Annotated in this window: 107 protein-coding genes and 1 tRNA gene; 71 read left to right on the top strand and 37 right to left on the bottom strand. The window is 65.9% G+C overall.

Going from position 1 to position 114,310, the window contains the following annotated elements:
- Positions 1–240: 240 nt before the first annotated feature.
- From ACSLGO_RS03175 to dnaA, 5 genes are all read right to left on the bottom strand, one after another.
- On the bottom strand, positions 241–786 hold the full coding sequence (locus tag ACSLGO_RS03175; RefSeq protein WP_436399890.1) for a DUF721 domain-containing protein: 546 nt from the start codon (positions 784–786) through the stop codon (positions 241–243).
- Positions 770–1,954 (bottom strand): DNA replication/repair protein RecF, encoded by a 1,185-nt coding sequence (gene recF, locus ACSLGO_RS03170; protein WP_436399889.1) that lies wholly within the window; start codon positions 1,952–1,954, stop codon positions 770–772. The genes ACSLGO_RS03175 and recF overlap by 17 nt, the downstream gene beginning before the upstream one ends.
- Before the next feature lie 82 nt (positions 1,955–2,036).
- Entirely contained in the window at positions 2,037–2,993 is a 957-nt protein-coding gene (gene gnd / locus ACSLGO_RS03165; protein ID WP_386885925.1) for a phosphogluconate dehydrogenase (NAD(+)-dependent, decarboxylating), read from the bottom strand.
- A gap of 67 nt (positions 2,994–3,060) precedes the next feature.
- Positions 3,061–4,185, bottom strand: a complete 1,125-nt coding sequence (gene dnaN / locus ACSLGO_RS03160; RefSeq protein ID WP_436399887.1) for a DNA polymerase III subunit beta — start codon at positions 4,183–4,185, stop codon at positions 3,061–3,063.
- 561 nt (positions 4,186–4,746) lie between these two features.
- Positions 4,747–6,165, bottom strand: coding sequence for a chromosomal replication initiator protein DnaA (gene dnaA, locus ACSLGO_RS03155; protein ID WP_091600878.1), 1,419 nt, complete (start codon positions 6,163–6,165; stop codon positions 4,747–4,749).
- A gap of 462 nt (positions 6,166–6,627) precedes the next feature.
- On the opposite strand from dnaA, the gene rpmH reads away from it, so the two are divergent.
- The 9 genes from rpmH (at position 6,628) to ACSLGO_RS03110 (ending at position 15,536) form a co-directional block, all read left to right on the top strand.
- On the top strand, positions 6,628–6,765 hold the full coding sequence (gene rpmH, locus ACSLGO_RS03150; protein WP_055854070.1) for a 50S ribosomal protein L34: 138 nt from the start codon (positions 6,628–6,630) through the stop codon (positions 6,763–6,765).
- A gap of 61 nt (positions 6,766–6,826) precedes the next feature.
- Positions 6,827–7,186, top strand: coding sequence for a ribonuclease P protein component (rnpA, locus tag ACSLGO_RS03145; protein ID WP_091600879.1), 360 nt, complete (start codon positions 6,827–6,829; stop codon positions 7,184–7,186).
- A gap of 14 nt (positions 7,187–7,200) precedes the next feature.
- The gene (yidD, locus tag ACSLGO_RS03140; RefSeq protein ID WP_176697493.1) at positions 7,201–7,590 is read left to right on the top strand and encodes a membrane protein insertion efficiency factor YidD; all 390 of its coding nucleotides are present in this window, start codon (positions 7,201–7,203) and stop codon (positions 7,588–7,590) included.
- Positions 7,591–7,599: 9 nt separating this feature from the next.
- Complete coding sequence (gene yidC / locus ACSLGO_RS03135; protein WP_091600881.1) at positions 7,600–8,562, top strand: membrane protein insertase YidC; 963 nt, start codon at positions 7,600–7,602, stop codon at positions 8,560–8,562.
- Entirely contained in the window at positions 8,559–9,092 is a 534-nt protein-coding gene (locus ACSLGO_RS03130; RefSeq protein WP_436399884.1) for a protein jag, read from the top strand. The genes yidC and ACSLGO_RS03130 overlap by 4 nt, the downstream gene beginning before the upstream one ends.
- A gap of 53 nt (positions 9,093–9,145) precedes the next feature.
- Positions 9,146–9,775 carry a 16S rRNA (guanine(527)-N(7))-methyltransferase RsmG gene (gene rsmG / locus ACSLGO_RS03125; protein ID WP_436399882.1) on the top strand — a complete coding sequence of 210 codons (630 nt, stop codon included), beginning with the start codon at positions 9,146–9,148 and terminating at the stop codon, positions 9,773–9,775.
- A gap of 114 nt (positions 9,776–9,889) precedes the next feature.
- Complete coding sequence (locus ACSLGO_RS03120; RefSeq protein ID WP_436399881.1) at positions 9,890–11,029, top strand: ParA family protein; 1,140 nt, start codon at positions 9,890–9,892, stop codon at positions 11,027–11,029.
- Between the two features lie 101 nt (positions 11,030–11,130).
- Positions 11,131–12,495 (top strand): ParB/RepB/Spo0J family partition protein, encoded by a 1,365-nt coding sequence (locus ACSLGO_RS03115; protein WP_436399879.1) that lies wholly within the window; start codon positions 11,131–11,133, stop codon positions 12,493–12,495.
- A 2,840-nt stretch (positions 12,496–15,335) separates the two neighbouring features.
- The gene (locus tag ACSLGO_RS03110) at positions 15,336–15,536 is read left to right on the top strand and encodes a hypothetical protein (RefSeq protein WP_436399878.1); all 201 of its coding nucleotides are present in this window, start codon (positions 15,336–15,338) and stop codon (positions 15,534–15,536) included.
- 576 nt (positions 15,537–16,112) lie between these two features.
- Here the strand turns inward: ACSLGO_RS03110 and ACSLGO_RS03105 are convergent.
- From ACSLGO_RS03105 to ACSLGO_RS03080, 6 genes are all read right to left on the bottom strand, one after another.
- Positions 16,113–17,300 carry a peptidoglycan-binding protein gene (locus ACSLGO_RS03105; RefSeq protein ID WP_277664722.1) on the bottom strand — a complete coding sequence of 396 codons (1,188 nt, stop codon included), beginning with the start codon at positions 17,298–17,300 and terminating at the stop codon, positions 16,113–16,115.
- A gap of 9 nt (positions 17,301–17,309) precedes the next feature.
- Positions 17,310–17,636, bottom strand: a complete 327-nt coding sequence (gene trxA / locus ACSLGO_RS03100) for a thioredoxin (RefSeq protein ID WP_055242830.1) — start codon at positions 17,634–17,636, stop codon at positions 17,310–17,312.
- Positions 17,637–17,658: 22 nt separating this feature from the next.
- The gene (gene trxB / locus ACSLGO_RS03095) at positions 17,659–18,693 is read right to left on the bottom strand and encodes a thioredoxin-disulfide reductase (protein ID WP_226802354.1); all 1,035 of its coding nucleotides are present in this window, start codon (positions 18,691–18,693) and stop codon (positions 17,659–17,661) included.
- Between the two features lie 183 nt (positions 18,694–18,876).
- Positions 18,877–20,397, bottom strand: coding sequence for an ABC transporter substrate-binding protein (locus ACSLGO_RS03090; RefSeq protein ID WP_386885912.1), 1,521 nt, complete (start codon positions 20,395–20,397; stop codon positions 18,877–18,879).
- Positions 20,398–20,563: 166 nt separating this feature from the next.
- On the bottom strand, positions 20,564–22,231 hold the full coding sequence (murJ, locus tag ACSLGO_RS03085; RefSeq protein WP_436399875.1) for a murein biosynthesis integral membrane protein MurJ: 1,668 nt from the start codon (positions 22,229–22,231) through the stop codon (positions 20,564–20,566).
- Positions 22,232–22,298: 67 nt separating this feature from the next.
- Positions 22,299–22,778, bottom strand: coding sequence for an NUDIX hydrolase (locus ACSLGO_RS03080; RefSeq protein ID WP_377955039.1), 480 nt, complete (start codon positions 22,776–22,778; stop codon positions 22,299–22,301).
- A 194-nt stretch (positions 22,779–22,972) separates the two neighbouring features.
- Here ACSLGO_RS03080 and ACSLGO_RS03075 point away from each other — a divergent pair, with 194 nt between their 5' ends.
- The 5 genes from ACSLGO_RS03075 (at position 22,973) to ACSLGO_RS03055 (ending at position 29,126) form a co-directional block, all read left to right on the top strand.
- Entirely contained in the window at positions 22,973–24,454 is a 1,482-nt protein-coding gene (locus ACSLGO_RS03075) for a CCA tRNA nucleotidyltransferase (protein WP_419242528.1), read from the top strand.
- Positions 24,451–25,104 carry a histidine phosphatase family protein gene (locus tag ACSLGO_RS03070; RefSeq protein WP_091600890.1) on the top strand — a complete coding sequence of 218 codons (654 nt, stop codon included), beginning with the start codon at positions 24,451–24,453 and terminating at the stop codon, positions 25,102–25,104. The genes ACSLGO_RS03075 and ACSLGO_RS03070 overlap by 4 nt, the downstream gene beginning before the upstream one ends.
- 675 nt (positions 25,105–25,779) lie before the next feature.
- The gene (locus ACSLGO_RS03065; RefSeq protein ID WP_386917692.1) at positions 25,780–25,986 is read left to right on the top strand and encodes a hypothetical protein; all 207 of its coding nucleotides are present in this window, start codon (positions 25,780–25,782) and stop codon (positions 25,984–25,986) included.
- A 128-nt stretch (positions 25,987–26,114) separates the two neighbouring features.
- Positions 26,115–27,359 (top strand): D-inositol-3-phosphate glycosyltransferase, encoded by a 1,245-nt coding sequence (gene mshA / locus ACSLGO_RS03060; protein WP_436399874.1) that lies wholly within the window; start codon positions 26,115–26,117, stop codon positions 27,357–27,359.
- A 99-nt stretch (positions 27,360–27,458) separates the two neighbouring features.
- Complete coding sequence (locus ACSLGO_RS03055) at positions 27,459–29,126, top strand: formate--tetrahydrofolate ligase (RefSeq protein WP_436399873.1); 1,668 nt, start codon at positions 27,459–27,461, stop codon at positions 29,124–29,126.
- Positions 29,127–29,208: 82 nt separating this feature from the next.
- On the opposite strand, the gene ACSLGO_RS03050 is transcribed toward ACSLGO_RS03055, so the two are convergent.
- A complete protein-coding gene (locus tag ACSLGO_RS03050; protein WP_091600894.1) occupies positions 29,209–30,294 on the bottom strand; it encodes an inositol-3-phosphate synthase in 1,086 nt (361 codons plus the stop codon).
- Positions 30,295–30,346: 52 nt separating this feature from the next.
- Between ACSLGO_RS03050 and ACSLGO_RS03045 the strand changes: the two genes are divergently transcribed.
- The 7 genes from ACSLGO_RS03045 to ACSLGO_RS03015 all read left to right on the top strand — a co-directional run bounded on the left by ACSLGO_RS03045 (position 30,347) and on the right by ACSLGO_RS03015 (position 37,775).
- Complete coding sequence (locus ACSLGO_RS03045) at positions 30,347–30,727, top strand: Lrp/AsnC ligand binding domain-containing protein (RefSeq protein ID WP_419242531.1); 381 nt, start codon at positions 30,347–30,349, stop codon at positions 30,725–30,727.
- 91 nt (positions 30,728–30,818) lie between these two features.
- Positions 30,819–32,129, top strand: coding sequence for a hypothetical protein (locus ACSLGO_RS03040; RefSeq protein ID WP_436399871.1), 1,311 nt, complete (start codon positions 30,819–30,821; stop codon positions 32,127–32,129).
- 117 nt (positions 32,130–32,246) lie between these two features.
- On the top strand, positions 32,247–33,692 hold the full coding sequence (locus ACSLGO_RS03035) for a glycosyltransferase family 87 protein (RefSeq protein ID WP_091600896.1): 1,446 nt from the start codon (positions 32,247–32,249) through the stop codon (positions 33,690–33,692).
- On the top strand, positions 33,689–34,762 hold the full coding sequence (locus tag ACSLGO_RS03030; protein WP_386885898.1) for a lipid II:glycine glycyltransferase FemX: 1,074 nt from the start codon (positions 33,689–33,691) through the stop codon (positions 34,760–34,762). The genes ACSLGO_RS03035 and ACSLGO_RS03030 overlap by 4 nt, the downstream gene beginning before the upstream one ends.
- Positions 34,755–36,197 carry a phytoene desaturase family protein gene (locus ACSLGO_RS03025; RefSeq protein WP_436399869.1) on the top strand — a complete coding sequence of 481 codons (1,443 nt, stop codon included), beginning with the start codon at positions 34,755–34,757 and terminating at the stop codon, positions 36,195–36,197. Before ACSLGO_RS03030 ends, ACSLGO_RS03025 begins: the two co-directional genes overlap by 8 nt.
- 143 nt (positions 36,198–36,340) lie before the next feature.
- Complete coding sequence (locus tag ACSLGO_RS03020) at positions 36,341–37,462, top strand: hypothetical protein (protein WP_325786191.1); 1,122 nt, start codon at positions 36,341–36,343, stop codon at positions 37,460–37,462.
- 37 nt (positions 37,463–37,499) lie between these two features.
- Positions 37,500–37,775: a hypothetical protein gene (locus ACSLGO_RS03015; RefSeq protein ID WP_277664428.1), complete on the top strand. Its 276-nt coding sequence runs from the start codon at positions 37,500–37,502 to the stop codon at positions 37,773–37,775.
- Between the two features lie 18 nt (positions 37,776–37,793).
- Here ACSLGO_RS03015 and ACSLGO_RS03010 read toward each other — a convergent pair whose 3' ends face one another.
- Positions 37,794–38,114 carry a putative quinol monooxygenase gene (locus ACSLGO_RS03010; RefSeq protein ID WP_091601507.1) on the bottom strand — a complete coding sequence of 107 codons (321 nt, stop codon included), beginning with the start codon at positions 38,112–38,114 and terminating at the stop codon, positions 37,794–37,796.
- A 116-nt stretch (positions 38,115–38,230) separates the two neighbouring features.
- Here ACSLGO_RS03010 and ACSLGO_RS03005 point away from each other — a divergent pair, with 116 nt between their 5' ends.
- From ACSLGO_RS03005 to ACSLGO_RS02935, 15 genes are all read left to right on the top strand, one after another.
- Complete coding sequence (locus tag ACSLGO_RS03005) at positions 38,231–39,913, top strand: ABC-F family ATP-binding cassette domain-containing protein (protein WP_386885890.1); 1,683 nt, start codon at positions 38,231–38,233, stop codon at positions 39,911–39,913.
- Positions 39,914–39,968: 55 nt separating this feature from the next.
- A complete protein-coding gene (locus tag ACSLGO_RS03000) occupies positions 39,969–41,174 on the top strand; it encodes an MFS transporter (RefSeq protein ID WP_325786193.1) in 1,206 nt (401 codons plus the stop codon).
- Positions 41,175–41,273: 99 nt separating this feature from the next.
- Complete coding sequence (locus tag ACSLGO_RS02995) at positions 41,274–42,329, top strand: ATP-binding cassette domain-containing protein (protein WP_263127902.1); 1,056 nt, start codon at positions 41,274–41,276, stop codon at positions 42,327–42,329.
- Positions 42,326–43,162, top strand: coding sequence for an ABC transporter permease (locus tag ACSLGO_RS02990; RefSeq protein ID WP_091600904.1), 837 nt, complete (start codon positions 42,326–42,328; stop codon positions 43,160–43,162). Before ACSLGO_RS02995 ends, ACSLGO_RS02990 begins: the two co-directional genes overlap by 4 nt.
- A gap of 30 nt (positions 43,163–43,192) precedes the next feature.
- Positions 43,193–44,140: an ABC transporter ATP-binding protein gene (locus ACSLGO_RS02985; RefSeq protein WP_263127901.1), complete on the top strand. Its 948-nt coding sequence runs from the start codon at positions 43,193–43,195 to the stop codon at positions 44,138–44,140.
- Entirely contained in the window at positions 44,137–44,988 is an 852-nt protein-coding gene (locus ACSLGO_RS02980) for an ABC transporter permease (protein ID WP_436399865.1), read from the top strand. The genes ACSLGO_RS02985 and ACSLGO_RS02980 overlap by 4 nt, the downstream gene beginning before the upstream one ends.
- 164 nt (positions 44,989–45,152) lie before the next feature.
- Positions 45,153–46,109, top strand: coding sequence for an ABC transporter ATP-binding protein (locus ACSLGO_RS02975; RefSeq protein ID WP_091600907.1), 957 nt, complete (start codon positions 45,153–45,155; stop codon positions 46,107–46,109).
- On the top strand, positions 46,106–46,981 hold the full coding sequence (locus ACSLGO_RS02970) for a hypothetical protein (protein ID WP_091600908.1): 876 nt from the start codon (positions 46,106–46,108) through the stop codon (positions 46,979–46,981). Before ACSLGO_RS02975 ends, ACSLGO_RS02970 begins: the two co-directional genes overlap by 4 nt.
- Before the next feature lie 161 nt (positions 46,982–47,142).
- Positions 47,143–48,417 (top strand): M18 family aminopeptidase, encoded by a 1,275-nt coding sequence (locus ACSLGO_RS02965; protein ID WP_386917683.1) that lies wholly within the window; start codon positions 47,143–47,145, stop codon positions 48,415–48,417.
- A 211-nt stretch (positions 48,418–48,628) separates the two neighbouring features.
- Entirely contained in the window at positions 48,629–48,934 is a 306-nt protein-coding gene (gene rpsF / locus ACSLGO_RS02960; RefSeq protein ID WP_091600910.1) for a 30S ribosomal protein S6, read from the top strand.
- A 68-nt stretch (positions 48,935–49,002) separates the two neighbouring features.
- Complete coding sequence (locus ACSLGO_RS02955; protein ID WP_055242870.1) at positions 49,003–49,554, top strand: single-stranded DNA-binding protein; 552 nt, start codon at positions 49,003–49,005, stop codon at positions 49,552–49,554.
- A gap of 103 nt (positions 49,555–49,657) precedes the next feature.
- Positions 49,658–49,897 carry a 30S ribosomal protein S18 gene (rpsR, locus tag ACSLGO_RS02950; RefSeq protein WP_003800144.1) on the top strand — a complete coding sequence of 80 codons (240 nt, stop codon included), beginning with the start codon at positions 49,658–49,660 and terminating at the stop codon, positions 49,895–49,897.
- Positions 49,898–49,915: 18 nt separating this feature from the next.
- Positions 49,916–50,365, top strand: coding sequence for a 50S ribosomal protein L9 (rplI, locus tag ACSLGO_RS02945; RefSeq protein ID WP_055242872.1), 450 nt, complete (start codon positions 49,916–49,918; stop codon positions 50,363–50,365).
- A gap of 569 nt (positions 50,366–50,934) precedes the next feature.
- Complete coding sequence (gene dnaB, locus ACSLGO_RS02940; RefSeq protein ID WP_091600911.1) at positions 50,935–52,314, top strand: replicative DNA helicase; 1,380 nt, start codon at positions 50,935–50,937, stop codon at positions 52,312–52,314.
- A 44-nt stretch (positions 52,315–52,358) separates the two neighbouring features.
- Positions 52,359–52,982, top strand: coding sequence for a hypothetical protein (locus ACSLGO_RS02935; RefSeq protein WP_436399863.1), 624 nt, complete (start codon positions 52,359–52,361; stop codon positions 52,980–52,982).
- A 15-nt stretch (positions 52,983–52,997) separates the two neighbouring features.
- Here the strand turns inward: ACSLGO_RS02935 and ACSLGO_RS02930 are convergent, their stop codons facing one another.
- Positions 52,998–53,591: a helix-turn-helix domain-containing protein gene (locus tag ACSLGO_RS02930; RefSeq protein WP_091600913.1), complete on the bottom strand. Its 594-nt coding sequence runs from the start codon at positions 53,589–53,591 to the stop codon at positions 52,998–53,000.
- Between the two features lie 110 nt (positions 53,592–53,701).
- Between ACSLGO_RS02930 and ACSLGO_RS02925 the strand changes: the two genes are divergently transcribed.
- A complete protein-coding gene (locus tag ACSLGO_RS02925; protein WP_436399861.1) occupies positions 53,702–54,742 on the top strand; it encodes an NAD(P)/FAD-dependent oxidoreductase in 1,041 nt (346 codons plus the stop codon).
- A 2-nt stretch (positions 54,743–54,744) separates the two neighbouring features.
- Here the strand turns inward: ACSLGO_RS02925 and ACSLGO_RS02920 are convergent, their stop codons facing one another.
- Positions 54,745–56,775, bottom strand: a complete 2,031-nt coding sequence (locus ACSLGO_RS02920; protein WP_255300424.1) for an APC family permease — start codon at positions 56,773–56,775, stop codon at positions 54,745–54,747.
- Positions 56,776–57,190: 415 nt separating this feature from the next.
- Here ACSLGO_RS02920 and ACSLGO_RS02915 point away from each other — a divergent pair, with 415 nt between their 5' ends.
- On the top strand, positions 57,191–57,904 hold the full coding sequence (locus tag ACSLGO_RS02915) for a transglycosylase family protein (RefSeq protein ID WP_091600917.1): 714 nt from the start codon (positions 57,191–57,193) through the stop codon (positions 57,902–57,904).
- A 99-nt stretch (positions 57,905–58,003) separates the two neighbouring features.
- Here the strand turns inward: ACSLGO_RS02915 and ACSLGO_RS02910 are convergent, their stop codons facing one another.
- Positions 58,004–58,297 carry a MoaD/ThiS family protein gene (locus tag ACSLGO_RS02910; RefSeq protein ID WP_226802350.1) on the bottom strand — a complete coding sequence of 98 codons (294 nt, stop codon included), beginning with the start codon at positions 58,295–58,297 and terminating at the stop codon, positions 58,004–58,006.
- Complete coding sequence (locus ACSLGO_RS02905; RefSeq protein ID WP_325786201.1) at positions 58,294–59,397, bottom strand: WD40/YVTN/BNR-like repeat-containing protein; 1,104 nt, start codon at positions 59,395–59,397, stop codon at positions 58,294–58,296. The genes ACSLGO_RS02910 and ACSLGO_RS02905 overlap by 4 nt, the downstream gene beginning before the upstream one ends.
- Positions 59,398–59,542: 145 nt before the next feature.
- Here ACSLGO_RS02905 and ACSLGO_RS02900 point away from each other — a divergent pair, with 145 nt between their 5' ends.
- The 5 genes from ACSLGO_RS02900 to ACSLGO_RS02880 all read left to right on the top strand — a co-directional run bounded on the left by ACSLGO_RS02900 (position 59,543) and on the right by ACSLGO_RS02880 (position 64,161).
- Complete coding sequence (locus ACSLGO_RS02900; protein WP_436399860.1) at positions 59,543–60,463, top strand: DUF4031 domain-containing protein; 921 nt, start codon at positions 59,543–59,545, stop codon at positions 60,461–60,463.
- Positions 60,456–61,706 (top strand): MFS transporter, encoded by a 1,251-nt coding sequence (locus ACSLGO_RS02895; protein WP_091601513.1) that lies wholly within the window; start codon positions 60,456–60,458, stop codon positions 61,704–61,706. The genes ACSLGO_RS02900 and ACSLGO_RS02895 overlap by 8 nt, the downstream gene beginning before the upstream one ends.
- Positions 61,703–63,061 (top strand): MATE family efflux transporter, encoded by a 1,359-nt coding sequence (locus ACSLGO_RS02890; RefSeq protein ID WP_263127894.1) that lies wholly within the window; start codon positions 61,703–61,705, stop codon positions 63,059–63,061. The genes ACSLGO_RS02895 and ACSLGO_RS02890 overlap by 4 nt, the downstream gene beginning before the upstream one ends.
- Before the next feature lie 52 nt (positions 63,062–63,113).
- The gene (locus ACSLGO_RS02885) at positions 63,114–63,704 is read left to right on the top strand and encodes a DUF308 domain-containing protein (RefSeq protein ID WP_091600923.1); all 591 of its coding nucleotides are present in this window, start codon (positions 63,114–63,116) and stop codon (positions 63,702–63,704) included.
- A 64-nt stretch (positions 63,705–63,768) separates the two neighbouring features.
- Positions 63,769–64,161, top strand: coding sequence for a hypothetical protein (locus ACSLGO_RS02880; RefSeq protein ID WP_193313200.1), 393 nt, complete (start codon positions 63,769–63,771; stop codon positions 64,159–64,161).
- 19 nt (positions 64,162–64,180) lie between these two features.
- Here ACSLGO_RS02880 and ACSLGO_RS02875 read toward each other — a convergent pair whose 3' ends face one another.
- The 3 genes from ACSLGO_RS02875 to ACSLGO_RS02865 form a co-directional block, all read right to left on the bottom strand.
- Complete coding sequence (locus ACSLGO_RS02875; RefSeq protein ID WP_091600925.1) at positions 64,181–64,588, bottom strand: hypothetical protein; 408 nt, start codon at positions 64,586–64,588, stop codon at positions 64,181–64,183.
- A 189-nt stretch (positions 64,589–64,777) separates the two neighbouring features.
- Complete coding sequence (locus ACSLGO_RS02870) at positions 64,778–67,348, bottom strand: S1 family peptidase (RefSeq protein ID WP_436399858.1); 2,571 nt, start codon at positions 67,346–67,348, stop codon at positions 64,778–64,780.
- Between the two features lie 161 nt (positions 67,349–67,509).
- Positions 67,510–68,079 carry a CGNR zinc finger domain-containing protein gene (locus ACSLGO_RS02865; RefSeq protein WP_091600929.1) on the bottom strand — a complete coding sequence of 190 codons (570 nt, stop codon included), beginning with the start codon at positions 68,077–68,079 and terminating at the stop codon, positions 67,510–67,512.
- Between the two features lie 101 nt (positions 68,080–68,180).
- Here ACSLGO_RS02865 and ACSLGO_RS02860 point away from each other — a divergent pair, with 101 nt between their 5' ends.
- Together ACSLGO_RS02860 and ACSLGO_RS02855 are read left to right on the top strand one after the other, a co-directional pair.
- Complete coding sequence (locus ACSLGO_RS02860) at positions 68,181–69,242, top strand: EamA family transporter (RefSeq protein WP_436399857.1); 1,062 nt, start codon at positions 68,181–68,183, stop codon at positions 69,240–69,242.
- A 97-nt stretch (positions 69,243–69,339) separates the two neighbouring features.
- The gene (locus ACSLGO_RS02855; protein ID WP_436399855.1) at positions 69,340–70,269 is read left to right on the top strand and encodes a cytochrome b/b6 domain-containing protein; all 930 of its coding nucleotides are present in this window, start codon (positions 69,340–69,342) and stop codon (positions 70,267–70,269) included.
- Positions 70,270–70,291: 22 nt separating this feature from the next.
- On the opposite strand, the gene ACSLGO_RS02850 is transcribed toward ACSLGO_RS02855, so the two are convergent.
- Entirely contained in the window at positions 70,292–71,836 is a 1,545-nt protein-coding gene (locus ACSLGO_RS02850; protein ID WP_377955053.1) for a long-chain-fatty-acid--CoA ligase, read from the bottom strand.
- A gap of 189 nt (positions 71,837–72,025) precedes the next feature.
- Here ACSLGO_RS02850 and ACSLGO_RS02845 point away from each other — a divergent pair, with 189 nt between their 5' ends.
- Positions 72,026–72,739, top strand: a complete 714-nt coding sequence (locus tag ACSLGO_RS02845) for a ScbR family autoregulator-binding transcription factor (RefSeq protein ID WP_255300425.1) — start codon at positions 72,026–72,028, stop codon at positions 72,737–72,739.
- A gap of 245 nt (positions 72,740–72,984) precedes the next feature.
- Here the strand turns inward: ACSLGO_RS02845 and ACSLGO_RS02840 are convergent, their stop codons facing one another.
- From ACSLGO_RS02840 to ACSLGO_RS02830, 3 genes are all read right to left on the bottom strand, one after another.
- Positions 72,985–74,205: an MFS transporter gene (locus ACSLGO_RS02840; protein ID WP_255300426.1), complete on the bottom strand. Its 1,221-nt coding sequence runs from the start codon at positions 74,203–74,205 to the stop codon at positions 72,985–72,987.
- On the bottom strand, positions 74,202–74,777 hold the full coding sequence (locus ACSLGO_RS02835) for a TetR/AcrR family transcriptional regulator (RefSeq protein ID WP_091600937.1): 576 nt from the start codon (positions 74,775–74,777) through the stop codon (positions 74,202–74,204). Before ACSLGO_RS02835 ends, ACSLGO_RS02840 begins: the two co-directional genes overlap by 4 nt.
- A gap of 142 nt (positions 74,778–74,919) precedes the next feature.
- The gene (locus ACSLGO_RS02830; RefSeq protein WP_325786212.1) at positions 74,920–75,801 is read right to left on the bottom strand and encodes a manganese catalase family protein; all 882 of its coding nucleotides are present in this window, start codon (positions 75,799–75,801) and stop codon (positions 74,920–74,922) included.
- Between the two features lie 178 nt (positions 75,802–75,979).
- Here ACSLGO_RS02830 and ACSLGO_RS02825 point away from each other — a divergent pair, with 178 nt between their 5' ends.
- A complete protein-coding gene (locus tag ACSLGO_RS02825) occupies positions 75,980–76,873 on the top strand; it encodes a glycosyltransferase (RefSeq protein WP_436399853.1) in 894 nt (297 codons plus the stop codon).
- 34 nt (positions 76,874–76,907) lie between these two features.
- Here the strand turns inward: ACSLGO_RS02825 and ACSLGO_RS02820 are convergent, their stop codons facing one another.
- Genes ACSLGO_RS02820 through ACSLGO_RS02805 form a run of 4 tightly spaced genes read right to left on the bottom strand, consistent with a single transcriptional unit; the run spans position 76,908 to position 80,999 of the window.
- Positions 76,908–77,771 carry a glycosyltransferase family 2 protein gene (locus ACSLGO_RS02820; protein ID WP_436399851.1) on the bottom strand — a complete coding sequence of 288 codons (864 nt, stop codon included), beginning with the start codon at positions 77,769–77,771 and terminating at the stop codon, positions 76,908–76,910.
- Entirely contained in the window at positions 77,768–78,823 is a 1,056-nt protein-coding gene (locus ACSLGO_RS02815) for a glycosyltransferase (protein ID WP_433122582.1), read from the bottom strand. The genes ACSLGO_RS02820 and ACSLGO_RS02815 overlap by 4 nt, the downstream gene beginning before the upstream one ends.
- A complete protein-coding gene (locus tag ACSLGO_RS02810; RefSeq protein ID WP_091600945.1) occupies positions 78,820–79,887 on the bottom strand; it encodes a glycosyltransferase in 1,068 nt (355 codons plus the stop codon). Before ACSLGO_RS02810 ends, ACSLGO_RS02815 begins: the two co-directional genes overlap by 4 nt.
- Positions 79,884–80,999, bottom strand: a complete 1,116-nt coding sequence (locus tag ACSLGO_RS02805; protein ID WP_152274059.1) for a glycosyltransferase — start codon at positions 80,997–80,999, stop codon at positions 79,884–79,886. Before ACSLGO_RS02805 ends, ACSLGO_RS02810 begins: the two co-directional genes overlap by 4 nt.
- A 125-nt stretch (positions 81,000–81,124) precedes the next feature.
- Between ACSLGO_RS02805 and ACSLGO_RS02800 the strand changes: the two genes are divergently transcribed.
- Positions 81,125–81,604 (top strand): CinA family protein, encoded by a 480-nt coding sequence (locus ACSLGO_RS02800; RefSeq protein WP_436399849.1) that lies wholly within the window; start codon positions 81,125–81,127, stop codon positions 81,602–81,604.
- A gap of 52 nt (positions 81,605–81,656) precedes the next feature.
- On the opposite strand, the gene ACSLGO_RS02795 is transcribed toward ACSLGO_RS02800, so the two are convergent.
- Positions 81,657–83,306, bottom strand: coding sequence for a RecQ family ATP-dependent DNA helicase (locus tag ACSLGO_RS02795; protein ID WP_433122579.1), 1,650 nt, complete (start codon positions 83,304–83,306; stop codon positions 81,657–81,659).
- Between the two features lie 72 nt (positions 83,307–83,378).
- Positions 83,379–84,263 carry a dihydrodipicolinate synthase family protein gene (locus tag ACSLGO_RS02790; protein ID WP_436399847.1) on the bottom strand — a complete coding sequence of 295 codons (885 nt, stop codon included), beginning with the start codon at positions 84,261–84,263 and terminating at the stop codon, positions 83,379–83,381.
- Positions 84,264–84,325: 62 nt separating this feature from the next.
- Here ACSLGO_RS02790 and ACSLGO_RS02785 point away from each other — a divergent pair, with 62 nt between their 5' ends.
- The 8 genes from ACSLGO_RS02785 to ACSLGO_RS02750 all read left to right on the top strand — a co-directional run bounded on the left by ACSLGO_RS02785 (position 84,326) and on the right by ACSLGO_RS02750 (position 91,957).
- Positions 84,326–85,393: a serine hydrolase domain-containing protein gene (locus ACSLGO_RS02785; RefSeq protein WP_436399845.1), complete on the top strand. Its 1,068-nt coding sequence runs from the start codon at positions 84,326–84,328 to the stop codon at positions 85,391–85,393.
- 123 nt (positions 85,394–85,516) lie between these two features.
- Positions 85,517–87,022 carry a SulP family inorganic anion transporter gene (locus ACSLGO_RS02780; protein WP_436399844.1) on the top strand — a complete coding sequence of 502 codons (1,506 nt, stop codon included), beginning with the start codon at positions 85,517–85,519 and terminating at the stop codon, positions 87,020–87,022.
- 108 nt (positions 87,023–87,130) lie between these two features.
- Complete coding sequence (locus tag ACSLGO_RS02775; RefSeq protein ID WP_277664980.1) at positions 87,131–88,015, top strand: amidohydrolase family protein; 885 nt, start codon at positions 87,131–87,133, stop codon at positions 88,013–88,015.
- Complete coding sequence (locus ACSLGO_RS02770) at positions 88,012–89,187, top strand: acyl-CoA dehydrogenase family protein (protein WP_436399842.1); 1,176 nt, start codon at positions 88,012–88,014, stop codon at positions 89,185–89,187. Before ACSLGO_RS02775 ends, ACSLGO_RS02770 begins: the two co-directional genes overlap by 4 nt.
- A 58-nt stretch (positions 89,188–89,245) precedes the next feature.
- Entirely contained in the window at positions 89,246–89,719 is a 474-nt protein-coding gene (locus tag ACSLGO_RS02765) for an RNA polymerase sigma factor (RefSeq protein ID WP_436399841.1), read from the top strand.
- Positions 89,716–90,315 carry a methylated-DNA--[protein]-cysteine S-methyltransferase gene (locus ACSLGO_RS02760; protein ID WP_436399839.1) on the top strand — a complete coding sequence of 200 codons (600 nt, stop codon included), beginning with the start codon at positions 89,716–89,718 and terminating at the stop codon, positions 90,313–90,315. Before ACSLGO_RS02765 ends, ACSLGO_RS02760 begins: the two co-directional genes overlap by 4 nt.
- Entirely contained in the window at positions 90,312–90,998 is a 687-nt protein-coding gene (locus ACSLGO_RS02755) for an alpha-ketoglutarate-dependent dioxygenase AlkB family protein (RefSeq protein WP_436399838.1), read from the top strand. Before ACSLGO_RS02760 ends, ACSLGO_RS02755 begins: the two co-directional genes overlap by 4 nt.
- The gene (locus ACSLGO_RS02750) at positions 90,995–91,957 is read left to right on the top strand and encodes a DNA-3-methyladenine glycosylase family protein (RefSeq protein WP_436399836.1); all 963 of its coding nucleotides are present in this window, start codon (positions 90,995–90,997) and stop codon (positions 91,955–91,957) included. The genes ACSLGO_RS02755 and ACSLGO_RS02750 overlap by 4 nt, the downstream gene beginning before the upstream one ends.
- Here ACSLGO_RS02750 and ACSLGO_RS02745 read toward each other — a convergent pair.
- Complete coding sequence (locus ACSLGO_RS02745; protein WP_176697499.1) at positions 91,944–92,327, bottom strand: DUF1304 domain-containing protein; 384 nt, start codon at positions 92,325–92,327, stop codon at positions 91,944–91,946. The two genes, ACSLGO_RS02750 and ACSLGO_RS02745, sit on opposite strands and share 14 nt — an antisense overlap.
- A gap of 261 nt (positions 92,328–92,588) precedes the next feature.
- Here ACSLGO_RS02745 and pstS point away from each other — a divergent pair, with 261 nt between their 5' ends.
- From pstS to ACSLGO_RS02730, 3 genes are all read left to right on the top strand, one after another.
- Positions 92,589–93,704, top strand: coding sequence for a phosphate ABC transporter substrate-binding protein PstS (gene pstS / locus ACSLGO_RS02740; protein ID WP_091600977.1), 1,116 nt, complete (start codon positions 92,589–92,591; stop codon positions 93,702–93,704).
- Between the two features lie 167 nt (positions 93,705–93,871).
- Positions 93,872–94,072, top strand: a complete 201-nt coding sequence (locus ACSLGO_RS02735) for a hypothetical protein (protein ID WP_091600979.1) — start codon at positions 93,872–93,874, stop codon at positions 94,070–94,072.
- A 97-nt stretch (positions 94,073–94,169) separates the two neighbouring features.
- Positions 94,170–95,666, top strand: coding sequence for a mannitol dehydrogenase family protein (locus tag ACSLGO_RS02730; protein ID WP_433122574.1), 1,497 nt, complete (start codon positions 94,170–94,172; stop codon positions 95,664–95,666).
- On the opposite strand, the gene ACSLGO_RS02725 is transcribed toward ACSLGO_RS02730, so the two are convergent.
- The 3 genes from ACSLGO_RS02725 to ACSLGO_RS02715 all read right to left on the bottom strand — a co-directional run bounded on the left by ACSLGO_RS02725 (position 95,663) and on the right by ACSLGO_RS02715 (position 98,224).
- Entirely contained in the window at positions 95,663–97,060 is a 1,398-nt protein-coding gene (locus ACSLGO_RS02725) for an APC family permease (protein WP_436399835.1), read from the bottom strand. The genes ACSLGO_RS02730 and ACSLGO_RS02725 overlap by 4 nt on opposite strands.
- A 162-nt stretch (positions 97,061–97,222) precedes the next feature.
- A tRNA-Met gene (locus ACSLGO_RS02720) sits at positions 97,223–97,299 on the bottom strand.
- Between the two features lie 67 nt (positions 97,300–97,366).
- Positions 97,367–98,224 carry a sugar-binding transcriptional regulator gene (locus ACSLGO_RS02715; protein WP_263127868.1) on the bottom strand — a complete coding sequence of 286 codons (858 nt, stop codon included), beginning with the start codon at positions 98,222–98,224 and terminating at the stop codon, positions 97,367–97,369.
- Between the two features lie 195 nt (positions 98,225–98,419).
- Between ACSLGO_RS02715 and ACSLGO_RS02710 the strand changes: the two genes are divergently transcribed.
- The 7 genes from ACSLGO_RS02710 (at position 98,420) to ACSLGO_RS02680 (ending at position 106,845) form a co-directional block, all read left to right on the top strand.
- Positions 98,420–99,799 carry an ABC transporter substrate-binding protein gene (locus ACSLGO_RS02710; RefSeq protein ID WP_091600987.1) on the top strand — a complete coding sequence of 460 codons (1,380 nt, stop codon included), beginning with the start codon at positions 98,420–98,422 and terminating at the stop codon, positions 99,797–99,799.
- Positions 99,799–100,743, top strand: a complete 945-nt coding sequence (locus ACSLGO_RS02705; RefSeq protein WP_091600989.1) for a carbohydrate ABC transporter permease — start codon at positions 99,799–99,801, stop codon at positions 100,741–100,743. The genes ACSLGO_RS02710 and ACSLGO_RS02705 overlap by 1 nt, the downstream gene beginning before the upstream one ends.
- 2 nt (positions 100,744–100,745) lie before the next feature.
- Positions 100,746–101,639, top strand: coding sequence for a carbohydrate ABC transporter permease (locus ACSLGO_RS02700; RefSeq protein WP_436399833.1), 894 nt, complete (start codon positions 100,746–100,748; stop codon positions 101,637–101,639).
- The gene (locus ACSLGO_RS02695; protein ID WP_436399832.1) at positions 101,636–102,661 is read left to right on the top strand and encodes an NAD(P)-dependent alcohol dehydrogenase; all 1,026 of its coding nucleotides are present in this window, start codon (positions 101,636–101,638) and stop codon (positions 102,659–102,661) included. The genes ACSLGO_RS02700 and ACSLGO_RS02695 overlap by 4 nt, the downstream gene beginning before the upstream one ends.
- 126 nt (positions 102,662–102,787) lie before the next feature.
- On the top strand, positions 102,788–103,744 hold the full coding sequence (locus ACSLGO_RS02690; RefSeq protein WP_436399831.1) for a helix-turn-helix domain-containing protein: 957 nt from the start codon (positions 102,788–102,790) through the stop codon (positions 103,742–103,744).
- A 109-nt stretch (positions 103,745–103,853) separates the two neighbouring features.
- Positions 103,854–105,278, top strand: a complete 1,425-nt coding sequence (locus ACSLGO_RS02685; RefSeq protein WP_436399830.1) for an aldehyde dehydrogenase family protein — start codon at positions 103,854–103,856, stop codon at positions 105,276–105,278.
- A gap of 43 nt (positions 105,279–105,321) precedes the next feature.
- The gene (locus tag ACSLGO_RS02680; protein ID WP_436399829.1) at positions 105,322–106,845 is read left to right on the top strand and encodes a GMC family oxidoreductase; all 1,524 of its coding nucleotides are present in this window, start codon (positions 105,322–105,324) and stop codon (positions 106,843–106,845) included.
- A gap of 81 nt (positions 106,846–106,926) precedes the next feature.
- Here ACSLGO_RS02680 and ACSLGO_RS02675 read toward each other — a convergent pair whose 3' ends face one another.
- Positions 106,927–107,496 (bottom strand): TetR/AcrR family transcriptional regulator, encoded by a 570-nt coding sequence (locus ACSLGO_RS02675; protein WP_436399828.1) that lies wholly within the window; start codon positions 107,494–107,496, stop codon positions 106,927–106,929.
- A gap of 84 nt (positions 107,497–107,580) precedes the next feature.
- Between ACSLGO_RS02675 and ACSLGO_RS02670 the strand changes: the two genes are divergently transcribed.
- Together ACSLGO_RS02670 and ACSLGO_RS02665 are read left to right on the top strand one after the other, a co-directional pair.
- Positions 107,581–108,747 (top strand): MFS transporter, encoded by a 1,167-nt coding sequence (locus ACSLGO_RS02670; RefSeq protein ID WP_436399827.1) that lies wholly within the window; start codon positions 107,581–107,583, stop codon positions 108,745–108,747.
- A 106-nt stretch (positions 108,748–108,853) separates the two neighbouring features.
- The gene (locus ACSLGO_RS02665; RefSeq protein WP_436399826.1) at positions 108,854–110,092 is read left to right on the top strand and encodes an MFS transporter; all 1,239 of its coding nucleotides are present in this window, start codon (positions 108,854–108,856) and stop codon (positions 110,090–110,092) included.
- Here ACSLGO_RS02665 and ACSLGO_RS02660 read toward each other — a convergent pair.
- Positions 110,089–110,904 (bottom strand): SMP-30/gluconolactonase/LRE family protein, encoded by an 816-nt coding sequence (locus ACSLGO_RS02660; RefSeq protein ID WP_436399825.1) that lies wholly within the window; start codon positions 110,902–110,904, stop codon positions 110,089–110,091. The genes ACSLGO_RS02665 and ACSLGO_RS02660 overlap by 4 nt on opposite strands.
- 175 nt (positions 110,905–111,079) lie before the next feature.
- Between ACSLGO_RS02660 and ACSLGO_RS02655 the strand changes: the two genes are divergently transcribed.
- Both ACSLGO_RS02655 and ACSLGO_RS02650 read left to right on the top strand, forming a co-directional pair.
- Entirely contained in the window at positions 111,080–111,550 is a 471-nt protein-coding gene (locus ACSLGO_RS02655) for a nucleoside deaminase (protein ID WP_091601003.1), read from the top strand.
- An 84-nt stretch (positions 111,551–111,634) separates the two neighbouring features.
- Positions 111,635–112,450: a DUF1295 domain-containing protein gene (locus tag ACSLGO_RS02650; protein ID WP_152274038.1), complete on the top strand. Its 816-nt coding sequence runs from the start codon at positions 111,635–111,637 to the stop codon at positions 112,448–112,450.
- Here ACSLGO_RS02650 and ACSLGO_RS02645 read toward each other — a convergent pair.
- A complete protein-coding gene (locus ACSLGO_RS02645; protein ID WP_091601007.1) occupies positions 112,447–112,965 on the bottom strand; it encodes a GNAT family N-acetyltransferase in 519 nt (172 codons plus the stop codon). The genes ACSLGO_RS02650 and ACSLGO_RS02645 overlap by 4 nt on opposite strands.
- 130 nt (positions 112,966–113,095) lie before the next feature.
- Here ACSLGO_RS02645 and rlmN point away from each other — a divergent pair.
- Positions 113,096–114,310 (top strand): 23S rRNA (adenine(2503)-C(2))-methyltransferase RlmN (gene rlmN / locus ACSLGO_RS02640; protein WP_436399824.1); only part of this gene is annotated, 1,215 nt, incomplete at its 3' end.

Raw genomic sequence — 114,310 nt, 5'->3', positions numbered from 1 at the left:
CGTCCTGCAGCGGACAGGGCGCCTCTATTACCAATTCTACCGTGCTAAGGGGACCTTTGCTGGCCAAAACACCCCTCCAGCGGCCACTAAAGCGGCTTATGAGCGGTTTTCAAACACTTCCACGGCTCCGGATACGTCCTGCAGGGTTTGCAGCCCGCAAACCCGCACGGAGCGCGTGTGAACGCGAGCACAAAAGGACCGGTTTTTCAACAACTTTTTTCATGCCCATTCCGCCGCCTGCTAACCGTAGGTGTCCCGGGGACCGCGGCCCTTGACGCTGCGCAGGCCCTTGCGCCAGTTCGGCGCTGCCGGACCAATGACTTCAATGCGGGTGACGACGCCGCTGCCAAGTTCGGCGTCGAAGCGTTCAATGAGTGCCGAGCGGAGCAGCCGCAGCTGGGTCGCCCAGGCGGTGGAGTCGCACCGGACCTGGACAGTGGTGTCGGAGAAGGACTCCGGTTTGCAGTGGGCGCTGACATCCGGGCCAACAAGCTCTTCCCAGCGCGAGATGACGGACCCTACCGCCACCGGCGAATTCCAGCCCCGTTCGTTGACGAAGAGGCTGAAGACCTTCCCCAGGCCCTGGGGGTCGCGGCCGGTGTACTCCCCCGGAATGAACGGCGCGGATTTGCGCGCAGTCTTCCGCCTGGCGGACGGAACCCGCTGGTTCCCGCGCGCCTGCGCTGCCTGCCGCATCCGGTTCAGCTGTTCCTGGGCGGCATCCGGCAGATCGTTTTCAAGGGGTTCCGAACCGTCCCGGCTTGCCGGTTCATCCTGCGGCTGCACGGATTCCTCCGGGGATGACGGGGATCTGGTCTCCTGCCAGGGATTCGGGGATGTCCTCGGCAACGGCAGCCGTCACGAGCACCTGCTCGGCTCCCGCCACGATCGACGCGAGCCGGCCCCGGCGTCCGGCGTCGAGCTCAGCGAAGACGTCATCCAGGATCAGGATGGGCCCGGAGCCCGGCGTTGGATCGTCGTCGCGCAGCAGGTAGTAGGAGCCAAGGCGCATGGCCAGGGCCAGGGACCAGGTCTCGCCGTGCGAGGCATAGCCCTTGGCCGGTGCCTGCCCCAGAACAAGCTCGACGTCGTCGCGGTGCGGCCCCACGAGCGACACTCCGCGGTCGATCTCGCGTTTGCGGTTTGCGGCGAAAGCCTGCAGGAACCGTTCGCGCAGCTCTTCCTGGCTAAGCGCCAGCAGTTCTGCCGGATCGGCACCGGACGGTGAGGCGCCGTCGTCGTCCACTTCGCCGAGAAGCGTGGAGCGGTACGTCCCGCGGGCCTCCTTCGAACCGTCGGTGAGGTCCTGGTAAGCGCCCTGGAGATGCGGGCTGAGCAGGTCAATCGCGTGGAGGCGGGCGGAAACCAGCTGCGCACCAGCCTCGGCCATGTGGTGGTCCCACACCTCAAGCGTGGCTTCATGGGCGGAAGTGAACCGGCCACTGATCCGCGCGGATTTCAGCAGTGCATTGCGCTGTTTCAGGACGCGCTCATAATCTGCCCGGGTTGCAGCATGCCGCGGTACCAGGGAAACGATCAGGTCATCGAGGAAGCGGCGGCGGGCCGAGGGGTCGCCCTTGACCAGGGCAAGGTCTTCCGGGGCGAAGAGAACGGTCCGGCAGATGCCCAGGATGTCCCGGGCACGGACCGGATTGGCCCGGTTGATGCGGGCCCGGTTGGCGCGGCCCGGGTTGATTTCGACTTCCAGCGCCGTGGCCTGGGAACCGCGGAGGACGCGTGCCCGAACGAGTGCCTGTTCGGCGTCGAACGCCACCAGCGGCGCATCGGAACTCACCCGGTGGGAGGAAAGCGACGCGAGATAGCCGATCGATTCGACGATGTTGGTCTTTCCCGTGCCGTTGGGGCCCACGAAGACACTGACGCCGGGGTTCAGGCTGAGGTCAAGCTGCTTGTAGCTGCGAAAACCGGTCAGGGAAAGGTAATCAACGTACACGCTGCTCCACCTGTGCCTGCCTTCCAATCCCTGCGTCTGTCATCCAGCCGCTCCCGGCCATCCCCATCCAGCCTACAACCGCTTACTCCGGGGCCCCTGTTTCCCCTATGGCCTGTTCTGCCTCTGTCTGGGCGGCCTGCCCGGCGGACTCCGGACCGGACACCTGCCTTACGGCGTGCCCGCCGAACTGTCCGCGCAGGGCCGCGACCAGTTTCATCGCCGGTGACTCCTCCTGGCGCGAGGCGAAACGGGCAAACACCGCTGCGGAGATCACCGGCGCCGGAACCTCCGCGGCCAGTGCTTCCTCGACGGTCCAGCGGCCCTCCCCGGAGTCTTCCACGAACCCTTCGATCCGGCTGAGCCCCGGGTCTTCCTCCACTGCCCTTACCGCCAGTTCCAGCAGCCAGGAACGGATGACTGTTCCGCTCTGCCAGGCACGGAGGATGCCTCCGGTGTCCTCGATGATGTCCTGTGATTCGAGGAGTTCATAGCCCTCGGCATAGGCCTGCATGAGCCCGTACTCGATTCCGTTGTGCACCATCTTGGCGTAGTGGCCAGCGCCTACAGCGCCGGCGTGCACGAACCCGTCTTCGCGTGCCCCGTCAGGGCGCAGCGCGTCGAAGACCGGCATGGCTTCGATGACGTCGGCTTCTTCCCCGCCAACCATCAGTCCATATCCGGTCTCCCGTCCCCAGACTCCGCCGGAGACCCCGCAGTCCAGGTACCGGATGCCCCGGGATGCCAGCTGCTCGGCGTGTTTCCGGTCATCGGTGTAGCGGGAATTTCCGCCTTCAATGACGAGGTCTCCCTCGCTGAGCACTTCGGCCAGGTCTGTGATGACCGCAGAGGTGGCGCTGCCGCTGGGAACCATCACCCAGACGATTCGCGGAACTGTCAGCCGCGCCGCCAGGTCCCTGAGCGAGCCTGCGTCCGAGGACACTGGGTTCCGGTCGAATCCGGATACCTGGATGCCTTTCGAACGCAGCCTCTCCCGCATGGGAAGGCCCATCTTTCCGAGTCCAATCAAACCCACATGCATGTCGGTTCCTCCCTGCTCAGGTCCACTGACGTGGACTGGAAAGGCTCTCGAGATGCGGGTGAAAGCCCTACTGGTTAGGCAGCCGGACCGGCATCAGCAGGTACCGGTAGTCTTCCTGGTCGTCGCCGGTGAGCTCTTCCTGCGCGGAGATCACGGCCGGCTTCGGCGGGGTGGTGAAGGAAAAACGCACGTACTTGCTCGGGAAGGCACCCAGGCCTTCGCTGAGGTAGTGCGGGTTGAAGGCAACGGTGATGTCGTCGCCGACGAGCGATGCCTCGAGCGCCTCGGAGGCCTGGGCATCTTCACCGGTACCGGCGTCGAGCGTCACCTGTCCGTCCGTGAAGGCGAGGCGCACGGGAGTGTTCCGCTCAGCAACAAGCGAAACGCGGCGCACGGCTTCCACCAGCGCATGTGTTTCCACGGTGGCGTGGATCGGAGTGTTTTCCGGGAACAGCGAGCGGATCTTGGGGTAGTCCCCGTCCACCAGCAGCGACGTAGTGCGGCGTCCACCGCTTTCGAAACCGATGAGTTCGCTGTCTCCCGACAGTGCAATGTTCAGGTCTCCGCCGCTGCCGAGTGTCTTTGCCACTTCGTTCAGGGTTTTGGCCTTCACCAGCGCGGAAGTCGAGATACCCGGGGTTGCCGGCTTCCACGGGAGTTCACGCAGGGCGAGCCGGTAGCGGTCGGTGGCAAGGAAGGTAATGAGATCATCTTCGATTTCCATCCGTACGCCGGTGAGGATCGGCAGGGTGTCGTCGCGGCTCGCGGCGATAATCACCTGTGAAACGGCCTGCGCGAAGGCATCACCGTCGACGACGCCGCTGACGTCCGGAAGTGCCGGCAGTTCGGGGTATTCCGAGACCGGCATGGTTGCCAGGTTGAAGCGGCTGTTGCGGCAGGTAAGCGTGACCTTCGAACCATCGGTTTCCACATCCACCGGTGCGGAGGGAAGGCTGCGGCAGATTTCTGCCAGGAGCCGGCCCGAGACAAGGATGGTGCCTTCTTCAGAGATGTCCGCCGGGATCTGCAGCCTCGCCGAAATCTCGTAGTCGAAGCTGGCAATGCTAAGAGAACCGGATTCGGCCTTGATCAGCAGGCCGGAAAGCACAGGAATCGGCGGGCGGGGGGAGAGGGACCGCGCTGTCCACGTAACCGCCTCGGCCAGGACATCCCGCTCAACTCTGAACTTCACTGCAGGGTGCCGCCTTTCACAACGTACTTATCAGTACTACTGAACTTTCATGAACACGTGAGGGAGCAAATCGTGCGGCAGTGCCGCCCGGGCTGTCCGCCTGGGAATCACAACAATACTCTGTGCCAGCTTACCGCCAGCGTGGTTTTCCCCGCACGGCTTACCGGCAGGGAGAGGGCTTTGTGCGTTTGCCCAACAGCACCGGGCCCACGCTCCGGTTCCTTGGAGATCCCCGATCGAGAAGATCGGATGTTTGGCGTGGAAGGTCAGATGTTATTTGGTGGAACCCAATTTCTTAAGATTCGTAGTGTTAATAACTCCTGTGGATACTGTGGACAACCAGCCCCATCGGCCCGAATCTGCGTTTTAAGCCTGTTGATAACTTGTGGATGGCCAGCCTACGCGCTGAGGGCGGGTGTTGGGAACTTTTTTGTCGTTCCGCGTATCCACAGGGAAGCACTGGAAGTTCGGGGTTGTCCACCGAGTTATCCACACCCTTGTCCACATCTGTTAATTTCGAGCCCCTTCGGGGCCATTACATCCCTGCGCTGGCGCGGATTTCTAGGCTTCGCGCTGTTGCTGCTTGATGCGGTTAGTCAGCTCCGTGACCTGGTTGTAGATGGCCCGGCGCTCAGCCATGAGTTCACGGATCTTCCGGTCAGCGTGGATAACGGTGGTGTGGTCCCGTCCACCGAGTTCCTGACCGATTTTCGGAAGCGACATGTCAGTCAGTTCGCGGCAGAGATACATGGCGATCTGCCGCGCGGTCACCAGGGTCCGGGTGCGCGACTTGCTGCACAGTTCTTCCAGGCTGATCTGGAAGTACGCCGCTGTCTGTCCAAGGATGGAGGCCGCAGTGATTTCCTGGGCGCCGTCGTCGGTAATGAGGTCCTTGAGGACAATCTCCGCCAGGCCCACGTCAACCTGCTGCCGGTTAAGGCTGGCGAACGCGGTGACGCGAATCAGTGCCCCTTCGAGTTCGCGGATGTTGGTCGAGATTTTCGAGGCGATGTATTCGAGGACATCGTCCGGGGCGCTGAGCGAATCCCCGATCGCTTTCTTGCGCAGGATCGCAATGCGGGTTTCCAGCTCCGGAGGCTGGACATCCGTGAGCAGGCCCCATTCGAAACGCGACCGCATGCGTTCTTCGAACCCGGAGAGCTGCTTGGGCGGCAAGTCAGAGGTGATTACCACCTGCTTGTTGTGGTTGTGCAGCGCATTGAAGGTGTGGAAGAACTCTTCCTGCGTTGCGTCCTTGTTGGCGAGGAACTGGATGTCGTCAATAAGAAGGATGTCCACGTTGCGGTAGAGCTGCTTGAAACTCGCGCCCTCGTCATAGCGGATGGAGTTGATGAAGTCGTTGGTGAATTCCTCGGAGTTCACGTAGCGCACACGGATGCCAGTGTAGAGGTGGCGGGCGTAGTGCCCAATCGCGTGGAGGAGGTGGGTCTTGCCCAGTCCGGAGTCACCGTAGATAAAGAGCGGGTTGTAGGCCTTCGCCGGCGCCTCGGCCACCGCAACTGCGGCTGCGTGGGCAAAGCGGTTGGACGAACCGATGACGAAAGTCTCAAAAACGTACTTGGGGTTCAGCCGGCCGAATTCCTGGGACGTGCTCGGCGGAGTGGGCGACGGCGCACTCTCGCCGGTCGGGACGGGCGAGGGGGAAGCTTCTTCCGGCTCGGGCTCCGGTTCCGCCTGTACTACCGGCGTCAGATCGGCGTCGATCACGAATGCGCACTGGATGTCCGCCTGAAAGACGGTCTTGAGGACTTCGTCGAGGATGTTTTTCAGCTGTGTCTGGAGGACTTCGCGGGTCAGTTCATTAGGTACGGCGACCAGCAGGGTAGTGCCGATCAGGCCCTGGGCCTGGGCCAGGACCACGAATCCGCGCTGCCGGGGCGAGACCCTGTCATCGGACTCCAGCGTCCGGATGACCTTGCGCCAGGAGCTGCCGACATCGTTGATTTCGTCCGTACCCACAAAAACCTCTCGTGACGCCCGATCCGGGCGGTCTAAGAAACCGGGATCCAGGCTTGGATTCCGGGGAGCTCATCCACAGAGTTATACACAGCGGTGGATAAATGCCCCGCGCCAAGCCTAGATCAAGTTTTCCCCAGCCGGTAGCTGGATTCCTGCGCCCCTGCGGGACTTGGGATGTCACTCACAATGACACGCTGGAGCGTGGTCCGCGGCACTTGTCCACAGGTGTTGATAGTTTCGGGCTCACAGGCCGTGGATCCCCGGTTTGACTGGATTGGGGCTCTCACCTAACGTTGAGTAGTCCTTTGTGTCTGCTATCTGCACTCATTCATGCCCATCAGGGTTCTGGGAATCAGGGTCCAGGTCCGGGTTGAGCGTAGTCAGTCACATGAAAACTTAGCGCCGCTTGTGCTTCCCCCTTGATGCAGCAGGCGCAGCGCATATTGTCTTGGAGTAACCACCGTGAGCAAGCGGACTTTTCAGCCGAATAACCGCCGTCGTGCCAAGAAGCACGGCTTCCGCCTTCGCATGCGTACCCGTGCCGGCCGTGCCATCCTTTCTGCACGCCGTTCCAAGGGCCGCACCGAACTGTCGGCGTAAAACAGCCTTAGGTTTGCCGATGCTGCAGCAGCAGCTCAGTCCCACCATCCTGGCGTCCTGAATGCTGGCCGCGAGGAACCGGGTACGGTCGTCGGCGGATTTTTCCCATACCGTACGTTCCGGTGCCCGAAGCGGGCGCCGGAACGTAGTCTTATATGCAGTGCCAAACCCGGCCGCGCCTACGCGCGTCGGGTTCATTGTGTCGAAGGCAGTCGGGAACGCCGTGACACGCAACCTCGTTAAGAGAAGACTGAGAGAAGCAGCAGCGCAGAGCCTGGCAGAAAACCCCACCGGGTTGGACATTGTCGTCAGAGCGCTGCCGCCGGCGGCGTCGGCGTCGTGGGCGCAGTTAAGCGCCGACTACGCAGGTGCCCTCTGCGCATGTTTGAACAAGCTTTCCCGGCAAGATCCACACAGATGAGGGAGGGGCAGAGCATGGGCCGCACCGGAAGTGATCCGGCGAAGGCCTCTGCCAGTGCTGCCTTTTTCCGTGCTGTTCTGCTCTTTGTCTGGCACCTGCCGCGGAATCTTCTCATCGGTTTCCTCATCGCCTACCGCAAGGTGGTCTCCCCGCTCTACGGTCCGGTGTGCCGTTTCTTCCCTTCCTGCTCGGCTTACGCCCTGGAGGCCATCACCGTGTACGGCGCGGTGAAGGGGAGCTGGCTGGCAGGCCGGAGGCTCGTACGGTGCCACCCCTGGAACGACGGCGGAGTGGACCATGTGCCCGCCGGTGGCCGGACCTGGCCCCAGGAGTCAGTTCCCAAGATTATTGTGCTGAATCATCCCGTGATTCCGGCAGACGAAGACAGCCGCTCGGCGGCTTGAGGAGTGTAAATGGGTTTCTTCGACACGATCATGTTTCCATTCAAGTGGGTGGTGTCATGGATCATGTGGATCTTCCACGAGGGATTTGTCTTCCTTGGGATGGACGCCGCCTCCGGTTGGACCTGGACCCTTTCCATCATTGGCCTGGTTATCGTCATCCGGGCCGCCCTGATCCCGGTCTTCGTCAAGCAGATCAAAGCCCAGCGGGGCATGCAGTCGCTGCAGCCTGACCTGCGCAAGCTGCAGCAGAAGTACAAGGGCAAGACGGACCAGCTCTCGCGCCAGGCAATGACGCAGGAGCAGATGGCGCTTTACAAGAAGCACGGCACCAACCCGTTCGCCGCCTGCCTGCCAATGCTGATCCAAATGCCGTTCTTCTTTGCCCTGTTCCAGGTGCTGAACGGCGTTTCCAACGCCAGCTCCGGCGGCGAGGGGATCGGCGCGCTGAGCCACGACGCCGTCGTTCAGTTCGATGAGGCGACCATCCTGGGCGCTCCGCTCTCGTCGTCGCTGCTCCACGGATTCGGCACTGAGGGCCACACGTCAGTCGTTGTCCTCTCGATCATCATGATCATCGCCATGACTGCCTCGCAGTTCATTACGCAGAAGCAGATCATGTCCAAGAACATGTCTGAAGAAGCGCTGCAGAGCCCGTTCATGCGCCAGCAGAAGATGATGCTGTACGTACTGCCGCTGGTATTCGGCATTGGTGGCATCAACTTCCCCATCGGTGTCCTGATCTACTGGACCACCACCAACCTGTGGACCATGGCACAGCAGTTCTTCGTCATCCGCCGTATGCCTACTCCCGGTTCCCCCGCAGCCAAGGCCCTGGCCGAACGCCGTGCCGCCAAGGGCCTGCCCATGGTCCCCCTGCTGGGTGAAAAGAAGACCGAGCCCGCCGAAGAAGTACCCGTCCCCGCCAAGGGCCAGCGCCAGCAGCCCCAGCGCAAGAACAGGAAGAAAAGATGAGTACTGAGCACGTCGACGAGACCGTGGAAGAACTGGCTGCCGGCAACGGTGCTGCAAGCCGTCTGGAGGAAGAGGGCGACGTAGCCGCCGACTACCTCGAGGAACTGCTGGACATTGCCGATATCGATGGTGATATCGACATTGAGGTCCGCAGCGGCCGCACCTACATCTCGGTGGTTTCCGAGGAGGGCGACGACTCCGGTCTCCAGGCCCTCGTGGGCCGCGACGGTGAGGTCCTTGAGGCCCTGCAGGAGCTGACCCGCCTCTCCGTACTGACTGCCACGGACAGCCGCTCACGCCTCGTGCTGGACATCTCCGGATACCGCAGGGAGCGCAGCGAGGAACTGCACCGCATCGCCGAGGACGCTGTCTTACGCGCCAAGACGTCGGGCAAGGATATTGCCCTGGCTCCGATGAGCGCCTATGAACGCAAAATCGTGCACGACGCCGTAGCGGAGCTTGGACTCGTCAGCGAGTCCGAGGGCGAAGGCGCAGGCCGGCATATCGTGGTGTCCCTCTCCGACGCTTAGCTTCGCCGGTTCGGGATCCGCGAGTACTTATCTAGGACAAGGATTGTTTTCACGTGGTTGAGATAACGCCTGCCGAACATGCGGCGGCGGTTAAGGTCTTTGGTGACCGTCTGCCCCTGGCCGAGCGTTACGTTGAGCACCTGGCAACTTCGGGGATGGAACGGGGCCTCCTCGGACCCCGTGAGGTTCCCCGGCTATGGAGCCGCCACGTGCTGAACTGTGCCGTTGTGGCTGAGCTTATTCCGCAGGGCAGCAAGGTTGCGGACGTCGGATCCGGTGCCGGATTGCCCGGTCTCTGCCTGGCGATTGCCCGGCCGGACCTTTCGATGACGCTCATTGAGCCGCTTGAACGGCGGGTTACGTGGCTCAACGAAGTGATTGAAGACCTCAAACTGGATAACGTCTCTGTCATCCGCGGACGTGCTGAGCAGGCCGTTGGCAAGGTGGACGTGGATGTTGTGACTGCCCGTGCGGTCTCCGCCCTGTCCGGACTCTCCGGCCTGACGATTCCGCTCCTGGGAGGCTCCGGGGTTGTCCTGGCTATCAAGGGACGAAGCGCTGCCGAGGAAATCGAAAAAGCGGCAAAGCAGATCCGCAAGCTGGGCGGGAAGGAAACCACGGTGGTGACTGCCGGGTCAGACGTCCTCGAGGAGCACACCACAGTCGTGCGGATTGTGGTTTAGTCCCGCACAGCGTTCTTGCGCTGTGCACACACCCGGACCGATCCCGATATTTCCCGGGGCAGCCGATAGGCTAGTGGCAGTAATGCCTTATGTTGTGAAAGTGAGCATGTCCCGGTGAGTGTGCGCGATTCTGCCGCAAAACGAATTCCCCCCTTTGCTGCGCTCGGCTCTGCCTTCTCCTCGCCTTTCTCAAGGTCACAACCTAAAGAGGTTGAGAAGCCGGAGACTCACTTGCCTGTTTCACGTGAAACAGGACATGCTGTTCCAACACAGTCTGCCGGCGCATCCGATGTGCCTGAATCCGAGACCAGCGAAGGTGGTGTAGCCGGCCAGGCGGTCCTCCCGTCCGAGCCGGTAGACGTTATGGATCTGATGGACGAGAGCACGCCGCTAGCCCGCGAGCTGGCCAGCGAGACCCGCCGCCGCGAGAAGCTGATGGGCCGCGTGCTGCCACGTCCGGCAGAGACCCGGATCATGACGGTGAGCAATCAGAAAGGCGGCGTTGGCAAGACGACTACAACCGTCAACATTGCTGCGGCGCTGGCGACGGCTGGTCTCAACGTCATGGTTATCGATATCGATCCGCAGGGAAATGCCTCAACGGCCCTGGGAATTGACCATCGAGCCGACGTCGAGAGCATCTATGACGTCCTCATCGATGACCTGCCGCTGGCCAATGTTGTAGCCCAGTGCCCGGACATCAAGAATCTGATCTGCGCGCCGGCAACTATCCACCTGGCGGGCGCCGAGATCGAGCTGGTCTCCCTCGTGGCACGCGAGCAGCGCCTCCGCCGGGCAATCGACGTGTACGCTGCCGAGCGCAAGGCCGCCGGCGAGGAACGGCTTGACTACATTTTCATTGACTGCCCGCCGAGCCTCGGCCTGTTGACGGTGAATGCATTCGTGGCAGCCAGGGAAGTCCTTATTCCCATCCAGTGTGAGTACTACGCCCTTGAGGGCCTCAGCCAGCTGCTGAAGAACATCGAAATGATCCAGAAGCACCTGAACGCCGACCTGGTTGTCTCCACGATCCTGCTCACGATGTACGACGGCCGCACCAACCTCGCTGCACAGGTTGCAGCCGAAGTACGGGAGCACTTCCCGCAGCAGGTTCTCTCGGCCGTTGTTCCGCGTTCGGTGCGCATTTCTGAGGCTCCCAGCTACCAGCAGACGGTCATGACGTACGACCCCTCATCCACGGGTGCACTGTCCTACCTGGAAGCCGCTGCCGAGATCTCCCAGCGATCCTTCTAGACACTCCCTCCGGGTTGCCGGGCCCCGGCGGCCTTCAACCGTAGAATACATTCACAATCAATCCATGCCGCTTGCTGTGCGCATAAGGGAAGGACTTACCCATGACCGAAAAGCGTCGTGGTTTGGGCCGGGGTCTGGGCGCGTTGATCCCCAGTGCTGCTGAGCCTGCTGAAGCAACTGAATCAGGCCAGTCTGCACGTGCCGGGCGGCCGGTCGATCTGTTCTTTACCTCCGTTAGTGATGAGGCAGGAGCTGCGCGCACCAGCGGACCGCGGCGCGGAGCGGGAATCAACAAAGAGGCGTTGCAGACGCCCGCAAAGAAAAAACCCGTAACGCGGTCCTCCTCCACCCGTACGGGGACTACAGGGCGTAAAACCGTATCGGACCGCTCCCTGGAAACGCCGCCTACTGCGACTGTGGAGGCCGATCAGCCCACCGGGAAGGCTGAGGCACGGAAGGCGGCATCCAAGCCCGCAGGAAGGGCTCCCAAGGACGCTGACCCAGATGCCGGCCGCATCGCCGCAGTCACCGGTGCACAGGATGCTGCAGCGGAAGACAAGACTCGTCCTGCTGTAGACGAGGGCGACACTCCTCCCGTAGGCGAAGGCGACACCGTTTCACGTGAAACGTTGATGGAGGTTCCCGGTGCGCGGTTCGCGGAGCTGCCGATCGACTCGATCCACCCCAACCGGAAGCAGCCACGCAGCGTCTTTGATGAAGATGACATGTCGGAACTGGTCCACTCCATCAGAGAAATTGGAGTGCTCCAGCCGATCGTCGTCCGTCCATCCGCTGAGGGCGACGATGACCATCCATACGAACTCGTCATGGGTGAACGGAGGTGGCGTGCCAGCCGAGAGGCCGGCCTCACCGCGGTACCTGCGATCATCCGGTCTACCCAGGACGTGGATCTTCTCCGTGACGCCCTGCTGGAGAACCTGCACCGCAGCCAGCTGAATCCGCTCGAAGAGGCTGCCGCGTACCAGCAGCTTCTGGACGATTTTGAATGCTCCCATGAGGAACTCGCAGAGCGTATCGGCCGGTCCAGACCGCAGATATCCAACACCCTTCGGTTGATGAAGCTCCCTCCGCTGGTGCAACGCAGGCTCGCAGCGGGTGTACTGTCAGCTGGTCATGCACGGGCGCTTCTGGGTCTCAACGATCCTGCCGAGATGGAGAAACTCGCGCAGAAGATCGTAGCAGAAGGAATGTCCGTTCGGGCCACGGAGGAAGTCGTCTCGCTGTCTGACGGGATCCGCCGTCCGGCGAAGGAAGCCAAGCCGAAGGTAGGTGCCCGGCATGAGAGGCTGGACTACTTGGCAAACTCACTGTCCGACCGCCTTGACACGAACGTCAAGATTACCCTCGGAGCGCGCAAGGGTAAGGTCAGCATCGAGTTCGCGAGCGTTGATGACTTGAATCGCATTATGTCAGTGCTGAACCCCGTAGAGGGCGCTGCTTCATAGAGTGGCATGACCAAGTCCTGGATGGGCCGCTGTTTCACGTGAAACAGCGGCCCATTTTCTGTCGGTGCGGAACCGCCGGTTTCCAGCAAACGTTGACGCTAGCCGTAAGGCCAGGAACAAAACCCCCATTCGACAATCCTTCAGTGTCCTGTCGGTAAGGCACTACCCGCCTTCCGGCCGTAAGAGTACTACGGGGCGCCAGGCGATGCGGAGGTAACTTAAGCGGTCGTGAAGTTTCACGTGAAACATGTAAGTCGTAGCTTCATAACCTTTCGCGCCCGCGCATAATGTCACGGCGTGTGAGACCTTATAGATGTCCTGACGCACCCACATGCAAGTTGGGTTGTTAGTGCCACAAGGTGTTGAATACAAAAGCAGCTTGGGGCGCCTGGTTTCTTGAAGTCGTTGCCCGTATGGGCTGACAGCGTTTCACGTGAAACGGTCTGTCACGCGAGTTAAGCGAGCTAGGACATAGCGTGCACCATTTGAAGCAAGGCTGTGGAGGACTGTCCGCCGGTGGGCAACGAACGTGAAGGTCGACCCCGAATATGGAAAACTGACATCAACAAAGGAGGTTTGTTCGACCAGCACCTCATAACCATTTCGATCATTACAACCAAATAGGTATGTGTGCCTGGGGTGTGAAACACAGGAACTCCTGGTCCTAGTCCCAAGGAAACCACATGGGGAAGAACTATTCTGGGTTCCGCTTTCCTTCCGGTGATCGAGAGCACCCTCAAATTCTTTCGGTGTCTCCGTTCGGATGCTTGACGTCTCGCTTCAAATTGGAACGAACTCGAGTAAGTTCGCGCTGTTTCACGTGAAACCGGGATGAGTGCGCACAGCCATGGCGCCTGCGAGCGTGACGCCGCTCAGGGGAAGCTCTGAGGGCTGACACGGCAACTAGAGCGTGCCCAAAGGAGCACAGGCGACGTCGTGCAGGCTCAGTGACGGCCACACCGATCCCGCGTTTACTGCGAAGCAGTCCTGTTTATGGGCTAATTCGCGGGATCAACACGCCACGCCTAAGTTCCCAGCTGTTTCACCTGGCTCGTTCCGCTTCACGTGAAACGGCGCCTTTCGACACGTCCTTGAAAGCGGATCCCGGAGGTGAGGGGAGATGCAGCAACATTGTTTCGCGGCTGACAGGTCTACGCCCAATTCTTCCAAGAGAGTTCGTACAGAAACCTCGCTCCACTTGTCGGAGCTCAAGACATACTGCAGTGCACCTCTTGGCAGTAGTGATCCCCTATGGCACGCAACTTGTGTTCCTCAGGATGCTCATTGGGTGCAGGGATCTTGCCAACGAATGGCTCGGGTTTGAAAGCCAGGTGTTCGTAGGAATGCGGACCCCCAGTTTCACGTGAAACGACGATCATTTTCAGGCTGTTCCCTGGGCGCGGCAATCGCATGCCGTGTCGGCGACGCACAAATACATCGGCTGTCGGCGACGCCCACATGTGCGGCCTCTGTCGGCGTGGCAAACCCTCCGTATTTCCTTGGCCACGACAAGCGGCAACTCGCAATGAGCCCGTGCGCAGGTAGTTCGTCGAGCCATCGGGTCTATACGGTATGCCATGGGCCGGATCAGCCCCGCGCCGCATGGATGTAGCTACTTTAAGGCAGCCACTTTTCGATCCAGTCCTAATGCGCGGAGAATATCCAACGTTGCGCCATAGTCCTGTCGGTGCGCTCTTCGCGGTGAGTGCTTCCGGCCCAGTCACACGCCTTTCGACTCACTCGTTTGCCTCGTGGGTTGCCCTGGCACCTCAGATAGCACGCTGAACGTCGTCATCGTTTCACGTGAAACGGCCCGTCCTGGCCTCGGCACGGCCGGCTGCAGGGGCACGAGGGATGCGGCGGGAGTCCCTCATGGCCGTCTGTACCAGCACTACAAGGTTGCGGCAAGCTTGACGCCGCTGCTGACAATAGTCGCGTACAGAGGGAGTTCCTCAGCCGATGGCGGTTCCTAAGGTGACCTCGTATTTTCAGCGCCCAGGTGCGGCGGAATTACGTGGAATCGAAACGGCTCCATGCAGTTGTTGGTAGGCCTTACCCACGGTCACTGGCATCCTTACGTGCATCATCCCGAGGAGACTGTCATGGAACCTGTGCGCGAGCGAGTCCCGCGTTCTAACCGTGGTGGACTATCGGGCCAGCCGGAGCCATTGAACGTTGCCGTCCCGCAAAGTAGGCGGATGCAACACAGGAATCGTGCTTGTTGTTTTCATGCGGGCGCCACACACCCCTCCGGCTCACCCATCAAGGACCGCGATGAGAACACCGAGCTATTCACAGACTAGGTGGCGCCAGCACAACCATCGACAATGAGAATGTAATGAAAACCCCGGAGAGATTTGGGTCTGACAGGTACTCACGGCTTTCATTTCGGAAGTCTACGCCGGACCCACGCGTGATAACTGCGACACCGGGCTGACTGTACGCGTTTCACGTGAAACACCTGCGGGTGCCGAATCAGCGGCAGGAATTGACGAGGAACGGCTCGGCACCTCGCATTTTCGAAGGAGTACATCCGCGGGCCGAGTGTCGTCGAGCTCCGCGAGAATCCCGTGCGATCTACTGGGCATCAGCTACGGGGTTGCTCGATACTAGAATGATCTCAACGCCGGCCGGCATAAATAGCGTAGCTACTTCGCGTAGTGCCTACAGCGACCGTGAGTAGATACCGAGGCGCAGGTAGGTAATGGTCCAAGTGAGTGCGAGTATTTGAGCATCCCGGAATGGGCGACACCGCTGCGCATCGATCCACTACATCGCATGAACGTCATAGCGCACGTGGAGTACTCCCTTGCCGGTAACCACCGGGGATCGCCGAGGGAGTGCATAGCGTCGACGCTGCCGAAAAAGCGGTGACCTGCCGCGAACGCAACGGGGGCAATATCCATCCGCACCTCATCGACGAAGCCGGCAGCGAATGTCTGTCCACCGATGTCACCGGCGGCAACTTCGACTATCCGATCGCGGGCCAGATCTTGGGCCCTGGCAACGGCTGCCTCAACCCCGTCGGCGAAGAAAAATGAGCCTCGCGGACCCCCAACCCTCTGGGGGAGGCCTGCGCGTAACAATCACCATGTGGTCCACACCCGATGGTGGTGCCCCACCCCAGCCATCCGTCAGGTCAAACACCCGACGCCCGGCGATCGTCACGCTGATCCGGTCCCAGTACGACTGGGTGTAATCGTAGGAGGTCTGAGTAACCCGAAGCTGACCATCGGCGCCCAGTGCGACGTCGCCGTTGGTCAGCCAGTCGAACAGCGGCCCTGGCTGGTCCTGTTCGTCCGATATATGGCCGTCAACCGAAACGCATCCCTACAAGACAACCTTGCCCATAACTTCCTCCCTAGCTCACCCGAATGGCTCAAAACTGCAGCTGCTTCTCGCGTTGCCACTAGGGGGCCGAGCATCGGGATGACTATGCCGGGGCCGCGCGAGTGCCAGGACACAAAGCTAACGTGACGGTGGTCGGAGGCCGTGCTTGGAACGGAATGGCTCCCAGACCGGTAGTTTCACGGCAGAAACAACACGGAATAGTGTCCCAACAAAATGAGCAATGCCGCGCAGACCAAATCCTGGTCTGCGCGGCATTTACGGGGTTATTAGAGGCCGGAAACCCGGCGGCGGTCTTCCATCGGGTTGAAACGGCTCACGTCATCGAGTGCCAGGGTGCCGGTGGGCTGGTCTTCCTCCTCCAGCAGGTACAGGCGCTGGATGGCGATGACAATCGAATCCGCGACCGTCTGCCGGAACACCGGATCAGCAAGCCGGTGTGCGTCGTGGAAGTTGCTGAGGTACCCAAGATCGATTCCGACGGAAGGGATGCCCGGCAGCTTGAGCGTGTCCCACGTGCGGGCGTGCACGCCGAGACTTGCCATGTCGGTACGCGCGGCGAGCTCCTTGATCATGAGGATGGCTGCGCGCTGGCCAATGGGGGACCGCGGCTCACCCGTGACGGGAAGCCCCCAGTAGTAGGCGGCTATACCCGAGGCCGCCGGCTGGTCCAGCCAGTCACAGTGGATGTTCACGTTCAGGCTTGGTGTGCGGCCTGGGGCTCCCTCTGCGGCAGCAGCGGCGTCGAACTCCACCACCTCTGCGCCGAACTCCCGCAGGATGCGCTCAACCCGTACCCGCACGTCAGTAGCCACCAGCAGTTCGGTGAGGGGCTCTCCGGTCAACCGCTCGGCAACATGCGCGGAGGGCGTCGTGGACTTGCCGGTGTTGAGGGTGATGGTCCGTCCGCGCAGCGCTGCCGTGGAGCGGTCCAGCCGCTCGTAGTCGCGCAGTGCATACGCCTGGCTGGGTGAAATTGCCCGGTTGACGCGTGACATAGCGGTCATCGTGTCCCCGTCACAGACGCCGGTGCCGGGAATCCCTAGGTTCTCCTGCAGCTCGGCCACCGCGTAGCGGGTTCGGACCCCAAACTCCCCGTCAATGTGGCCGTAGTAGAAACCCAGGTGGGAGAGGTGGCGCTGCAGCTCCGCGACGTCGTCTCCGCGTACCGCAGGCTGATCCTCGGAGAAGGCGAGTACCCGGTCCCCAAAACGGAACTGCGCCTCGGCCAGCGCGCGCTGGGTGTCGGGCCCGGCAACGCCGTCGACAATCAGGCCGCGGCTCTGCTGGAAGGCGCGCACGGCTGCGTCCACGTGGTCGTCGAAGACCGCCGGGTTATTGACCGAGTCGGGGGCGAGGTAGGACATGGAAATGCCGGCACGCAGCAGCGCTTCACGAAGCGCCACCACGCGCCGGCTGGAGTCCAGCCTCCGCAGACTCTCGTCCGTCGGATGCATAGTGGGGACCTACTTCAGGTAGGCCGCGAATTCCTGCTCAAGGACCTGCTTCGGCTTGGCACCGATGGACGTGGCCGCAACCTCACCGCCCTTGAAGACGTAGACCGCCGGAATGGAAGTGATGCCGTACTTCGCGGCGATGGCCGGGTTGTCGTCGACGTTGACCTTTACGACGTCGACCTTGTCCGAGTACTCAGCGGCGATGTCATCCAGGATGGGGGAGAGCATGCGGCACGGTCCGCACCACTCGGCCCAGAAGTCCACGATGACCGGCTTGTCGGCTGCCAGCACGTCGGTGCTGAACGAGGAATCCGTTACGTCTTTGGCGTTGCTCATGGTTCTTGCTCCTTGTGGATCTCTAGACGGAAGCGTTCTCGGAAACGGTTTCCGACGCCGGGGTGGGAACGGTGGCCGCGGTCACCGTGGAGGCGACGTCTGCGAGGTAGTGCTCGACGTCGAGGGCCGCTACGCAGCCGGAACCGGCGGCGGTGATGGCCTGGCGGTAGGTCGGGTCGATGACGTCACCGGCGGCGAAGACGCCCGGGAGGGAGGTCTTCGAAGTGCGTCCCTGGACGGCGATGGTCCCGGCCTCGGTCAGTTCCAGCTGCTCGCGGACCAGGTCCACGCGCGGATCGTTGCCGATCGCCACGAAGATGCCGGTTACGTTGAGCTCCGACTCCGCTCCGTCCACCGTGCTGCGCAGGCGGATGCCGGTGACCTTGTCCTCGCCGTGGATCCCGACAACCTCGGAATCCCAGACGAAACGGATCTTTTCGTTGGCCAGGGCACGGTCCTGCATGATCTTGGAGGCACGCAGCGTGTTCCGGCGGTGGACGATGGTGACCGAGGAAGCGAATTTGGTCAGGAACAGGGCCTCTTCCAGCGCAGAGTCGCCGCCGCCGATGACGGCGATGTCCTGGCCCTTGAAGAAGAAACCGTCGCAGGTTGCACACCAGCTGACGCCGCGGCCGGAAAGCCGCTTCTCGTCTTCGAGTCCCAGTTCGCGGTAGGCGGAGCCGGTAGAGATGATCACAGAGCGGGAGAGGAAGGTTTCCCCGGTGCCGATGGTGACCTTCTTGATGTCGCCGGCAAGGTCTACGGAGGTAACGTCTTCGAAGAGGATCTCGGTACCGAAACGGTCGGCCTGCTTCTCTAGCCCGGCCATCAGGTCAGGGCCCATGATGCCTTCCGGGAAGCCCGGGAAGTTCTCCACGTCGGTGGTGTTCATGAGCTCACCGCCGGCGGTGACCGAGCTGGCGATCAGCAGAGGCTTGAGGTTCGCCCGGGCCGTGTAGATGGCGGCGGTGTAACCGGAAGGGCCGGATCCAACGATGATGACATCACGGACTTCCTGGCCGGAACCAGCGGCTTCGGGACGAATATCTGTGCTCACGTGCTGTGAACCTCTTTCCTGGTGTTTCCTTGGCTTTGTGGAGCTCCGGTAGAACAATGCGGGCGGAACATGTGGAACCGCCAATCACACCTCACAACACTGACACGGAACAGCTTATTCCGAATGGCTCCCGCGTCACATGATGGGCTGCAGGGCCGGTTCCCGTCAGCCTGAATGCGTGGGTCAGGACACGCCGATCTCGGCGATCCGCAGGCCCCAGGGGTACTCGGCCTGCACTCCGCTGAGGCGCGGCAGCTGGGTGAAGTTGATGATCACGTAGCTTGCCGACGCCGGTTCCCCGTCCGCGCCCTTGGGCACGGTGATGGAGGTTTCGGGCCCGGTGAAGCCGCTCTGTGCCACGGTGGTGGCACCCTCCAGGGAAGGGGAGTCATTGAGCATGACGGAGAAGTTGCCGCCGCTGCCGTTGAGCTGGGTGATGTCCACCTTGGAAATGGCGGATTCCTCCTCCAGTTCAACGACCAGTGCCAGGCTCGGGGCCAGCCCGCCAAAGGTATCCGAGGCGTACACGTAGCTGGACCAGTAGCTGGCAGGGTTGCCGTCAATGATCTGAGGCAGCGCGGCGTCGTTCACCGAATCGAGTTCCTGGTTTCCGGGCACCAGGCGCGTAATTCCGGTGGTAACGGGAGCCGGAAGCTCCGCTCCGGGGACTTCAGCGGGTTCTTCGGTGGTTGCCGGCTGTTCGGAAACCGTCGGCGATGGGTCCCCCGACGCGAACATGTCTCCCACGCGGCCAAGGTTGGTGAAGACGAGCACCACTGCCACCAGCAGGATGACGCTGAGGATTCCGCCTACCAGGAGGCGCCCGGATTTACGGTCGCTGCCGCGGGCGGGCTGGTCCTCATCGTCGTCGTAGCCGTCGTACTCTTCTTCGGTTTCGTAGTCCGCTCCCAGCGCGGTGCGCGGGAAGTTGGAGGCCCGGCGGTCTCCGGAGCCGGCCGTTGCGTAGCCTTCGGCCGGGAAGTCGTCTTCCTCTTCTTCCCAGCGGCTGACCTTGGGGGACTGCGCGGGGGTGTCGCGGGTGGGCGCAGAGTAGGACGCCGTCCGCGGGCTCTGGCTGGGAGGCGGAGGAACGACGGCGGCGCCGGTCGCGGCCTCGGCGGGTGCCTCCTGCGGGCCGCCGAACTCAAGGTCCCGCTCGGCTTCCGCACCGGCCACCCCGGCAGCGCCTGCGCCGGCAGCGCCAGCTGCTCCGGCACCGCGCCCGAAGCGCGGCAGGTGCGGCTTGGGCAGGTTGGAGAGCAGCGGCTTGCGGTCCCGCGGTGCGTGCTCTTCGACGTAACGGTCTTCCTCGACCGTCTCAGGCTCACGGGAACGTGCCACTCCGAAGATCTCCGACCCGAGCGTGTCCGTGAAGAACGGTTCCACGTAGGGCGCGTCTCGCTCGATGACCAGGTCAAGCAGGTCTGCGGCGTTGCCCTTCGAGGTGACCAGGTAGGTGCGTCCGTCGCTGACGCCCAGATCGAGGATCTGGACCGTGGAGTGACGCTCGCCAATCGCGATTTCACGGGCGCTGGCACTGACTTGGCTGGCGTTCTGGGGTGCAGCGACGAGGATGCTTACGGCACGGTTGAGTACCTGGTCCACGCCGTCGAGGACGAGGTCATTCTCTGCTGAGGCCAGGACCTGTGCGGTGACCTTGTATCGGCCGCCCAGCACTGACCCAGCATTTACCGGCTGTGGCACGTGTTCCTCCCGTGGAAACGGCTATGACTGCAAGCTGTGTTGCCACCGGCGCCGGTGGGGCGGCCGGTGCGGACCAGGGCAGTATCTTTTGGGCCAAGCCCATCCGGTACTGCCCACTTTGTACCCATGCTACCCGCGCGCAGGGCCAAAACCTGAGTTGGCCGTATCAGCCCCGGCGCCGGATCTTCGCCAGCGCCGGTTTCAGGAGTTCATCCAGTTCGCGGACTTTGAGCACTCTCAGCATCCCAAGGTAGGCGGCGGCCATCAGTGCACCGCAGATACCCAGGACAATGGTGGCGCTCACCAGGGAACGCCACGCAAAGCCGTCCGGGCTGTAGCCGCCCAGCAGCGCCAATGCAGCAGCGCCAACGGCCGCCGAACCGAGTGCCGCCACGGTGAGGCGCACATGCACATCGAAAATCTGGGCAGCACCGTAGTGGCCAAGTTTCCGGTTCAGGAAGACGTGGCTGAGTACGACGGCGGCAATGTTGCCTATCGAGTAGGCCACCGCGAGGCCGAAGACGATCTTGTCCGCAGGCAGGGCCGCGGCAGCCAGCGCCAGGCCGATACCCAGGGCCGCCAGGATGAGCTGCATGACCATGGGGGTCTTGGCGTCCTCGCTGGCGTAGAACGCACGGTTCATCAGGAACGTCGCGCTGAGGAACGGCGCGCTCACGGCCAGCAGGACGAGGACCTGGCCCTGGATGACGGCGGTGGCGTTGGAACCGCCGCCGAACCACATGCCGATGGGCCCGGCCAGGACCACCATGAGGGCGGCGCTGAAGACGGTTGCCACACCGATGACCCGCAGCCCCCGCGAAATGGTCTCCCGGACGCCGTCGAGGTCCTTCTCCACAAAGGCATGGGACATGCGGTTGAAGAGCACCGTAGCCAGGGAAAGCGTGATGACGGAGTGCGGAATGATGTAGAGCATCGCGCCGGTTTCAAGGTTGAACTGGCCGGCGATCAGCCGTGGCGGGTCCATGGCCAGGAAGGACTCCCTGGCCTCGGAGGCGATGGAAGCTACGTTCGTATAGACGAGGTAAGCGCCGTTGCCCACGAGCATTGTGATGATGGTCCACTTGGCCACCCGCGCGGTTTCACCCAGGCCGACTCCGCGAATTCCGAAAATAGGCCGCAGGCCCAGTCCGAGCTTCTTCAGCGGGACCAGCAGGACCAGGGCCTGGAGCGCAACGCCCAGGGTGGTGCTTCCGGCGAGGATCAGGGTGGCGGAGGACGTCCAGTTATCCGGCGTGAACTGTTCGCTGGTCTGCCGGCCGATCAGGTTGATGAAAAGAATCAATCCGCTGATCGCGACCACGTTGTTGACCACGGGAGCCCACATGTAGGCGCCGAACCGGCCGTTGGCGTTCAGTACCTGGCCAATCACGGCGTATGCACCGTAGAAGAGGATCTGCGGGAACAGCCAATAGGCGAACACCGTGGCCAGCGCCAGCTCGTCGCCCGTCAGTTCCGTGACCACCGAAAGGACCAGCGGAGCGGCGACGGTGACAACCAGGGCCACGGCACCCAGGAACAGCAGGCTCAGCGTCATGATCCGAGAGACATATTCCGCGCCCCGGTCCTCGCGCTTGCTTGCCTTGATGATCTGCGGAACCAGGACGGCGTTAAACACCCCGCCCGCTACCAGGAGGTAAATGAAGTTCGGCAGGACGTTGGCGATGGAGAAAAGGTCGGTGACGCCGCCGGCTCCGCCAATAGCGACGGCGAGCAGGGAGGTGCGGACCAGCCCGAGTACACGGGAGACCATAGTTCCCGCAGCCATGACGGCACTTGAGCGGGCGGTACTGGGAGCAGGATTCTGAACGGCCATTATGTCCTTATGCTCTCACCCGGCGGCCGTTTTTCCTCAAAAGCCGGTGCCTGTCCCGCGCGGTGCGTCAGCGGTACTTGGGCAGGACTTCCCGGGCCAGGTCCGCGATCCGCCGCTCGTTGGGGAAGGACAGCCTGCGGCCCAGCACAGCCAGCGGAACCCAGGCAACGTCCACTGCCTCGTGGTCCGGGTCATTCTCTATGGTGAGTTCGCCGCCGGTGGCTTCGAGCAGGTAGTGGTGCACGGTCTTGTGCACCCGGTGCCCGCTCACGGTGAACCAGTAGTCGATGCTGCCCAGCGGCGTCAGGATCCTGCCGTCGATCCCGGTTTCCTCGGCGATTTCGCGGACTGCCGCCTGCTCGTTGTTTTCCTCATCTTCGGGATGGCCCTTGGGCAGGCACCATTCAAGGCGGCCGCCGCGGTTGAGCCTGGCGATGATCGCTACGGGCAGGTCAGGGTCAGTGCAGTTGACCACAATTCCCCCGGCGGAAACCTCTTCCACCGTGGGAAGCGCCGAGTGTGCCGAATGCGCGGCTGAACTGCCCATTGACGCTGTCAATGGGGTCCGCTTGGGCGCACTCGGGACGGGATGGGCCATACCCCCACTGTAACTATCTTTGCCTGCCGATGATGACCGTTTACAGCTGGACCCCATGGCGCCGCGCCAACCCCGGCGTGTCCGGGCCGCGGAGCGGACGCATTGTCCGCGGAGGCTGGATTATCTGGCACGCTTAAAGCACTATGGCGCACCTTTCCGACAGTTCATTTCCCATCACCGAGCTTCCCGGCGTGATCGAGCAGCTCGGTGAGCTCTTCGAGGCCGCCGGGTTCGAACTCTCCCTGGTGGGCGGGCCGGTCCGCGACCTGTTCCTGGGCCGGGTGTCCCCGGACCTGGACTTCACCACCAATGCCCTTCCGGATGACATCATTGCTATCACCCGGCGCTGGTGCGACACCTACTGGGAGATGGGCCGCGAGTTCGGCACGATCGGAATGCGCAAGGACGGCTTCCAGATTGAAATCACCACCTACCGTTCAGAGGCCTATGACTCGGAGTCGCGCAAACCGGTCGTAGCGTTCGGGGACCGCCTCGAGGACGACCTGTACCGCCGGGACTTCACCATGAACGCCATGGCCCTGCGGCTGCCGCAGATGGAGCTGGTGGATCCCTACGGCGGTGTCCGTGACCTTCACGAAGGGATTGTGCGCACTCCCGGGGCGCCGTCGTCGTCTTTCTCCGACGACCCGCTGCGGATGATGCGCGCCGCACGGTTCGCCTCCCAGCTGGGCGTCACCGTGGCACCGGAGGTCTTCGACGCCATGAAGGACATGGCAGGCCGGATCGAGATCATCTCGGCCGAGCGCGTCCGGGATGAACTGGTGAAGCTGATCAACGGCAAGACGCCGGCGGACGGCGTGGACCTGCTGGTGGAGAGCGGCCTGGCCGACTACGTTCTTCCAGAGGTGGCAGCCCTGCGCCTTGAAATTGACGAACACCACCGCCATAAGGACGTGTACCAGCACTCGCTCACGGTGCTGCGGCAGGCCTGCGACCTTGAGACCGGCCCTGACGGCGCCGTGCCCGCCCCGGACTTTGTGCTCCGCTTCGCGGCGCTGATGCACGACGTCGGCAAGCCGGCTACCCGGCGCTTCGAGGGTACGGGTGCGGTCAGCTTCCTGCACCACGACGTCGTCGGCGCGAAGCTCACAGCCAAACGCATGAAGGCGCTGCGGTTTGACAATGACACCATCAAGGCCGTCTCCCGGCTGGTGGAGCTGCACATGCGGTTCTACGGCTACGGCGACGCAGGCTGGAGCGACTCCGCCGTGCGCCGCTACGTTACTGACGCCGGTCCGCTGCTGCAGCGCCTGCACCGCCTGACCCGCTCCGACGTCACCACACGCAACCGGCGCAAGGCCGAAAGACTGGCGTTCGCCTACGACGACCTCGAAGCCCGGATCGAGAAGCTTGCCGAGCAGGAAGAGCTGGCAGCCATTCGTCCGGACCTGGACGGAAGCCAGATCATGGACCTGCTGGGCATCCGTCCCGGACCGGTGGTGGGCCGCGCGTACCGGTTCCTGCTTGAAGAACGGATGGAGAACGGCCCGGGTGCGCCAGGAGAGGCCGAAGCCAAGCTGCGCGAGTGGTGGCAGCAGCAGCCGGAGTCCGCGCCGGCCCAGGAACGTCCCGAATCAGGATCGGCAACAGAAGGAATGTCATGAGCGCACTGAACCTGGGGCCCGCGGTTCCTGACCTGACGCCGGCGGGGACCCCGCTGCCCATCCTGTGGCTCGTGCGCCACGGCGAAACCGAATGGTCCCGGCAGGGCAACTACACCGGACTCACGGACATCCCCCTGACGCCGGAGGGCGAAGCCCAGGCCACTGCCGCCCGGGAAAAAATCGGCGACGTCGAATTCGACCGCGTCTTCTCATCCCCCCTGGTCCGTGCCCGGCGAACGGCCGAACTGCTGGGGCATCCCTCTCCCGAAGTGCTGCCGCACGCGCACGAGTGGGACTACGGCCTTAACGAAGGCCGGCGGAACACTGACGTCCGGGCGGAAAACCCCGGCTACATCATCTGGAACGACGGCGTACCCGGCGGTGAGACCCTGGCCCAGGTCGCGGGGAGGGCAGACCGCATCATCTCCACGGTGCAGGCCGGCTGCGGCACGCCCATGGACCAGGAACCGGACTCGGCTCCCCTTGAACGGGCGCTGCTGGTGGCCCACGGCCACTTCCTGCGGATACTTGCTGCCCGCTGGCTGGGCCTCGCGCCCGACGCCGGGCGGCACCTGGTTCTGGGAACGGCCGCTGTCTGCGTCCTGGGCTGGGATAAGCACACGCCCGCGATCCTTAAATGGAATATGTAGGAAACTCTTAAAAGTTTTTCCGGAAAAGGCTTGGCAGCCGCGTCCCTTTCGGGTTATATTTTTTGAGCCCGCAAGAATGCGGTGCAGTCAGTCCCGATGATATGGCTCGAGTACTGTGTGCCAGTCCCGGGAAACAGAACCACTTAATAGGAGGTGGAGTGTGGTGTTTGATTACACGGATATGATCCGGCGGACCGCGGTCCCCGCAGTTCTCTGCCTTCGGTGGTTCCCGGGCGAAACGGGCTCTCAGGCTTAAGCTCCGCCCCCCGGCACCGATTGGCCGGCACTGCCAGATCACCCGCTGACGCTTCCTGTCCCGGCTTCTGCCGAACGGACCGTGGCTGCCTTAGGGCGTGCTTCGAAGAAGCGCCATTCCCGGACTGACCGTAGAGTTTCCCGGCGGCCTGCGTCTTCAGCGGATCTTCTGCGGTTTCTGTGGAGTACTCTGCGCTGGCGCGTACCGGGAAAGTGCTGCAGCAAAACGCACCTAAATGACGTGACCTCATTTGCTGCAACCCAGTGGACCCCCTTTAACCGTCTTTCCGGACGTTTCCCTTTTCATCATTCATGCGCTTTTGCGCGCCCTTTTTCCGGAGTTTTGTCATGCCTTTTTACAAATTGCCCTCCGCCGGACTGGAGCCGGCAGCCCCCCGTCAACCCCATAAGGACGCCGCTATGGGTCGCCGCGCCGGTGCCGGTTCGGCCCTGCCCGTGCGCCGGCCTGCATCCTCGCGGCGCCAGCTGGCAGCGGGCCTGCTCCGCCTGTTGCTGCGGGCCGCTGCCGTCCGTGCCGCCGCCAGCGGGCGGCTGGTCGAGGAGCAGGAACAGCGTCAGCTGCGCCTGCTCAGGCTCAGCGCCCCGGCATCCTTTCACGGGCGGTGAAACTGCACACCCTTGCCCGGACTGCCCCGGAATTCCGCGGCAGTCCGGGGACAAGGAAACAAAGCTGGACCCGTTGGCGTTGTATGGTCGATAGGTAGGGAACACAGGCCAGCGACGAAGGGAGTGCTGTGCCCCAGGTCAACCGGGTGGCCATGCTCTCGCTGCATACCTCGCCGCTCGAACAGCCTGGTTCCGGCGACGCGGGCGGGATGAATGTCTACGTTCGTTCCGTTGCCGTCGAGATGGCGAAAATGGGCGTTGAAGTGGATATCTTCACGCGCGCCTGCGCACCGGACCAGCCCCATGCCGTCGAGCTGGCACCAGGGGTTACCGTGCACCATGTCACGGCTGGTCCGCGCCGCAAGGTTCCCAAGGAACTCCTTCCCAAACTCTCCGCCGAACTGGTGGAAGGCGTAGCCCGCTCCGCCCTTCACAGCCCACGCTTTGATGCCCTGCATTCCCACTATTGGGTTTCCGGCGTTGCCGGCCTCAGCCTGGCCCGGCACTGGGATGTTCCCCTGGTCCACACCATGCACACGATGGCGAGGGTGAAGAACCTGCAGCTCCAGACGGGTGAAACCCCCGAGCCGCAGGTCCGGATCCACGGTGAACAGGACATTGTTGACTCGGCTGCCCGCCTGATCGCCAACACCACCACCGAGGCTGATGAGCTGGCAGCGTGGTACGGCGCGGATCCGGCGTCAATTGACGTGGTTGCCCCCGGGGTGGACCTGGAGGTCTTTTCCCCGGCCGGCCGGGAGGAGGCGCGCACCCGCCGCGGCCTGCGCCGGGACGAGTTCCATGTGGTCTTCGCCGGGCGCATCCAGCGGATGAAGGGTCCGCAGGTCCTGGTTGACTCCGCAGCCCGGCTGCGGGCCTGCCGTCCGGATATCCCGCTTCGGGTCAGTATCCTCGGCGCCCCCAGCGGATCCGAGGTCCTGGACCTTGAAGCCGCGATCCGCGCCCACGGACTGCAGGGCGTTGTCCAGCTGCATCCTCCCGTGGCGCCCCCGGGTCTCGCCGGATGGTTCAGGTCCGCGGACGTCGTGGCAGTGCCTTCCTTCAGCGAATCGTTCGGGCTGGTTGCGCTGGAGGCACAGGCCTGCGGCACCCCGGTCCTCGCGGCCGACGTCGGCGGCTTGCCGAAAGCGGTCAGTTCCGGAAGCACCGGTGTCCTCGTCCAGGGCCATGATCCCTCACGCTGGGCCGTTGAATTCGAAGCGCTGTATGACCACCGTGCCTGGCGCATGGAGCTGGGCCGGAGCGCGGCAGAGCACGCGCGGTCCTTTGGCTGGCGGCGGACGGCAGCCCTGACCACACAGTCCTACCTGCATGCCGCAGACCAGTCTGCCGCCCACGCCGTCGGGAACTAAACGGCGTCGGGAACTACACGGCGTCGGGAACTACACACTGTCCTGTCTGCGCTGGTGTGCCGCATTGACGGGACCCCGTGCCGGTGCCAGCGTTGAGCCATGGCCAATGACCTCGAAATTTCGCGGGCTGCGACGCTGCAGCCCATCACCGATGTAGCGCGCTCTGCAGGCATACCTGAGGACGCGCTCGAACTCTACGGACGCTACAAGGCAAAGGTGAACCCTGCCCTGGTGCCCCGACGGGCCGAGCGCGGAAAGGTTGTCCTGGTAACCGCCATGAGCCCTACGCCGGCGGGGGAGGGGAAATCCACGGTGACCGTTGGACTCGGGGACGCCCTGGCCCGAGCCGGGCAGAAAACCGTGATCGCCCTGCGTGAACCGTCCCTGGGCCCTGTCCTTGGCATGAAGGGCGGCGCCACGGGCGGCGGCTATTCGCAGGTGATTCCCATGGAGGAGATCAACCTGCACTTCACCGGGGATTTCCACGCCATCACGAGTGCCAACAACGCCCTGGCTGCCCTGGTGGACAACCACATTTTCCAGGGGAACGAGCTGGGCATTGACCCGCGGCGGATTACGTTCCGCCGCGTCATGGACATGAATGACCGCTCTCTGCGGCACATTGTTGTGGGCCTTGGCGGTCCAGGGCAGGGCACGGTCCGCGAGGACGGGTTCGACATCACCGTTGCCTCGGAAATCATGGCAGTGTTCTGCCTGGCAACGGACATCGAGGACCTGACCTCACGGCTGGCCCGGATCACCGTTGGCTACACCTGGGACCGGAAACCGGTGACCGTGGCGGACCTCAGGGTCCAGGGGGCACTGGCACTGCTGCTTAAGGACGCGCTGAAGCCCAACCTGGTGCAGACCATTGCCGGCACTCCGGCGCTGGTTCACGGCGGACCCTTCGCCAATATTGCGCACGGCTGCAACTCCGTCATCGCCACATCCCTGGGCCGGGAGCTGGCTGACGTGGTGGTTACCGAGGCGGGCTTCGGGGCGGACCTCGGCGCCGAAAAGTACATGGACATCACCTCGCGCGTGGCAGACGTGGCGCCCGACGCCGTCGTAGTGGTGGCCACTGTCCGTGCACTGAAGATGCACGGCGGTGTGCCACGGGAGCGGCTGGACGAACCGAACCTCGCCGGACTCGAAGCGGGCACCGCAAACCTCCGCAGGCATGTGCGGAATCTTGGCAAGTTTGGATTCTCGCCCGTGGTGGCCATCAACCGTTTCACCACCGACACCCCGGAGGAGGTCGAATGGCTGCTTGGCTGGTGTTCGCAGGAAGGCGTTGATGCCGCCGTGGCGGATGTCTGGGCGCAGGGCGGCGGCGGCCCGGGCGGGGATGACCTCGCCGCGAAGGTGCTGGCGGCACTGAAGCGGAACGTGGATTTCCAGCCGCTGTACCCGCTGCAGCTGGGTGTCGCCGAGAAGATCCGCACGGTGGTCCGGGAGATTTACGGAGCGGACGACGTCGAGTTTTCAGTTCCGGCGCTGCGCCGGCTGGAGGAAATCGAAGCAAACGGCTGGGAGAACGTTCCGGTCTGTATGGCGAAGACGCAGTTTTCATTCTCTGACGATGCTGCCAAGCTGGGCGCCCCGGAAGGTTTCACCATCCATGTCCGGGACCTGGTGCCCAAGACCGGTGCCGGTTTCATCGTGGCACTGACCGGCGCAGTGATGACCATGCCGGGGCTGCCCAAGCAGCCCGCCGCGCTGCGCATGGGAGTGGCCGCGGACGGAACGCCGTCGGGCCTGTTCTAGGTCTTTTAAGCGAGATAGCAGAAAGTGCACGTCCCAGCGCTGGGACGTGCACTTTCTGCTATCTCGATGAGAAGGGAGACGCTTAGCGCTCGGCTTCGCCCCGGATGAACTGCTCCACCTTTTCGCGGGCAATGTCATCGTTGTACTGCTCCGGCGGGGACTTCATGAAGTAGCTGGAGGCAGAGAGGATCGGTCCGCCGATTCCGCGGTCCAGTGCGATCTTCGCTGCACGGACGGCGTCGATGATCACACCGGCGGAGTTGGGGGAGTCCCAGACCTCAAGCTTGTACTCCAGCGACACCGGGGCGTCGCCGAAGTTGCGGCCTTCGAGGCGGACGAAGGCCCACTTGCGGTCGTCGAGCCAGGCCACGAAGTCGGACGGGCCAATGTGGACGTCATTGGCGGCCATTTCAGCGGCGACGTTGGAGGTGACGGCCTGCGTCTTGGAGATCTTCTTGGATTCAAGCCGCTCACGCTCAAGCATGTTCTTGAAGTCCATGTTGCCGCCCACGTTCAGCTGGTAGGTGCGGTCCAGCGTGACGCCGCGGTCTTCGAAGAGCTTGGCCATCACACGGTGCGTAATGGTGGCACCGATCTGGCTCTTGATGTCGTCGCCGACGATCGGCACGCCTGCAGCGGTGAACTTGTCCGCCCATTCCTTGGTGCCGGCAATGAAGACGGGCAGGGCGTTGACGAAGGCCACGCCGGCGTCGATGGCGCACTGGGCGTAGAACTTCGCTGCCTGCTCGGAACCGACCGGCAGGTAGCAGACCATGACGTCAATCTCCGCCGCCTTGAGCTCCGCGACGATGTCTACCGGATCCTCATCGGACTCGCTGATCGTCTCGCGGTAGTACTTGCCGAGGCCGTCCAGGGTGTGGCCGCGCTGTACCTTCACGCCGGTCTGCGGAACGTCGGCAATCTTGATGGTGTTGTTTTCGCTGGCGCCGATTGCGTCGGCCAGGTCCAGCCCAACCTTCTTCGCGTCGACGTCGAATGCGGCCGCGAACTGCACGTCATTGACGTGGTAGTCGCCAAACTGAACGTGCATCAGGCCTGGGACGGTTGCTGACGGGTCGGCGTCGCGGTAGTACTGGACACCCTGCACCAGCGATGCTGCGCAGTTTCCAACACCAACGATTGCCACCCGGATCGGGTTATTTGCCACGGTTCTCCTTTGAAGACATTCCTGTGCCGCCGCCCGCCGCTGACTCGCGGATGTGACGCAGCGGGCTGCGCAGGCAACTGCCCCAGTCTACTTCGTCCAGCAAACACTCAAGGGAGGTGTAGCTTTCGGCTATTTCGCCCCGCTACAGGGCCGCCGCCAGTGCCACGGCCCCCAGGGCGGCAACGGTACAGTTCCCGGCGCGGGACTGCAGGCCTTCATTGACGTAAGGCTGAAACCGGACGCCGATTCCCGTTCGTTCCTGGCCTGGGCACAGGACAATCCTGCTGTCCGCGACGCCGTGCATGTGACCGGCCCGTACGACTACCTCCTGAACGTCCGGGTGCCGGGCATGCCGGCACTCGACGCACTGCTCCACCAGCTCAAGACCGAGTCGGGCGCCCTGCAGACACAGACCCGGCTAGCCCTCCGCTGAGCGGTTTTGGGCCGCGGGCGGTGGCAGGGCCAACCGGCGAGCCTACGCTGGAAGGACAGTGCCGGAGCCCATCCTCCGCTAGGAGTGCACCATGAATGACATTCCAGCCGCCTTCCGCACCCGCGCCGCCGTCGTACTGGCAGCCGCCGGCCTCCTGGCCGGGGGCGGGCTCTCAGCCTGCACCTCCAGCGGCAGCGAGCCTGCGCAGAGCCCGACGGCGGAGTCCCCCTCTCCGTCTTCATCCCCGCAGCTGGCCGATGAATGTGAACTGCCCGAACCGTCGGCCACACCCAGCCCGGAGGACAAGGATTTCGCGGCATCGGACGCGGACAGTTCGGCACTGGAAGTGGGCAGCGGTGAACAGAAGGCGGTTGGCAGCTCCACCATCCGCAAGTCCGGGGACAGCTCCAACACGGATTCCTCGAGCTTTACCGGACTCAATGCGGCGGTGCTGGTCTCCGGAGGCGGCTCCCTGGCGATGAACGGAACCACCGTTGAAACCGCCGGTGCCGGCGCCAACGGGGTCTTTGTGACCGGTACGGGCTCATCGGCGTCCCTGCAGGATGCGGTCGTGAAGACCGAGGGCAGCTTCTCCCATGCCCTGGAGGTCACTGACGGCGGGAGCCTCACGGCCGTGAGTCCGGAGCTTTCCACGGCCAGCGACCATTCAAGCGTCATCGCCACGGACCGCGGCGGGGGAGACATCCAGGTCAGCGGCGGAAGCGCGACGGCGGGCGGTGAACTTTCCGCCGTCATCTACTCCACCGGGACCATCGCGGTGTGCGGCCTGACCGGATCATCGGCACTGGCGGAGGCCGCCGTCGTCGAGGGCGCCAACTCAGTGAGCGCCACCAGCTCCGAGCTGACCGGCGGCACCCACGGCGCCTACCTGTACTCAAGCACGCCCGGCAGCACCGGCGGCGGAACCTTCACCATGTCCGGTGGAACACTGACGGCCAAGGACGGCCACGCCGTCTTCGTGGACGGTGTTGCCGCCACACTCAACCTCAGCAACGCGGCAAAGCTTGAGCCGGGGGCCGGAGCCCTGATCAGCGTTTCCAATGGCGGCAGTGCATCGGCGTCACTGCAGGAAACGGTGCTGGAAGGACAGCTGGCTGCCGACGACGGGAGCACGCTGTCAGTGTCCCTCACGGCGAACAGCCGGATCAGCGGCGCCCTGGACAACGTCGGCGTCGGGCTGGACAACACCAGCACGGTGGAACTCACCGCGGATTCATCAGCCACCTCGGTGCAGGGCGCACTGGTCACGGGAAACGAGATCACCAACATCACGGGCAACGGCCACACCCTCACCTACGACCCGGGCGCGGAGGGAAACGGCTACCTCAACGGACAGGACTACCAGCTCGCCGGCGGGGGGACCCTGCGGGCTGCTCCCTGAGCCTTTCCGGACAGCGGTCTCTCCCGGTACGCCGTGAGCCCGCGGCAGCGGTGAAGACGGACCTGTTTCGGACCACAACGCCAAGCCGGAGGGAAACGCGCCTGCATACTGGTAGGCATGGATTCAACTCCCCGCCGGCGGCCGATGCGGATTGTAGTACCCAGCCGGAATGACCGGCTGCTGCGCCGGTTCACCGAGGTTCTGGGCGGCCCGCTGGGGCGGTACACCGCCCCGGGAGTCGTTTCCCCGGGATTCTTCACCATTCCGCGGGTGCTCATTCTGCTGACCACCGCGGCGGCCCTGCTGGCGCTGCTGGCGAAGACCCCCTGCCGGCTCAACGGCTGGTCCGACCAGTTCTACCAGGCCTGCTACTCGGACTGGCCGGCGCTGTTCGGTGCCCGCGGCTTGGGCGCCGGTATCTATCCCTTCATCAGCCCGGGGTCCGAGTTCGAGTACCCGGTGCTGCTGGGGCTCCTGGCCGGGTTTGTAGCGTGGCTCGTCCCTGCGGGAGCTGATTCCCGCGGACTGGTCTACTTTGACTTGAACGCCGTCTTTGCCACCGCGGCCTGGATCGTGACGGTGATCGCCACCATGCGCATGGCCAACCGCCGCCCCTGGGACGCGGCGATGGTTGCGGTTGCCCCGGCGATGATCCTGTCCATGTTCATCAACTGGGACATCTGGGCCGTGATGCTGGCCGCCCTGGCCATGCTCGCCTTCGCCCGGAACAAACCGCTCCTGGCCGGCGTCCTGCTGGGCCTTGGCACGGCACTGAAGCTCTATCCGGTACTGATCCTCGGAGCCGTCCTCGTCCTGGCCCTGCGGACCCTGAAGCTGCGGGCTGCTGCCGTCACCTTCGCCGCCACGGCCCTGACCTGGCTGGTGGTCAACGTTCCGTTCATGCTCCGCGACTTCCAAGGCTGGAAATACTTCTACGATTTTTCCCGCGACCGCGGCGCCGGCAATTCAAGCGTCTGGCAGGCCTGGAACATCACCTTCCCCGAACACGCGGTCGACGCCGCGTTCATCAGCTTCTGGGCCTACTTCCTGTTTGCCCTGGCCTGCGCGGGAATCGCCGTCCTGGCCCTGGCGGCTCCGCAGCGGCCCCGGATCGCGCAGCTGGTGTTCCTGATCGTGGCGGCTTTCATCCTCACCAACAAGGTCTACTCGCCCCAGTTCGTACTGTGGCTCGTGCCGTTGCTGGCACTGGCGAGGCCGCGCTGGCGGGATTTCCTGATCTGGCAGTTCTTCGAGGTAATGCACTTCTGGGCCATCTGGCTTTACCTCGCGTTCCTGATTGGCGGAGGAGCTCCGGAGAACAACCTTGATCCCGGCTGGTTCGTGCTTTCGGTGGCGGGGCACATGGTTGCCACCATGTACCTGATGGCCCGGGTCGCGATGGACATCTGGAACCCGCGGACTGATCCGGTGCGGCGCATGGGCATCGACGATCCGCAGGGCGGGCCGTTCAACCTGGCGCCGGACCGCTGGCGGCTCAGGCTGTCCCGCCGCCCTCGGGTACCCTTGGAGACGGACGCAGCCCCGGCGAAAGAAGCAATGTGACCCCCGCTCCCTACCGTTTCCAGCAGCTGTCCCGCGAGGACTTCGAGTCCCTGGCGGCCCGGCACCCCGGTGTTGTCATTCCGTTGGAGCAGACTCCCTACTGGGCGGACTTCGAAACCCGCCTGGGCCGCGAACCCTACGGTGTGTGGGCCTATTACGACGGCGAGAAGCTGGTTGCCACCGCCAGTTACCTGCGGTCCCGCCGGCGCCTGCGGCCTTCCCTGGTAGTCGTTAACGGCCCCACCTGGTTCACTGAGCGGACCCCCGACGCCGAGGCACGCCTGGTGGCCACCGTGCAGGAGCAGTTCCGCGCCGATCCCGCCGTCGACCCGCTGTATGTCCGAATGCAGGTGGAGCATGTGAGCCCGCCGGTCACGGGACCGCTGGAGCACGGCTGGTACGAACGCGAAATCGTGGTGGACCTGACCCCGGACACGGAACAGATCTTCGCGGCCTTCCGCCCCAACGCCCGCAACCTGATCCGCAAGGCGGAGAAGCTCGGCGTGGAGGTCCGCACCGTGGAACGGGAACGGTGGGCCGAGGTCTTCCGGACCGAACTGTTCCCCATCATGCAGGAAACCGCTGCCCGCGACGGGTTCTCCAGCTTCGACTCGGCTTTCTACGAAACCCTGCTCACCGAACTGGGTGACTACCTGCGCCTGATGGTGGCCTACGTGGAGGGCAAGCCGGTTTCCTGGCTGATCACCACCGAGTACCGCGGCTACGCCGTGTACTATTTCGCCGCAAGCTCACGGGACGCCCGCAAGACCAACGCCCCGTACCTGCTGCTCTGGGAAGCGTTCAAGGTCCTCAAGGCTGCCGGCAACACGGCCTGCGGACTTACCGGGATTGAGAGCGAGAACTACCCGTCGCTCGCCAACGTGACCACGTTCAAACGCAACTTCTCAAAGACCGTGGTCACCGTTCCCACCACCTATGACATTCCGCTTTCACCGCTGCGCTACCGTGCCCTGTCAGCTGCGCTTCGGCTGCGCCGGGAAGCTCCGGGGCTGCTGCGCAGCGCCAGCGCCCGCCTGAAAGGCGGCAGGGCAGGGGCGGGCCGTGACTGATGTAACCGTGGTGGGAGCCGGGCCCAACGGCCTGGCGGCAGCGGTCACCATGGCCCGCGCGGGTTTATCCGTGCGTGTCCTTGAGGCTGCGCCCACCGCGGGGGGAGGATCACGCACCAGCGAGCTCATCCGTCCCGGTCACCGGCACGATGTGTGCTCCGCAGTGCATCCCATGGCGCTGGCAGCCCCCTTTTTCCGGGATTTTGGTCTCTCCGAGCGGATCCGGCTGGAAGTGCCGGATGTTTCCTATGCCCAGCCGCTGGACGGGGGCCGCGCCGCCGTGGCCTACCGCAGCCTGGACCGCACCGCCCGGGAGCTCGGGGCGGACGGCAAGGCCTGGTCCGCGCTGATGCGCCCTTTGGTTCAGCACAGTGAAGCCATTACGCGCACGCTGATGGACCCATTGCTGAAGATTCCCCGCGAACCTCTGGCGGCGCTGCGCTTCGGCTTGGCGGCACTGGACCAGGGGACCGGTGCCTGGAACCGGCGCTTCTCGGAAGATGCCGCCCCTGCCCTGCTGACCGGCGTGATGGCCCATCCCGTCGGCCGGCTGCCGTCCCTGCCCTCAGCCGGCGGCGGACTGCTGCTCGCCCTGCTGGCCCACACCGTTGGCTGGCCCGTACCCGTGGGCGGATCCCAGGCCATCGCCGACGCCCTGGTGGAGGACCTTCGCGCGCACGGCGGGGAACTGGAGACCGGGCACCGGGTGGACTCGCTCCGCGAACTTTCCGGCTCCCGTGCCGTCATCCTGGATACAGCCCCCGCCGGACTGCTTCGGCTGGCCGAGGGGCGGCTGCCCGCACGCTATGAGCGCGCGCTGCGGCAGTTCCGCTACGGCAACGCCGCCTGCAAAGTGGACTTCATCCTCTCCGGGCCGGTTCCGTGGGCAAATCCGGCGCTCGCCGAAGCGGGAACCGTACACGTGGGCGGAACCCGCGCCGAAACGGCTGCCTCCGAGGCCGCCGTCGCCTCCGGCCGGCACCCGGAGCAGCCCTACGTGCTGCTTTCCCAGCCCAGCACCTTCGACCCCACCCGCGCACCCGCGGGCCGGCACATCCTATGGACCTATTGCCACGTCCCGGCCGGATCGGACCAGGACATGGCTGCTGCGGTAACGGCCCGGATTGAACGTTTCGCACCCGGCTTCCGGGACGTCGTCGTCGAAACGCGGACGACGACGGCGCGCGGCCTGGCTGCCTACAACGAGAACTACGTGGGCGGGGACTTCGGCGCCGGGGCAGTGACCCTGGGACAGACGCTCCGCCGTCCGGTCCTGTCCCCGGTTCCGTGGAACACGCCCCTGGAGGGTGTCTTCCTGTGCTCCGCCTCGACCCCGCCCGGGCCCGGCGTGCACGGAATGGGCGGCTACCACGCCGCCGGGCAGGCGCTGCGCAGGGTCTTTGGACTACGAATGCCGTCCCTCGCCCCGGAATAGCAGCCGCGCGCCTGCCATTCGGCGTAACCGGGCGTGCCGCCCGAAGGCAGCGGACCGCCTGGGCGGTATCTTGGGAGTCGGCACCCGGATCCCAGAAGCACCAGGAAGTACCCGGGAACAGTTAGCAGTCCGGGGGATTTTTCATGACGGTTTCAACACAGCAGTCTGACAGCCGTGCCTCCGGTTCCGTTGCCCCGGAGACTCCGGATGCCCCGGCAACCCCGTCCCGGAAACCGGACCGGGAGCGCGGACGGCGCCGTTCCGGCGGACGCCGCCACCTGGTTTCGGCAGCCGTCCTCGCTGCCGCCGGTGCGGCCGTGCTCGCGGGTGCCGCGGTCCTGGGTCATGGATACATCAGCAGGGACGTCCTGGGCCCGAAGGCAGTCACCGAGGACTATCTGGCTGCCCTGGCGTCCGGAGACCAGGCGGCAGCCCACGCGCTGCTGCCTGCTACGGATGCACTGGTGCCCCGGGACCCGGAAATCTTCGCCGCCGCCGGAGCAAAGATCACCGGCTTCGAGATCCTGGGCCAGGACATCAGGGAGGAAACCGCCGTCGTCCAGGCCCTGGTGGACCAGGGCGGAGAGCGGAAAACCGTCGAATTCCGGCTTGGGAAGGCCGGTCCGCGGGCCGTGATCTTCACGCAGTGGCAGCTGGGTCCATCGGCTGCACGGACCGTGAACGTCGAGTTCCCTGCCGGCACGGAAGAGATCCGGATCAACGGAACCCGGTACCCGCTTCCGTCCGATAGGACCTCGGCCCAGCTGCTGCTGCTGCCCGGCTCCTACCTCGTTGAAGGGCCACGCGAACGCTATCTCAGCTACGGTCCCGGGACGCAGGTCCTCGTGGAACCGGGCATGGCCGGGGGACCGGCACCGGTCAAACTTCATCCGGCCGCGAACGGGGAACTGCTGCCGGCGGTGGAGGCACAGGCTGACGCCTACCTGGCTGCCTGCCTGGCCCGCCAGGAAGCGGCACCGGCCGCCTGTCCCAACGAGGCCTACGCCAGCGTCGGGCCGGAGCGGATCCGGAACGTGCAGTGGACCCTGGAACGCGCGCCGCAGTACCGCGTCGCCGGTACGCCCGAACTGGGAATGACGGTGTACGCCACAGGCGGCAAGGCCCGCGCACGGTACCAGGAGGACACCACCGGCGCCGGCCGCTGGGAGAGCCGGTCAGACCTGGTGAACATCAACTTCGGCGCGGAAATCGAACCCGAGGGGGACGTCCTGGGCCTGGACTTCCGGCCGGACCCCTTGCACTGAGGTCCGCGGCGTGGGGAACTTGAACGAGGAGGTTCCCATGACGGACACACCCGAACACCTGAACAACCACCACCGGGACACACTGAACGAGATCCTGCGCCATCCGGTCTCCCACAACATCGAGTGGAAGCGCGTGCGCTCGCTGCTCGAAGCCATTGCCGACACCACGCGTGAACACAACGGCAAGTATGAGGTCACCCTGGCCGGGCAAACCGACTACCTCACCCCGCCCAAGGGCAAGGACATCGACGAACAGACAGTAGTGGACCTGCGGGAAATGCTGGAGCGCGCCGGCTACTCCCTGCAGGAATAACCGGCGCGCTCCGGGGCACTACTTAACTTCGAGTTCGCCCATCCGGGACCATTCTTCGCCGTCGATCAGCGTGTTAATGATCTGTGGGGTCTCCACCAGGGCCGGGAGCATGTCCTTCATGGCCTGCTGGAAGTGGTCGCTGTTCACGTGGGCGGCAGCGGCGTCGTCCTTGAATGCCTCAACAAGGACGAACTCGTTCGGGTCTTCCAGGCTGCGGGACCAGTCAAACCACAGGTTGCCCTCCTCGCCGCGGGTCGCCGCGGTGAAATCTGCGGTGAGCTGCGGCCAGCGCTCGGTCCAGTCCGGCTTGACCTTGAACTTGACGACGATGAAGATCATCTTTTTCTCCTGGATTGATACGGATTTTCCCACCTCAAATCCTATGCCCGGGCCTGTCCGCCGTCACGCCGGCGGCCGCTGGGGAAAGATCAGGTCCGTGGTGGGAGGATGGAAGCGTGGCTCATCTCGACGTATCCGGCATTGACTACTTCCTCTCCGACGGCAGGCAGCTGCTCAGCGGCGTCAGCTTCAAGGTGGGGGAAGGACACAAGACAGCGCTGATTGGACCCAACGGCACGGGCAAGACCACCCTGCTGCGGATCGTCGCCGATGACATCAAGCCGGACGAGGGCACGGTGTCCCGTTCCGGGAACATGGGCATCATGCGCCAGTTCGTGGGCCAGGTGAGGGACGGCAGCACCGTCCGCGACCTGCTCGTCTCCGCAGCCCCGCCGGCCATCGCGGCCGCTGCGCGGGCCGTCGACCAGGCTGAGGAAGCCATGATGGAGAACGACGACGAGCCCACCCAGATGCGCTACGCCCAGGCGATAGCCGACTGGGGTGACGTTGGCGGGTACGAGCAGGAAACAGTCTGGGACGAAGTCACGACGGCCGCCCTGGGCATGCCCTTCGACACTGCCCAGTACCGCCAGGCAAGCACTCTTTCCGGCGGCGAACAAAAGCGCCTGGTCCTGGAGGCACTGTTCTCCGGCCCGGATGAACTGCTGCTCCTTGATGAACCGGACAACTACCTTGACGTACCCGGCAAGCGCTGGCTGGAGGCCAAGCTGGCCGAGTCGAAGAAGTCCGTCCTGTTCGTCTCCCACGACCGCGAGCTGCTCGCCAACGCAGCAACACGCATCGTCACGCTCGAACCGGGCATCAACGGGGCCTCGGCCTGGATCCACGGCGGCGGCTTCGGCAGCTACATCAAGGCCCGCGAAGACCGCAACGCACGCTTCGAGGAACTGCGCAGGCGCTGGGACGAGGAGCACGTGAAGCTCAAGGAACTCGTCAACATGTACAAGAACAAGGCCGCGTTCCGCTCAGACATGGCCAACCGGTACCACGCGGCGCAGACCCGGCTGGCAAAGTTCCTGGAGGCCGGACCGCCCGAGGCCCTGCCCATCGAGCAGAACGTCAAGATGCGCCTGCGCGGCGGACGGACCGCCAAGCGCGCCGTAGTGGCCCGGAAGCTGGAACTGACCGGCCTGATGAAGCCGTTCAGCACTGAAATCTGGTTCGGCGACCGCGTGGGCGTGCTGGGTTCCAACGGTTCCGGCAAATCCCATTTCCTCCGCCTGCTGGCCCTGGGCGGCAGTGACCCGGACAAGGAACACGAGCCGGTTTCCGAGGTGGAGATCGCTCCCGTGCCGCATGAGGGTTCGGTCAAGCTGGGAGCCCGGATCCGGCCGGGGTTCTTCGCCCAGACCATGCTGCGCCCGGACCTGCTGGGCAAAACGCTGCTGGACATCCTGCACCGCGGCGACGAGCACCGCTCCGGCCTGGGCCGGGAAGCGGCAGCCGGTGCCCTGGACCGGTATGGGCTGGCTTCCTCCGGCGAACAGAAGTACGACTCGCTTTCCGGCGGCCAGCAGGCGCGCCTGCAGATCCTGCTGCTTGAACTCTCCGGTGCCACCCTGCTGCTGCTGGATGAGCCGACGGACAACCTGGACCTGCACTCGGCCGAAGCCCTCGAGAAGGCGATCGAAGCCTTCGAAGGCACGGTCCTGGCGGTCACGCACGACCGCTGGTTCGCCCGCAGCTTCGACCGGTTCCTCGTTTTCGGATCCGACGGACGGGTCTACGAATCCGAAGAGCCGGTGTGGGACGAAAAGCGGGTCGAGCGCGTCCGCTGACCGCGCTGCCGGAGGGTATTTCCCTCCGGCAGCCTCCGGGCTCCAGAATGAAGGCGTGAACACCAAAACCCTGGACCGGGCACTCCTGGCTGTCTTCGCGGTCTTTGCCCTCAACGGCCTGATCTTCGCCAGCTGGGCAGCACGGATTCCCGCCGCTGCCCAGGCCCTGGACATCGGTTCCGCCGGGGTGGGGCTGCTGCTGCTCTTCTCCGCAGTAGGCTCCGTGGGTGCGCTGCCGCTCGCCGGCGCCCTGGCCCAGCGGGTAGGCACCGCCAACGCGGTGCGGACCGGCGGACTGCTTGCCTCCGCGGCCGGACTGGTCATCGCAGCGGGACTGTCCGCGGGATCGATTCCCCTGACCGCGGCCGGGCTGCTGATCTTCGGCTCCGGCATTGGCCTCTGGGACGTGGCCATGAACCTAGAGGGCACGGAAGTTGAACGCGGCCTGCGCAGGACGCTGATGCCCAAGTTCCACGGTGCCTTCAGCGGCGGCGCGTTCCTGGGCGCGATGATCGGTGCCGGGCTGTCTGCCCTGAACGTCAGCCTGCCGGCGCACCTGATCGGAATCGTGGTGATCGCCGTCGTGCTGGTGACGCTGGTTCCCCGTGCCTTCCTGCCGGATTCCGTGGAGATGCTCCACCCGCACCAAACGGGCGCACCGAAGCCTTCCAGCTTCGGTGCATGGAAAGAGGGCCGCACCCTGCTGATCGGCGTCGTTGTCCTGGGGGCTGCCCTGACAGAAGGCGCCGCCAACGACTGGGTAGCCAAGGCGACGGTCGACGGACTCGACGCCTCGGAGACCGCCGGCGCGGTGATGTTCGGTGTCTTCGTTGCCGCCATGACCGCCACCCGCTGGTTCGGTGCCCGCCTGATCGACCGCCTGGGCCGGGTCCGCGCGCTGCGGCTGTGCATGGGCGCCTCGCTGGCAGGACTGATCCTGTTCGTGTTCGCCCCCGTTCTCTGGCTGGCCGGGATCGGCGTCGTCCTGTGGGGTATCGGGGCTGCCCTGGGCTTCCCCATGGGGATGTCCGCCGCGGGCGACGATCCGGCGCACGCGGCAGGGCGCGTCTCCGTGGTCTCCACCCTGGGGTACACGGCCTTCTTCGTCGGACCTCCGCTGCTCGGCTTCCTGGGTGAACTCTGGGGGCTGCGCAATGCACTGCTCGTGGTGGGAGCGGCCATGCTGATGTCCATTGTCTTTGCGCCGGTGGCGGCTGAGCGGACGGACGGGGAACTCGATGCCGGAAGGCCAGCCACCTAGGGCGCAATTCCAGCCGGAGCCGCGGCACTCTCGGCTTCAGGACTGAATCTGTCCTGATAACCCCTATCCAGCGCGTCCGGGCGGTCCTAACCTGTTCGCATGTCCCTTCCCCCCAACCCAGAAAACCACGTGCGTCCGGTCTCGGAAGGCCGGCGCGATCCACTGATCCAGGCACGCGGCCTGACCAAGGTCTACAAGTCCAAGTCAGGCCCGGTGCGCGCCCTCGACGGCCTGGACATCGGCGTACCGCAGGGAACCGTCACGGCACTCCTGGGCCCGAACGGCGCCGGAAAAACGACGGCGGTCAAGGTGCTGACCACGCTGATCAAACCCACTGCAGGGACCGCCTCCATTGACGGGATCGACGTCACCGCCAGGCCCAAGGACGTCCGCCGGATCATCGGTGTGTCCGGACAGTACTCTGCGGTGGACGAAAACCTCACGGGCATAGAGAACCTCAGGATGGTCGGCAAGCTTTACCACCTGCCCACTGAGCAGGCCCGGAAGCGGGCGGGAGAGCTCATCGAGCAGTTCGACCTGGCGGATGCGGGCAACCGGCCCGTGAAGGGGTACTCCGGCGGCATGCGCCGCAGGCTGGACCTCGCCGGGGCCCTGGTGAACAACCCCCGCGTCCTGTTCCTGGACGAGCCCACCACCGGCCTGGACCCGCGCAGCCGCCTGGCCCTCTGGGACGTGATCAAGTCCCTGGTAGCGGCGGGAACCACCCTGCTGCTCACCACCCAGTACCTCGAAGAAGCGGACCAGCTGGCGGATACGGTCGCCGTGATCGACGGCGGCAAGGTCATTGCCGAGGGCACGTCGGACCAGCTCAAGGCCAGGATTGGCGGGCACCGGGTGGCCGTTGCCCTGGTTGAAGGGTTCGACGCTGGCACCGCCCGGGAGATCCTGGCCCGCTACGGCAGCGGAGAGGTGCATACCGCCGGCGACGGGCGGTCGCTGGAAGTAGCCGTCACTGAAGGCCCCGCCGCGCTGCAGCTGGTGCTGCGGGACCTGGAGGCGGCGGGAATCCAGCTTCACGACGCCGGTATCCGGCGCCCCACGCTCGACGACGTGTTCCTGAAGCTCACGGGGCACATCGCCGAGGCAGAGGGCGAAAGCGCTGAAGACGCAGGGAAAGCGAAGGCAGCACGATGAGCGCCGCAACCGCTGCCGCCCGGTTCGGATCCGGGACCACCGCCGGGAGCTGGGTCTCGGACGGGTGGACCGTCACCAAGCGGAACCTGATCAAGATCCGCCGCACACCGGACATGATCGTGTTCGCCGTGCTGCAGCCGATCATGTTCGTGCTTCTCTTCAGCCAGGTCTACGGCGGATCCATCCAGGTGGCCGGGACCAACTACACGCAGTACCTGATGGCAGGCATCTTCGCCCAGACGGTGGTCTTCGGCTCCACGTTTTCCGGATCGGCCATGGCCCAGGACCTGAAGGAAGGAATCATCGACCGGTTCCGCACCCTCCCCATGAGCCCGTCCGCGGTACTGATCGGGCGGACCAACTCCGACCTGGTGCTGAACGGCATCTCGGTGGTCATCATGATGTGTACCGGGCTGCTGGTCGGCTGGCGGGTCAACACGTCCTTCTGGGAGTTCCTGGGCGGGGTGGGCCTGCTGCTGCTGTTCTCCTACGCGTTCAGCTGGGTGATGGCACTGCTCGGCATGTCCGTCCGCTCCCCGGAAGCCATCAACAACGCCTCCTTCATCATCCTGTTCCCCATCACCTTCATTTCCAACGCGTTTGTGCAGAGTTCCACGCTGCCCGAACCGCTGCGCACGATCGCCGACTGGAATCCGGTCTCCGCACTGGTCCAGGCGGTAAGGCAGCTGTTCGGCAACCTGGGATCCACGCCGGTACCGGATACCTGGCCGATGCAGAACCCCATCACCACCGTGCTGATCGGTTCCGCCATCATGCTCGTGGTGTTCGTCCCCCTGGCCGTCCGCAAGTTCGAGGCGGTGAGTTCACGCTAGGCCCCGTTCCTCCGAACCAAAGGACTGAGCATGATCGAGGCACATGAACTCACCAAGCGCTTCGGCGGCAAGACTGCCGTCGACGGCGTCACCTTCAGCGTCCAGCCCGGCAAGGTGACCGGATTCCTCGGTCCGAACGGCGCCGGGAAATCCACCACCATGCGGCTGATCGTCGGCCTGGACCACCCCAGCTCCGGCAGCGTGAGCGTCAACGGCAAGCCCTACGCCCGGCACAGGATGCCGCTGCACGAAGTGGGCGCCCTGCTGGAGGCCAAGGCCGTGCACCCCCGGCGGTCCGCCTACAACCACCTGCGGGCCCTCGCCGCAACGGAGGGCATACCCGCCTCGCGCGTCAACGACGTCATCGATCTCACCGGGCTGGGCCCGGTGGCCCGGAAAAGGGTGGGCGGCTTCTCGCTCGGCATGGGCCAGCGCCTCGGCATTGCTGCAGCGCTGCTGGGGGACCCGCAGACCCTGATCCTGGACGAACCGGTGAACGGCCTCGATCCGGAGGGCGTGAAATGGGTGCGCTACCTGGTGAAGGGCCTCGCTGCCGAGGGCCGAACGGTGTTCATCTCCTCCCATCTGATGAGCGAGATGGCTGTCACCGCGGACCACCTGATCGTGATTGGCCGCGGCCGCATCCTGGCGGACGCGCCCATCGAGACAGTGCTCACCGGCGGCCAGGCTGAACGCGTCCTGGTGCGGACTGACGACGCCGATGCCCTGGCGGCCGCGCTCGCCGGGGACGGCGTGGAGATCCGCAGGGAAGCGGCGGATGAGCTGACTGTCCTCGGCCTGCCCGCGCGCCGTATCGCTGAAACGGCCTTCAGCCGGGGCATCCTCGTCACCGGACTGATACCGCAGCAGGAGACCCTTGAAGATGCCTATATGGAACTGACCGGCGGCGAGGTCGAGTACCAGTCACAGCAGATCGGCGCGCAGGCGCTCTCGGCTACTGAAGGACGCAGCTCATGAGCACAGCGGCAACCCCCCGGCCCCGGTCGCAGCGCACCTGGGGAGGTCCGGTCACCTTTGGCCGTGTGCTGCGCTCCGAATGGATCAAGACAGCAACGGTTCCTTCGACCGTCATCCTCCTGGCCGTGAGTTTCGCGGTGATGATCGGCCTCGGTGCGCTTGTGGCCTGGGGGCTGGTCCAGCTGGCCGGCGAACCTGAAAGCGGCCCGCCGCAGGGGATCGGCCAGTCCCTGCAAAGTGCGGCATATGACGTCCCGGCCTCCGGCCTGCCCTTTGGCCAGCTGCTGATTGCTTCCCTGGCGGTGGTGCTGATCGGCTCCGAATACACCACCGGAATGATCCGCTCCACCATGGTGGCCGTGCCCACACGAGTCCCGGCGCTGCTGGCCAAGACGGTGGTCATCGCCGTCATTTCCTTCCTGTTGGGAGTGCTTTCGGCTTTCGTGACGTATTTGCTGGCGCAGCCCATCCTGGCCGGTTCGGACCTGGATTTCGGACTGGACGCAGAGTGGGTGCTGCCCTCCATCCTCAACACCGGCACCGTCCTGGCGCTGATCGCCGTGATGGGCGTGGCCATCGGTGCACTGCTGCGCAGCACTGCCGGGGGAGTTGTCACCCTGGTTGGTGCGCTCTTCGTGCTGCCAATCATCGCGGGATTGCTGACGGGCCTGGCGGACTGGGTGGAAGACGCCGCCCGCTTCCTGCCCAGCAGTGCCGCGGCGCAGCTGGTAGCCACCCAAATCCAGCCGGACGCCTTCAACCAGGTGGAGGGCGGCCTGATCCTGGCGGGTTGGGCGGCGGTGCTCCTTGCTGCCGCGGTGGTGGTCCTTCGGAAGCGGGACGTCTAAAACCCGCCGCTTTCATACCGGCGGCTCAGGGTCCACCCTGAGTCATCCCTAAGGGGGACGCCGGTTTTGCCCTGAATCATCCTTTGGGCCGGTCCGCAGCAGACAGCGGGCGCATAGTGTGGGGGTACACCCCCGAACTTGTACGCTCCAAGATGAGGATCACCATGATCGAGGCACGCGGCCTCTCCAAGCGCTACGGCAGCAAAACCGCCGTCGACAATATTTCCTTCACCGTCGAACCGGGAAAAGTGACTGGCTTCCTGGGCCCGAACGGTGCCGGCAAGTCGACGACCATGCGGATGATCGTGGGACTGGACCGTCCCACCTCCGGAAACGTGACCATCAACGGCCAGCCCTACGCCCGCCACAAGGCTCCGCTCCATGAGGTTGGCGCCCTGCTTGACGCGAAGGCGGTGCACACCCGCCGGTCGGCATACAACCACCTCCGCGCGATGGCCGCCACCCACGGCATCTCCAACAAGCGCGTCAACGAAGTCATCGAGCTCACCGGACTGGGCGCGGTCGCCAAGAAGCGCGTCGGCGGATTCTCGCTCGGCATGGGCCAGCGCCTCGGCATCGCCGTCGCCATGCTCGGGGACCCCAACACACTGATCCTGGACGAGCCGGTCAACGGCCTCGATCCGGAAGGCGTGCTCTGGGTCCGCAACCTGGCCCGCGGCCTGGCGGCTGAAGGCCGCACCGTCTTCCTCTCCTCCCACCTGATGAGTGAAATGGCCGTCACCGCGGACCACCTCATCGTGATTGGCCGCGGACGGATCATCGCCAACGCGCCGATCCAGGAGATCATCGACGGCGGCGGCCGCCAGCGCACCCGGGTACGCACCGACAACGCAGCCGACCTCCTGCCCGTCCTGGAAGGACAGGGCGCGGAGATCAACCGGCTCGAGGACGGACTCTTCGAAATCAGCGGCGCCGATTCGCGCTCCATCGCGGAGATCGCCCTGGACCGCCGGATCCTCCTCACCGAGCTGACCCCGATCCAGGTCTCGCTGGAGGACGCCTACATGGAACTCACCCGGGACGACGTCGAATACAAGTCCCACGGATTTAGCCAGGAACCGGCTGCAGCCGAGCCTGTTGTGGAAGGAACCCGAGCATGAGCACCACAACCGCACCCGCGCCGTCGCGCCGGACGGCCCGCACCGACGGCAGCGGTGTCAATTTCGCCCGGGTCCTGCGCTCGGAATGGATCAAGGTCACCACCCTGCCCTCAACCGTCATCCTGCTCTCCGTCACCCTGGTGGTCATGGTGGGCCTGGCGGCACTTGTGGCCTGGAGCTGGGCCACCACCGCGCAGATGATCTCCGACGATCCGGCCATGGCCCCTGCCATGGGTGTTGCGCCGGAAATGGACCTCCAGGCCCTGGTCTATGACACGCCTGCCTCCGGCGTGCTCTTCGGCCAGCTGCTGATTGCTGCCCTCGCCGTGGTCCTCGTGGCTTCCGAATACAGCACCGGCATGATCCGTTCCACCATGGTGGCCGTACCCACCCGTACTCCGGCGCTGCTCGCCAAGGCCATCATCATCGCGCTGGTTGCCTTCGTCATCGGAGTTGCCGGAGCGTTTGCCAGCTACCTGATCAGCCAGCCGCTGCTGGCACCGGAGAACCTGGACTTCGGCCTGGACGCTCCGTGGGTGCTGCCCAGCATCATCAACACCGGAACACTCCTTGCCGGCATCGCGATCATGGGCGTAGCCACCGGATCGCTGCTCCGCAGCACGGCCGGCGGAATCGTCACCATCATTGGCGTGCTGTTCGTGCTGCCGGTGATCATCCAGCTGATCTCCGGTTTGGCGGACTGGATTCCCGACGCCGCCCGGTTCCTGCCCAGCAACGCAGGAACCCAGCTGGTGGCCACGAACATCGCCGACGGTGCCCTGAACCAGCTGGAAGGCGGACTGGTCCTTGGCGGCTGGGCAGTTGTCCTGCTGGTCGTGGCGATGATCGTCACCAAGCGCCGCGACGTCTAGGCGCACAAGACTTCGGTGAAGGCGGCGGTGGAAGAACGGCCGCCGACGTCTTCACTGAAAACCCCTCCACAACCCCCGGTGCCCGGCACCGGGGGTTGTTTGTTTCCACGGGCACATCCCACCGGTTACGCGGGCGCCCCCGGCTCTGGTTGAATCGGAACATGTCTGACGCACTGGCCCACGTAAAAGACCTCGGCGAATATGTAGCCGCCTCACCTTCCAGCTTCCACGCCGCCCGAACGGCAGCAGACCGGCTGCAGGCCGCCGGTTTCATCGAGCTGCATGAAGACGCGAACTGGCCGGAGACTGCCGGTAAGTACGTGGTGGTCCGTGACGGCGCATTCATCGCCTGGATTATTCCGGAGGGTGCAGCGGCAGGCACCGGATTCAACATTTTCGGCACCCACACCGACTCGCCTACCTTCAAGCTGAAGCCTTCTCCCACCACCGGGAAGTTCGGCTGGCTGCAGGCCGGCGTTGAGGTCTACGGCGGTCCGCTGCTGAACTCCTGGCTGGACCGCGAACTCCAGCTGGCCGGGCGGCTGGTGACGCTCGACGGCGCCGAGCACCTGGTTGCCACCGGTCCGCTGCTGCGTTTCCCGCAGCTGGCCATCCACCTGGACCGCGCCGTGAACGAAGGCCTGAAACTGGATAAGCAGCAGCACATGAATCCGGTCTGGGGGCTTGGGGACCCGTCTGCGGCAGACCTGCTGGGACTGCTCGCGGCCAGGGCCGGCGTGGACCGCGAAGAAATCGGCGGGTACGACGTCGTTGCCGCGGACACGCAACCCGCACAGGTGTTTGGCGCCAATGCTGAGTTTTTCGCCTCCGGACGGCTGGACAACCTCTCCTCCGTTCACGCGGGACTGTGTGCCCTTGAATCGGCGGCCGAATCCAAGAGCGGCGGATCGATCGCCGTGCTGGCTGCCTTCGACCATGAAGAAGTGGGAAGCGGAAGCCGTTCCGGTGCGGCAGGCCCGTTCCTGGAGGACGTCCTTGCCCGCATCGGTGCCGGGATGGGAGCCGGAACCGCGGATTCCCAGCGTGCCCTTGCCGCCTCCTTCTGCATCTCCGCGGATGCCGGGCACGCCGTGCACCCGAACTACGCCGAACGCCACGACCCAGCCAACCGTCCGGTGCTGGGCGGCGGGCCACTGCTGAAGATCAACGCCAACCAGCGCTACACGACGGACGCGCCAGGCGCCGCGTACTGGGCTGCGCTGTGCCGCGAGGCAGAGGTTCCCTACCAGGAGTTCGTCTCCAACAACTCGATTCCCTGCGGCTCAACCATCGGCCCGCTGACAGCAACCCGCCTGGGCATCCGCACCATGGACGTCGGGATTCCGCTGCTTTCGATGCACTCCGCCCGCGAAATGTCTGGGGTCAGCGACCCGTTCCAGCTTTCCCGGGCCGCTGCAGCGTTCTTCACGCGGTAGCCGCACGCTGGGAGACGGGGCTCTGTCCACAGGTGAACTTTGGAGTCGCGAAAATCCGATAGGATAGTGAAGTCTGTGCTGTCGGCTTCGGCTGGCAGGCTTCCGGGCGCAACGCGGGTTCACCGCCGGCCCGGAGCGCAAAGACAACGCTAAAGAACCTCCTGTTACGGAAAGACCGTGACCGTATAGCCCAAAGGAGGTGGGTTCACAAATGCGTGCTTATGAACTGATGGTAATCATCGACCCCGAGGTCGAAGAGCGTACCGTGGAGCCTTCGCTCGACAAGTTCCTCAACGTTGTCCGCAACGAGGGTGGAACCGTCGACAAGGTTGACATCTGGGGTCGCCGCCGCCTGGCCTACGACATCAAGAAGAAGTCTGAAGGCATCTACGCGGTGGTTAACTTCACCGCCAGCCCTGCAGCTGCTGCTGAGCTTGACCGCCAGCTTGGCCTCAACGAGACCATCCTGCGTACCAAGATCATCCGCCCCGAAGACCAGAAGGTTGTTGCCGAGTAATTTCGGTCCATCCTTTAATCGTCAACGAAAGGCCCGGGCATTCCGGGCCGAGACACCAGGAGGCATAAATGGCAGGCGAGACAACGATCACCGTGGTCGGCAACCTGACGAACGATCCGGAACTCCGGTTCACCCCGTCCGGTTCAGCAGTGGCGAACTTCACCATTGCCTCGACGCCGCGCACCTTCGACCGGCAGTCCAATGAATGGAAGGACGGCGAAACGCTGTTCCTCCGTGCGTCGGTCTGGCGTGAAGCTGCGGAAAACGTCGCCGAGTCCCTGACCAAGGGAACCCGCGTCGTCTGCCAGGGCCGCCTGAAGTCGCGTTCGTACGAGACCAAAGAGGGCGAAAAGCGTACCGTCATGGAGCTTGAGGTCGACGAAATCGGCCCCTCGCTTCGTTACGCGTCCGCAAAGGTCACCCGCACCCAGCGCTCCGGCGGCGGCGGCGGTGGCTTCGGCGGGAACGCCGGCGGCGGCTTCGGCGGCAACTCCAACTCCGGTTGGGGCGGCCAGCAGCAGCAGCAGTCCGCACCTGCGGACGATCCCTGGGGTGCCCCTGCAGGCGGCAACTCAGGCGGCTGGGGAGCCGGCCCGGATTCCAACGATCCGCCCTTCTAAGCAATACCCACGTGCCGCAAGGCACAACCTCTGACGGCAACCGCCGTCGAGCCCATCCCGTGGAACTGATCCACGGGCTCCACTAGACATAAGGAGCTCCACGATGGCTAAGGCTGAACTTCGCAAGCCCAAACCAAAGTCCAATCCCTTGAAGGCCGCTGACATCACTGTCATCGACTACAAGGACGTAGCATTGCTGCGCAAGTTCATTTCCGACCGCGGAAAGATCCGCGCTCGTCGCGTAACTGGCGTAACCGTGCAGGAACAGCGCAAGATCGCACAGGCAATCAAGAACGCCCGTGAAGTTGCACTCCTGCCTTACTCCGGCGCTGGCCGCGGCTAAAGGAAAGGAACCTAACTCATGGCAAAGCTCATTCTGACCCACGAAGTCACCGGTCTCGGTGCCGCAGGCGACGTTGTTGAGGTGAAGGACGGTTACGCACGTAACTACCTGGTACCCCGCGGCTTCGCTCTCACCTGGACCAAGGGTGGCGAGAAGCAGGTTGAGTCCATCAAGGCTGCCCGCGCTGCCCGCGAGCACGCTTCGCTGGAAGACGCCCAGAAGCAGGCTGCTGCACTCTCCGCCAAGCCGGTCAAGCTGACCGTCAAGGCCGGCGAGTCCGGACGCCTCTTCGGCACGGTCAAGCCCGCTGACGTTGCTGCTGCCGTTGAAGCTGCCGGCCTCGGCAGCATCGACAAGCGCAAGGTTGAACTGCCGACCCACATCAAGTCGGTTGGTTCCTTCCAAGCCAACGTCCGCCTGCACGACGACGTTGCTGCCGTCATCGACCTCGAGGTCGTTGCCAGCTAACAGCGTTTAGACGCACACTGCGGAATCAGCTGCGCCCCCGCCTCCTGAGGAGACGGGGGCGCAGCTGCGTTTTAAGGGCCGTCGGCATGGCAAGCAGGCTGAGCGTCGCGAGTAATCCCAAGTACCTCACAAGTATGTGGATATCGGCTGTGGATAACGGCGTGCTTATGCGCGATCCGTGAATCTGTCAACCTGAAGGTTGAGGCTGAATGTTGACCAAAATAGTTGTCTGTACACAGGTGTGGAGAAGTGTTTGACCTAGTCAAAGCCATGTTTTAGGCAAAAGAATTTTCTTTTCCACAGTCTTATGCCCAACCTGTGCACAAGACACGCCCGGTTATGAACAGCCTATCCACACCACCTGTGGATAACTCGTTTGATGAGGGGGCCTTACAGGGCTACGGTTGCGGTGGACTCCCTCATCGGCGCACCCGGCAGTATCGGCGAGGGCACGGCGGGCGTTGTCGCCCAGTGTCAGTGCCGTCGGCTAGAACTAAGCCAGCCTTACACGTTTTTTGGGTCTGCCTGACGGGACCCATGGATAGAACATTCTTTGAAAGGGTGGCCTCGTGTCGCTTGCACATGCGGATTCCGCTGAATCAACCCGTACTCCCGATTTTGGCCGGACTCCGCCCCAGGACCTGGTGGCGGAGCAGTCGGTGCTTGGCGGCATGATGCTTTCCAAGGACGCGATCGCAGACTGCGTTGAGGTGCTGCGCGGTGTGGACTTCTACCGCCCCGCCCATGAGGCCATCTACGAGGCCATCATTGACCTGTACGGACGTGGCGAGCCGGCGGACGCCGTCACCGTCTCCGATGAGCTGACCAAGCGCGGGGAAATCACGCGTATTGGCGGGCCCGCCTACCTGCACACCCTGATTCAGTCCGTACCCACGGCCGCCAACGCCGGCTTCTACGCCGAGATTGTGCGTGAGCGCGCCGTCCTGCGCCGCCTGGTGGACGCCGGCACCAAGATTGTCCAGCTGGGCTACTCCAATGACGGAGAAGTCGATGACCTGGTCAATGCTGCGCAGGCCGAGGTCTACGCCGTCGCCGAACGCCGCACGGCGGAAGACTATGTTCCGCTGAAGGACATCATTGAGGGCACGGTGGACGAAATCGAGTCCGCCGGCCACCGCGGCGAAGGCATGACCGGTGTTCCCACCGGTTTCTACGAACTCGACGAACTGACCCAGGGCCTGCACGGCGGCCAGATGATCGTCATCGCTGCCCGTCCCGCCGTCGGCAAGTCCACCTTCGCCCTGGACTTCGCCCGGTCGGCGGCCATCAAGCACAACATGACCACGGTTTTCTTCTCCCTGGAAATGGGCCGCAACGAAATCGCCATGCGCCTGCTCTCCGCCGAGGCCACCATCGGCCTGCAGGACCTGCGCAAGGGCACCATCAAGGACGAGCAGTGGGGCAAAATCGCCACCACGATGGGCCGGATGAACGATGCCCCGCTGTTCATCGATGACAGCCCCAACATGTCCCTGATGGAAATCCGGGCCAAGTGCCGGCGCCTGAAGCAGCGGCATGACCTGAAGCTCGTGGTCCTGGACTACCTTCAGCTGATGTCCTCCGGCAAGCGTGTCGAATCCCGCCAGCAGGAAGTCTCGGAGTTCTCCCGTGCACTGAAACTGCTGGCCAAGGAACTTGAAGTGCCGGTCATCGCCCTCTCGCAGCTGAACCGTGGTTCCGAGCAGCGCACCGACAAGAAGCCCATGGTCTCGGACCTGCGTGAATCCGGCTCGATCGAGCAGGACGCTGACATGGTGATCCTGCTGCACCGCGAGGACATCTACGACAAGGAGTCCCCGCGGGCCGGTGAAGCCGACGTGATTGTGGCCAAGCACCGTAACGGTCCCACCAAGACCATCGTGGTTGGGTTCCAGGGCCACTATTCGCGGTTCTCCAACATGGCCGTAGAAGGCGGCTCCGGCTTCTAGCCGCAGCCTCAAAGCAGTATCCACCCCACACCAGGAGAACCGCAGTGCCCAAGTCAAAGCCACGCAAGAAGGCCGTCCACAAGAAGAAGCAGGCCCGCCGTGCGGAGCACGAAGTCAACGCGATGCTTCGCGGGGAGACCGCCTACTTCAGCGACGACGCCGATGCGCTGCTGACCGCACGCGGTTGGATCAGTGAGCGGACCCAGCCCGGCGGCGCTGATCAGGGCGATGCGTGGTACTGGATGCCGTCGCAGCTGCCGGCCTATCTGGAGGAGGGTGAGCCGGTACCAACCTCGGTCTACCCCTCGACTGAGAACACCTTCGTTGCCCAGCTGGCGACTCCGGACGGCTCCGTGCCGCCCGCTGCGCAAACCGAGTACGGTTCCCTCGACGAGCTCGAAGCAGACCTGGAGCGCCTCGAGGCCTACCGTGTGCCCGCCGGTACCTGGACGGCGCTGCCCGGAGCGGACGAGGAGACACCGGCGAATCTGATCGACTCGATCTCCGAGGAGTGGGAGCTGATCGCCGAGCTGATCCATTACCCCTACACCGACGGCGACGAGTCCCGCTCCTTCGCCGTCGTCGAGCAGGCCGCGCAGGACGGCCGGCTCACGGACTATGCCTACCGGTCAGTCCTTGCCGGGCGCGGTGCCGCTTCCGCAAAGTAGTCCTGCGGGGCGGGGTCAGGACCGCTTTCGGGGATCCGCAGGCCTCGCCCGGACGTGCGCCTTCTCTCCCTGCGGTCCAAAGAGCGCGAGGAACTCCACCACGTCCGGCCCGGCGTTTCCCATCCAGTGCGGCACCCGGGTATCAAACTCGGCGGCCTCACCGGCGCCCAGGACGAGCTCGGTCTTTCCCAGCAGCAGCCGCAGCCGGCCGCTGAGCACGTACAGCCATTCATAGCCGTCGTGGGTCTTGGGGTCCGGGGCGGCTGGTTCCTTCGGTGCCGGAAGTATGTACTTGAATGCACCGATGCCGCTGGCCTTTTCGGTCAGGGCAATGACGGTCGCGCCCTGGCGGCGCACCGACCGCATGTGCACGCGCGGATCTCCGGTCCTTGGGCCGCCCACCAGTTCATCCAGGGTGACGGCGTAAATCCGGGCCAGGGGCAGCAGCAGTTCCAGGGTGGCCCGCCGCTGTCCGCTTTCCAGCCGGGAGAGGGTGCTGAGGGACATCCCGCTGGTCTCCGCGACTTCCGTCAGAGTTTTTCCGCGGGCTGTGCGCAGCGACCGCAGCCGGGGTCCGATTCCTGCCAGGACAGATTCGTCGTCGTTCATAATCCCCGATCTTGCCATAACAGCAAAACTTATTGCCGCCCGCAGGGGCGCCCGGAAGACTGGCACGCAGGGCGCCGGCGCATTGCCGGCCCAACGGGCCAAGGAGTTTGATGACCATGCTGGATTCGGAACAGGACGGCACAGCAGCCGCAGAGTACGACGTCGTTATTGTGGGTGGGGCCGCCGCGGGACTCAGTGCGGGACTGGTGCTCTCCCGGGCGCGGCGGAGGGTTGCCGTGGTCGATGCGGGTGAACCCCGCAACGCTGCTGCCGGACACATTCACAACTACCTGGGCCGCGAAGGAGCCGCCCCCGGCGAGCTCTACGCTGCAGGACGGGAGGAAGTCCGCAGCTACGGCGGCACGATCATCCCGGGACGGGCCCAGAACGTTGAGCACCGCGGCAGCGGGATGTTCCGGGTCATCCTGGAGGACGGCAGGACGCTCTCCTGCCGCAAAATCCTCGCCGCCAGCGGAGCCCTCGATGAACTTCCGGCAGTTCCGGGCCTGTCAGGTTTCTGGGGCACCGATGTGCTGCACTGCCCGTACTGCCACGGCTGGGAGGCAGGAGGGAAGGCACTTGGCGTCCTGGCCTCCAACCTGGACGCAGCCATCCACCAGGCACTGATGTGGCGGCAGTGGTGCGCGGACATTGTGCTTTTCCTCAACGGCACTGGCACGCCGAGCGACGAACAGGAAGGGCAGCTCGCCGCCCGCGGAATTCGGATCGTGGACGGCCCGGTAACTGCGGTGGAGGGCGACGGCGCCGGCCTGGCCGGGGTGCGGCTGGCGTCGGGGGAGTTTGTGCCCCGCCAGGGCCTCGTTGTGATGTCGAAGCTGCGTGCCCGGGACGGTTACCTTGCCGGCGTGGGGCTGGCCGCGGAGGATCAGTACTTTGGGGACCTTGCCATTGGAACTGCCGTACCCGCGGAGCCCAGCGGTGCGACCTCCGTCCCAGGGGTGTATGCCACAGGCAACTTGACGTCCCCCATGACGCAGGTCATCGGGGCCGCCGCCGCCGGGCTCGCCACGGCCGCAGCGATTAACGCCGAGCTGATCGCCGAGGACACGGCCGCCGCCGTTGCTGCGGCCCGCCGGGAAGGGCTGCAGGACGAGGCCTTCGGCGCGGAAGCCGGCCCGCTGCTGCGCTAGGGTCAGGACGTCTTGGCGTCCGGGTTCGGCTGCGCAACCGAACCCGGACGGACATCCTCGCCCGCTTCGCGTGACGCTGCGGCGGCGTCGCGGCTGGAGGCCAGCTGCCACGGAACACTGGCAACCATGATGCCCGGTTCAAAGTGGAGCCGTGCCTTGATCCGCAGGGCGGTCTGGTTGTGCACGAGCTGCTCCCACCAGCGCCCGACGACGTACTCGGGGATGTAGACCACGAACAGTTCGCGCGGAGAGGCACGGCGGGCTTCACGCAGGTACGCCAGGACCGGTGAGACGGTTTCCCGGTAGGGGGAGGAAAGAACTGTTAGGGGCACGGGGATGCGCAGCCGCTCCCATTCACGGACGGTCCTCTCCGTTTCATCCGCATCCAGGTCCACAATGATGGCGTTCAGGCTCGAGGGGCGTGAGGCCCGTGCGTACGCCAGGGCCCGCAGGACGGGCTTGTGCACCTTGGAGACCAGGATCACCGCGTTGACCCGGCTGGGAAGCGCCAGGACCGAGGGATCTTCCTCGACCCGCAGTTCTTCGGCAACCGCCTCGTAGTGCCGGCGGATGCTGTCCATCACCACGTACAGGAATGCCATGGCTAACAGGGCAATCCAGGCTCCGTGCTCAAACTTGGTGACCACCACGATCACCAGCACCAGGGCCGTCATGCCGAAACCGCAGGAGTTGATCAGCCTGGAACGGACCATCCGGCGCCGGTTTTCAGGTTTGCGTTCGGTGCGGAGCTTGGCGGTCCAGTGCCGGATCATGCCCAGCTGGCTTGCCGTGAAGGAGACAAAGACGCCAACGATGTAAAGCTGGATCAGCCGTGTCACATCCGCGTTGAAAATGAGGATCAGGGCCAGTGCCGCCAGCCCGAGGACGATGATGCCGTTGCTGAAGGCCAGCCGGTCTCCGCGGGTGCGCATCTGCCGGGGCAGGTAGCCGTCCTTCGCCAGCACGGACGCCAAGATGGGGAAACCGTTGAAGGCCGTGTTGGATGCGAACACCAGGATCAGTCCGGTCGAGGCGACCACAACGTAGAAGAGCAGTGAGCCGTCTCCGAAGACGGTCTCGGCCAGCTGGCTGATGACCGGGTGCTGGATGTAGTCCTGGACCGGCAACCCGTTCTGCAGCAGCTGGGTGGCAGGGTCCTGCACAAAATGGACCTTGGTGAGGGTCGCCAGGGCGAGGATGCCGGCAAGCATGGCTGCTGCCAGCCCGCCCAGCAGCAGCAGGGTAGTGGCGGCATTGCGGCTCTTGGGCTTGCGGAACGTCGGAACGCCGTTGCTGATGGCTTCCACGCCGGTGAGCGCGGCAGCGCCGGAGGAGAACGCCCGCAGCAGGAGGAAGGCACCGGCCAGGCCGGTGAGTCCGGCGTCGAGCCCCGCCTCGGGAAGCAGGTCGAACCCTGCGGAAGGTGCCTGCTCCAGGGTGCCCGTGGCCGCCTGGAACAGACCGATGGCGCACATGCCCAGCACTGAAGCGAGGAAGAGGTAGGTTGGCACGGCGAACACGGAGCCCGCTTCCTTCACGCCGCGCAGGTTGATGAGCATGAGGATCACCACGCCGGCTGCGGCGAGCAGCCCCTGCCGCCCGTGCAGCGCCGGGACGGCGGTGACGAGGTACTGGGCCGCCGAGGACATCGACACCGCGACGGTGAGTACGTAGTCCACCAGCAGGGCGGATCCGACGGTCAGGCCGGCTTTGCGGCCAAGGTTTTCACTGGCGATTTCGTAGTCGCCGCCGCCGGACGGATACGCATGGACGTTCTGGCGGTAGGACGCAACGACCGTCAGCAGAACCACAATGACTGCCAGTCCCACCCAGGGGGAAAGCGTTACCGCGGCCACCCCGGCCAGGGCGAGCGTCAGGAGGATTTCATCCGGGGCGTAGGCGGCGGATGACAGCGCGTCCGAGGCATATACCGGCAGGGCCACGCGCTTGCGCAGCAGTGTGCGGGAGAGCTGCTCGTTGCCGTACGGACGCCCCACCAGAATGCGCTTGAGCGCATTGAAGAATGTGAGCACGAGGACAAACCATAGACCGGTTGCAGGACCAAGTCCAGACAGTCAGAAACCCGCATTTCCGCGCTGTGTGGCAAAGTGCACATTGCGCCGCCCGATCGGCATGAGCACGCGGATCGCACGGTTGGCAACGACACTCCGGAGAAGGTCTCGGTTTGATATCGATTTGTGTCTTCCCTACCTTAGATGAGTGCCCGAAACACGGGCGGTAGCCGGGTCCCGAAAAGCTGAACCTGATCCGGCCGGCAGCACCCCATCAGACGGTGCAGCCGAGACAAATTGCATCGTGCCCCACGCCACCGCGCGTCGCCGCTGTGGGAGCACTGAACAAGACCTCTAACAGTCGGGGGCAGGCGACGGCGTAATGAAGCCCGGGGACGGGCGGAGCGCAGGTGGGCCTCAGGAGCAGATACAGCTAATGAAGAACTCGAAGATCACCCGTTACGTCCGTCGTGGACTTGCTGCCGCTGCCATCACTGGTGCCGGCGCTGCCGGACTCGCCGGCATGGCCGCTCCGGCCAACGCAGCCTCAATGGACTGGGATGCCCTCGCACAGTGCGAAAGCGGCGGTAACTGGGGCATCAGCACCGGTAACGGATTCTCCGGCGGCCTGCAGTTCACGCCCAGCACCTGGGCGGCATTCGGCGGCACCGGCGACCCCTCCAACGCAAGCCGTGAGCAGCAGATCGCTGTTGCCGAGCGTGTACTGGCCGAGCAGGGCCCCGGCGCCTGGCCTGCCTGCACTGCCAAGCTGGGCATGACCGGCGCTACTGCCAACCCGCAGGCTGCGGCTCCGGTGCAGCAGGCACCTGTTGCCGAAGCCCCCGTACAGACCTACTCGGTACCGGTAGAGGCTCCGGCTGCACCGGTCGAGACCTACACGGCTCCGGTTCAGCCTGAAGCCGTTGCACCGGTAGAGGTTCCGGCCACCTCGCAGGGCGCTGCCGCTGCGGTTCCGGCTCCCGCGGTCAGCGGCGAGTCCTACACCGTCCAGGCTGGCGACACCCTGTCCACCATCGCCGAGAAGCTCGGCATCGAAGGCGGCTGGCAGGCTCTGTACGCAGCCAACACCGGCACCGTAATCCACCCCGACCTGATCCTCACCGGACAGGCCCTGCAGCTCCCGGCCTAACCGGTACCTGCAGCGAAAACGGCCGGACACCCCTCAAGGGTGTCCGGCCGTTCTTCTGTTTAACCGGGGGTCCACCCCGCAGTGGCGGCAGGAAGGCCTTCAGCCGCCGGCGATTGACTGCAGGATCAGCACTTCGGCACCAGGGCTGACCTCACTGTGCTGGCGGTCCAGGCCGCGGATGTCCTCGCCGTCCACATATATATTGACGAAACGGCGGACAGTTCCCTGCTCATCGCGGATACGCCGTTCCAGGACAGGGAAGCGGGAGCCCAGTCCGTCCAGCAGGGAACCTACGGTCAGCCCGGCCTCTCCCGGAACGCTGAGTTCCCGGGTTCCTCCTGCGGCAGCTGCGAGAACCTCCGGCAGAACGATCCGAACCTCGGTGCCGGTCACGGTTCCGGAGTTCCGACGGCGGCGGCCCGGACGCAGAGTACGTCCGGAAGGTTGGACGCCACGAGGGAAAACGTTCCGCCCTCATCGGCACTGGCATACACATCGCCCGCTCGGGTCCCAAAGTAGACGCCAGCCGGCTCGGCCGTATCGACCGCAGCGGCATCGCGCAGGACTGCGTTGTATTCGGCTGAGGGCAGCCCGGTGTCCTGCCGGGTCCATGATTCCCCGGCATCCGTGCTCCGGTAGACGGCCAGCTCGCCTCCGGGGGGAATGCGCTCGCCGTCGGCAACCAGTGGAATGGTCCAGAGCGTGCCGCCGGTATGCGGATGAGCCAGCATGACGAATCCGAAATCCGCGGGCAGTCCGTCGGCAATCGATATCCAGGTGTCCCCGGCGTCGTCACTGCGGTACACCCCGTGGTGGTTCTGGGCGTACAGGCGGGCAGGATCCGCGGCGTCCCGCGCCACCTTATGCACGCACTGGCCGAATTCGGGATTCGGGTCCGGCAGGAAGTAGGCGGAGATCCCGTGGTTTCGCGCAGCCCAGGACTGCCCGCCGTCGTCGGAACGGTACACCCCGCCGGAACTGATCGCCACGTGCACACTCTCGTCTGCCGGGCTCGGAAGGACCGTGTGCGCTGCCGCTCCGCCGTACCCCTCGCCCCAGTCCGGGCGGTGGGGATGGTTCCACAGTGCCTCGTTCAGTTCGAAGCTGGTGCCGCCGTCGGTGGATTTCCAGACGGAGATCGGCTCGCAGCCGGCCCAGATGACTCCGGGGCGGTCAGCCGAGTCCGGCTGCAGCTGCCAGATCCGGCCCAGTGCCTCGCCTGTTTCGGGCGGAAAAGTGATGGCTCCCGCCTCCGGTTCGGTCCAGGTTTCCCCGAGGTCTCCGGAGATCACAACCGTGGGACCCCAGTGTGGGGAAAGCAGCCCGGCGAGGATACGCGGGGGAGAGTGCCGGGTGTCCAGGGCGACGCTGGCTACCTCGTTCATCAGGAAATGGGGACCGCTGAGCTTCCAGCCCGTGCGGTCGCTGCTCTGTGCCAGCCACAGGCCCTTGCGGGTGCCGATGGCAAGGAGGGTGTCCCCGGTCTGTGTCATGGCAGATATTGGACCACCCGACGGGCGGCGGGACAAGGGAGTTCCGAAGCCGGATGGCGTGCCTGTCAGGGGCCGGATGGAAAATACGGGGCCGGTGGGCTAAGGATGGAGGAATGGTTGCTGCTCATTTCCCGGACGTGCGCGCTTGATCTACATTGATCCGCCCCTCTGGCCGGCCCACGGAACGTACTTCTCCCACCTCGTTTCCGACTCCTCCCTGGAAGAGCTCCACGCCTTCGCCGCCGCAGCGGGCATCCCGCGCCGGGCCTTCGACCGTGACCATTACGATGTGCCGCAGCACCGCCATGCGGATCTGGTGGCCGCCGGTGCCGCGCCGGTTGACGGCGCCACCCTGGTCCGTGCGCTGATTGCCGGCGGACTGCGTATCCCGGCCCGCGAGCGGGCGGCATCACTGGTGCATCCGCTGCGCCGCCGCTGGGACGCGCTCGTCCCCGGCGCAGAGGAGCTGGGCGCCGAACTGCTGAACCGCTGGGGTGAGCCGCACCGGCACTACCATGACAGGCGGCACCTTCTGCAGGTGCTGGAGGCGCTGCACCGGCTCGGCTGTTCCGACCGTCCGGTGCTCCTGGCCGCGTGGTTCCATGACGCTGTGTATGACGGCGTGGCGGGTGCGGATGAGGAAGCCTCGGCGGGGCTGGCCGAGGAACTGCTGCCGCCTGCCGGAATCCCGGCAGCAGAAACCGCCGAGGCTGCTCGGCTGGTCCGCCTCACAGCGGCCCACGACCCGGCAGCCGATGACGAACGCGGACGGCTGCTCTGCGACGCGGACCTGGCAGTGCTGGGCAGGGCCCCGGCGGATTATGACCGCTACGCGGCCGATGTCCGGTGCGAATACCGGCATGTTGGGGATTCCGCCTTTGCCGAAGGCCGCCGGAGAGTACTTGAAACGCTGCTTGCGCGCGGTGTGGACCTGTACCGGACGCAGCGCGGCGAAGACCTGTGGGGCTCAGCGGCACGGTCAAACCTTGCCCGTGAGCTGGCTTCGCTCGCGCCGGGCAGCTACCCGGCCGGGAGCGGCAGCGGATCCGGTGCGGGCCGTGGCTGAAACGGCCGGTTTCGCCGGACATCTCCGGGGCAGCTCCGGTTACCGCAGGGTACTGGTGGGCCTGGCGGCCGCAGGGGTGGCGACCTTCGCGCAGCTCTATTCGGTTCAGGGCCTGCTGCCCCAGCTCGCTGCAGACTTTAACGTGAGTGCGGCCACCGCTGCGCTCAGCGTCTCGGCGGCAACACTGGGCCTTGCCGTCGCCGTGATCCCCTGGTCTGCGGCAGCAGACCGTTTTGGCCGCCTGCCCGCCATGCGCACAGCGATCATCACCGCCGTCATCCTGGGGCTTGTGGTGCCGCTGTCACCTGACTTCTCCGTCCTGCTGGCCCTGCGGTTCGCGGAGGGGGCGGCCCTGGGCGGGATTCCCGCCGTCGCCCTGGCCTACCTGAGCGAGGAGGTGAGTCCGGTCCATGCAGCCGTCGCCGCCGGGACCTACGTTTCCGGAACCACAGTCGGCGGCCTTGCCGGACGCATCCTGGCAGCGCCGGTCGGTGAATATTCCTCTTGGCGAATAGGTGTGGCGGCAGTGAGCCTGCTCGCCGCCGCGGCCGCCGTCGTGTTCATGCTCGCCGCGCCGCGGCAGCGCGGCCACGTTCCACAGCGCAGGGCCGACGGCGGAGCCACACTGGCCGTCCGCCTCACCGTGAATCTCCGCTCGGGACGCCAGCTGGTGCTGTATGCCCAGGCATTCTTGCTCATGGGCGGGTTCGTGGCCGTCTACAACTATCTTGGATTCCGGCTTGAGCTCGCCCCGTTCAATCTGCCCCAGTCGCTCGCCAGCTCGCTGTTTCTTGCCTACCTGGCGGGCACCTGGTCCTCGCGCTTCGCAGGCAAGGCCTCAGGATGGGCGCGCGGCGGCCGCCGCACCGTGCTGCTGGCGTGCACCGCGGTCATGGCCGGCGGGCTGGCCCTGACCCTGCTGCAGTCCCTTCCCGCCGTCATAGCCGGCCTGGTGATTTTCACCGCCGGCTTCTTCGGAGCGCATGCGGTTGCCTCGGGCTGGGTGCCGGTCCTGGCCCCGGCCGGCCGGGCCCAGGCCTCGTCCCTCTACAACCTCGCCTATTACACCGGGTCCAGTCTGGTGGGCTGGGCAGCGGGACTCTTCTTCCAAAGCGCGGGCTGGAACGGACTGGCCGGATTCGTGCTCTGTCTCATGGGCATTGCCGCGGCCCTGGCAGCCACCCTGCCCGGCCGGCTGAAACAAACTGCCGGCACTGCCGCCGGACGTAGGCTGGAAGCGTGAAAACCCGGAGCCCCGCACCGAACCGGACGCTCGGACGGCAGATCCTCGCCCTGGCGCTCCCGGCGCTGGGGGCGCTGATCGCCGAGCCGATGTTCCTGCTCGCCGATGCCGCCATCGTCGGCCACCTGGGCGTGAACCAGCTGGCCGGCGTCGGGCTGGCCTCCACCGTGCTCCAGACCGCCGTGGGACTGATGGTCTTCCTGGCGTATTCAACCACCGGAACGGTGGCCCGCTTCCTCGGCGGAAACCGGATCCCTGAGGCGATAGCCTCCGGCCGGGACGGCATTGCCTTGGCAGTCCTGCTGGGTGCGGCGCTCTCCACGGCGGGAATCCTGCTTGCTCCCTGGCTCACCGGTGCCCTCGGGGCGGAGGGGGAAGTGCAGCAGTTCGCGGTGGACTACCTGCGCTGGTCCATGCCAGGACTGACGGCGATGCTGGTGGTACTGGCAGCCACCGGCGTGCTGCGCGGCCTGCAGGACACCAGGACGCCGCTGGTTGTTGCGGTTGCCGGCTTCAGCCTGAACATTGCACTGAATTTCCTGCTGGTCTACGGCTTTGGCCTGTCCGTCACCGGCGCTGCCATGGGCACCAGCATCAGCCAGTGGGGCATGGCAGCGGCCTACCTGGTAATGGTGGCGCGCATGGCCCGGAGGCACGGGGTCTCGCTGAGGCCCACGGTTGCCGGCATCACCGCAGGTGTGCAGGTGGGGTCCTGGCTGATGCTGCGCACGGCGAGCCTGCGTATTGCGGTACTCGCCGCCGTCGTTGTTGCCACGGCCCAGGGGCCGGTTTCCCTCGCAGCGCACCAGCTGGTCATGACGTTCTTCACTTTCCTTGCCTTTGCGCTGGATGCCCTGGCGATCGCTGCCCAGGCCATGATCGGCAAGGAACTGGGAGCCGGAAACCGGGTGATGGCAAGGGAGCTGACCCGGAAGATGTCAGTCTGGGGAGTGGGTTTCGGCGTCCTCACCGGGGTGCTGCTGGCAGCCGCGGCGCCCTTCGCCGGTTGGATCTTCACTACTGACCCCTCGGTGGTCACCGCCCTTGCGCCAGGACTGTGGGTTCTGGCCGCGGCGCAGCCTGTCTGCGGCCTGGTCTTTGTCCTGGACGGGGTGCTGATCGGTGCCGGGGACGCCAAATACCTGGCCCTGACCGGTGTGCTCAACCTGGTGGCCTACCTTCCGCTGCTCTGGTGGGTCCATGCCTCGGGCCTGGAGGGCGGCTCTGGAATCGCCTGGCTGTGGGCAGCCTTCGGGCTCGGCTATATGACGGCACGCGCCGTGACACTTTCCTGGCGGGCCCGCTCCGACGCCTGGATGGTAACCGGTGCGGCAACCGGCACTATGAACGACTAAGCTAAGAACCGGCCGGACCGGCCGTCAAGCAACCTGAAAGCGGAGGCTCGCCGTGGGCGCACCCCACCCCAAAGCACCCTGGGTTCCGATTCTTCTCCGTTCCGCGATCGCCGCGGTCTACGGCGGACTGACCATCTTCTGGCAGGAACCCACACTTTCCGTGCTCGCCATTGCGGGCGGACTGTACTTCGTCCTCACGGGCCTGAGCCTGTGGCGCATGTCCGCGCTGGCCCGTTCCTGCCGCGTCCCGCAGGTCCCGGGGGCGCTGCTGGTAGCCGCGGCGCTCTACGCAGTGGCCGGTGTTGTTGTAGCGCTGGCCCAGTCCACCACCGTCTTCGCCTATGTTGGCGGTGCGGCCCTGCTGGTGGGCGGCCTGATCGAGTTCGCCTTCTGGTTCCGCGTCCGCAAGGACTTCACGCCGGCACGTGACTGGCTGATCACCGGTGCCGCCGCGATCGGTGCTGCTGCGCTGATGCCGGCGTTCCTGGCCCTGGCGGAAAGCAGCCATGTCCGCGCGCTGCTCGGCGTCAGCGGAGGCTCCGCCGTCATCATCGCCGTGGTCCTGGCTATCTCCGGGCTGGGCCTGCGCCATGACGCAAGCCTGGCACCGGAAAGCGGCGAACCGTCGAAGGCCGTAAACTAGTACCATCCGCGGCTTTCTACCGAGGGTAGAAGACCGCCCAGCCGACAACGCAGGAGGACACATAGTGGCGAAGAGCCAGCCCGGCGGGACGCAGAAACGGAACTCCGTGAAGGCCCCGCTGGTTTTCTCCGCAGTCCTGGCCGTCATCGCCGGTATTTTCACCATGATCTTCGCCACCGGCGGAGCCACCAAGGACCTGCGCTTCGACCTCGGCCTCACGGCCGCCGGGATCGCCTTCATCGCCTCCCTGCTGATTTCCTCGCTGCTCCTGATGACCGAAAAGCCGAATCCGGACCACCTCAGTGAAGGGTCCGGGGTTAACCGCAGCTCGGCCAAAATCCCCGGTGGAGCGGGCAGCGTCGGGGCGCCGGCCCCGCGCAGTGGGAAGGCCTCGGCTGAAAACGGCGGTCCCGCAGGGTCGGATCCGAACGACACCCAGGACGAGAGCGGCCACTAGGCCGGCCCGCGCCTGCGCATCAGCGTTTCCGGCCCTTCCCCGGCTGGTTTCTCTTAGCCATCGCGCCAGCGCCGGCCCCCGCCACCTGACCGGCCGGCGGGGATGCCGGTCCGTCCAGCAACTGGTCAAGGCCAGCCTCCTCCGCCGTGTCCAGCAGGGAGGCAGGCGCCTGTACCCCTTCCGGCTCTTCCGGGTGACGGCTTGCGCGGCGGTGCAGCAGCAGGGCCCCAACGGCCGCGGCCGCTGCCACCACACTGGCCAGGGCTGCCAGGGCGTTAAGGTACAGCCACAGGAACATCAGTACCGGAGGTACTGACGAGGGCAGCTGCAGCAGGCCAAGGGCTGAGAGAAGCCAGAAAAAAGCACAGATTCCCAGGACGCTCCATGCAGTCCGGGCGGGCAGGGCAGAAAGCAGCTTTTGCTCCATCAGTGGCTCCAGGAAGCTGGGGGTGCCGTACTGCTCGACCCGGCAAGTCTAGTTTTCCCCCGCAGCCCGCCGGACCCCCTCCGCCCCAAAAGCGCCGTGCTGAAGCCAATCTTTTGACCGGTCCTGCCCAGACGAAGATCGGGCGCTCCGGGGGGACTGCACGATGTGCAGCCCCCCCGAAGGCACTACCTACCGGGCAGCCACTGCCGCCCCGCGGGTGCGCCGGCGGCTGAGGCCAATGCCGGCGGCGCCGCCGGCCAGCAGGACTCCGGCGGCGGAAAGCAATGCCGTCAGCGATCCTCCGTCAGCACCGGTAGCGGCCAGTCCGCCCGGAGTCCGGGTAACAGCCGCGGCCTGGAGCGCCGTCACCGCGAAGGTGGCGGAGGCAGGGGCCGAGCCCACGCCGTCGAGCTCCTGGACGGCCGTGACGGTGAACTCCCCGGGTGCCCAGCTTCCGGCCTCAACGCTCCAGGTCCCGTCCTCGGCGACCATGGCGGTGAGTGTCGCCGAGCCCGTCTCCACTGTCAGCGCTGCCCCGGCAACTCCGGTCCCGGAGATAGTCCTCGGCGCGGAAGCCTCAGTGAAGACTTCCCCGTCGCGGAGCGAGGTAATGGCCGGCGCGGGGTGCAGCACCGTGAAGGCTGCGGCTGCGGCGGCAGACCGGGTCTTTCCGGCAACGCCGTCCTGCGTGGCGGCCAGCGTGTAGTTGCCGGGCGTCAGCGCTTCGTCCAGGGTGGCGGAAAAAGAGCCGGAGCTGTCGGCGGTGGCCGTGACCGTTCCGGCCGCTGCCAGAGCCCGGGCGCCGGCGTCTTCACGTTCCTGGGCATCGCCAAGCTGAATCTCCACCGTTGCGCCGGGCTCGGCGAGCCCCTGGACCGCAGTGAGCGCGCCAACGGCTGCGGACCCATCCGCAGGTGAGAGCAGTACCGGAGCGTCCAGCGCAGAATGCGCGGTGACGAGGTTGTAGACAGTGGTTGCCGACTTGTTGAACCCGCTCACTGCACTCACGCTGAAGCGGGTGGTTTCACCGTCCTGGACAGTCCGGGGAACCAGCATGGACCAGCTGCCGTCCGCTCCCACCGGAATCTCGCCGCCAACTCCGGCCACGCTGACCCGCACCACGGAGCCCGCCGGAGCCGTTCCGGAAAGCAGCTGGTCGGTGTACACCGTGTCACCGTCTTTCACGTTCAGTGCGGGCGCCTCCAGGAACACAGCGATCGAGTAGCCGGGCACGTAGGCCAGGGCGGTTGCCAGGTCCGCAGCTCCAACCGCGTCGATCGCTCCGTCATCGTCGGTGTCAAAGCCGGCGCTGACCAGCCCGACGGCGGTGCTGCCGCTGATTACCGGTCCGCCGGAGTCGCCGGGGGCACCCTGGAAGTCCGAGATGAATCCGGTCACCGCGCGGATATCCGCCGGGTCGGTTCCGTTGTTGTGGCCAGGGACGGCGAAGATGGCCAGTTCCTCGACCGTGCCGCAGACCCAGCCGGTTGTTAGCCCGGAGCGGCACACCGGAGAACCGACGACGGGCGTGCCCACTCCGGTGATCCGGGTGGTTGTTTCGGATAGATCGTCACCGGCCCATTCGGTCACCTCCGGGCGCAGCTCGAGGTCCGGGTTGATTGAGCCGATGACGGCCACGTCGGTGCCGAAGGTGGCCGGGTCCGGGTTGTCCGGATTGACCGTGGCGTTTCCCGGACCGCCGAAGACCGAAGCGCCGAAGGTTCCCAGGGCCGTAGTGACCGCATCTTCCTGGGTTTGCGGTGCCAGCAGCGTGTTGTGAATCGTTCCGTCGAGCGTGCAGTGGCCCGCGGTAATGACGGCAGGGTTTCCCGAGGGATCCCAGCCGTTGAAGCCGATGGAGCATGCCGCATACCCGCCCCCGGCATCGCCGAGGAAGCCCTGCCCGCCGAATACCTCTTGGGCCAGCGGGGTTCCGGCGCCGGCAGCGTCCTGGATAGCCACGTTCGTGAAGCCCTCCGCGTAGTCGGCCGGGGACGGCGCAGACGCGGTGGCTCTACGGGCATTGTCCTGCACCCGGGACACTTCCGGATCGGCAACCCTGATAGTGAATCCGTCAGCACCCAGCCCGATGGACTGCAGTCCCTGGACACCGAAGGCGGAGATGTAGTCACGGGCGAGTTCGGTCAGGTCAGTTGCCGTGCGCCGGGGCTGGTCGTCATCACTCACCATCGCACTTTCCGCCGGAGCGGGGGCCGGTTCCTTTGATACTACTGCCGCAACCGGTTTCCGGGCCGGGTCCTCGGCTGCTGCATCGTCCGCCGCCGGGTCTTCCGTCGCCGGGTCCTCTGTTTCCGGGGTGGCAGGCGCAGGAGCCGGCGCGTCCGCACCGTCGTCACCGGCAGGAGGAGCCAGGAGGCGCGCTCCCAGGGCCTCAGCCTGTGCCTGCAGTGCGGCACCGGTGCCGTAAACCAGGATTTCGCCGTCCCGAAGTTCGAGTCCGGAGAAGCCTTCCGTTGCTCGGAGCGCCGGCAGGGCTGCGGCCGCGCGGCTGCCTGCCTCTCCCGCCGCCTGGAATTCCTCCTCGGTGAGGCCCAGATCCCGCAGCAGTGCTTCCGCCAGTCCCGGAGGAAGCTCAGCAGAATAGGCGGCGGCCGGCTGGTCCGGCACGGCGTCGGCGCTGACGCCCGAACCGGGTGCGGCCTGGGCGGGCACTCCGACCAGAAAGCCTCCCGCAGCCAGCGCAGCGGCAGCTGCCATGGCCCGTACCGGTGCGGGTGTATCCCGCGTTGCTCTTTTCATGTTCTTGAACCCCCATCAGGCGCTGGCCAGCCGCAAATGAGCCGGGCACGCCGCAGGGGCTTTGTGGACCGGAGCTTCGAGACTGGAAGGTGAACCCGTCATCGGAGATGACCGGTCTGCCGGAGGGTAACGGGCAGAGTCCGTGAGGACAATTCGAAAGGCTACTTGTTTTGCTCTCCAAGTACCTGCGCCGACGATGCGAGACGGCGCCGGTACGCCCGCACGTGCTGCCGGTTGCCGCAGTTTCCGGTGTCGCAGTAGCGGCGTGACCGGTTGCGGGACAGATCGACGACGGCGTTGCTGCAGTCCGGTGCCGCGCAGGTCCGCAGCCGGGCCAGTTCACCGGCCCGGACGACGTCGGCCAGTGCCATTGCCGCCTCAGTAGCCATCCGGTCAGCCAGCTCGGCCTCCGGTGGAGTGCAATGCAGGTGCCAGTCCCAGCCGTCATGCCGGACAAGCTGGGGGAGTGCGCTCGCCGTGAAGAGGAGGCGGTTGATTCCATCCACCAGGTCTTCCTCGCCGGCGGTCCACAACTCGGTGAGTTCGGCCCTCAGCCGGAGAACCGCTTCCAGCTCCGGGGGCGTGTGGGTGCGGGATCCGGAGAACCGTTCCTGGGCCAGGAAACGGGTCAGCCCGGCGTCGTCTGCCAGCGGATCAGGGTCCTGGGAGCCGGTGTTGACCAGTGCCGCAGCAGTGGACAGCGCCATTTCCGTGTCATAAGTGAAAACCATCTTGACTCCTGACATGCGCGACTTTAGTGTCACTAGCATAGGCCCTTATAGCTCGTGACATGCCAGCCGGGAGCGGGCCCCATCCCCTGGAAAGGTCCTCCATGGCAAAACCCATCTCCCTGCGGGCTTCCGGGACGGCGCACGTGGGTAGCGCCGGTGCTTCGGGTCTGCTGATCGCACTGCTCTCATCTTCGGTCTTCGGCCTCTCGGGTTCCTTCGCCAAATCCCTCATGGAACAGGGCTGGACGCCCGCAACGGCCGTGGCCGTCCGGATGGGCGGAGCGGCGGCAGTACTGCTTATTCCCGCCCTGATCGCGCTGCACGGGCGCTGGTTCCAGGTGAGGCAGAACTGGAAAACCATCGGGCTCTTCGGGCTGGTGGGTGTGGCCGGCTGCCAGTTCTTCTACTTCAACGCCGTGGAACGGCTCTCCGTGGGCGTGGCCCTGCTGCTGGAGTTCCTGGCACCGGTGCTGATGGTGCTGTGGATCTGGCTGCGGACCCGCCGCCGCCCGGGCGCGGCCACCATTGCCGGTGCCGCTGCCGCGGTCGTCGGTCTGGTCCTGGTGCTGGACCTTGGCGGCGACCTGCGAGTGGATCCTCTCGGCATCATGTGGGGCCTGGCCGCGGCCGTGTGCCTCGCCATGTACTTCTTCATCACCGCCAAGCAGAATGACACCCTTCCTCCGCTCGTGCTCACCACGGGCGGGCTGCTGGTTGGTGCGGCGACCATGGCCCTGCTGGGCCTCACCGGCCTCCTGCCCGTCGGCTTCAGCACCAGCGACGTCGAACTGGCCGGCTGGGTCACGCGGTGGTGGGTGCCGCTGGTGGGCCTGGTGCTCCTCTCCACCGTCCTGGCCTATGTCACCGGCATCATCGCCGCACGGGCGCTCGGCCCGCGAGTGGCATCCTTTATTTCCCTGACCGAGGTCCTGTTCGCCGTGCTCTGGGCCTGGCTCCTGCTCGCGGAACTGCCCCGCACCGTGCAGCTGGCAGGCGGTGCCCTGATTGTCACAGGCCTTGTGCTGGTGCGCCTGGACCGGAAAACCGACCTGCCGGACGTGTCCGGTGAGGCGGTTCCGGCCGAGGACCCTGAACCGGTTGACACCATGCGGCACGACCAGCCGCTGAATCAGGGTAGGCTCACCGGCAGAGACAGGCACTAGGACAAAACGGGAGCGCCACAACGATGTACCCTTCCACTTCGCATCTTCGCGGAAGATCCTGCCTGGCCGGCCGCAGTGCGGCCGCGGGGGCAGGGGCATGAGCCCCACAGCCGTCAAACCGACGGCGCGCTCCCGCTGGACGCGGCTGATCTGGCTGATTCCGGCGTCGATCGCCGCACTTGCCCTGGTGGTGCTGGCCGCCCGGTGGCTGCGCGAAACCTCCGGCGGCCAGGAGTTCCTCAACATGTACCCCGGGCATACGGACCTGCCGGAGGGTGCTCCGGTCGGCCTGCCCGCATGGGTGGGATGGCAGCACTTCCTGAACTCGCTGCTCCTGCTGCTGATTGTCCGGTCCGGGTGGATGATCCGTACCCGGCAGCGGCCGGTGGGGTCGTGGACCCGCAACAATAAAGGGCTCATCCGCACCAAGAACCAGCCCAAGAGGATCAGCCTGGACCTGTGGTTCCACCTGAGCCTGGACGTACTCTGGGTGCTCAACGGCCTGGTCTTCTACATCCTGCTTTTCGCAACCGGACAGTGGATGCGGCTGGTTCCCACCAGCTGGGGCGTTTTCCCGAACGCCGCCTCCACGGCCCTGCAGTATGCCTCGCTGGACTGGCCCACTGAAAACGGCTGGGTGAACTACAACAGCCTGCAGGTCCTCTCCTACTTCTCCATCGTCTTCATCGCTGCTCCGCTGGCCATCCTCACGGGCCTGCGGATGTCCCCATCATGGCCCGCCCAGGCGAAGCGCCTCAACAAGGCGTTCCCGATCCAAGCAGCCAGGGCACTCCACTTCCCGGTGATGGTCTGCTTCGTGCTGTTCATCGTCGTCCACGTGACCCTGGTCCTGGCCACCGGCGCGCTGCGAAACCTGAACCATATGTACGCTGCCTCGGACGGCACAGGCTGGACTGGATTCTGGTTCTTCGCGGCGTCGCTGGTGGTGATGGTGGCAGCGTGGGTTGCCGCCCGCCCGCTGTTCCTGCGGCCGGTCGCCGCCCTGACCGGCAAGGTGTCCCGGTAGGGAGCCCCGCCGGCCGGGCGGGCTAGGCCTCTGCGGCCGTGGCCGGAACGCCGGACTGCTCATCGCGGATCTGGCGCTTGAGGATCTTGCCGGTGGGCCCCTTGGGCAGCTCGTCGGTAAAGATCACCCGGCGCGGATACTTGTAGGCGGCGAGCCGGTCCTTGGCGAACTGCTGGATCTCCTCGGCCAGGGCCTGCCGCTGCTCATTCCCGGCGGGTGCGGCGTCGGGTTTCAGGCCGATGACGGCGGCAACTTCCTCGCCGTTGAGCTCATCCGGTACACCGATAACGGCAGCCTCCGAAACAGCCGGGTGTTCGTACAGCACTTCTTCGACCTCCCGCGGGTACACGTTGTAGCCGCCGCGCAGGATCATGTCCTTCTTGCGGTCCACGATGTAGATGTTTCCCTCGTCGTCGAAGCGGGCCAGGTCTCCGGTACGGAACCAGCCGTCCGGGATGGCTGCTTCGGTCGCCTCCGGGTTGTTCCAGTACCCCTTCATCACCCCTAGTCCGCGGACTGACAGCTCCCCGATCTCACCGGTCGGCACGTCGCGGCCCTCGCCGTCGAGCATCCGTACTTCCATGCCGGAGACGGGCTTGCCGATCGAGCCGGGTCTCCGGCCTCCGCCGGGCAGATTGAAGGACACGATCGGGGAGGTTTCGGACAGGCCGTAGCCTTCGAGGAGGTCGATGCCGAAAACCTCCTCGAACTCCCGCAGGACTTCCAATGGCATGGGTGCTCCGCCGGTGATCGCACCGCGCAGCGAGGAGGTGTCTGTCTCCGCGAGCTTCGGGTGGCGCAGCATGGCGATGTACATGGCCGGAACGCCCTGGAAGATCGTCACTCCGTCCCGTTCAATAATCGCCAGTGCTTCACCAGGGTCAAACCTGGCCAGCAGGCTGATCATGGCGCCGGTCAGCACCGCTGCATTCAGCGCCGAAGTCTGTCCGAAGACGTGGAAGAACGGCAGGCCGCCAAAGATCACGTCATTCTCGTTCGTGTCCAGGAGGTTCCGTGCCACCTCGGCGTTGCTGCGGAGGTTGTCATGGGTGAGCGCGGCGCCCTTGGGCCGGCCGGTGGTTCCGGAGGTGTAAAGGATGACGGCGACGTCGTCCCCGTCCACTTCCGCAACCGAATCATCCGCCTCGCTGTCCGCAAGCAGCTGCCGGAAACTGCCGGTGTTGACGGGAATGACGTCGACGCCGCCGGCTTCCTGGGCGCCGGCCGTGGCTTCCGGAAGCATCAGTTCGAACGCAAACAGCAGTCCGGCGCCCGAATCCTTCAGGGTGTGGGCCACCTCGCGGCCTTTCAGCAGCGGGTTCATGGGCACCACCACTGCCCCATACCGCAGCACCCCGTAGTACACGGAAGCCATGGGTGGAATATTCGGCATCATGAGTGCCACGCGGTCCCCCCGCTGCACGCCGCGGGCGCGGAGCAGTCCCGCGACTTGGGCGCTCATCGCATTCAGCATCGAGTAGCTGATGACCGTGTCATTGATCCGCAGGGCGGGGCGGTCGGGCATTCGTCCAGCGGTTTCGGTCAGGATTCCGGCGAGGTTGGGCATGGACGATCTCCTTTGATCGGGCCCGGGGGCGAGCCGTAGTGCTGCGAGGCTACCAATCTGCCGGCGCCGGGGGAATGCCCAAGCCCGGAAGCGCGCGGCAAGACGGCGGCACTCCCGAGGGGGTCCTGGCCCGCAGTATGCTCAACCGGGGCCGGCGAACCACCGTAACCCTTTTCCATCTCGATTAATTTGCATCTAACTTGGAGGTGGGGGCAGTGCCGAGCGAAGGACCTAACCATCAAAGAACTGCAGGACAGGGCGAAAGCCACACGTGATGCCATCCTGGCCGGAGCAGCATCGGTTTTCGAAGAGCTGGGCTATGGCCGGGCCTCCCTCAGTCAAGTGGCGGAACGGGCCGGGGTCACCAAAGGTGCCCTCTACTTCCACTTCCCGTCCAAGGAGGACCTGGCCAGGGCCGTCATTGCCGAACAGCACGGGTACGTTTCGGCGGACAACTCCGCCGTGCTGCAGCTGGGGTTGCCACCCCTTGAATCGATGGTTGTGCTGTGCCGGAGGTTTGCCGAGAACCTGCTCCAGGCACCTATCGTCAGGGCCGGAACCCGGCTGACCCTCGAAGCCTCGATTTTCCATGAGGATGTCCGCCAGCCATACGACGACTGGATTGAGGTGATGGCGCGCCTTGCGTGCCAGGCGCAGGAGCAGGGCCAGATCCGCGCGGAAGTGGACGCCCCGGCCTTCGGCCGCCTGGTCGTGTCCGCGCTGGTTGGCGTGCAGATTACATCCGCGGTGCTGACGGCCCGTTCGGACCTGTTGGAGCGGGTGGAGCAAATGTGGACACTGATGCTTCCCGGCGTCGTGGTTCCGGCCCTCGCTGGCAGTATTGGTGAGCTTGCCCGGTATACCCCGGAGGGTGGCCAGCAGCTGCCGGATTCGAAGGTGTAGCGGCCCGGACGTCAAAAACCGGTCAACCGTCTTGTTTTAATCGCGCTGAGCATTTAGGCTCTGGGCTGTGGGGGGTACTGGGAGAATAACCGGGGGCCTTTGCCTGCCTTGCCCGGCCCCGCTGTGTGGACGCAGCGGTGTGGCGGATGAGGGCGGGATGAGTACCGGCTCCCTGGTTTCGCAGTAGGGGAGGGCGGGTGGAGGCTTGTGCCGCCACCCGCCTGTGCTGTCTCCAGGCATGGAGCCTAGGGGGAGGCCCCCGCCCGCTTGGCGAGCACCGGTGAAGCAGCGAGCACCGCGAGTCCCGCAAGCGGAATAACAAGCAGTCCCGCGCGAAGCCCTGCGGTGTCCGCCACTGCACCCACGACGGGCGGTGAAATCAGGAATCCGAGCCGCATCAGCCAGCTCACCACCGTCAGGCCGGTGCCGGGACGCAGCCCGGGAAGGTTGTCTGCGCTTTGCATGGCCGCGGGAACCAGGGTGGCAACCCCCAGCCCTGCAGCCGCGAAGCCGATGATGGTACCCGGCACGGAAGGAAAGGCCAGGGCGAGTCCCATCCCTGCTGCGGCGACGGCGCCGCCTGCCTGGGCTACCGCGCGCTGGCCGAAACGGTCCACCAGCCGGTCGCCCATGAGCCGTCCGGCAAACTGGGCGCCCACCAGGGCGACGAAGCCGAGTCCGGCAACGGTGGTCGAGGCCTCAAGTCCGTTGACCAGGTAGAGGGCAGCCCAGGAACTGCCGGCATCCTCTACCAGCGTGCCGGCCATGGCAATGAGCACCAGTGCGGCCAGGATGCCGTAGCGCAACAGGTGCGGCCTGAAGGCAGCGGGCTGACCGGTGGTGGTTGCGGCGGCGCCGGGGCCGGGCTCTTCCGGCTCGGGCCCGGGCAACAGGAACGGGTAGCAGGCTCCTGCCAGGACGGAGAAAAGGGCGCCTGATACCGCCAGGTGGACGGCCAGGGGGACGTTCCAGGCGGCCGCGGCGGTTCCCATGAGCCCGCCCAGCACCGCTCCAATGCTCCAGACGGCATGGAACGAATTGATGATCGACCGCCTGTAAAGCCGCTGTACCCGCAGTCCATGGGAGTTCTGCGCAACGTCGGTTATGGCGTCCATGGCGCCCGCCGTAAACAGTCCCGCCGCGAGCAGCCCCCAGGACGGGGAAGTTCCCGCGAGAAAGATCCCGGCACTGGTCAGGACCATGCCTGCGACTGCCACCCGTGAGGACCTGAATCGGCGGATCAGCACGCCGGCCGTGAGCCCGGCCAGCAGCGCGCCGAGCGGGAAGGCTGCCACGGCCAGACCGAACTGGGTGTTGGCCAGACCCAGATGGTCCACGATTGCGGGGTAGCGGGGCACCAGGTTTGCAAAGACGGCACCGTTGGTCAGGAAGAGGACTGCCACGGCGGCCCGGGCCCGCCGGGCCTGGACGGTGGGGGTCACCTTCGAGGGTGCGAGGGTATTCACTGAGGTGTCACGACTCTCTGAAGTGCTTCACGGACAAGGTTTCGGGGCAGGGGCTCGAGTGACAGCGCACTGTGCATGGAAAGCCCTTCAATCATGGCGTCGAGCATGACGGTGGTTTGCTCGTCGAAATGCCGTCCCAGAGCGGCGCGGCTGCGTGCCATCCAGCGGTCGGTGATCCGGCGCAGTTCCGGGCGCCGGGCCGCCATGAGGTAGAGCTCATAGGACGGGAACAATGTTCCGGGGCTGCCGAGCATGCCGAGGATGTAGCCGCTGATAACGTCCAGCGCCTCGTCGGGGGAGGCGGCGGCACCGAGGTCCTGTGCGTACTGCGCCGCCGTCCGTTCGGCGAGCCGGGTGAAGGCTGCTGCCAGCAGGTCATCCAGCGACGCGAAGTGGTAGGTCACTGAGCCGACGGGCACGTCCGCTGCTGCGGCGATCTTCCGGTGTGTGGTTCCGGCAACGCCGTGCCGGGCAATAACGTCCAGCGTGGTGTCGATCAGACGGTCCCTGCGATCCGGATCGAATCGGCGGGTGGCGGTTCCCGTTGTGATGCTGCCGTCGCTGTGCGTCATGGGCCGTCCTCTGCATGATCTGAAAGGTGCAGGCCATCGGGCCATGGTTATGTACAAATGTACATAACCATGCCATGTGCAGAATGGCAAGGAAAAAGGCAGGCGCCGAAGCTTCCTGCCTTCGTCCCGTCCGCTGCGGAGCTTACTCTTTCTTCAGTTTGTCCTGCACGGAGCCGGCGATCTTCTCCACCGTGTTCGGCAGTTCAGTGGTCCCGTAGTACCGCGAATCCGGGTGGGTGGGCGGAGGCATCGGGGCCGACGTCGTGGGTCCATCGTGGTACGTAAACTCACCCTTGCCGTCGGGCGTGGGGCCGGAGGCCCACGATCCCTCTGCGGCGGCGGCGCCATCGGAGAAGTTCAGGTACTGGTAGGAGACGGACCTTTCCTCCTTCTTGAGCGGGAAGTTGCTCGGCACCGGCAGGCTTTCGGCTCCCTCCTCCTGCAGCTCGCGCGCAGCTGCCAGCCACTGGTTTTGATGCATGGTGTCCCGCGCCAGCAGGAAGGACAGCAGGTCCCGGACGCCGGCGTCGTCAGTCATGTGATAGAGCCTGGCAACCTGCACCCTGCCCTGCATCTCAGCGTTGGCATTGGCCGTGAAGTCGGCCAGCAGGTTCCCGCTGGCCGTGATGTAGCTGCCCTGCCAGGGGTTTCCGTTGCTGTCTACGGGGCGGGCACCGGCACCCGCAACGATGGCCTGCTGCATGTCCGTGCCGCCGATGACCGCGGCAATCGCCGGATCTGACTGGACGGCATCTTCCGTGATTCCCAGCGGCGCCTTTTCCAGGAGCTGGGCGATCATGGTGGCGAGCATTTCAACGTGGCCGAATTCTTCTGCTCCGATCCCGAAGAGCAGGTCCCGGTACTTACCGGGGATGTGGCTGTTCCAAGCCTGGAAGCTGTACTGCATGGCCACCGTGATTTCGCCGTACTGGCCGCCCAGGACCTCCTGGAGCTTCCGGGCGTACACGGCGTCGGGCTGGTCCGGGGTTGCTTTGAACTGCAGTTCCTGTTTGTGAAAAAACATTCTGCCCTCTCTAAGCCGATCGGACGATACGCCGTCTCCGCCTGGCCGAGCCGGGCGGGGTGGCGAACCCTTGAGCCTCAAAAAGTAGCGAGAATCCCCAGCCTGTGTGAAGTGCTAAGCAAACTTATCTTTTTGTTCTATGATCCTGCGCATGAGGGACCAAGACAGAAAGCACGCTTTGCCAGGGGAGGCTCGCGCAACCTACATCCTTCCCCTGAAGCGCGGGTCCGCCGGCAGTCTTGCGGACCTTCCGGAGTATTTGGCGCGGGTAGCCGAATGGGCGAAAGTCCTGGTGGTGGACGGGTCTGTGCCGGAGGTATTCGCTGCCCACTCGGCGGAGTTTCCTGTCTGCGTGGGGCACGTGGCACCCACTCACGCCTGCCTGAACGGAAAGGTTGCCGGCGTCCTGACGGGACTCGAACTGGCGCGGACAGAGTTTTGTGTCATAGCCGATGACGACGTCCGCTACACCGAGCCTGTATTCCGGCGGATGCTGGCCCTGCTGCTGACAGCGGATGTGGTCCGGCCGCAGAACTACTTCGAACCACTGCCGTGGCATGCCCGCTGGGACACTGCGCGCACCCTCCTGAACCGGGCACTGGGCGCGGACTACCCCGGCACCCTGGGCGTGCGCAGGTCCGTGCTGCTGAGGGCAGGCGGCTACTGCGGCGACGTTTTGTTCGAAAACCTTGAACTGATCCGCACGGTCCGGGCCGCCGGGGGCACGGAAGTGCGGGCCTCGGACCTCTTCGTGGCCCGCCGTCCGTGCAGTGCACGGCATTTCCTGACCCAGCGGGTGCGCCAGGCCTATGACGGTTTCGCGCAGCCGCTAAGGCTGGCTTCTGAACTGGCGCTGCTGCCCGTACTGGCGGCTGGAACCAGATGGTTCTGGTCCCTGCCCGTTATTGCCGCCGCCGCTGCCGCCGGCGTTGCGGACATAGGGCGGAGGCGCAGACGCGGCACGGAAGTGTTCCCGGCGTCGTCCGCCGTGTGGGCTCCCATCTGGCTGCTGGAGCGTTCCGTTACTGTTTGGGCTGCCCTGTGGCACCGCCTGACCGGTGGAGTTCCCTAGGCGGGCACACGGATCAGCAAAGCCGGCCATTCACTCAGGGAACTGCGGCGGACGGTTCCCGGGGCCCGGTGATACCGTCGGCCAGCTCGCAGCGTTCGGCGCCCGTCCCGCCGCGGATAAGTCCGCGCTCCCGAAACGCTGTCAGCCAGCCGCCCATGGGCCAGGCTCCCCACCGTTCGTAGAAGAGGTTGGCGTTGCGGACAATGTCTGCCACATGCTGCACCGGCGGATCTTCCGTGGGATGCCACTGGTGGTAGGCGCGTGCGGCGCCCACCCAGGCGAGGCCGACGCCGCTGTGCCGGGCGAAGCGGGCAAAGTCGGTGTCCTCCCCGCCGTAGCCGGTGTAGTCCTCGCAGAAGCCGCCGATCCGCTGCCAGGTTTCAGCAGTCACGGCGAAGGACAGGGACCAGAACAGGTCCGGGTTTTCATCGGGAACCACTTCTCCCGGTTCCGGCGCTGGCCGGGCCGGATGGGGGTTGTCCAGCCGGGCCAGTCCGGAGAGGTCATATCCGCCCGTTCCCGGAGGATCCAGATAGGTCACCGGCCCGCAGAGCAGCCGGCCGGCGCCCGCAGGGTCCCTTGCCGCCTGCTCGTAGCCGGAGAGGAGGTCCGGAGCCGGCAGGCAGTCCACGTCCAGGAAGACCAGCAGTTCTGCCCCGCGTTCCAGGGCGGTTCCGGCCCCCAGGTTCCGGGCCCGCGCCAGCGGCAGGTTTCCACCGGCCGAATCCACGCGAAGGACAGTTCCGGGCACATCCGGATGAGGCGCGGCAATCTCCGGATCATCCATCGCTACCACCACATAGTCTCCAGGCCGGAGGGTTGAAGCACGCAGGGCCTGCTGCTGGCCGGCAAGGTGCGCATGCCGGCCGTGCGCCAGCGTTATGACGGCGGTTTTCATGCCCCGGCTCCGGACCGTGCGGCTGCGGCGGACGGTAAGCCTCCGCGAAGCCCGCGGCCAGCGGGAAGCGCGGTTATCCCAGCTGTTTGGGCGATGACCCGGGCGGCCCGTTCAGCACCTTCGCCGTCGTTCCACACAGTCCACTTCCGTCCGTCGAGCCGGGCGGCGGCTTCCAGTACGGCGGCCCAGTCCTGGCGGGCGAACCCGGAGGAAACAATCACCGGAACGTCCATTCCCGCCAGCGCCTCGGCGGTGGTGGCCTGCTCCCGGTAGGGGCGGTCCTGCGGTACTACTACCGCCGGCACTCCGACGGCGGCAACATCCGCCAGGGCACCCTGGCCGGCATGGGTAACCACGAGGTCCGCCGCGGCCAGGTATGGCAGCGGATCAACCGTGCGGTTCCCTGCCGTCGTGCCGAGCGGCAGCCATTCCACGCCGGGCGTCTGGCTCCGGGCATCGTTCAGTGCGGCGTCGTCCATTCCGCCACCTCCTGAGCCGCCGAGTACCAGGACACGGGAAACCGGACCCGGAGCCCGTCCTTCGCGGACCGGGATTCCCGAAATCGCCCCCACCGCCTGGACCGGCACATCCTCGTCCGTGTGCAGCATCTTCGGTGCTTCGGGCGGCCAGGCGGCGATCAGCGCATCGGAGACGCCGAAGCCGATGGTGTGCGGGCGGTCAGTCCGTACCCCCGGAAGGGCGACGGTGACTACCGGAACGCCGTGCAGCCGTGCCAGGAGTGCCGCTTCCACGGACACGTCAGCCACGATCACGGCCGGATCGGTGTCCTGGATCCAGGCGGACAGCTGTGCCATTCGCGCCCGCATGCCGGGATCCCGGGCAGGGACCCAGTGGAGGAAACCGTTGGCATCAACGCTGCGCGGTGCCGCGGAGGTGTCATCCGGCTCCAGCTGTACCCATCCGCCCTGCCAGCCTGCGGGCCGGGGGAGCGTGGACAGCCCGGTAACGCTGCCCGCTGGCAGGAACGCGGCAATCGCCTGGGCCCGGCGGAGGTGGCCCATGCCGTGGTGATGGATGTAATACCCGATCATGCGGCGGCCTTTAGGGTGCTGGCCTCCTGTAGCAGGGTTTCGTACTCAGCCACCATCCGTTCGTGCGAACAGAAAGCCTCTGCCCGGACGCGGGCTTCGCTGCGGTCCAGCAGGCAGGCCGCCTGGAGGGCACCGGCCAGGCCGGTGACGTCGTCGGGCTCCGCCAGCCGCCCGCAGCGTTCGGTGAGGATTTCCGGAAGGGCGCCGCGGCGGAAGGCGGCAACCGGCGTGCCGGAGGCCAGGGCCTCGGCGGCCACCAGTCCGTAGGGTTCATCCCAGCGGGGCGTGACCAGCGCGGCACGCGCGTGCCCGACGGCGGCGCGCAGCCGCACGTGGTCCAGGTGCCCCAGATAGCGGATGTCCTCAGTGAGCAGTGGTTCGATTTCGGTCCGGAAGTACGCGCGGTCATAGATAGGGCCGGCAAGGTCCAGCGGGATTCCCGCGGCGCGGGCCGCGCGGATCGCCAGGTGAGTGCCCTTCTCCGGCACGATCCGGCCAAACCAGATGGCCGGCCCGCCGCCCGGTCCGGGCTGCCAGGATCCAGTATCCACGCCGTTGCGGATGGCAGTGCTCTGAACCAGGGGTGCCCAGGCGTCCCGGGTATGTGCGCTGACGGCAATGAACCGCGTGAGCTCTCCCCGCACCTGAATGGCAGACTCGAGCCAGCCCACCGGGGGAGTGTGCAGGGTGGTGATGAGGGGAATCCGCAGCATCCGGGACATGGCCACGGGCAGGTGGTGGATGCTGGTGTTCAGGACGGCGTCGTATTTCCGGTCCCCGTGTTCGGCGAGGTCCAGCATCAGGGAAAGGTAGGCATGGTGTTCGCCCATCCATTGCTCGGGCAGGGCACCGACGTCGTTCCTTGCCGCTTCGCTCGACTCGAACACGGGCACGTCCAGGAACTCGACGCCCAGGTTGGGGTCCGATCCTTCGGCCGCGAAGAGCGTGATCTGGTGGCCGCGGGCGGTGAGGGCGGAGACCAGGGCATGGGTGTGGGCTTCCAGCCCACCGGCGAAGGGTTCGGCGATGGGGAACCGTGAGGGGCCAATGATGCAGAGCCTCATTGGAGCACTCCGGTGCGTTCCAGGAGCCGGGAGTAGATCCTTGCATGCGCTGCAGCGACGTCATCGCGCTGGCCGGCCCGGTCTGCCGGAGCAAGGGGTGCAGGCGGCCCTGCACTGCGGGCCGCGCGGACCGCGGCCTTCAGGGATTCGGCATCCAGGCCGGCTTCGTTGTGGGTGTAGCCGAACACCGGACCCTGGTCCGCATAGAAGCCGCAGTCCGGTGCGGCGACGGCCGTGCCCAGATCCCGGCAGGCCTCCAGCCAGCCCGAATGGGTGCCGAAGCGGTAAGGCAGGACAGAGAGGTCAAGGCCGGCCAGGTATTCCCACAGCTGGTCATCCGGCAGGAAGTCATGAACGCGCAGGTCCAGGCCCCCGGCTGCTGCCTCCTCGTCGAGGAACGCTGCCAATCCGGCGTCGTACCGTGCGCCGCCGGGCTGGAGCACGTCGCAGTGTCCGTTGACCTGGACCACCATGTTGCCGTCCTCCCGCGCCACGTCGAGAAGCGTCCGGATAACAGGCAGCGGTTCCATGCTGGCGCGGAGGCTCTTGACGTGGACACCAACCCGGTAGGGACCTCCATGGGTCCGCGGCCGGCGGGCATAGTCCGCCATGGTGTCCAGCTCGACGACGTGGGGGTGGGGGATGACTTCGGCCTTCCGGTCCCAGCGGCGCTCGATTTCGGCTGCCGCGCCCTCTGTGAGGGTGATCAGGGCGTCTGCGCCGGGGATGAGCACATCCAGGTGTGCGTTGTGCGCCGCGGGGGACTCATGGTGGGGATTGCGCAGGTCGTGGACGGTGTAGATCAGCGGCTTGCCGTGCCGGCGAAGGGCGGTGACGGCTTCCTGCAGCGAGGACGGTTCCTGCGCATCAAAACCGAAGTGGATGTGGAACACGTCGAATGAGTCGTGGTTCGCATCGATCCAGCCGGAGTTCAGCATGACCGGGGGCCACCACTTGCCAGTCGCGGGGTTGTCCGGGGAGTCGGGGTCCGGATCAGGCAGGCGGTGGACGTCCGGCAGCCCGGGGAGGCTTCCCTGCACCGGACCAAGATGGTGGATGTAGACGTGTCCTGCCGGAACACTGGCGACCCGAATACGGTTTGGTGGCAGCAACCTGGGACCCCTTTTGGTTATGGCGGACGCCCGTGGATGGGGGCGCTGCCGTGCGAGTGGTTTAAATAGTAAGTACCGTTAGTAATCAATAGCACAAGAACGCTGAAAGGTGGCAAGGACCCCAAATGGATGCAGTGAAAGACGCTCTGGAGGAACTGCCGCAGCGTATTGCGGACGAAGTTGAACGTGCCGGCATCACCGTGGGGCTCGCTGAGTCCCTGACCTGCGGAAACCTCACCGGAGCCTTGGGGAAGGGCGGCAACAGCGGCGAATGGCTCAGCGGGGGAATCGTTGCCTACCAGACGGAAATCAAGCAGGCCGTGCTGGGGGTCGGCGAGGGGCCCGTGGTGAGTGCGCGTTGCGCCGAGGAGATGGCTGCGGGAGCCGCCAAGCTCTTCAACTCAGACCTGGCGATTTCCACCACGGGTGCCGGCGGCCCCGGCCCGCTGGAGGGCCAGCCGGCGGGAACCGTGTTCATTGGCTGGAGCCTGTTCGGGGAAGCAGGCTCGGCCCGGTACTCATTCGACGGCGAGCCGGCGGAAGTCCTGGAGAAAACCGAGGCCGCGGCGCTGCGGAAGCTGTACGAGCTGGCGCAGAAGGCCTGACCGCAGCCGCCGGGTGGGGCAGCCCGGCCTCCGCTGCCGCCGGGCCGGCCGCTTAGGCCGGCTCCAACAGCCCTTTCTCCAGCACCAGCTCCACGGAGAGAGTCTTGTAGCCCTCGGACTCGAAGAGCACGGTCACAGTCTCATCCTCATAGCTCATGACCGTTCCCGGTCCCCATTCAGCGTGGACGACGCCGGACTGCAGGGGGAATGGCTGCGGTGTCTCGGATTCCCCGGGCCCCAGCTCTTCGCCGTCGGCTTCCGCGCGCTCGCAGTTGTCGCAGTAACCGCACATGTCCGGGGCGTCTTCACCGAAGTAGTTAAGCAGGAGCCGACGGCGGCATTCGCTGGTTTCGGCGTACTGCCGCATCATCTCCAGCCGGGATTCCTCGATGTTCTGGCGCTGTTCGGAGAACTCCACGGCAGACTTGACCGCGGTCTTGGCGCCGACCCCGTCCCGTGCCAGGTAGCCGTCCTCGGAGACGGTGACTGAACCGGACTGTTCGAGTAGTCCCAGCAGTGACGCGAAGCGGCGCGGATTCAGGTCCAGTTCGTCGCGCAGCTCTGCCGCGGACACCGGCTCGCTGCGTTTCTTGACCGCCCGAAACAACCTCACGAGGGCTTCTTCATCCGGTGCCTTCGCTGCAAAGAACCGGCGGATGCCCAGGTCTTCGGCACGGTAGTGCAGGAAGATCTCGGTGGGTTCGCCGTCGCGTCCCCCGCGGCCTATCTCCTGGTAGTAGCTGTCGATTGAATCGGGTATGTCCGCATGTACGACGAACCGCACGTTGGGCTTGTCGATGCCCATGCCGAACGCGGTGGTTGCCACCACGATGTCCAGTTCATCCGACAGGAACTGCTCGTGGATGCGGTGCCGGTCCTCGTGGCTGCGGCCCGCGTGGTACGCGTTGGCCCTCAGCCCCGCCTCCTGGAGTGCCTCGGCGTATTCCTCGGTCTCCTTGCGGGTGGCCACGTACACGAGTCCCGGGAACTCCAGCGTCCCGGCCTGCTCCAGCACGGCACGGCGCTTGTCTTCGGCATCCTCGTAGCGCGCGGCGGCCAAGTGCAGGTTGGGCCGGTCGAACCCCAGCGAGATTTCCTGCGGGCTGCTCATGCCCAGCTGTTCGCCGATCTCCGCCCGCACCGGCGGTGCTGCCGTGGCAGTCAGGGCAACCACCGGCTTCCCGAGTGCGCGCACCAGCTGGTCCAGCTGCAGGTAATCCGGCCGGAAGTCATGTCCCCAGGCGGAAACGCAGTGCGCCTCATCGATCACTACCAGGGATACCTTGAGGCCCCGCAGCTGATCCAGTACTTCCTCCCGTGCCACCTGCTCCGGCCCCAGGAACAGGAACTTCGCCTTCTCGGGGCCCTCAGTGCGGGAGGCCGCGGCCCATGCCTCGTCCCAGTAACCCTGCGGCTGGGCTGAGTTGAGCACGTAGGCGCGGGTTGCTCCGGTGGCCTCATTGATCCCGTCCGCCTGGTCGCGCTGCAGCGCAATCAGGGGAGAGATGACGACGGCGGTGCCCTCCAGGGCCATTGCGGGCACCTGGTAAACGGCTGACTTTCCGGCGCCGGTGGGCATCACGCAGATGACGTCCCGTCCGTTGACGGCTGCTTCCATCGCCTCGAGCTGGCCGGGCCGGAAGTCCTCCCAGCCAAAGACCTCCGAGGCGGTGCGCTGCAGGTCGGCGCGGGACGGTGACATGGGCATTCCTCCTGGGAATTAAGCGGATTATCAGCTTACTGATTAACCCGCTTCCCTGTCGCATCGGGAGGACTACGCCAGGGCGAGCTCCTCGACGACGCCGGCAACCCGGCGCCGGTCCACGGCGTCCAGGCCCCGGACAGGCAGCGGAAGACAGGACTGCGGCACCAAACCCAGGTGCTCGGCAACGGCGGCGATAACCCGTACGCTGCCGTGCTCGGCGAAGAGCTCCCAGAGCGGTGAGAGGCGGGTTGACTCCGCTGCGGCGTCGTTTGGGCGGTTCTCGGCAACAGCGCGCGTGATCCGGACGGCGGGCTCCGGCAGCGTGCCGGCCACCGCGGAATACCAGGCATCGCATCCCGCACTCAGCCCGTGCGCCGCTGCGGCGTCGCCGGAAATCCCAAGAGTCACGCTCTCCGGGATCACGGCCCGGACTTCGTCGACCCGGGCGCGGGCCGCCGCCGCGGAAACCGGAGGAATCTTGATGGATGCTATGCCCGGCAGCTCGGCGATGCGTCCGTAGAGTTCCGTGCTGAACGTGAAATGCGTCGTGCCCGGGTTGTCGTACACGATGACGGGCACATCCGTTGCGCCGGTGACATCACTGAACAGGCCGAACACGTCGTCGTCGGTCAGTGCCTGATAGCTCACCGGAGCGAGCAGGATGCCGGCAGCGCCGGCGTCTTCCGCACAACGGACATTCGCCAGCACATCTGAGGTCCGTAGTGCGCCCACCCCCACAATCAGCGGTTTCGAGCCGGCGTTGGCGGCAGCCAGCCGCACCACGCGCCGTCGCTCGTCCGGGCTCAGGTAGGCGTAGGAGCCGGTGGATCCCAGTACCGCGATTGAATCGACCTCCGACTCCGCCAGCCGGTTCACGAGAGCGGAGAAGGAAGCCTCATCCACGGCGTCATTCCGCAGCGGAGTCAGGGGAAAAGCGCTCAGGCCGGTAAACAAAATACGTATTCCTTCCGGTGCCGGCAGCGGTGCGGCGTTCCGCTGCGCATTAGTATTCGGTTATGTTCGCAGACATCGGCGCCGAATCCGTGGACCGGATCCTTTCCGGCGCCGCCTCCCGCCAGGAGTTCTCCGGAACCATCCAGCTATCCCGCGGTGGCAGGATCCTCCACGAGGGGGCCTACGGCGTGGCTTCCCGGCGCTGGAACGTGCCGGCCGCGCTGGACACCCGGTTCGACGTCGCTTCCATCACCAAGCTCTTCACCTCCGTCGCCGTGCTGCAGCAGGTGGACGCCGGCACCCTGGCGCTCGATGCGGGCATTGGCGGGTTCGTTGAGCTGGAGGGCACCCGGATAGACCCGGGGATCACCATCGGCCAGCTCCTGACCCATACCTCCGGCATCGGGGACGACGCCGACGAGGAAGCCGGCGAATCCTATGAGGACCTGTGGACCGACAAGCCCACCTATTCGGTCACCCGGACAGCGGATTTCCTGCCGCAGTTCGTGCACAAGGAACCAAACTTCGCCCCCGGCACCGGCTGCCGCTACTGCAACTGCGGCTACATCCTCGCCGGGCTGGCGCTGGAAGCAGTGAGCGGCAGGAGCTACCGGGACTACGTGCGGGAACACGTGTTCGCCGCGGCGGGCATGGAGAATTCAGGGTTCTTCTCCATGCGCGACGCCGTCCCGAATGTCGCGGAGGGCTGGGACCCGGTCCGCGATGAGGCCGGGACGGTGGTCTCCTGGCGGCAGAACATCTTCAGCTACCCGCCGGTCGGCTCGCCGGATGGCGGTGCCCACGCGACCGCGGGGGACCTGATCCGGTTCCTGGACGCCGTCCGGGACGGAAAACTGCTGTCCACCGGATCCACGGCAGCGTTCCTCGCGCCGCAGGTCAAGCACTCGGACCTGGACTCCGGTGAGCTGCACTACGGCCTGGGGCTTGAGTTCCGGCTCGGCCCCACGGGCGAGGTCCGCTCGCTGTACAAGGACGGGATCAATGCCGGGGCCAGTGCGTTCCTGGGCTATTACCCCGGTGCGGACGTGACCCTGGCCCTGCTGTCCAACTCCGAAGACGGGGCGTGGGGGCCGCTCCGGGAGATCACGTCCCTTCTGGAAGCGGGCTGAGGTCGGGGACCCGCACTGCTGCGGGACCATCCGGCACGGCGGTAACCTTGAACCGGATCCGAAGAGCGGCCCCGGCAATCCGCCCCGGCCGCCGGATTTCCCCGTACCCGAAATGGAACCGCCTTGTCCCTTCCTGCCCCGGTTTCCGTACCGGACGCCCCCGCCGCACGGCAGACCGTGCTGGGCACCCTGCGCTCGCCGCGCCTGCTGAAGACCGAAGTGCTGGCGGGTCTCGTCGTCGCACTGGCACTCATCCCGGAGGCGATCGCCTTCTCGGTGATCGCCGGGGTCGATCCGCGGATGGGCCTGTTTGCGTCCTTCACCATGGCTGTAACCATTGCCTTCGTCGGCGGCCGGCCGGCCATGATCTCCGCGGCGACCGGGGCCGTCGCCCTAGTGATCGCGCCCGTGGTGGCGAAGTACGGCGTCGACTATCTGGTGCCAACGGTGATCCTGGCCGGAGTCCTGCAGATCCTGTTGGCCTTGGCAGGCGTGGCGAAGCTGATGCGCTTCATTCCGCGTTCGGTGATGGTCGGATTTGTGAACGCGCTGGCCATCCTGGTGTTTTCCTCCCAGCTGCCGGAACTCCTTGGCGTGCCGTGGCTGGTGTACCCGGTTGTCGCCGTCGGCCTCCTCATTGTGTTCCTGCTTCCGCGGCTAACGACGGCGGTGCCCGCCCCGTTGGTGGCGATTGTGCTCCTGACCATCGCGGCGGTGGCCGCGGGCTGGGGCATTCCCACGGTGGGGGACAAGGGTGCGCTGCCGGACAGCCTGCCGTCGCTGCTTTTCCCGGACGTGCCGCTGAACCTTGAAACCCTCGAACGGATCCTTCCCTACGCCGTGGCGATGGCCTTTGTGGGGCTGCTCGAATCCCTGCTGACCGCCAAGCTGGTGGATGACATCACCGACACCCGTTCTTCCAAACCCCGTGAAGCCGCCGGGCAGGGCATCGCCAACATAGTCACCGGGTTCTTCGGCGGCATGGGCGGCTGCGCCGTAGTGGGCCAGACCATGATGAACGTTAAGGCCTCCGGGGCGCGTACCCGGATCTCCACGTTCCTGGCCGGGGTTTTCCTGCTGATCCTGGTGGTGGTGCTGGGCGACGTCGTGGCACTGATCCCCATGGCCGCACTGGTGGCCGTGATGATCTTCGTCGCGTACGCCGCCTTCGACTGGCACAGCATCCGCCCGTCCACGCTGCGCCGGATGCCTAAATCGGAGACCGCCGTCATGCTGATCACCGTGCTGGCAACGGTCATCACGCACAACCTGGCGATCGGCGTCGGGGCCGGAGTGCTGGCAGCCATGGTGCTCTTCGCCCGGCGGGTGGCCCACTTCGTGACCGTGCAGCGCACCCTGGCGGACGACGGCGGCGCGGTCACCTACCTGGTGCACGGCGAGCTGTTCTTCGCCTCCTCCAATGACCTCTATACGCAGTTCGAGTACGCCGCGGATCCCTCGAGCGTGGTGATCGACCTGGGCGGCTCGCACGTCTGGGATGCTTCGACGGTGGCGGCGCTGGATTCGATTACCGAGAAGTACCGGTCCCGCGGGAAAACCGTGCAGATCACCGGACTGAACCGGGCGTCAGCCGACATCCGGGAGAAGCTGACGGGGAACCTGCCGTAGCGGGTGCCCGCACCCTCTCGGCGGGAAAGAAAACCGTTGACTTTCTCAACTATTCTCGACAGGATGAGGTAACTCCGCTGGTCAGCTACAACAGGAAGTACCCCACCCATGGTTTACACACTCGGCCTCGACGTCGCGGCCCTGGATGCCATTGACACCCACGTCCACATTGAAGTGGACGATCACGGGCACAACGCACTGCCGCAGCCGCTGGTGGACGCGGCATCCAAGCACTTCAAGACCGACGGGCCCCGCCCCGGCCTGGACGAGATCGCCGCGTACTACCGTGAGCGGAAAACCGCGGCCGTCGTCTTCACCGTCGACGCTTCCAAGGCCCTGGGCCACCCGCCGAACTCCAGCGAGGACATCGCCGAAGGTGCGGCCCGCAACAACGACGTCCTGATTCCCTTCGGCTCGGTGGACCCCACGTCCGGCGCGGACGCACTGGCCCGCGCCAAGGTCCTGGCCGGCGACTACGGGGTGCGTGGATTCAAGTTCCATCCCACCGTGCAGAACTTCGACCCCAGCGACCGCACGTTCTACCCGCTCTGGTCCCTGATCCAGGACCTGGGTGTGCCCGCGCTGTTCCACACCGGCCAGACCGGCATTGGCTCCGGGCTCCCGGGCGGATTCGGCCTCAAACTGGGCCTGTCCAACCCGATGCTGCTCGACGCCGTTGCCGCGGACTTCCCGGACCTGCAGATCATCATGGCCCATCCCTCCGTCCCCTGGCAGGACGAAGCCATCGCGGTGGCCACGCACAAGGCCAACGTGTGGATCGACCTCTCCGGCTGGTCTCCCAAGTACTTCCCGGCGAACCTGGTGCGGCACGCCAACTCGCTGCTGCAGGACAAGGTCCTGTTCGGATCGGACTACCCGCTGATCACCCCCGACAGGTGGCGGCGTGACTTCGATGCCCTGGAGATGAAGGACGAAGTCCGGCCCAAGATCCTGAAGGAGAACGCCGTCCGGCTGCTCGGGCTGGGATCATGAGCGGGCTCTATCCGGCAGACCGGTACGGGTACTCGGAGCTGCTGAGCGGCCCCGAACAGGAGGCCCTGACCAAACTGCGTGCCGTCCTGGACGAGCAGGTTACGCCGCTGCTGGCTGACTACTGGGAGGCCGGCGAGTTCCCGGAGCAGATCCGCCAGCCCCTGGTGGACCTGAACCTGATGGCCCCCGACGGCGCCACCAACAGCCAGGGCCGCACCTCCGGACTCTACGGCGGGTTCCGGAACTTTGAGCTGGCCCGCACGGACGCTTCGGTGGCCACGTATTACAACGCCCAGTCCGGCCTGTTCCGCTCCACCGTCCTGCACGGCGGCAGTGCCGAACAGGCCGCAGAGCTGGACCCTAAGATCCGGTCCTTCGAGTACACCGGCGTCTTTGCGCTCACCGAACCGGAGCACGGATCGGATATCGCCGGCGGGCTGGCCACCTCCGCCCGCCGCGACGGAGACGGCTGGATCATCAACGGCGCCAAGCGCTGGATCGGCGGGGCCGGAACTGCCGATGTGCTGGCGGTCTTCGTGCGGGATGAGGCCGACGGGCAGGTCAAGGCGTTCCTGGTGCCGCGGCAGGAGGAGGGTGTCACGCTCACCAAGATCCTGCGCAAGACCTCCCTGCGGATGATGCAGAACTTCGATATTGATTTCCGCGGCGTCCGGGTCCCGGACTCGGCCCGGCTGGCAAACATCAACTCGTTCAAGGACGTGGCTGCCCTGATGCGCCGGCTGCGCTCCGACGTCGCCTGGATCGCCACCGGGATGCAGGCCGGCGCTTACGAGGCGGCCGTCCGGTACACCCTGGAGCGGGAACAGTTCGGCAAACCGCTGGCCTCCTTCCAGCTCACGCAGCAGAAACTGGCCACCATGCTGGCCAACCTCACCGCGTCCCTGGGAATGGTGGTGCGGCTGACCCAGCGGCAGGAGGAAGGCATCTTCCGCGACGAGGACTCGGCCATGGCCAAGATGTTCACCTGCACGTCGCTGCGGGAGACCGTTGCCCTGGCCCGGGAAGTGGTGGGCGGCAACGGCATCACGCTGGACACCGGCGTCGCGCGTTTCCATGCCGATGCGGAGGCCGTCTATTCCTACGAGGGCACCCACGACATCAACGCCCTGATTCTGGGCCGCTCCATCGCGGGTGTGGGCGCCTTCCGCTGACAGGTCTTGAGGCAGCACCTCACAAACCAGGGCAGCTGCGCGTCTACAGTATGTGGAAGTGAAACCGTTCGAAGCGATCGTCAGGGAACACGGAGCCGTGGTGCTGCGCGTCTGCCGCGCTGTCCTGGGGCCGGACGAGGCCGAGGACGCGTGGTCGGAGACATTCCTCGCGGCGCTGCGGGCCTACCCCGCGCTGCCACCGAATGCGAATATGCAGGCCTGGCTGGTGACGATCGCCAAACGCAAGGCGATTGACGTGACCCGGGCAGCTGCGCGCCTTCCGGTCCCTATCCCCGAGCTGCCGGAGCGGCCCGGACCGGAGACTGCTCGCCCCGGCGACCATGACGGCCTCTGGGCGGCGCTCCGGAACCTCCCGCAGCGCCAGCGCGAAACCCTGGCCTACCACCACCTCGCCGGGCTGCCCTTCGCGGAGGTTGCCGTTCTTCTCGGCAGCACGGAGGCCGCCTGCCGGCGGTCAGCCGCGGACGGCATGAAGAAACTGCGAACACTGGAAGCGGAGGACCTGCGATGACCCCGGACACCCTGTACATGCTCAGCGCCGGTGGAGATGCCACGCTGGCCCGCCTGCACGCGAGGCTGTCCAGCGCGGCTCAGGAGCAGGACCTGCTCGACGTCGCCTACACCGTGATGCCCTCACCCGTGGGGGAGCTGCTGCTCGCCGCCACTCCTGCCGGGCTGGTGCGGGTCGGTTTCGGCATCGAAGGGCACGACGCCGTGCTGGCGCAGCTGGCGCTCCGCGTCAGCCCGCGCATCCTGGAAGCTCCGGAGCGCCTTGCCGAGCCGGTCCGCCAGCTGGAGGAGTATTTCGCCGGGACCCGCAGGGAGTTCAACCTGCCGCTCGACTTCCGCCTGGCCACCGGGTTCCGGCGCATCGTCGTCGAACACCTGCCGGAGATTGGCTACGGCTCGACTGCCAGCTATGCCGCACTCGCTGCCCTCGCCGGAAACCCCGGGGCCGTCCGCGCGGCGGGCACCGCCTGCGCCCGGAATCCGCTGCCGGTGGTGGTTCCGTGCCACCGTGTGGTGCGCTCCGATGGCAAGATCGGCAACTACCTGGGCGGCACCGAAGCCAAAACCGCCCTCCTGGCAATGGAGGCTGCAGCATGACCGGCCAGCTGTTCGCCCGCGAACGCTCCACACCCTCGGCGGGGGCCGTCCACGTGCCCGGCTGGCTGGAACCCTCCCGCCAGCGCGAAATTGTCGAAGCCTGCCGGGCCTGGGCAGTGGGGCCTGTCCCCATGCGCTCCGCTGTGCTGCCCGGCGGGCACCGGATGTCCGTGCAGACCGTCTGCCTCGGCTGGCATTGGCAGCCGTACAAGTACACGCGGACAGCCGACGACGCCGGTGGCGGACGGGTTGCCGAGGTCCCGGGCTGGTTGGTTGAACTGGGCCGCGACGCCCTGCGCGCCGCGTATTTCTCCGATGGGGAGGCTGGCTACGCACCGGACATCATGGCGCCGGAGGATTACACCCCGGACACGGCGCTGATCAACTTCTACGCGCACGGCGCGCACATGGGGATGCATCAGGACAAGGATGAGCGGTCCAGCGCACCCGTGGTCTCCATCAGCATCGGCGACACGTGCATATTCCGGTTTGGGAATACACAGACCCGCACTAAGCCCTACACCGACGTGGAACTGGTCTCCGGGGACCTGTTCGTCTTCGGCGGACCTTCCCGTTTCGCCTACCACGGGGTGCCCAAGACCCTGCCCGGCACCGCCGACCCGGAGGCCGGACTCGACTCCGGGCGGATCAACATCACCCTGCGCATGACCGGGCTCGAGTGACCGGCCTGCCCGGGGAGAGGACCCACCGCATCCCGGTAGCGGAGCCGTTCCCCTGGATTCCGCTGGTCCGAAGCCTCGCCGCCCACGCCGTGCCCGGCCTTGAATCCGTGCAGTTCGACGGCGCGGCCGCGTCGGTCACCCGGTTGCTGCAGGCACCCGTGGGTCCTTCGCCTGGAAGTCCGGCACCGCAAAGCCCGGTGCTGGCCGAGGTCCGCTTCGGGGCTCCGGACAGCGTGGCGGTCCGGTTAACCGGAGGGACCCCGGCGGAAGACACCGCAGTGCTCGCCCGGCTGCGCACCTGGTTGGACCTGGATGCCCCGGCCGCCGCCGTCGACCATTTCCTCTCAGGGTTCCCGCTCCTGGCTCCGCTGGTCGGGGCCCGGCCGGGACTTCGCATCCCCGGCAGCGTTGACCCGTGGGAAACCGCCGTGCTGACCGTGCTGGGACAGCAGGTTTCGCTGGCCGCGGCACGGACCTTCGGGTCCCGGCTCGTCACTGAATTCGGCACCCGGGAGCCCGGCGGTTTCTGGCTCTTTCCATCGCCGCAGCGCCTGGCCGGGGCCAGCGCGGACGAGCTGCAGGCTGCCGTGAGGATCACCGGTTCCCGGGCACGGACCATCCAGGCGCTGGCAGCAGCAGCGGCCGGCGGGCTGGAGCTGGCCGGCGCCGGCGCCGGCGCCGGCACCCGTGCCGAACTCCTCGCCCTGCCCGGAATCGGCCCCTGGACGGTGGATTACCTGGCGGTGCGCGCCGCGGGGGACCGGGATGCGTTCGTGCCCGGGGACCTGGTGCTGCGCCGGGTGCTCGGTGTCGGCTCTCCGAGGGAAGCCGAGGCCCTGGCGGAACCGTGGCGGCCGTGGCGTGCCTACGCCCTGTTCCATCTCTGGACCGCCGCGGCGTATGATGCCCCCGCATCACGGCCGTCCAGCGGACCATCGGCAAAGGTCAGGAACCCATAAGGGCCAGCACCAGGGCGAGCAGCGCCGGAATGCCCCGGATGAGCGCGATCCGGGCCAGCGGCCACCTGCTGGCCAGCAGCACCACCGAGGCCAGCACCATGCAGGCCGTGGAGAAGCTGATCAGGGTCATGCCGGCTACGGGACTGCTCACCCCCAGCAGCAGCACTCCCAGTACTGCCCCCACGCCAAGGAACAGATTGTAGAAACCCTGCGTGTAGGCCAGCGGCTGGGTGGTCTCCGCGTCAACGGAGGATGTGATTCCGTACACGCCCATGGTTTCCGGGACGTTCCAGCGGAGGGACTCCAGCACAAAGAAGTAGAAGTGGACGGCGGCGGAAACCAAGGTGAAAATTGCGGCAGCGACCAGCACGGAACCCCCTCGGGGCAGGGACCGCGCTGCCGGGTGCCTGTTCGGCAAACGGGTTCGCAGCGGTCCGCGGTCCGGCCAATCCTTGCATCCCGGGCCATGGCCGCCAAGGGTGGGAGGCGCTCCCAGTTGGCGGTGGAGACTAATCGGCGGCTAGCCTTGAACTGGCGGCAGCGCCGCTGTGCCCCGTGGGCACGCCGAACTGCCCGCCAAACGCCGTTAACGCCGGTTGGCCCCAAGAACAGCCCCTAAAGGAGCACCTTCGTGCGCACTTCCCGTCCACTTCGCGCCCTGGCAGTCACCGCCGCCGCAGCGCTGGCGCTAACCGCCTGCGGCTCCGACTACCCCTTGGGGGACGAACAGCGCGAAGCAGCCGAGAACAGCACCTCCACGCTCTCCGGCATCATCTCCGGTTCCGGGTCGACCGCCCAGGGGCCGGCCATGGACGCCTGGATTGGCGGGTTCCGGGTGCTGCATCCCAAGGTGCAGGTCCAGTATTCCCCGGACGGCTCCGGGGCCGGCCGCAACGCCCTGCTGGCCGGAGCGGTGCAGTTCGCCGGGTCGGACGCCTTCCTGCAGGATGAGGAACTGGGTGAAGCGCGCGAGGTCTGCGGACCCGACGGCGCCCTGGACATCCCGGCCTACATTTCCCCGATCGCCGTCGCCTTCAACCTGCCCGGAATCGAGTCGCTGAACATGGACGCGGCCACGATCGCAAAGATCTTCCGCGGCGAAATCGACTACTGGAACGATCCGGCGATCGCGGCCCAGAACCCCGGCGTGGAGCTGCCGGAGACCCGGGTCACGCCCGTCAGCCGCGCCGACGATTCCGGCACCACCGAGAACTTCACGGAGTACCTGCACGAAGCCGCTCCCCAGGCCTGGCCGAATGATCCCTCGGGCTCCTGGCCCGGCGGGCTCGGCGGCGAGAACGCGCAGGGCAGTGCCGGCGTCATCAGCACCGTCACCCGCACCGAAGGATCAGTTGCGTACTCGGATGACTCGGTGGTGGATGACTCACTGGGCACCGTGAACCTCAAGGTGGGCGAGGAGTACGTGCCGATCAGCGCCGATGCCGCGTCGATCGCCGTCGAGCAGTCCTCCCGGGTTCCCGGACGCAGCGCCAATGACATTGCCCTGCACCTGGACCGCACCACCACGGCTCCCGGCGCGTACCCGCTGGTGCTGATTTCCTACCAGATCTTCTGCAGCTCCTACGAGGACGCCGGCACGGTGGAGCTCGTGAAGGCTTTCGGACAGTACGTCATCAGCCCCGAAGGCCAGGAAGCATCTGCCGACGCCGCCAAGTCCGCTCCGATTCCGGAGAGCCTGGCGGAGGATGCCCGGGCAGCGATCGAGAGCATCACCACGCGCCCGTAGCTCCTGCCCGCGCTCCCCGGCGCAGCTGAATCCTGCCCCTGGGCAGGGCCTTTGTCCTGCATGCGGATATTCCCTGCCTGCCTTCCGAAGCGGTCTTCTCTGGACCCCTTGCGCCCCTTGGGGGCCGGTGGCACCGTGGACCTACCGCGACGGAAAGGGGGCAGGGAATGCAGCCCATCAGGATCGAAAGATGGTGGCCGTATCTCGACACCACTGCCAAGCAGTGGCTGCGCGAGAACCTCCGGCAGGACGGAATTCCGCCTAAGGTCCAGGACCGGATTGCCGAGGCAGGAGGCCCCGTCATTGATCCCATCCTCGATATCCGGGACTGGGACTTCATTGAAACCCAGTCCGAGCTGGTCGATTAGGACAGCCACCCCGCTCAGCATGCTCATTTGAGTGGACGTGCGATGCTCACATGATAAATTGAGCTGCACTTATCCGCTCGTCCCACAGGTGTGACCCATGAGCAAGCTGCAGAACGAATCCCTGGCCGGCCTCCCCGGAGCCCTGGCCGTTCCGACCTATGACCGCTCCGCGGTGAGCACCGGCATTGTCCACTTCGGGGTGGGCGGATTCCACCGGGCGCACCAGGCGATGTATCTGGACCGGCTGATGAATGACGGCAAGGCCCTGGACTGGGGCATCTGCGGAGTGGGCGTGCTGCCGCAGGACGCCGCGATGAAGTCCGTCATGGATGCTCAGGACTGCCTCTATACCCTGGTGCTCAAGAACCCGGACGGAACGCGGGAGGGCCGGGTGATCGGCTCCATCACCGAGTACCTGCTGGCTCCGGAGGACCCCGAAGCCGTTCTTGCCAAGATGGCCTCGCCGCAGACGCGGATCGTGTCCCTGACCATTACCGAGGGCGGGTACAACTTCCACCACGTCACCGGGGAATTCGACGCCGGCAATCCGGCAGTGCAGGCGGACCTGGTTCCCGGTGCTGTCCCTGCCACGGTCTTTGGGCTGGTCACCGAGGCCCTCGCCCGGCGCCGGGAGGCCGGCACCGCGCCGTTCACCGTGATGTCCTGCGACAACATCCAGGGCAACGGCGATGTTGCCCGCCGCATGTTCACTGCGTTCGCGGACCTGCGGGATCCGGAACTGGGGAAGTGGATGCGCGCCAACGTGGCCTTCCCCAATTCAATGGTGGACCGCATTACCCCGGTCACCACGGATGCCGACAGGGACATGGTGGCGGAGGACTTCAGCGTCGAGGATGCCTGGCCGGTGGTCAGCGAAGACTTTGAGCAGTGGGTCCTGGAGGACCACTTCCCGCAGGGCCGCCCGCCGTTCGAGGACGCCGGCGTGCAGGTGGTGGACGACGTCGAGCCCTACGAACTCATGAAGCTGCGCCTGCTCAATGCCAGCCACCAGGGCCAGTGCTACTTCGGCTACCTTGCCGGCTACCGGTACGCCCACGAGGTCTGCCAGGATCCGCTCTTCTCCCGCTTCCTGCTGGACTACATGGAACGCGAGGCCACGCCCACGCTCAAGCCGCTGCCCGGCGTGGACCTCGATGCGTACCGGCACAAGCTGATCGAACGCTTCTCCAACGAACATGTACGGGACACCCTGGCCCGGCTCTGCGCCGAGAGTTCAGACCGGATTCCCAAGTGGCTGCTGCCCGTCATCCGCGAAAACCTCGACGCCGGCGGGGAGATCCACCGCTCGGCGGCCATTGTAGCCAGCTGGGCCCGGTATGCCGAGGGAACTGATGAGCAGGGTGCGGAGATCGACGTCGTCGACCGGCTGCGGGAACCGCTGATGGCCGCTGCGGCGCGCAACCGTGAAGACCCGCTGGCCTTCATTTCCCAGCCTGAGCTCTTTGGCGACCTGGCCTCCAACGAGCGCTTTGTTAAGGCCTATACGCAGGCGCTGGGCGTTCTGCATGACGCCGGCGCCCGTGCCACGGTTGAAAACCTCGTCCGCGGGCACGGGAGCCCGGAAGCCGGCTAACGGCGGGAAGCGTCCGCCGGCTCCGGTGTATCAGCCGGCGCCGGCCGGGTGCTGGCCGGCAGCGCAGCAGCGACGGCAAACACGAGGACCAGGGCCGCGCCCCAGATGACCGCGGCGAGGTTGCCGCCCACGAGGAACGGGAAGTTCCAGAGGGAGAGCGCCAGCACGCCGAGCAGGCCGATCCCCCCGGCCACAGCCGCGGCCCGCACACCGCCGGGCGCGGATGAGCCGCGCGTGCCGAAGCTGACGATTGCGAAGCTGGTCAGGGTCATCATCACGATCACGCCGATGGCCCCAGCGCCGGAATACCAGGTGTAGATCTCCAGGACCGGATCCAGCTGGACGGCAGCGGAAACCAGTACGACTGCGGTGGTCACACCGGTCACCCAGAAAGAAGCACGCGAGGGTGCGCCGTGGGCGGGATGGACGGCAGCCAGGCCCGCCGGCAGCACGCCGCGCTGGCCCAGGGTGAAGAGATAGCGGGAGACGATGTTGTGGAAGGCCAGCATGCAGGCGAACATGCTCGTCACCACCAGGACCTGGACAATGTCCGTCATGATCGGAGTAAGGATCTCCCCGGCGAAGCCCACCACCACGCTGTCCGGGCTGTCCGTGGCCAGGGCAACGGCGTTGCCGGCCCCGAGGCCGCTGATGATCAGCCAGGAGGAGAGGATGTACAGCGCGCCGATGGAGAGCACGGCGATGTAGGTGGCGCGCGGAACGGTGCGCTCCGGATCCTTGGCCTCATTGCGGAACACCGCCGTCGCCTCGAAGCCGAAGAAGCCGAGGAAGGCGAACAGCAGGCCCAGGCCCGGAGCGCCGGACATTGCTTCGGCGGGGCTGAACGGAACGGAGGTGAGTTCACGGCCGGAGAAGAGGACACCCAAGTCGATGGCCAGCACGGCGGCGACCTCCAGGACGAGGACGGTGCCCAGCACCTTCGCCGACAGGTTGATGTCCCGGTAGCCCAGGAAACCGACGACGGCGATCATGGCCGCCGAGATGGCCCACCAGGGAACCTGCACACCGGACCAGAGCTCAATCAGGTTTCCTGCCTGGACGCCCAGGTAGCAGGTCATCGAGACGGTGAGCAGGACGTAGGCGAAGAGTGCCAGCCCCGCGGTGCCCAGTCCGGCCCGGCGGCCGAGCCCGCGGTCCACATAGGAGTAGAACGCGCCGGCATCAGGTACGTGCGGGGTCATCCAGGCGTAGCCGACCGAGAACAGCAGCAGGATGGCCGTGGCTGCCAGCACCATCAGCGGCATTCCCACTGATTCGGAGACAGCGAGGATGAGGGGGAAGTTTGCCGCGACGACGGTGATGGGGGCCGCGGCGGCGACGACCATCAGGACGATTCCGGGCACGCCTAGCCGGCGGGTGAGAGTGGCTTTCAACGGATTCCTTCGCTCTGTGGCCGGTTTATCTCCAGCCAGCACAGAGCCGATTTTAGTAAAACCGCCGGTTTCAGCCCTTCACAGCGTGTCACACACGGGGCCGGGAGCCGGGTAAACAAAAAAGGTCCTGGTCCGGCGAACCGGATCAGGACCTTTTTACTATGGTTGCGGGGGCAAGATTTGAACTTGCGACCTCTGGGTTATGAGCCCAGCGAGCTACCGAACTGCTCCACCCCGCGGCGTGCTTAGAACTCTACCGTACGCGTGCCGGAGGGACTAATCGCGTGGTCCGGGTCACTTCCCTGGTCACTTCCCGGAGAGCGCGACGGCGAGGTCCTCGTCAATGAGCAGGGTAGTGACGAAGCCGGCGGCGAGGACGGCCCGCACGGCATCGGCGCGTGCGGCTCCCTGCGCCACCGCCACCACCTGGGGCGTGTTCCGGAGCTGGTCCAGGCTGACCGCAAGCACCCGTCCATCCAGCTCGGAGCGAACCGGCCGTCCCCCGGCATCGATCAGCCGCCCGCTGCATTCGGCCACCGCGCCGGCCTGCGCCGCTTCCAGCTTCAGGTGGTTGTCCACCCGGTTCCACACGGTGGAGAGTCCCGGCAGCCAGGCGCCGACGGCGACGACGGCGGCGTCGAGCGAGCTGGCCTTGGCGAGGGTGTCCCCGATCTCCGGCTGGCGGCGCAGGCTCTGCGCGGTCAGCGCGTTTTCGACGACGAGCGGAGCCCACAGCGGCCAGGTGGCAACGCCGTCGTGCCGGCCCAGGTTCTGGATCAGCTCCAGGGAGTTTCCGCTTCCGGGAACCGGCAGCGCGCCGGCCAGCTGCACGATGTTGCACGGGGGCAGGTTGGTCACATACCGGGCTGCCATGTCCAGGGTGCGGGACCAGGAAACCCCGATGCTCGCTCCCGGAGCGGCCGCCGCCATGATCTCCGCCGCGGCCTGCTGGGCCATGCTTTCGCGCGTGGTGCGGTCGTCCGCTCCCGTGGGGCTGATGCGGACCCGTTCGACGCCGAGGGATTCCGCCAGGCGTGCCGGGGCAAGGTCAGCGGCCGCTTCCGGAAAGCGGACATCAATGCGCACTATGCCCAGGGCCCGCGCTTCATCCAGCAGGCGTGCCACCTGAAAACGGGAAATGCCGTAATTGCGGGCAATGTCCACTTTCGAATGGTTGCTCAGGTAATAATCCCGGCCAATTCTGGCCAGGAGTTCCTCATGGGACGAACCTGTTCCGGTAATGATTCCGCCCTGCCTGTTCCCGAATGAGCGTTACTTTGTTGCTCATTTGAGTGTATATGACTAGAGTTCCTGACCAAATGAGCGCAAGGAAATATCTCAAATGAGCAAGGGTGACGTATGAGATCAGAACGCAGCCAGCCGCAGCAGCGGCGCGGACGCAGAGTGAAGCGGTTCGCAGCGGCCGCGGCGGCAGCAGCAATGGTGCTGACCGGCTGCAGCAGCGCCAATGCGGACGGGCGGCAGGAGATCGTCGTGGCCATCGTCTCCAACCCGCAGATGACGGACGCCATCTCCCTGCAGGACCGGTTCAAGGAAGAGCACCCCAACGTCGACGTCCGCTTCGTGTCCCTGCCGGAGAACGAGGCGCGTGCCAAGATCACCGCCTCGGTTGCCACCGGCGGCGGCGAGTTCGACGTCGTGATGGTCTCCAACTACGAAACACCCATGTGGGCGGAGAACGGCTGGCTGACCAACCTGCAGGACTACGCGGACAACACTCAGGGCTATGACCCGGATGACTTCATTCCAAACATCCGCGAGGCGCTCAGCTACGAGGATGACCTGTACTCCGTCCCGTTCTACGGCGAATCGGCTTTCCTGGCCTACCGCCAGGACCTCTTCGAGGAAGCAGGGCTGACCATGCCCGAACAGCCAACCTGGGCTGACATCGCAGGGTTCGCCGAGGCCCTGCACAACCCGGACGAAGGCTTCTCCGGCATCTGCCTGCGCGGGCTCGCCGGCTGGGGCGAGGTTATGGCCCCGCTGACCACCATGATCAACACCTACGGCGGCAGCTGGTTCGACGAGGACTGGAACGCCACCCTGGACAGCCCCGAAGTGAAAGCCGCAGTCACCGACTACGTGGACCTGATCCGCAATTCCGGCCAGCCCGGCGCGGCGACCAGCGGCTACGGCGACTGCCTGACCCGCTACAGCCAGGGCAACGCAGCCATGTGGTTCGACGCCACCGCGATGGTTTCAACGGTGGAGGATCCGGACTCCTCGCTGGTGGTCGGCAAGACCGCCTACGCTCCCGCCCCGGTGGAGGAAACCGATTCGGCCGGCTGGCTGTACTCCTGGTCCCTGGCCATTCCCTCCACCAGTGAAGAAAAGGACGCCGCCTGGGATTTCATTTCCTGGATGACGGACAAGGACTTCATTGAACTGGTCGGGGAGGAAATCAGCTGGGAACGCGTTCCTCCGGGAAGCCGGCTCTCCACCTATGAAATTCCCGAATACGCCGAAGTGGCACAGGCCTACGCCGAGCCCACGCTCTCGGCAATGGCCGGGGCATCGCAGGAAACGTCCATGACGGGCAGCGTTCCCTATCCCGGCCTCCAGTTCGTGGGCATCCCCGAGTTCCAGGACCTCGGCACCCGGGTCGCCCAGCAGGTCTCCGCTGCCATCGCGGGCCAGAAAACCGTCGAGGAAGCGCTGGAGCAGTCCCAGCGCTACGCAGAAACCGTCGCCGAGAGCTACCAGTCAGGAGAGAACTGATGACCACACTGGTAGAGCGGCATAACGCGAAGGCGCGCCGCGACGTCGAAAAGCGCCAGTCCGGGGGGATGTCCCGGGCTGAGGGCTGGCGGCGAAGGGGGCCGCTGCTGCCGGCGCTGATCTTCACGATCATCGTCACCCAGGTCCCGTTCCTGTTCACCATCTGGTATTCGCTGCAGAACTGGAACCTGCTTAACCCCGACGGCGACCGGTTCGTCTGGTTCTCCAACTACGTGGAGATCTTCGCCGACTCGACCTTCCGCCAGGCCGCCCTGAACAGCGTCATCTTCACCCTCGGCTGTGTGTTCTTCGCGATGATCCTGGGCATCATCTTCGCCCTGCTGCTGGACCGTTCCTTCGCCGGCCGCGGAATCGTGCGGACCCTGCTAATTACGCCGTTCCTCATCATGCCGGTGGCCGGCTCGCTGCTCTGGTCCGTTTCAATCCTCAACCCTAGCTACGGCCTGCTCAACTGGCTGATCGGGCTGGTGGGCATCTCCCCGGTGGACTGGACCTCCGCCCATCCGATCGCCTCAATCCTGATGTCCCTGGTGTGGCAGTGGACGCCATTCATGATGCTGCTGGTCCTGGCCGGACTCCAGGCGCAGCCCAAGGACGTCCTGGAAGCCGCGCAGGTGGACGGCGCCGGCTGGTGGCGCACGTTCTTCTCCGTCACGCTGCCGCAGCTGCGCCGCTACATTGAGCTGGGCGTGCTGCTCGGCGCGATTTACGTGGTGAACACGTTCGACCAGATTTACCTGATGACGGCAGGAGGACCCGGCACTGCCAGTGCCAACCTGCCCTTCTACATCTACCAGCGGGCCTTCCTCGGCTTCGACATTGGGCAGGCCGCCGCCATGGGCGTGGTGGTGGTGATCGCCACCATCATCGTGGCAACCTTCGCCCTCCGCCTGATCTTCCGCAGCTTCGACACTAAGGACTAGCCGTGGCCACCCAGACACAGCCGGCTCCGGCCGAACGCACCCCCGCTGCACGCACCTCCGGGCAGCGCATCAACCGCAAGCCCAAACCGCGCGCCGGGGCATCCCTGCTGACTGTCTTCACCTGGATCATCGCCATCGGGTTCTTCTCCCCGGTGCTCTGGATGGTGCTGACCTCCTTCAAGCAGGAATCGGCGGCAGCCTCCAACCCGCCGTCGTTCTTCTTCACCCCCACCCTGGACCAGTACCGGGCGGTGCTGGACGCCGGCGCCGGGACGTACTTCCTCAACTCGGTCATCGCCACCGGCGTCTCCACCCTCCTGGTGGTCATCCTGGCGGTCCCCGCGTCCTACGCGCTGAGCATCCGGCCGGTGAAGCGGACCCAGGATGTGCTGTTCTTCTTCATCTCCACGAAGATGTTGCCCGTGGTGGCCGTGATCATGCCGATCTACGTCATTGCCGGGCAGCTGAAGGTCCTGGACAACGTGTGGACGCTGGTGGTGCTCTACACCTCCATGAACCTTCCCATCGCTGTGTGGATGATGCGCTCCTTCTTCCAGGAAGTGCCCTCCGAGGTGCTGGAAGCCGCGCAGATGGACGGCGCGGGCCTGCTGAAGACCCTGTGGCGGGTACTCGTGCCCATGGTGGCCCCCGGCCTCGCCGCCACCGCCCTGATCTGCGTCATCTTCGCCTGGAACGAGTTCTTCTTCGCGCTGAACCTGACGGCGGCGAAATCCGCCACGGTGCCGGTGTTCCTGGTGTCCCAAATGACCAGTGAGGGACTCTACCTGGCCCAGCTTTCCGCTGCCTCAGTGCTCGCATCCCTGCCGGTGGTCCTGGCCGGCTGGGTGGCGCAGAAGCAGCTGGTCCGGGGCCTGTCGATGGGAGCAGTCAAGTGAGCAGCAACGGTTCCGTGCCGGCATCGATGTCCGTTTCCGTGCTGGACGGTCCCGGCAAACTCCGGCAGGAGGACCGGCCGGTGCCGGTACCCGGGCCCGGGGAAGTCCTGGTTCGGATTGCCTCGGTGGGTGTCTGCGGTTCTGACACGCACTATTACCACGAGGGCCGGATCGGCAGCTTCGTCGTTGAGGCGCCGCTGGTCCTGGGCCACGAAGCCTCCGGCCGGATCGAAGCGGCGGGCGACGGCGTCGACCCCTCCCTGGTGGGGCAGCGGGTGTCGCTTGAACCCGGCATTCCGCAGCCCTATTCGAAACAAACCCTCGCCGGGCACTACAACCTGGACCCGGACGTGCGGTTCTTCGCCACCCCGCCCGTTGACGGGGCCTTCGCCGAGTACGTGGTGCATCCGGCCGCCTTCGCGCATCCGGTCCCGGACGGCTTGTCCGATGACTCGGCAGCCCTGCTTGAACCGCTGAGCGTGGCACTGGCCGCCCGCGCTGCCGGAGAAGTGCAGCTGGGGGACAGGGTCCTCGTGGCGGGCGCCGGACCGATCGGCCTGCTGGTCTCCGCCGTGTGCTCGCTGGCCGGTGCCGAGGTCACCGTGACTGACGTCCGCGCCGAACGGCTGGAGGTGGCCGGGCGGTACGGTGCCGCCCACACCTTCACGGCCGCGGAGGCGCCCGAACCGGCACCGGAATACCAGGTGTTCATTGACGCCACCGGGGCCGAACCTGCCGTCCTCGCCGGTATGCAGCGCCTGGCGCCGCGCGGCCGCTGCGTCCTGGTGGGCATGGGAGCGGACACCATCGCCCTGCCGGTTCCGCTGGTCCAGGGCCGGGAACTGCGCATCACCGGCACCTTCCGCTACGCCAACACCTGGCCGCTCGCGGTTTCCCTGGCCGGGCAGGGGCTGGTGGACCTGGACGGGCTGGTCACGTCCCGGCACGGGCTGGACGACGTCGAAGCGGCACTGGTTGCCGGTGCCCGGGAGGGGGCGCTGAAGGCCGTCGTCACGCCGTAAAAGTTTCCGTTCCTTCCCCGCCGAGAGGCCAGTTACGGCTCTTATGGGCGCTGAAACGAGCCGTAACTGGCCTCTCGAGGGTGATAGGTTCAGCTGAAACAGGCCGGCTCAGTGCGGAGGACAGGCATGGTCAAACCAGCGGATGCGGCACCGGACGTAGCCCACGCATCGAATTTTCCCGAGTGGAAGAGACTCGTCTCCGAATCGTTCGTTCCCCTCGAAGCCACCCCGGTGCAGCCCGGCCCCGCCGCGTTCTCCGGGCGCCTGACCGGACGCCGGCTGCGCGAACTGGCCATAGTCCAGGTGGACGCCATGCCGCACTGCGTCGAGCGGACACCGGAGCTGATCAACGGGGCGGACGGCGGGTTCTACAAACTCAGCCTGCAGCTCTCCGGAACCGGGATCCTGGTCCAGGACGGCCGGGAAGCCGTGCTCGAGCCCGGAGACCTGGCTATCTATGACACCGGTGCGCCCTACACCCTGACGTTCCACGAGCAGTTCACCACCCTCGTCCTGATGTTCCCGAAGCAGCTGCTCGGGCTGGCACCTGAAGACATGGCGGAGATGACCGCCGTCCGGCTGGGCCGGGGGCACCGCCTGGGCCGCGCCGTCGTGCCTTTCCTGACCCAAATCGGCCGGATGCTGCCGGAGCTGGACGGCCCGATCGGCCACCGGCTGGCCATGAACACCGTGGACCTGCTCTCCACCCTGCTCGCCGACGAGGCGCACGCCCTTCCGGATGCAGACGCCGGCGGCCAGGAACGCCTGCTGCGCCGGGTCCAGCACTTCATTGACGGGCAACTGGCCAACCCGGACCTCTCTCCCGGCTACATTGCGGCCGCCCACTTCATCTCCGTCCGCAGCCTGCACAAGCTCTTCGAGGACTCCGGCACCACGGCCGCAGCCTGGATCCGTGCCCGGCGCCTGGACGGTGCCCGCCGGGACCTCTCGGATCCGCTGCAGGCAGACGTTCCGGTGGGGGCGATCGGTGCGCGGTGGGGGCTGCCGGATCCGGCGCACTTCAGCCGGGTCTTCCGTGCCGCGTACGGGCAGTCGCCGTCGGCGTACCGCGCAGGCCGCTGAAAAGCCGTGCACGGTTAGTCAACTGGCGCACGCGCAAAGCCAAGCAATAAAGCGTGACCTGGCACACAGTGGGATAAGCGATCCGTCCCGCCGTTGCAAAGGAGCAATCATGCACACCACCGAATCCCTCGCCAGCTTCCAGGACCTGCTCGGTGCCGTCCCGGCAGCCCCGGAAACCCGGGACATCCTGGATCCCGCGACCGGGGAGGTGGTTGCGGCCGCTCCCGTCCACACCCTGGCCGACCTTGAGGCTGCCGTAGCCTCGGCCCGGCTGGCCCAGCCGGAATGGGCCGCCCTCGGCCACGCCGAACGCTCCGCGTACCTGATGCGGGCCGCGGACGCCGTCGAAGCCGCCGCCGAAGGCCTCGCCGAACTCCTCTCCCGCGAACAGGGCAAGCCGCTGAACGGTCCCAACGCCCGCTTCGAGGTTGGTGCCTGCGCCGCCTGGCTGCGTGCCACGGCGTCGTTCGAGCTGGAACCCGAGGTGCTGGTGGACGACGACGGGGGCCGCGCCGAACTGCACTACCGGCCGCTGGGCGTGGTGGGCGCGATCGGCCCGTGGAACTGGCCCATGATGATCAGCATCTGGCAGCTGGCCCCAGCCCTGCGGATGGGCAACACCGTGGTCATGAAGCCCTCCGAGTACACCCCGCTCTCCGTCCTGGCGCTGGCCGCCGTCCTGAATCAGGCGCTGCCCGCGGGTGTGCTGCACGTGGTGTCCGGCGGCCGGGACGTGGGAGAGGCCCTGGCCGGGCACGCGGACATCGACAAGGTCATGTTCACCGGCTCCACCGCCACCGGCAAGGCGATCATCCGCTCCTCGGCGGACACCGTGAAGCGCCTGACCCTGGAGCTCGGCGGCAACGACGCCGGCATTGTGCTGCCCGACGCCGATCCCGCCGCGATCGCCGAAGACCTGTTCTGGGGTGCCTTCATCAACACCGGCCAGACCTGTGCGGCGCTGAAGCGCCTGTACGTGCACGAGGACATTTACGACGCCGTCGTCGATGCCCTGGCCGGCGTCGCGAACGCCATGCCCATGGGCGTGGGGCTGGATGAAAACAATGTCCTGGGCCCGCTGCAGAACCAGGCCCAGTTCACCATCGTTGCGGACCTGGTCCAGGCAGCGAAGGACGCCGGAGCCCGGATTGTCACCGGCGGCAACCCGGCCTCGGGCCAGCCAGGCTACTTCTACCCCGCCACGCTGGTGGCGGACATCGAGAACGACAACCCGCTGGTGGCGCAGGAACAGTTCGGCCCCGCCCTGCCGATCATCCGCTACTCCACCGTGGATGAGGCCGTTGCCATGGCCAATGCCCTGGACGTCGGTCTCGGCGCCTCCGTCTGGTCCTCGGACAAGGACGCGGCCCTCGCCGTTGCTGCCCGGATCGAAGCCGGCACCGTGTGGATCAACAAACACGGCGCCGTGGACCCGCGGATGCCGTTCGGCGGCGCCAAGCAGTCCGGCTACGGCCTCGAATTCGGCGTCGAAGGCCTCAAGGCCCTCGGGGCGCCGCAGGTCCTCAGCTACTAACCCATCCTCATCTGATCGAACGAACGAAAGCAACGAAGCTTCCATGGAAACCGAATACCTCGTCATTGGTGCCGGCTCGGCCGGCAACGTCGTCGCCCGCCGCCTGCTCGATGCCGGCAGGAAAGTCACCGTCCTCGAAGCCGGGGACCAGGACACCAACCCGGACATCGCCCACCTGAACACCCTTGGCGCGCTCTGGCACAGCCCGCAGGACTGGAACTACTACACCACCGAGCAGGCCGGAGCCTCCGGGCGCCGCATCCACCTGCCCCGCGGCAAGGTGATGGGCGGATCGCACGCGCTGAACGCCTCCATCTGGGTGCGCGGAGACCGCTGGGACTACGATTCCTGGGCCGCGGCCGGCTGCGAGGGCTGGTCCTGGGAGGATGTGCTTCCGGTGTTCAAACAGATTGAAAACTACGACGGCGGCGCTTCCGAAACGCGCGGCACCGGCGGACTGCTGGATGTGGTCCAGGACTTCCCCCGCAACCCTGTGCAGGAAGACATGCTGGCCGGCGCGCAGGAGATTGGCCTGGAGCTGAACCCGGACTACAACTCCGGCAGCGTTGAAGGCGTTTCCCGCATGCAGCTGAACGTCCGGGACGGCAAGCGGTTCAACACCTGGCACGCCTACTTGAAGCCGGTCATGGACTCCCCGAACCTCACCCTGCTCACCGGTGCCCACGTGCGCCGGCTGCTGGTGGAGGACGGCGTGGTGAGCGGTGTCGAGTACGAACTCGCCGGCGAACTGCACACGGTTCAGGCAGGGGAGACCATCCTCTGCGCCGGTGCGATCAACTCCGCCGAACTGCTCCTGCGTTCCGGCGTTGGCCCGGCGGCTGAACTGGAGGCAGCCGGCGTCGAACCCGTCCTGGACCTTCCCGGAGTAGGCAAGAACCTGCAGGACCACCTGCTGGCCCCGGTGATCTTCTCCGCCGGTGCCCGCCCGGTGCCGGACGGCGAGGTGGCTCCGGCCGAGGTGCATCTGTTCGCCAAGTCCCGCCCGGAGCTGCCCGTGCCGGACACCCAGCCGATCTTCTTCTCCGTTCCCATGTACTCGCAGGACTATGCGGGCGGCGAGATGACCGGCCCGGAAAACGGCTTCTCCATGCTTGGCGGCCTGGTCCGGCCGGAAAGCCGCGGCGAGATCACGCTCACCGGGCCGTCTCCGGAGGACCCGCTGCGGATCGACCTGGGCGCGCTCTCCGAGCAGGCCGACGTCGATGCGCTGGTGGCGTCGGTGCGGCAGTGCCGGGAGATCGGCCGGTCCGAGGCGCTGGCCAACTGGGAGCCCAAGGAACTGCACCCCGGCCCCGCCGTCTCAGACCGCGACGAGGACCTAGCCCAGTACGTCCGCGACTCCGTGGTCACCTACCACCACCAGGTGGGCACCTGCCGGATGGGCACTGATGAGCTGGCGGTGGTTGACCCCTCGGATCTGACCGTGCGCGGGCTGGCCGGCATCCGGATCGCCGATGCTTCAGTCATGCCGATGGTCCCCACCGGCAACACCAACGCCCCCACGGTGATGATTGCCGAGCGCGCCGCCGGGATGATCCTGGGGTAAGCCACCCAAATCGAGATCACAGAAACTGCCCGTATGAGCGCTCATACGGGCAGTTTCTGTCATCTCGATGGGCGGGGCGGGCTAGTAGGCCGCTGCTGAGGCGGCCGCCACCCGCCGGCCGGCCTCCACCGGGTCCGCCGGATACCCGCGCAGGTACGCGGCCAGGGTCCCGTTGTAGGCCAGTACGACGTCGTCTGCCAGGGTTGCGGCCTGCTCGCCGGCCAGCGGCTGGGCAAAGCGGCGCAGCCGGTCGGTCAGCAGCGCTGTGTCTGCGGCGAGGACGGCGGCGATTTCCTCCCCGGCGTCGGGCAGTTCGGTGGCAGTGGCCAGGAAGGCGCACCACCGGGCCGCCGGCTGGCGGTCACGGAAGGCGTCCAGGGCATCGAAGACGGACAGCAGCCGGTCCAGGTCGCTGCCGGCTTTGGCCGCGCACTCGTCCCACACGGACTGCCATTCGGCGAGCCGGACCCGCAGGGCCTCGGCCACGAGTCCGTCCTTGCTGCCGAAGTGCGAATAGAGGCTGGCGGCGGACACGTTGGCGGCGCGCAGCAGCTCGTCCACCCCGGTGGCGCGGATGCCGCGGTGGAAGAAGACTTCTTCGGCCGCGGAGAGCAGGCGTTCGCGGGCCGGGAGTTTCTGGCCGGTGGTCATGGGCCAACTCTAGCCATCCTTGTTCCGAAACGATAGTTCTGTTTGACTGTAACGATCGTTCTGATTTGGGAGGCGGGTGTCAGCATGCAGTGGAAGCTGGTGGCCAGCGGACTGGCCCTGATCGCGGCTACGTACGGACTTGCCCGGTTCGGCTATGGCCTGTTCCTGCCGCGCTTCGCTGAGGCCTTCGAGATGGGGCCCGGCCTGTCCGGCATCATCCAGGCCGGAAGTTTCCTCTCCTACTGCGTCACGGCCCTGCTGGCAGCCCGGCTGGCCGGCCGGCCCCGCCTGCTGGTGCTGTTGGCCGGGGCAACCGCTGCGCTGGGTGCCGCAGGGGTTGCCGCTGCCCCGAACGCGGGAGTCCTCGCAGGCGCGGTGGTCTTTGCCGGAGCCGGAGCGGGCTTTGCAACCCCGGGGCTCGTGAGCCTGATCGAATCCAACGTGGAGGCCCGGAGGCAGGAAAACGCCCAGGCCATCGTCAATTCGGGCACGGGTGCCGGTCTGGTGGCCGCCGGGGCACTTCTTCTCCTGGTGGCAGGGCAGTGGAGGCTGGGCTGGGCGGTGATTGCCGCCGTCGTTATGCTGGCGACCGTTGCCACGCTCGCCTCGGACCGAACGGCACATCCGGAGCGGAAGACGCCTCCACCGCCGCGGATGCCGGGCCTGCGTGAACTGGCGCTGCTGCGCCGCCCGCTAATCGCCGCCGGCCTGGCGGGGGCATCGAGCGCCGCCGTCTGGACGTTCGGCCGAACGGTCCTGGCCGCCGGCACCGAGGAGCTGTACTCGATTGCCGCCTGGATGGTGCTGGGCGGGTTCGGGATGCTGGGCGCCGCGGCCGGGAACATTGTGCAGGCGTGGAGCCTGCGGACCGCGTGGACCACGACGGCGCTGCTGATGGCCGGCGCTACCCTCCTCATGGCGGCGGGCCCGGCAGCCCCCACGGCGGGCTATGCGTCGGCGGCTGTCTTCGGCGCCAGCTACATCGCCCTGAGCGGTGTGCTGATCGTGTGGGCGGTCCGGACCCTTCCGGAGCAGGGTGCCGCTGCGACCGTGTTCCTCTTTATTGCGCTCGCCGTTGGCCAGGCCGCTGGATCGGTGGGACTGGGTTCCCTCCTTCAGCCCGAGGTCCCGCTGCCCGCCTTCGGGGTGGCCGCCGCCGTCGGCCTGCTGGCGATCGCCCCCGCCTGGGTGCGAGGGAAAGCGTCCCCGGATTCCCGCCGAGAGGCCAGTTACGGCTCGTTACAGCGCTGAAACGAGCCGTAAGTGGCCTCTCGCGGGGAGGGTTTGGTCCGGCCACAGGGTTGCTCGTAGCGTAGTCCTGCGAACGTACGGGGCTGGTCCTCGGGGAGAGGACACCATGGGCAACACCGTCACAGCCGTCCAGGCTCCGGAGCAGGCAGCCCCGCCGCAGGGCCCGGCCCGGAGCCGCGCCGGCATCCTGCTGGCCGTCTGCATTGTGCTCATCGGCCTGAACCTGCGCACTGTCTTCTCCAGCTTCTCCGCCATCCTGCCCGAGATCACCGCGGCCTCCGGCATGCCCGCGGCCCTGGTCAGCGTGCTCACCACCGGTCCGGTGCTGTTGCTGGGCCTGGCGGCCCCGGCGGCGCCCGTGCTGGCCCGGAAGCTGGGCATCGAACGCACTATCCTCGCCGCGATGGTGGTCCTGACCGCAGGACTCGCCGTCCGCGGCACCGGCGACTTCACCGCCATGGCCGCCGGGACCATCGCCGCCGGTGCCGGCATTGGCGTCGTCAACGTCCTGCTGCCGACCCTGGTCAAGCGCGATTTCCAGCACCGGCTGGGCCTGATGAGCGGCCTGTACACAGGCTCGATCTGCGCTGCCGCCGCGCTCGGCGCCGGATTCACCCAGCCCCTGTTGCAGGCCACCGGCTCCTGGCAGGACGCACTGGCGTTCTGGACCCTGCCGGCGGCGCTCGTAGTGGTTCTGTTCGCGCCGCTGGCCCTGCGCCGCGGCCGCACCCCGGCGGACAGCGCAGCCGACGCCGGTCCCTCGGTCTGGCGCTCAGCCCTCGCCTGGCAGATCACCGGTTTTATGGCCCTGCAGGCCATGATGTCATTCAGTGTCTTCGCGTGGCTGGCCCCGATCCTGCGCGAACGCGGCATCGACGGAGCCGCCGCCGGCTACGTGGTGGCCGGCTCGATCGTGGTGCAGGTCCTCGGTTCCTTCCTCGCACCTCCGCTGGCAGCGCGGCTGCGCAGCCAGGCCTGGCTCAATGCCTTCATCGCGCTTCTCACGGGCGCCGGCTTCGCCCTCACCATCCTTGGCCCCCTGGAGCTGGTGTGGCTCTGGGCGGTGATGCTTGGCGTCGGGCAGGGCAGCCTCACCGCGCTGGCGCTGACCATGATCGTGCTGCGCACCCACGACGCCGGCACCGCGGCCAGCGTCTCCGGCATGATGCAGTGCGTCGGGTACGGTGTGGGCTCCTCCGGAACCCTGCTCGTGGGCATCCTGCACACGGCCTCCGGTTCCTTCACACCCGCAGCGGTGATGTTCCTGCTGGTGGGAGCCGCGGCGGCGGGCATGGGCTTCCTGGCCGGACGCGCCAGGTTCGTCGGCGGTGCCCGCCGGGATTAGGGCAGCAGCTCGGACAGGGAGGCCGTGAGGGTGTAGCCGTCCAGCGGACCCGGATCGGAGAGGCCCGTGGCGGCGCTGGTGACCAGCACCCGGTCGCCGAGCACCAGCACGCTGGTGGGCTGCCGGGCCGGTACGGGCACGGACGCGAGCCGTTCGCCGTCGCCGGAGTAGACGTCCAGTCGCGACGCGCCCCATACCGCACTCCAGATCCGGCCGTAAGGGTCCACATGCATCCCGTCCGGGTTCCCCTCGGGCACCCGGGCGAAGACCTCCGCAGCGCCGGGGTCCGCCGTCGTTGTCCGCAGGATGACCCCATCATCGGTATCGGACACCAGCACGCCGTGCCCGTCCGGCAGGAACACCGGCCCGTTGGGAATGGGGATGCCGCTGCGCAGGCGCACGACGCCGCCGCCCGCCGGGTCCCAGCGCCAGAGGGCGCCGTCGGGCTCCGAGCCGTCGTGCACCATGGTGCCGAACCAGAGGGACCCGTCCGGCGCAAAAGCGCCGTCGTTGACGCGGTAGCGTGCCGGGTCCAGGTCCGTGTCCGCCAGCGGAACCGCCGTGCCGTCGGGCAGCAGCTCGACGACGCCGGTGCCCGCAGCGCCGATCAGCCGCCCCGCTGCATCCTCCTCGGCAAAACCCAACGGCTGCGGAAGGCTGTGGGTGAGCACGGGAACGTCACTCCCCGGCTCCCACGCATAAAGCTCCCCGTTCACGAGGTCCACCCACCGGGCACCGCCGGCCGTGCGACGCAGCCCTTCGCCGAGCTGAAGTGCGTGCGTGCTGACCGGTGTCCATATCGTCTGGTCCATGCCTGCCTTTCCGGGGAGTTGCACGTGTTGAAGTAATCTACCGGACCCGCCTGCGCCGGCCGGCGGACGTGGTGCTAATCTCAGTTCTGCGAAGGCGGGCACCGGCCGGTGCTAACTACCTGGCATTTCCCGGCCGGAGAGACCGCCGGGGCCTTGATCGCAGGGGGCAGTTCCCATGAATTCAGACGCCGCATATCTTTCCCGGGCCATCGAGCTGGCCACAGCCAACGTCGCAGACAGCGGAGGGCCGTTCGGCGCCGTCATCGTTACCGCGGACGGACAGGCGTTCGACGGCGTCAACCGGGTTACCGCCAACAATGATCCCACCGCGCACGCGGAAGTCACGGCCATCCGCAACGCGTGCGCAGCCCTGAAAACCTTCGACCTCAGCGGTGCCGTGCTCTACACGAGCTGCGAGCCGTGCCCCATGTGTCTGGCCTCGGCGCTGTGGGCGCGCATCGACCGGGTGGTCTACGCTGCGGACCGGCACGACGCCGCCGCAGCGGGCTTCGACGACGCCCTCTTCTACGAGTACTTCGAAACTCCCGTCGAAAAGCGGTCAATGCCCGTGAGCCAGCTCTCCGGGGAGACCCGCAACGCGCCGTTTGATGCCTGGACCGCAGCGGCGTCGCGCATCGACTACTAAGTCCGGCGCCCGGGTCAGGGCCTCCGGCGTCCGTCAGGCCGTCCGGGGGTCCCGCCCGGGCTGCAGGAGCCGTATCCTCCAAGAATGGACCCGGTTCTTGTGTGTCTGTGGATTTTCGTTGTGGTCACCGCCGCCACGTGGATCCTGTCCCTGATCACGCGGGAGTACTCGTGGACGGACCGAATCTGGTCGATCGTCCCCGTGGCGTACGTCTGGGTGTTCGCAGCGGCGTCGGACATGGAACCGCGGCTGGTGCTCATGGCAGTGCTGGTGACCCTGTGGGGCGCGAGGCTGACCTTCAACTTCGCCCGCAAGGGAGGCTACGCGCCCGGTGGGGAAGACTACCGGTGGGCGATCCTGCGCGGCAGGCTGCGGCCGTGGCAGTTCCAGTTGTTCAACCTGGGATTCATCAGCATCTACCAGAACGTCATCATCTGGCTGATCACGCTTCCGGCGCTGACGGTGTTCCAGAATCCGGGACCGCTGGGAGCCTGGGACTGGGCGCTCGCTGCCCTGTTCGTGGCAGCGCTGGCGGGGGAAGCCACTGCGGACCAGCAGCAGTGGAGCTACCAGCAGCTAAAAAAGCGTGCTCCCGGAAGGGAAGCCGGGCAGGGCTTTGTGCAGACCGGGCTGTTCCGCTATTCGCGCCACCCAAACTTCTTCTTTGAACAGGCCCAATGGTGGCTGTTCTACGGATTCGCCGTCACTGCCTCCGGTTCCTGGCTGCACTGGACCCTGGCCGGACCCGTGCTGCTGACCTTGCTTTTCGCCGGCTCCACGGTGTTCACGGAAAGTATCTCGGCCAGCCGGTACCCTGCCTACGCCGAGTACCAGCGGCGGACCTCACCCATCATTCCGCTGCCTCAGCGCGGTTCCTCCCGTCCCCTCGAAGCCGGCTAGGACACCTTGAAGGAAGCGCTCAGCTCAGTGGAACGCACCCCGGGTTCAATCACCTTGGCAAAGCACGTTGAATACGGCAGGTCCTTGTACGGGCCGAAGTTCGGCACCTCGGCATAGCCGGCCTGGGCATAGAACCGCTTCCCGTCGGACTGGGCCGAGCCTGCCTCCGCGGTGACGGCACCGAACCCGGCGGCGCGGGCACGGAACTCCAGGGAAGAGAGGATTGCCGTCGCCACGCCTGACCCGCGGGCGTACGGCAGCACGTAGATCCGCTTCACCTCGGCCGTGGAACAGTCCAGCCGCCGGAGCCCCCCACACCCCAGCGGCTGCCCCGAACTTCGTTCGTAGGCGATCACGAACACCGCCGTGTCCGCTTCGGTAGGCGGGGACGGGTCATGGTCCGGGCTTCCGTAGCGGGAGTCCAGCTCGGCCTGCTGCGCCCTCCGCAGGTCAGTGCCCACCGGGTTGGACCAAGGCACCTCCCGGATATAGAGGTTCGGGGGTAGCGGGAACACGTGAACCTCCTGGGCCTGCGGAACTGGTTCACCTCAATCTACGAAGCCCGGATTTCGCCCGTGTTTCCGCTGTGTGAGAACTGGGCTAAGCCAAAAACACGATTTTCCAATACATGTCAAAATGGAAGGGATGACTTCCCCCAAAACTTCCCCAGCTGCCCTGAGCGTACCCGGCGACAAGCCGCAGGTGCGTCCCGCAACCGAAGGCTGGGAGCAGGCCAAGGAGCCCGACGGCCGGCCCCTGCTGCAGTTCAAGTCCCCGCGGGTTTCCCAGCCCCCGGAGCACCTCGCTGACCTGACGCTTGCCGAACGGCAGGAGAAGCTCAAGTCCCTGGGGCTGCCCGGATTCCGCGCCAAGCAGCTCTCGGTGCACTACTTCCAGCACTACACCACCGATCCCGAGAAAATGAGCGACCTCCCCAAGGAGCGCCGCGATGAGCTGGTCAAGGAGATGTTCCCCACCCTGCTCACCGAGGTGAAGCGCCTCACCACGGACAACGGTGACACCATCAAGTTCCTGTGGCGGCTGTTCGACGGTTCGCTCGTTGAATCGGTGCTGATGCGCTACCCGGGCCGGATCACGCTCTGTGTGTCCAGCCAGTGCGGCTGCGGCATGAACTGCCCGTTCTGCGCCACCGGACAGGCCGGGCTGACCCGCAACATGTCCACCGCGGAAATCCTGGACCAGATTGTCCAAGCGAACCGGGTCATCGCCGAGGGCGGCCTGGGCGGCAAGCGCCGCGACGGCGGGCACGACGCCGAGCGCGTCACCAACATTGTCTTCATGGGCATGGGCGAACCGCTGGCCAACTACAAGCGCGTGATGAACGCCGTGCACCGCATGGCGGCCGAGGCTCCCGAGGGCCTGGGCATGAGCGCCCGCAACATCACGGTCTCCACCGTGGGCCTGGTGCCGGCGATCAAGAAGCTGGCCGAGGAGAACATTCCGGTCACTTTCGCGCTGAGCCTGCACGCACCGGACGACGAGCTGCGTGATGACCTGATTCCGGTCAACAGCCGCTGGAAGGTGGACGAGGCGCTCGACGCCGCGTACCACTACTACCGCACCACCGGCCGCCGGGTCTCCATCGAGTACGCGCTGATCAAGGACATGAACGACCACCCGTGGCGGGCGGCGCTGCTGGCGAAGAAGCTCAACTCGCGCGGCCGCGGCTGGGTCCACGTGAACCCTATTCCGCTGAACCCCACCCCGGGCTCCATCTGGACCTCCCCGGAACCCGAGGTGATCCAGGAGTTCATCGACACCCTGATCGACGCCGGTGTTCCCACCACGGTCCGCGACACCCGCGGCAAGGAAATTGACGGCGCCTGCGGCCAGTTGGCT

The sequence above is a fragment of the Arthrobacter sp. IK3 genome (assembly GCF_051337705.1).
Classification (GTDB): domain Bacteria; phylum Actinomycetota; class Actinomycetes; order Actinomycetales; family Micrococcaceae; genus Arthrobacter_B; species Arthrobacter_B koreensis.
The sequence above is the reverse complement of the archived record's forward strand: the minus strand, read 5'-3'. Positions and strand labels throughout refer to the sequence as shown.

Coding starts and splice junctions, on each gene's coding strand:
- ACSLGO_RS03035 (WP_091600896.1), top strand. CDS start 32,247: ATGGATTCAACTCCCCGCCGGCGGCCGATGCGGATTGTAGTACCCAGC.
- ACSLGO_RS03105 (WP_277664722.1), bottom strand. CDS start 17,300: ATGCATCCGACGGACGAGAGTCTGCGGAGGCTGGACTCCAGCCGGCGC.
- ACSLGO_RS02710 (WP_091600987.1), top strand. CDS start 98,420: ATGAGATCAGAACGCAGCCAGCCGCAGCAGCGGCGCGGACGCAGAGTG.
- rnpA (WP_091600879.1), top strand. CDS start 6,827: ATGCTGGCCGCGAGGAACCGGGTACGGTCGTCGGCGGATTTTTCCCAT.
- ACSLGO_RS02850 (WP_377955053.1), bottom strand. CDS start 71,836: ATGCCCAACCTCGCCGGAATCCTGACCGAAACCGCTGGACGAATGCCC.
- ACSLGO_RS02915 (WP_091600917.1), top strand. CDS start 57,191: ATGAAGAACTCGAAGATCACCCGTTACGTCCGTCGTGGACTTGCTGCC.
- ACSLGO_RS02855 (WP_436399855.1), top strand. CDS start 69,340: ATGAGCCCCACAGCCGTCAAACCGACGGCGCGCTCCCGCTGGACGCGG.
- ACSLGO_RS02990 (WP_091600904.1), top strand. CDS start 42,326: ATGAGCGCCGCAACCGCTGCCGCCCGGTTCGGATCCGGGACCACCGCC.
- ACSLGO_RS02820 (WP_436399851.1), bottom strand. CDS start 77,771: ATGAAAACCGCCGTCATAACGCTGGCGCACGGCCGGCATGCGCACCTT.
- ACSLGO_RS02655 (WP_091601003.1), top strand. CDS start 111,080: ATGAATTCAGACGCCGCATATCTTTCCCGGGCCATCGAGCTGGCCACA.
- ACSLGO_RS03015 (WP_277664428.1), top strand. CDS start 37,500: ATGACGGACACACCCGAACACCTGAACAACCACCACCGGGACACACTG.
- rplI (WP_055242872.1), top strand. CDS start 49,916: ATGGCAAAGCTCATTCTGACCCACGAAGTCACCGGTCTCGGTGCCGCA.
- ACSLGO_RS02875 (WP_091600925.1), bottom strand. CDS start 64,588: ATGGAGCAAAAGCTGCTTTCTGCCCTGCCCGCCCGGACTGCATGGAGC.
- ACSLGO_RS02955 (WP_055242870.1), top strand. CDS start 49,003: ATGGCAGGCGAGACAACGATCACCGTGGTCGGCAACCTGACGAACGAT.
- ACSLGO_RS03075 (WP_419242528.1), top strand. CDS start 22,973: ATGGCGCACCTTTCCGACAGTTCATTTCCCATCACCGAGCTTCCCGGC.
- ACSLGO_RS03130 (WP_436399884.1), top strand. CDS start 8,559: ATGAGTACTGAGCACGTCGACGAGACCGTGGAAGAACTGGCTGCCGGC.
- ACSLGO_RS03020 (WP_325786191.1), top strand. CDS start 36,341: ATGACGGTTTCAACACAGCAGTCTGACAGCCGTGCCTCCGGTTCCGTT.
- ACSLGO_RS02810 (WP_091600945.1), bottom strand. CDS start 79,887: ATGAGGCTCTGCATCATTGGCCCCTCACGGTTCCCCATCGCCGAACCC.
- gnd (WP_386885925.1), bottom strand. CDS start 2,993: ATGCATGTGGGTTTGATTGGACTCGGAAAGATGGGCCTTCCCATGCGG.
- ACSLGO_RS02925 (WP_436399861.1), top strand. CDS start 53,702: ATGACCATGCTGGATTCGGAACAGGACGGCACAGCAGCCGCAGAGTAC.
- ACSLGO_RS02705 (WP_091600989.1), top strand. CDS start 99,799: ATGACCACACTGGTAGAGCGGCATAACGCGAAGGCGCGCCGCGACGTC.
- ACSLGO_RS02860 (WP_436399857.1), top strand. CDS start 68,181: ATGGCAAAACCCATCTCCCTGCGGGCTTCCGGGACGGCGCACGTGGGT.
- murJ (WP_436399875.1), bottom strand. CDS start 22,231: ATGGCCGTTCAGAATCCTGCTCCCAGTACCGCCCGCTCAAGTGCCGTC.
- ACSLGO_RS02690 (WP_436399831.1), top strand. CDS start 102,788: ATGGTCAAACCAGCGGATGCGGCACCGGACGTAGCCCACGCATCGAAT.
- ACSLGO_RS02755 (WP_436399838.1), top strand. CDS start 90,312: ATGACCGGCCAGCTGTTCGCCCGCGAACGCTCCACACCCTCGGCGGGG.
- ACSLGO_RS02970 (WP_091600908.1), top strand. CDS start 46,106: ATGAGCACCACAACCGCACCCGCGCCGTCGCGCCGGACGGCCCGCACC.
- yidC (WP_091600881.1), top strand. CDS start 7,600: ATGGGTTTCTTCGACACGATCATGTTTCCATTCAAGTGGGTGGTGTCA.
- ACSLGO_RS02965 (WP_386917683.1), top strand. CDS start 47,143: ATGTCTGACGCACTGGCCCACGTAAAAGACCTCGGCGAATATGTAGCC.
- ACSLGO_RS02785 (WP_436399845.1), top strand. CDS start 84,326: ATGTTCGCAGACATCGGCGCCGAATCCGTGGACCGGATCCTTTCCGGC.
- ACSLGO_RS02775 (WP_277664980.1), top strand. CDS start 87,131: ATGGTTTACACACTCGGCCTCGACGTCGCGGCCCTGGATGCCATTGAC.
- ACSLGO_RS02675 (WP_436399828.1), bottom strand. CDS start 107,496: ATGACCACCGGCCAGAAACTCCCGGCCCGCGAACGCCTGCTCTCCGCG.
- ACSLGO_RS02800 (WP_436399849.1), top strand. CDS start 81,125: ATGGATGCAGTGAAAGACGCTCTGGAGGAACTGCCGCAGCGTATTGCG.
- ACSLGO_RS02795 (WP_433122579.1), bottom strand. CDS start 83,306: ATGTCACCGTCCCGCGCCGACCTGCAGCGCACCGCCTCGGAGGTCTTT.
- ACSLGO_RS02830 (WP_325786212.1), bottom strand. CDS start 75,801: ATGTTTTTTCACAAACAGGAACTGCAGTTCAAAGCAACCCCGGACCAG.
- ACSLGO_RS02735 (WP_091600979.1), top strand. CDS start 93,872: ATGCAGCCCATCAGGATCGAAAGATGGTGGCCGTATCTCGACACCACT.
- rpsR (WP_003800144.1), top strand. CDS start 49,658: ATGGCTAAGGCTGAACTTCGCAAGCCCAAACCAAAGTCCAATCCCTTG.
- ACSLGO_RS03115 (WP_436399879.1), top strand. CDS start 11,131: ATGACCGAAAAGCGTCGTGGTTTGGGCCGGGGTCTGGGCGCGTTGATC.
- ACSLGO_RS02660 (WP_436399825.1), bottom strand. CDS start 110,904: ATGGACCAGACGATATGGACACCGGTCAGCACGCACGCACTTCAGCTC.
- ACSLGO_RS02680 (WP_436399829.1), top strand. CDS start 105,322: ATGGAAACCGAATACCTCGTCATTGGTGCCGGCTCGGCCGGCAACGTC.
- ACSLGO_RS02730 (WP_433122574.1), top strand. CDS start 94,170: ATGAGCAAGCTGCAGAACGAATCCCTGGCCGGCCTCCCCGGAGCCCTG.
- ACSLGO_RS02985 (WP_263127901.1), top strand. CDS start 43,193: ATGATCGAGGCACATGAACTCACCAAGCGCTTCGGCGGCAAGACTGCC.
- rpsF (WP_091600910.1), top strand. CDS start 48,629: ATGCGTGCTTATGAACTGATGGTAATCATCGACCCCGAGGTCGAAGAG.
- ACSLGO_RS03080 (WP_377955039.1), bottom strand. CDS start 22,778: ATGGGCAGTTCAGCCGCGCATTCGGCACACTCGGCGCTTCCCACGGTG.
- ACSLGO_RS03010 (WP_091601507.1), bottom strand. CDS start 38,114: ATGATCTTCATCGTCGTCAAGTTCAAGGTCAAGCCGGACTGGACCGAG.
- ACSLGO_RS02760 (WP_436399839.1), top strand. CDS start 89,716: ATGACCCCGGACACCCTGTACATGCTCAGCGCCGGTGGAGATGCCACG.
- ACSLGO_RS02670 (WP_436399827.1), top strand. CDS start 107,581: ATGCAGTGGAAGCTGGTGGCCAGCGGACTGGCCCTGATCGCGGCTACG.
- ACSLGO_RS02870 (WP_436399858.1), bottom strand. CDS start 67,348: ATGAAAAGAGCAACGCGGGATACACCCGCACCGGTACGGGCCATGGCA.
- ACSLGO_RS03040 (WP_436399871.1), top strand. CDS start 30,819: ATGAATGACATTCCAGCCGCCTTCCGCACCCGCGCCGCCGTCGTACTG.
- ACSLGO_RS03065 (WP_386917692.1), top strand. CDS start 25,780: ATGGGTCGCCGCGCCGGTGCCGGTTCGGCCCTGCCCGTGCGCCGGCCT.
- ACSLGO_RS02905 (WP_325786201.1), bottom strand. CDS start 59,397: ATGACACAGACCGGGGACACCCTCCTTGCCATCGGCACCCGCAAGGGC.
- trxA (WP_055242830.1), bottom strand. CDS start 17,636: ATGAGCAACGCCAAAGACGTAACGGATTCCTCGTTCAGCACCGACGTG.
- ACSLGO_RS02995 (WP_263127902.1), top strand. CDS start 41,274: ATGTCCCTTCCCCCCAACCCAGAAAACCACGTGCGTCCGGTCTCGGAA.
- ACSLGO_RS02980 (WP_436399865.1), top strand. CDS start 44,137: ATGAGCACAGCGGCAACCCCCCGGCCCCGGTCGCAGCGCACCTGGGGA.
- ACSLGO_RS02930 (WP_091600913.1), bottom strand. CDS start 53,591: ATGAACGACGACGAATCTGTCCTGGCAGGAATCGGACCCCGGCTGCGG.
- ACSLGO_RS02665 (WP_436399826.1), top strand. CDS start 108,854: ATGGGCAACACCGTCACAGCCGTCCAGGCTCCGGAGCAGGCAGCCCCG.
- yidD (WP_176697493.1), top strand. CDS start 7,201: ATGGGCCGCACCGGAAGTGATCCGGCGAAGGCCTCTGCCAGTGCTGCC.
- ACSLGO_RS03055 (WP_436399873.1), top strand. CDS start 27,459: ATGGCCAATGACCTCGAAATTTCGCGGGCTGCGACGCTGCAGCCCATC.
- ACSLGO_RS02975 (WP_091600907.1), top strand. CDS start 45,153: ATGATCGAGGCACGCGGCCTCTCCAAGCGCTACGGCAGCAAAACCGCC.
- ACSLGO_RS02770 (WP_436399842.1), top strand. CDS start 88,012: ATGAGCGGGCTCTATCCGGCAGACCGGTACGGGTACTCGGAGCTGCTG.
- ACSLGO_RS02685 (WP_436399830.1), top strand. CDS start 103,854: ATGCACACCACCGAATCCCTCGCCAGCTTCCAGGACCTGCTCGGTGCC.
- ACSLGO_RS02650 (WP_152274038.1), top strand. CDS start 111,635: ATGGACCCGGTTCTTGTGTGTCTGTGGATTTTCGTTGTGGTCACCGCC.
- ACSLGO_RS03070 (WP_091600890.1), top strand. CDS start 24,451: ATGAGCGCACTGAACCTGGGGCCCGCGGTTCCTGACCTGACGCCGGCG.
- ACSLGO_RS02865 (WP_091600929.1), bottom strand. CDS start 68,079: ATGGTTTTCACTTATGACACGGAAATGGCGCTGTCCACTGCTGCGGCA.
- ACSLGO_RS02815 (WP_433122582.1), bottom strand. CDS start 78,823: ATGATCGGGTATTACATCCATCACCACGGCATGGGCCACCTCCGCCGG.
- ACSLGO_RS02835 (WP_091600937.1), bottom strand. CDS start 74,777: ATGACGCACAGCGACGGCAGCATCACAACGGGAACCGCCACCCGCCGA.